The 115,343-nt window shown below is 37.7% G+C and carries 97 protein-coding genes and 1 pseudogene (2 of these 98 running past the window's edge); 12 read left to right on the top strand and 86 right to left on the bottom strand.

Features of this window, described 5'->3' with window-relative positions:
* Positions 1-1,066: the 3' portion of an S-layer homology domain-containing protein gene (locus MKY27_RS03115; protein ID WP_339197634.1), read on the top strand. The gene continues 410 nt to the left of window position 1, outside the view; 1,066 of the gene's 1,476 nt are visible here — the last part of the coding sequence; its start codon lies beyond the left edge, outside the window; the stop codon is at positions 1,064-1,066.
* 81 nt (positions 1,067-1,147) lie between these two features.
* On the opposite strand, the gene MKY27_RS03110 is transcribed toward MKY27_RS03115, so the two are convergent.
* A complete protein-coding gene (locus MKY27_RS03110; RefSeq protein ID WP_339197632.1) occupies positions 1,148-2,485 on the bottom strand; it encodes an aspartate aminotransferase family protein in 1,338 nt (445 codons plus the stop codon).
* 226 nt (positions 2,486-2,711) lie between these two features.
* Here MKY27_RS03110 and MKY27_RS03105 point away from each other — a divergent pair, with 226 nt between their 5' ends.
* The 3 genes from MKY27_RS03105 to MKY27_RS03095 all read left to right on the top strand — a co-directional run bounded on the left by MKY27_RS03105 (position 2,712) and on the right by MKY27_RS03095 (position 6,937).
* Positions 2,712-3,701, top strand: coding sequence for a D-glycerate dehydrogenase (locus MKY27_RS03105; protein WP_339197631.1), 990 nt, complete (start codon positions 2,712-2,714; stop codon positions 3,699-3,701).
* Positions 3,702-3,856: 155 nt separating this feature from the next.
* A complete protein-coding gene (gene ald, locus MKY27_RS03100) occupies positions 3,857-4,981 on the top strand; it encodes an alanine dehydrogenase (protein WP_339197630.1) in 1,125 nt (374 codons plus the stop codon).
* Positions 4,982-5,293: 312 nt separating this feature from the next.
* Complete coding sequence (locus MKY27_RS03095; RefSeq protein WP_339197629.1) at positions 5,294-6,937, top strand: PucR family transcriptional regulator ligand-binding domain-containing protein; 1,644 nt, start codon at positions 5,294-5,296, stop codon at positions 6,935-6,937.
* A gap of 132 nt (positions 6,938-7,069) precedes the next feature.
* Here MKY27_RS03095 and ehuA read toward each other — a convergent pair whose 3' ends face one another.
* The 8 genes from ehuA to MKY27_RS03055 form a co-directional block, all read right to left on the bottom strand.
* Positions 7,070-7,888, bottom strand: a complete 819-nt coding sequence (ehuA, locus tag MKY27_RS03090) for an ectoine/hydroxyectoine ABC transporter ATP-binding protein EhuA (RefSeq protein WP_339197627.1) — start codon at positions 7,886-7,888, stop codon at positions 7,070-7,072.
* On the bottom strand, positions 7,881-8,633 hold the full coding sequence (ehuD, locus tag MKY27_RS03085; RefSeq protein WP_339197626.1) for an ectoine/hydroxyectoine ABC transporter permease subunit EhuD: 753 nt from the start codon (positions 8,631-8,633) through the stop codon (positions 7,881-7,883). Before ehuD ends, ehuA begins: the two co-directional genes overlap by 8 nt.
* Positions 8,633-9,292, bottom strand: a complete 660-nt coding sequence (locus MKY27_RS03080) for an amino acid ABC transporter permease (protein WP_339197624.1) — start codon at positions 9,290-9,292, stop codon at positions 8,633-8,635. The genes ehuD and MKY27_RS03080 overlap by 1 nt, the downstream gene beginning before the upstream one ends.
* A 20-nt stretch (positions 9,293-9,312) precedes the next feature.
* Positions 9,313-10,176, bottom strand: a complete 864-nt coding sequence (gene ehuB, locus MKY27_RS03075; protein ID WP_339197622.1) for an ectoine/hydroxyectoine ABC transporter substrate-binding protein EhuB — start codon at positions 10,174-10,176, stop codon at positions 9,313-9,315.
* 19 nt (positions 10,177-10,195) lie between these two features.
* Positions 10,196-11,602: an aldehyde dehydrogenase family protein gene (locus MKY27_RS03070; RefSeq protein ID WP_339199622.1), complete on the bottom strand. Its 1,407-nt coding sequence runs from the start codon at positions 11,600-11,602 to the stop codon at positions 10,196-10,198.
* Positions 11,603-11,673: 71 nt separating this feature from the next.
* The gene (locus tag MKY27_RS03065) at positions 11,674-12,918 is read right to left on the bottom strand and encodes a M20 family metallopeptidase (protein ID WP_339197620.1); all 1,245 of its coding nucleotides are present in this window, start codon (positions 12,916-12,918) and stop codon (positions 11,674-11,676) included.
* A 29-nt stretch (positions 12,919-12,947) separates the two neighbouring features.
* Entirely contained in the window at positions 12,948-13,925 is a 978-nt protein-coding gene (locus MKY27_RS03060) for a cyclodeaminase (RefSeq protein ID WP_339197618.1), read from the bottom strand.
* Positions 13,926-13,939: 14 nt separating this feature from the next.
* Complete coding sequence (locus MKY27_RS03055; RefSeq protein ID WP_339197616.1) at positions 13,940-15,127, bottom strand: M24 family metallopeptidase; 1,188 nt, start codon at positions 15,125-15,127, stop codon at positions 13,940-13,942.
* Between the two features lie 189 nt (positions 15,128-15,316).
* Between MKY27_RS03055 and MKY27_RS03050 the strand changes: the two genes are divergently transcribed.
* A complete protein-coding gene (locus MKY27_RS03050; protein ID WP_339197613.1) occupies positions 15,317-16,318 on the top strand; it encodes a pyridoxal-phosphate dependent enzyme in 1,002 nt (333 codons plus the stop codon).
* Positions 16,319-16,399: 81 nt separating this feature from the next.
* A complete protein-coding gene (locus MKY27_RS03045) occupies positions 16,400-17,791 on the top strand; it encodes an aspartate ammonia-lyase (protein ID WP_339197611.1) in 1,392 nt (463 codons plus the stop codon).
* Positions 17,792-17,962: 171 nt separating this feature from the next.
* Here MKY27_RS03045 and MKY27_RS03040 read toward each other — a convergent pair whose 3' ends face one another.
* The 4 genes from MKY27_RS03040 to MKY27_RS03025 form a co-directional block, all read right to left on the bottom strand.
* Positions 17,963-19,528: a sensor domain-containing diguanylate cyclase gene (locus MKY27_RS03040; RefSeq protein ID WP_339197608.1), complete on the bottom strand. Its 1,566-nt coding sequence runs from the start codon at positions 19,526-19,528 to the stop codon at positions 17,963-17,965.
* A gap of 289 nt (positions 19,529-19,817) precedes the next feature.
* Positions 19,818-21,263, bottom strand: a complete 1,446-nt coding sequence (locus MKY27_RS03035; protein ID WP_339197605.1) for a sensor domain-containing diguanylate cyclase — start codon at positions 21,261-21,263, stop codon at positions 19,818-19,820.
* 313 nt (positions 21,264-21,576) lie between these two features.
* Entirely contained in the window at positions 21,577-25,110 is a 3,534-nt protein-coding gene (locus MKY27_RS03030; RefSeq protein WP_339197603.1) for a chitobiase/beta-hexosaminidase C-terminal domain-containing protein, read from the bottom strand.
* 48 nt (positions 25,111-25,158) lie between these two features.
* Positions 25,159-27,039, bottom strand: a complete 1,881-nt coding sequence (locus MKY27_RS03025) for an S-layer homology domain-containing protein (RefSeq protein ID WP_339197600.1) — start codon at positions 27,037-27,039, stop codon at positions 25,159-25,161.
* Between the two features lie 265 nt (positions 27,040-27,304).
* On the opposite strand from MKY27_RS03025, the gene MKY27_RS03020 reads away from it, so the two are divergent.
* Entirely contained in the window at positions 27,305-28,195 is an 891-nt protein-coding gene (locus MKY27_RS03020; protein WP_339199619.1) for a sulfurtransferase, read from the top strand.
* 127 nt (positions 28,196-28,322) lie between these two features.
* Here the strand turns inward: MKY27_RS03020 and MKY27_RS03015 are convergent, their stop codons facing one another.
* The 21 genes and pseudogenes from MKY27_RS03015 to MKY27_RS02915 form a co-directional block, all read right to left on the bottom strand.
* Positions 28,323-30,323, bottom strand: coding sequence for a S8 family serine peptidase (locus tag MKY27_RS03015; protein ID WP_339197598.1), 2,001 nt, complete (start codon positions 30,321-30,323; stop codon positions 28,323-28,325).
* Between the two features lie 446 nt (positions 30,324-30,769).
* Positions 30,770-36,325, bottom strand: a complete 5,556-nt coding sequence (locus MKY27_RS03010; RefSeq protein WP_339197595.1) for a pectate lyase-like adhesive domain-containing protein — start codon at positions 36,323-36,325, stop codon at positions 30,770-30,772.
* 309 nt (positions 36,326-36,634) lie between these two features.
* Positions 36,635-37,216, bottom strand: a complete 582-nt coding sequence (locus tag MKY27_RS03005; protein WP_339197594.1) for a hypothetical protein — start codon at positions 37,214-37,216, stop codon at positions 36,635-36,637.
* 328 nt (positions 37,217-37,544) lie between these two features.
* Positions 37,545-38,534, bottom strand: a complete 990-nt coding sequence (galE, locus tag MKY27_RS03000; RefSeq protein WP_339197591.1) for a UDP-glucose 4-epimerase GalE — start codon at positions 38,532-38,534, stop codon at positions 37,545-37,547.
* A 121-nt stretch (positions 38,535-38,655) separates the two neighbouring features.
* Positions 38,656-39,996, bottom strand: coding sequence for a sugar transferase (locus MKY27_RS02995; RefSeq protein ID WP_339197589.1), 1,341 nt, complete (start codon positions 39,994-39,996; stop codon positions 38,656-38,658).
* 34 nt (positions 39,997-40,030) lie between these two features.
* Complete coding sequence (locus MKY27_RS02990; RefSeq protein WP_339197585.1) at positions 40,031-41,263, bottom strand: glycosyltransferase family 4 protein; 1,233 nt, start codon at positions 41,261-41,263, stop codon at positions 40,031-40,033.
* Between the two features lie 51 nt (positions 41,264-41,314).
* Positions 41,315-42,412: a glycosyltransferase gene (locus MKY27_RS02985; RefSeq protein WP_339197582.1), complete on the bottom strand. Its 1,098-nt coding sequence runs from the start codon at positions 42,410-42,412 to the stop codon at positions 41,315-41,317.
* A 126-nt stretch (positions 42,413-42,538) separates the two neighbouring features.
* Positions 42,539-43,762 (bottom strand): oligosaccharide flippase family protein, encoded by a 1,224-nt coding sequence (locus tag MKY27_RS02980; RefSeq protein WP_339197580.1) that lies wholly within the window; start codon positions 43,760-43,762, stop codon positions 42,539-42,541.
* A 14-nt stretch (positions 43,763-43,776) separates the two neighbouring features.
* Entirely contained in the window at positions 43,777-44,700 is a 924-nt protein-coding gene (locus tag MKY27_RS02975) for a glycosyltransferase family 2 protein (protein ID WP_339197578.1), read from the bottom strand.
* Positions 44,700-45,920 carry an O-antigen ligase family protein gene (locus MKY27_RS02970; protein ID WP_339197575.1) on the bottom strand — a complete coding sequence of 407 codons (1,221 nt, stop codon included), beginning with the start codon at positions 45,918-45,920 and terminating at the stop codon, positions 44,700-44,702. The genes MKY27_RS02975 and MKY27_RS02970 overlap by 1 nt, the downstream gene beginning before the upstream one ends.
* 97 nt (positions 45,921-46,017) lie before the next feature.
* Positions 46,018-46,941, bottom strand: coding sequence for a Wzz/FepE/Etk N-terminal domain-containing protein (locus MKY27_RS02965; RefSeq protein ID WP_339197572.1), 924 nt, complete (start codon positions 46,939-46,941; stop codon positions 46,018-46,020).
* Positions 46,941-48,488: an O-antigen ligase family protein gene (locus MKY27_RS02960; protein ID WP_339197569.1), complete on the bottom strand. Its 1,548-nt coding sequence runs from the start codon at positions 48,486-48,488 to the stop codon at positions 46,941-46,943. Before MKY27_RS02960 ends, MKY27_RS02965 begins: the two co-directional genes overlap by 1 nt.
* 14 nt (positions 48,489-48,502) lie before the next feature.
* Complete coding sequence (locus MKY27_RS02955; protein ID WP_339197566.1) at positions 48,503-49,000, bottom strand: CDC27 family protein; 498 nt, start codon at positions 48,998-49,000, stop codon at positions 48,503-48,505.
* A 231-nt stretch (positions 49,001-49,231) separates the two neighbouring features.
* On the bottom strand, positions 49,232-49,597 hold the full coding sequence (locus MKY27_RS02950; protein ID WP_339199617.1) for a transposase: 366 nt from the start codon (positions 49,595-49,597) through the stop codon (positions 49,232-49,234).
* A 201-nt stretch (positions 49,598-49,798) separates the two neighbouring features.
* On the bottom strand, positions 49,799-50,116 hold the full coding sequence (locus tag MKY27_RS02945) for a transposase (protein WP_339197563.1): 318 nt from the start codon (positions 50,114-50,116) through the stop codon (positions 49,799-49,801).
* Between the two features lie 366 nt (positions 50,117-50,482).
* Positions 50,483-50,623 carry a hypothetical protein gene (locus tag MKY27_RS02940; protein WP_339197561.1) on the bottom strand — a complete coding sequence of 47 codons (141 nt, stop codon included), beginning with the start codon at positions 50,621-50,623 and terminating at the stop codon, positions 50,483-50,485.
* A gap of 494 nt (positions 50,624-51,117) precedes the next feature.
* Positions 51,118-51,320: pseudogene (locus tag MKY27_RS02935) on the bottom strand (transposase); the annotation flags it as partial.
* Between the two features lie 520 nt (positions 51,321-51,840).
* Complete coding sequence (locus MKY27_RS02930; RefSeq protein WP_339197559.1) at positions 51,841-54,420, bottom strand: S-layer homology domain-containing protein; 2,580 nt, start codon at positions 54,418-54,420, stop codon at positions 51,841-51,843.
* A gap of 693 nt (positions 54,421-55,113) precedes the next feature.
* The gene (locus tag MKY27_RS02925) at positions 55,114-55,836 is read right to left on the bottom strand and encodes a WecB/TagA/CpsF family glycosyltransferase (RefSeq protein ID WP_339197556.1); all 723 of its coding nucleotides are present in this window, start codon (positions 55,834-55,836) and stop codon (positions 55,114-55,116) included.
* A gap of 211 nt (positions 55,837-56,047) precedes the next feature.
* Positions 56,048-57,316 (bottom strand): nucleotide sugar dehydrogenase, encoded by a 1,269-nt coding sequence (locus tag MKY27_RS02920; RefSeq protein ID WP_339197554.1) that lies wholly within the window; start codon positions 57,314-57,316, stop codon positions 56,048-56,050.
* A 383-nt stretch (positions 57,317-57,699) separates the two neighbouring features.
* Positions 57,700-58,179 carry an IDEAL domain-containing protein gene (locus tag MKY27_RS02915; protein WP_339197551.1) on the bottom strand — a complete coding sequence of 160 codons (480 nt, stop codon included), beginning with the start codon at positions 58,177-58,179 and terminating at the stop codon, positions 57,700-57,702.
* 315 nt (positions 58,180-58,494) lie between these two features.
* Between MKY27_RS02915 and MKY27_RS02910 the strand changes: the two genes are divergently transcribed.
* Both MKY27_RS02910 and MKY27_RS02905 read left to right on the top strand, forming a co-directional pair.
* Entirely contained in the window at positions 58,495-60,069 is a 1,575-nt protein-coding gene (locus MKY27_RS02910) for an SWIM zinc finger family protein (RefSeq protein WP_339197549.1), read from the top strand.
* A gap of 53 nt (positions 60,070-60,122) precedes the next feature.
* Positions 60,123-62,876 carry a DEAD/DEAH box helicase gene (locus MKY27_RS02905; RefSeq protein WP_339197546.1) on the top strand — a complete coding sequence of 918 codons (2,754 nt, stop codon included), beginning with the start codon at positions 60,123-60,125 and terminating at the stop codon, positions 62,874-62,876.
* Between the two features lie 171 nt (positions 62,877-63,047).
* Here MKY27_RS02905 and MKY27_RS02900 read toward each other — a convergent pair whose 3' ends face one another.
* Positions 63,048-63,458, bottom strand: coding sequence for a single-stranded DNA-binding protein (locus MKY27_RS02900; RefSeq protein WP_339197543.1), 411 nt, complete (start codon positions 63,456-63,458; stop codon positions 63,048-63,050).
* A 256-nt stretch (positions 63,459-63,714) separates the two neighbouring features.
* On the opposite strand from MKY27_RS02900, the gene MKY27_RS02895 reads away from it, so the two are divergent.
* On the top strand, positions 63,715-64,158 hold the full coding sequence (locus MKY27_RS02895) for a YwpF family protein (RefSeq protein ID WP_339175159.1): 444 nt from the start codon (positions 63,715-63,717) through the stop codon (positions 64,156-64,158).
* Positions 64,159-64,281: 123 nt separating this feature from the next.
* Complete coding sequence (locus MKY27_RS02890) at positions 64,282-65,235, top strand: nuclease-related domain-containing protein (protein WP_339197542.1); 954 nt, start codon at positions 64,282-64,284, stop codon at positions 65,233-65,235.
* A 186-nt stretch (positions 65,236-65,421) separates the two neighbouring features.
* Here the strand turns inward: MKY27_RS02890 and MKY27_RS02885 are convergent, their stop codons facing one another.
* The 42 genes from MKY27_RS02885 to MKY27_RS02680 all read right to left on the bottom strand — a co-directional run bounded on the left by MKY27_RS02885 (position 65,422) and on the right by MKY27_RS02680 (position 101,957).
* Positions 65,422-65,799 carry a hypothetical protein gene (locus MKY27_RS02885; RefSeq protein ID WP_339175156.1) on the bottom strand — a complete coding sequence of 126 codons (378 nt, stop codon included), beginning with the start codon at positions 65,797-65,799 and terminating at the stop codon, positions 65,422-65,424.
* Positions 65,800-65,904: 105 nt separating this feature from the next.
* Entirely contained in the window at positions 65,905-66,288 is a 384-nt protein-coding gene (locus MKY27_RS02880; protein WP_339197539.1) for a hypothetical protein, read from the bottom strand.
* A 192-nt stretch (positions 66,289-66,480) separates the two neighbouring features.
* Positions 66,481-66,918, bottom strand: a complete 438-nt coding sequence (fabZ, locus tag MKY27_RS02875) for a 3-hydroxyacyl-ACP dehydratase FabZ (RefSeq protein ID WP_079524660.1) — start codon at positions 66,916-66,918, stop codon at positions 66,481-66,483.
* A gap of 201 nt (positions 66,919-67,119) precedes the next feature.
* Positions 67,120-67,410: a DNA-directed RNA polymerase subunit beta gene (locus tag MKY27_RS02870; RefSeq protein WP_339197535.1), complete on the bottom strand. Its 291-nt coding sequence runs from the start codon at positions 67,408-67,410 to the stop codon at positions 67,120-67,122.
* Between the two features lie 28 nt (positions 67,411-67,438).
* Positions 67,439-68,278, bottom strand: coding sequence for a flagellar hook-basal body protein (locus MKY27_RS02865; protein WP_339197533.1), 840 nt, complete (start codon positions 68,276-68,278; stop codon positions 67,439-67,441).
* 204 nt (positions 68,279-68,482) lie between these two features.
* A complete protein-coding gene (locus MKY27_RS02860; protein WP_339197530.1) occupies positions 68,483-69,325 on the bottom strand; it encodes a flagellar hook-basal body protein in 843 nt (280 codons plus the stop codon).
* 78 nt (positions 69,326-69,403) lie between these two features.
* Positions 69,404-70,396 carry a rod shape-determining protein gene (locus MKY27_RS02855; protein WP_339197527.1) on the bottom strand — a complete coding sequence of 331 codons (993 nt, stop codon included), beginning with the start codon at positions 70,394-70,396 and terminating at the stop codon, positions 69,404-69,406.
* 191 nt (positions 70,397-70,587) lie between these two features.
* Positions 70,588-70,854 carry a sporulation transcriptional regulator SpoIIID gene (locus MKY27_RS02850; RefSeq protein ID WP_008404436.1) on the bottom strand — a complete coding sequence of 89 codons (267 nt, stop codon included), beginning with the start codon at positions 70,852-70,854 and terminating at the stop codon, positions 70,588-70,590.
* A 149-nt stretch (positions 70,855-71,003) separates the two neighbouring features.
* Entirely contained in the window at positions 71,004-71,657 is a 654-nt protein-coding gene (locus MKY27_RS02845) for a M23 family metallopeptidase (RefSeq protein WP_339175149.1), read from the bottom strand.
* Positions 71,658-71,706: 49 nt separating this feature from the next.
* Positions 71,707-72,609, bottom strand: coding sequence for a stage II sporulation protein D (spoIID, locus tag MKY27_RS02840; RefSeq protein WP_339197525.1), 903 nt, complete (start codon positions 72,607-72,609; stop codon positions 71,707-71,709).
* Between the two features lie 356 nt (positions 72,610-72,965).
* Positions 72,966-74,267 (bottom strand): UDP-N-acetylglucosamine 1-carboxyvinyltransferase, encoded by a 1,302-nt coding sequence (murA, locus tag MKY27_RS02835; protein WP_008404441.1) that lies wholly within the window; start codon positions 74,265-74,267, stop codon positions 72,966-72,968.
* A gap of 367 nt (positions 74,268-74,634) precedes the next feature.
* On the bottom strand, positions 74,635-74,877 hold the full coding sequence (locus MKY27_RS02830) for a DUF1146 family protein (RefSeq protein WP_339175147.1): 243 nt from the start codon (positions 74,875-74,877) through the stop codon (positions 74,635-74,637).
* Positions 74,878-75,005: 128 nt separating this feature from the next.
* Positions 75,006-75,413: a F0F1 ATP synthase subunit epsilon gene (locus tag MKY27_RS02825; RefSeq protein ID WP_339175146.1), complete on the bottom strand. Its 408-nt coding sequence runs from the start codon at positions 75,411-75,413 to the stop codon at positions 75,006-75,008.
* A gap of 23 nt (positions 75,414-75,436) precedes the next feature.
* Positions 75,437-76,852 (bottom strand): F0F1 ATP synthase subunit beta, encoded by a 1,416-nt coding sequence (atpD, locus tag MKY27_RS02820; RefSeq protein ID WP_079524652.1) that lies wholly within the window; start codon positions 76,850-76,852, stop codon positions 75,437-75,439.
* A 48-nt stretch (positions 76,853-76,900) separates the two neighbouring features.
* The gene (gene atpG / locus MKY27_RS02815) at positions 76,901-77,758 is read right to left on the bottom strand and encodes an ATP synthase F1 subunit gamma (protein ID WP_339175144.1); all 858 of its coding nucleotides are present in this window, start codon (positions 77,756-77,758) and stop codon (positions 76,901-76,903) included.
* A gap of 99 nt (positions 77,759-77,857) precedes the next feature.
* Positions 77,858-79,366: a F0F1 ATP synthase subunit alpha gene (gene atpA / locus MKY27_RS02810; RefSeq protein ID WP_339175143.1), complete on the bottom strand. Its 1,509-nt coding sequence runs from the start codon at positions 79,364-79,366 to the stop codon at positions 77,858-77,860.
* Between the two features lie 29 nt (positions 79,367-79,395).
* Entirely contained in the window at positions 79,396-79,932 is a 537-nt protein-coding gene (locus MKY27_RS02805; protein ID WP_079524649.1) for a F0F1 ATP synthase subunit delta, read from the bottom strand.
* Positions 79,929-80,450, bottom strand: a complete 522-nt coding sequence (atpF, locus tag MKY27_RS02800) for a F0F1 ATP synthase subunit B (protein ID WP_339175142.1) — start codon at positions 80,448-80,450, stop codon at positions 79,929-79,931. The genes MKY27_RS02805 and atpF overlap by 4 nt, the downstream gene beginning before the upstream one ends.
* 171 nt (positions 80,451-80,621) lie before the next feature.
* Positions 80,622-80,846, bottom strand: coding sequence for a F0F1 ATP synthase subunit C (gene atpE / locus MKY27_RS02795; RefSeq protein ID WP_008404451.1), 225 nt, complete (start codon positions 80,844-80,846; stop codon positions 80,622-80,624).
* Between the two features lie 77 nt (positions 80,847-80,923).
* Positions 80,924-81,649, bottom strand: coding sequence for a F0F1 ATP synthase subunit A (gene atpB / locus MKY27_RS02790; protein ID WP_339175141.1), 726 nt, complete (start codon positions 81,647-81,649; stop codon positions 80,924-80,926).
* Positions 81,650-81,679: 30 nt separating this feature from the next.
* Entirely contained in the window at positions 81,680-82,051 is a 372-nt protein-coding gene (locus MKY27_RS02785) for an ATP synthase subunit I (protein WP_251689854.1), read from the bottom strand.
* A gap of 612 nt (positions 82,052-82,663) precedes the next feature.
* Positions 82,664-83,818 (bottom strand): UDP-N-acetylglucosamine 2-epimerase (non-hydrolyzing), encoded by a 1,155-nt coding sequence (wecB, locus tag MKY27_RS02780; RefSeq protein WP_339197524.1) that lies wholly within the window; start codon positions 83,816-83,818, stop codon positions 82,664-82,666.
* A gap of 108 nt (positions 83,819-83,926) precedes the next feature.
* The gene (gene upp, locus MKY27_RS02775) at positions 83,927-84,556 is read right to left on the bottom strand and encodes a uracil phosphoribosyltransferase (protein WP_251689856.1); all 630 of its coding nucleotides are present in this window, start codon (positions 84,554-84,556) and stop codon (positions 83,927-83,929) included.
* Between the two features lie 223 nt (positions 84,557-84,779).
* The gene (gene glyA / locus MKY27_RS02770; protein ID WP_339175137.1) at positions 84,780-86,024 is read right to left on the bottom strand and encodes a serine hydroxymethyltransferase; all 1,245 of its coding nucleotides are present in this window, start codon (positions 86,022-86,024) and stop codon (positions 84,780-84,782) included.
* Positions 86,025-86,089: 65 nt separating this feature from the next.
* Complete coding sequence (locus MKY27_RS02765; RefSeq protein ID WP_339197523.1) at positions 86,090-86,644, bottom strand: TIGR01440 family protein; 555 nt, start codon at positions 86,642-86,644, stop codon at positions 86,090-86,092.
* Between the two features lie 14 nt (positions 86,645-86,658).
* Entirely contained in the window at positions 86,659-87,099 is a 441-nt protein-coding gene (rpiB, locus tag MKY27_RS02760) for a ribose 5-phosphate isomerase B (protein WP_339175134.1), read from the bottom strand.
* Between the two features lie 292 nt (positions 87,100-87,391).
* Positions 87,392-87,742 (bottom strand): cytochrome c, encoded by a 351-nt coding sequence (locus MKY27_RS02755; protein ID WP_339199614.1) that lies wholly within the window; start codon positions 87,740-87,742, stop codon positions 87,392-87,394.
* Positions 87,743-88,092: 350 nt separating this feature from the next.
* Entirely contained in the window at positions 88,093-89,385 is a 1,293-nt protein-coding gene (locus MKY27_RS02750; RefSeq protein WP_339197520.1) for a HAMP domain-containing methyl-accepting chemotaxis protein, read from the bottom strand.
* 1 nt (position 89,386) lies between these two features.
* Positions 89,387-89,833: a low molecular weight protein arginine phosphatase gene (locus tag MKY27_RS02745; RefSeq protein WP_339197517.1), complete on the bottom strand. Its 447-nt coding sequence runs from the start codon at positions 89,831-89,833 to the stop codon at positions 89,387-89,389.
* Positions 89,834-89,852: 19 nt separating this feature from the next.
* Positions 89,853-90,350 carry a manganese efflux pump gene (locus MKY27_RS02740; RefSeq protein WP_339197514.1) on the bottom strand — a complete coding sequence of 166 codons (498 nt, stop codon included), beginning with the start codon at positions 90,348-90,350 and terminating at the stop codon, positions 89,853-89,855.
* A 112-nt stretch (positions 90,351-90,462) separates the two neighbouring features.
* Positions 90,463-91,494 carry an L-threonylcarbamoyladenylate synthase gene (locus tag MKY27_RS02735; RefSeq protein WP_339197511.1) on the bottom strand — a complete coding sequence of 344 codons (1,032 nt, stop codon included), beginning with the start codon at positions 91,492-91,494 and terminating at the stop codon, positions 90,463-90,465.
* Positions 91,495-91,543: 49 nt separating this feature from the next.
* On the bottom strand, positions 91,544-92,140 hold the full coding sequence (locus MKY27_RS02730; RefSeq protein WP_339197509.1) for a stage II sporulation protein R: 597 nt from the start codon (positions 92,138-92,140) through the stop codon (positions 91,544-91,546).
* A 43-nt stretch (positions 92,141-92,183) separates the two neighbouring features.
* The gene (gene prmC, locus MKY27_RS02725; protein WP_339197506.1) at positions 92,184-93,047 is read right to left on the bottom strand and encodes a peptide chain release factor N(5)-glutamine methyltransferase; all 864 of its coding nucleotides are present in this window, start codon (positions 93,045-93,047) and stop codon (positions 92,184-92,186) included.
* Positions 93,034-94,110, bottom strand: a complete 1,077-nt coding sequence (gene prfA, locus MKY27_RS02720) for a peptide chain release factor 1 (RefSeq protein ID WP_339197504.1) — start codon at positions 94,108-94,110, stop codon at positions 93,034-93,036. Before prfA ends, prmC begins: the two co-directional genes overlap by 14 nt.
* 169 nt (positions 94,111-94,279) lie before the next feature.
* Positions 94,280-94,852, bottom strand: a complete 573-nt coding sequence (locus MKY27_RS02715; RefSeq protein ID WP_339197501.1) for a thymidine kinase — start codon at positions 94,850-94,852, stop codon at positions 94,280-94,282.
* Positions 94,853-95,272: 420 nt separating this feature from the next.
* The gene (gene rpmE / locus MKY27_RS02710; RefSeq protein WP_008404481.1) at positions 95,273-95,473 is read right to left on the bottom strand and encodes a 50S ribosomal protein L31; all 201 of its coding nucleotides are present in this window, start codon (positions 95,471-95,473) and stop codon (positions 95,273-95,275) included.
* 251 nt (positions 95,474-95,724) lie between these two features.
* A complete protein-coding gene (gene rho, locus MKY27_RS02705; protein WP_079524631.1) occupies positions 95,725-97,008 on the bottom strand; it encodes a transcription termination factor Rho in 1,284 nt (427 codons plus the stop codon).
* A gap of 195 nt (positions 97,009-97,203) precedes the next feature.
* Positions 97,204-98,169 carry a class II fructose-bisphosphatase gene (gene glpX / locus MKY27_RS02700; RefSeq protein WP_339197499.1) on the bottom strand — a complete coding sequence of 322 codons (966 nt, stop codon included), beginning with the start codon at positions 98,167-98,169 and terminating at the stop codon, positions 97,204-97,206.
* 156 nt (positions 98,170-98,325) lie between these two features.
* On the bottom strand, positions 98,326-99,603 hold the full coding sequence (locus MKY27_RS02695) for a UDP-N-acetylglucosamine 1-carboxyvinyltransferase (protein ID WP_339175117.1): 1,278 nt from the start codon (positions 99,601-99,603) through the stop codon (positions 98,326-98,328).
* 64 nt (positions 99,604-99,667) lie between these two features.
* Positions 99,668-100,318, bottom strand: a complete 651-nt coding sequence (gene fsa / locus MKY27_RS02690) for a fructose-6-phosphate aldolase (protein WP_079524628.1) — start codon at positions 100,316-100,318, stop codon at positions 99,668-99,670.
* 226 nt (positions 100,319-100,544) lie between these two features.
* Positions 100,545-101,399 (bottom strand): class II fructose-bisphosphate aldolase, encoded by an 855-nt coding sequence (locus tag MKY27_RS02685; protein WP_079524627.1) that lies wholly within the window; start codon positions 101,397-101,399, stop codon positions 100,545-100,547.
* A gap of 186 nt (positions 101,400-101,585) precedes the next feature.
* Positions 101,586-101,957, bottom strand: coding sequence for a response regulator (locus MKY27_RS02680; protein WP_079524626.1), 372 nt, complete (start codon positions 101,955-101,957; stop codon positions 101,586-101,588).
* A 133-nt stretch (positions 101,958-102,090) separates the two neighbouring features.
* Between MKY27_RS02680 and MKY27_RS02675 the strand changes: the two genes are divergently transcribed.
* Positions 102,091-102,663, top strand: a complete 573-nt coding sequence (locus MKY27_RS02675; RefSeq protein WP_339197497.1) for a DUF2529 domain-containing protein — start codon at positions 102,091-102,093, stop codon at positions 102,661-102,663.
* Positions 102,664-102,867: 204 nt separating this feature from the next.
* Here the strand turns inward: MKY27_RS02675 and MKY27_RS02670 are convergent, their stop codons facing one another.
* From MKY27_RS02670 to MKY27_RS02630, 9 genes are all read right to left on the bottom strand, one after another.
* Entirely contained in the window at positions 102,868-104,472 is a 1,605-nt protein-coding gene (locus tag MKY27_RS02670) for a CTP synthase (protein WP_339197496.1), read from the bottom strand.
* A gap of 234 nt (positions 104,473-104,706) precedes the next feature.
* Positions 104,707-105,297 (bottom strand): DNA-directed RNA polymerase subunit delta, encoded by a 591-nt coding sequence (rpoE, locus tag MKY27_RS02665; protein WP_339175114.1) that lies wholly within the window; start codon positions 105,295-105,297, stop codon positions 104,707-104,709.
* Positions 105,298-105,805: 508 nt separating this feature from the next.
* Positions 105,806-109,048 carry a fused isobutyryl-CoA mutase/GTPase IcmF gene (icmF, locus tag MKY27_RS02660; RefSeq protein WP_339197494.1) on the bottom strand — a complete coding sequence of 1,081 codons (3,243 nt, stop codon included), beginning with the start codon at positions 109,046-109,048 and terminating at the stop codon, positions 105,806-105,808.
* Positions 109,049-109,140: 92 nt separating this feature from the next.
* Positions 109,141-109,776, bottom strand: coding sequence for a TetR/AcrR family transcriptional regulator (locus tag MKY27_RS02655; RefSeq protein WP_339197493.1), 636 nt, complete (start codon positions 109,774-109,776; stop codon positions 109,141-109,143).
* A 3-nt stretch (positions 109,777-109,779) separates the two neighbouring features.
* Positions 109,780-110,916 (bottom strand): acyl-CoA dehydrogenase, encoded by a 1,137-nt coding sequence (locus MKY27_RS02650; protein WP_339175111.1) that lies wholly within the window; start codon positions 110,914-110,916, stop codon positions 109,780-109,782.
* A gap of 39 nt (positions 110,917-110,955) precedes the next feature.
* On the bottom strand, positions 110,956-112,092 hold the full coding sequence (locus tag MKY27_RS02645; protein ID WP_339197490.1) for an acyl-CoA dehydrogenase: 1,137 nt from the start codon (positions 112,090-112,092) through the stop codon (positions 110,956-110,958).
* A gap of 9 nt (positions 112,093-112,101) precedes the next feature.
* A complete protein-coding gene (locus MKY27_RS02640) occupies positions 112,102-112,956 on the bottom strand; it encodes a 3-hydroxybutyryl-CoA dehydrogenase (protein WP_339175109.1) in 855 nt (284 codons plus the stop codon).
* Positions 112,957-112,969: 13 nt separating this feature from the next.
* Entirely contained in the window at positions 112,970-114,160 is a 1,191-nt protein-coding gene (locus MKY27_RS02635; RefSeq protein ID WP_339197489.1) for an acetyl-CoA C-acetyltransferase, read from the bottom strand.
* A gap of 299 nt (positions 114,161-114,459) precedes the next feature.
* Positions 114,460-115,343 carry the 3' end of a (Fe-S)-binding protein gene (locus MKY27_RS02630; protein WP_339197487.1) on the bottom strand. The gene runs 1,405 nt beyond the window's last position, so only the last 884 of its 2,289 coding nucleotides appear in the window; its start codon lies off the right edge, out of view; the stop codon is at positions 114,460-114,462.

The following is a 115,343-nucleotide window of genomic DNA, read 5'->3' as shown; positions in this document are numbered from 1 at the left end:
ACGCTCACATCTATCAAAAATTTTAGTAGAAAGCCTGAAATTAAACGGCGGTACAATAGTTAACTTTAAAGACGTCTCAAAATCGAGCTGGTACTATGACTATGTAAATATTTTAGCAAGCCATGGTATTACGACCGGCAATGAAAACAATCAGTTTTTACCGAATAACAATGTGACAAGCGCACAAATGGCCACATTCCTGTATCGGGCACTCAGTTATAAAACGACAGGTGAAGTAATCAGCGAGCCAACTCCTCCACCTGCCGAAAAACCGGATGCAGGTGCAGCAACATACAATAGTGAATATGACTTTGCATGGAAACAAACAGGCAAAAATCTGGACTTTGAATTAGAAGGTGTCGACAACGATAAGATAGTTGCACGATACATGACTAAACAAGGGAAAAGTTTCTTCGCTGCACAAGAACTTCAAATCGGTAAAAATACGGCAAGTGATGTAAAGGCGAAATACGGTACAAAAAATGCAAATGTGCGTCGCGGTAATGTAATCTACAATACGCCTTCTTCCAACGAATATAATTTCTATTTAATAGATGACTATTATGTAACATTCTTCTATGATATTCATAAAAAGAATGCTATTCGCTCAATCCTTTATGTCCATAAAGACTATGAAATAAATAAAGATGGCTATTACGGCGATATATCGAATACGCAAAAGCATTCCGAACAGTTGATGGTTGAGCTGATGAATCAGGCACGTGCTGCAGAAGGTGTTGCTCCGCTTACACATTCACCGCAATGGGCAGCAATTGCACGTAACCATAGTAAAGATATGATCGATAACAACTATTTCTCTCATACTGGTCTTACTGGTACAACACCATATGACCGCATGATCAGCGGTGGGATGAGTAAATCCGACCTTAGTACTTGGGGAGAAAATATTTCGTACGGTCACTACAATGTGATTTATGCACATGAAGGCTTTATGAACAGTAAAGGACACCGGGACAATTTATTACAGCCTGCCTATAAAAACGCCATTGTAGGCTTGGAGTACAGCAGCAAAAAGAGTCCTTACTTTACGATTAATTTCTATTAAACTAATAAATCCAGTCCCCTATTCTTGATGAACAAGGGACTGGATACTTTTTTATATGCTTTTCTATAAATTAATAACTAATTATAAACCAAGGCTGTTTTTCACTGTAATAAAGGAATCATCAACAATCGAAATAATTGTTTCCACTTCTTGTTTTGTAATGATGAACGGTGGAGCAAATGCCAGCGTATCCTGTTCTCCGTATACAATACTGCGTAGAATCAGTCCGCGTTTGAATGCTTCTTCCACAACCTTTGGAGAAACCCGGTCTTCATATCGTTCTTTTGTTTCTTTATTTTTCAATACTTCAATTGCGCCTAATAAACCGACCCCACGCACCTCTCCTAGCAAATCATGCTTCTCCTGTAACCAGTTTAAGCCTTTTTGCAATTCAGCACCCATGTTTTTAACATTCGTGATCAAATCTTCTTTTTCGATGATTTCCAGGTTCTTCAAAGCAATCGCACTGCATAAAGGATGTCCGCTGTACGTATATCCATGGTAAAAAATCCCTTGAGAATGTTCTTCCAGTTCATTTTTAATTTTATCGCTAATAACCATGCCGCCTAGTGGTGCATACCCGCTTGTCAGTCCTTTGGCAATACACATAATATCCGGAACAACTTCAAACAAGTCCATTCCAAATTTCTCTCCTGTTCTACCGAAAGCACAAATGACTTCATCAACGATAAATAAAATATTATTCTCGTCGCAGATTTTTCTTACTTCTTTAAAATAATTTTCCGGTGGTAAATTCACTCCACCCGAACCTTGTACAGGCTCAGAAATAAATGCGGCAATTGTTTCCGCACCCTCTTTTTCAATTAACTCTTTTAATGCATTAATTGAAGAATCTACATAAATGAAGTTAGGAGCTAAAGAAGTAGTGAAATCTCTGAACGCCGGTAACCCCGTAGCGCTTGTAGATCCCATTGCCACACCATGATAGGATTTATTTCTTGAAATTATTTTCGTTTTCTCAGGCTGACCTTTTATTTTCCAGTAATTGCGGACTGTTTTAAAAGCTGTATCGTTAGCTTCTGAACCACCTGAAGTAAAGAATGTTGTATTTAAATCACCAGGAGTCCACTCAGCCACTTTTTTCGCTAAACGGATTACTAAATCATGACTTTGAGCTGAAAAAATCGAGCTAAACCCTAGTTTTGCTAACTGATCAGAAGCTACCTGCCCCAGCTCGGAACGTCCGTGTCCAATATTTACATTCCATAGACACGATAAACTATCAATATATTTATTTCCATGAACATCCTTTAAATAAATGCCTTCTCCTTCTGTAAAGATGATACTCGGTCCGAATTTTTGATGTTGAGGAATAGAAGTATTTGGATGCAATACATGCTTTTTATCCCATTCAATTAATGTTTCTACAGATACTCTTTCTACTAAATTAGTTTCCATCTTGTTACCCCCCAGTTTTTATTGGATTTAAAATAATTATAGATTGTCGTTATTAAAAGAACATTCTAACTAATGTATGAAATATTTTCTTGATATTTAGACAGTATGTATACATTAAAAATTGAACCTGATACAGCATAAATTCTTCAGGAAAATAATATTGACTTCTTCATTATTTATAAGGTAAAGTTTCTAACCAATAAATTTATTAGGAGCTGATTTCCAGATGAAAAAAATAATTGCTTATAATCGTTTAGACAGTACTGTTTTAGAAAAGCTCTCTGCAATTTATGATGTGGAGTATTTTGAAAACATTGATCCTAAAAACAATACCGTTTTTCTCAATTCTCTTAAGCAGGCTGAAGGAATTATAGGACTCGATCTACCAGTGGATAAAGACTTGCTGGACAAGGCACCAAGTCTTAAAATAGTCTCGAATGTGTCAACTGGTTATAATAATTTAGATATCGGCGAAATGACGAAGAGAAATATACTTGCCACCAACACACCGGGAATTGTAGAAGATACGACTGCAGATTTAATAATGGGGATAATGATTTCCGCCGCCAGAAGAATATCAAAATTGGATCGATATATGAAAGAAGGTAAATGGACTAATGTCCTCCCTCCAAATATGTTTGGAGTAAATATCCACAAAAAAACTTTAGGGATAATCGGTATGGGGAAAATTGGGACCAAAATCGCAAAGAGGGCCCATCTTGGTTTTGATATGGACATACTTTATCATAACCGTTCTCGTAATTTCGAAATTGAAAATGAGTTTAATGCTAATTATTGTAGTATGGAATTCTTATTGGAGAATGCGGATTTTGTTTGCGTAATGACACCGTTATCCCCTGAAACATACCATTTAATCGGTGAAAAAGAATTTAAACTAATGAAAGAAACCTGTATTTTCATTAATGGCTCAAGAGGTCATGTGGTCGACGAAGAAGCTCTTATATTCGCACTGGAAAATAAAGAAATTTATGGCGCAGCGCTGGATGTTTTTCAAATGGAGCCAATTAATCCGGATAATCCGTTATTAAAATTGGATAATGTAGTGACTACTCCTCACATCGGTTCGTCAACTTATGAAACAGAATTAGAAATGTCAAAAACAGCTTACAGTAATTTGATTTCTGGTTTAACAGGAGAACGTCCGGCCAATCTAATTAATCCGGAAGCGTTTCCTAACTGGAACAGTGCCAAATAAAGCATTAAATTTATTCTGAATAATAGTGTATAAAATCAACAAATATCTTTCATACATTTTTCATATTGTTACCAGACCCTTCCACATATAAAATTTTTTTAATAGAGTTAAACGCTTAATTCTAAAGAAAATTATTATTCTGGAGGAGTGTTAGTATGATTATTGGTGTGCCTAAGGAATTAAAAAACAACGAAAACCGTGTTGCAATTACACCTGCTGGAGTTGATGGATTTATTAAAGCCGGCCATAAAGTCCTTATTGAAAAAGGGGCAGGATTAGGCAGCGGTTTTACTGATTTAGAGTATGTCAATGCTGGAGCTTCAATTCTGGATACTGCGGAAGAAGTATGGAAAGCGGATATGGTAATAAAAGTAAAAGAACCTCTTTCATCGGAGTATAAATATTTCCGTGAAAACCTTATTCTATTCACTTACCTTCACTTAGCTGCTGAGCCGGAACTTACAAAAGCTTTAGTGGAAGCAAGTGTAAGTGCCATTGCTTATGAAACAGTAAAAGTCAATAATGCTCTTCCATTATTAACGCCAATGAGTGAAGTAGCCGGTAAAATGTCTGTCCAAATTGGGGCGCATTGTCTTGAAAAATTAAATGAAGGTAAAGGAATTTTATTAGGCGGCGTTTCAGGCGTACAACGCAGTAAAGTGACTATTATCGGCGGGGGTATTGCCGGTACGAATGCTGCTAAAATCGCAGTTGGTATGGGCGCAGCTGTAACCATTATTGATTTAAGCGCAGACCGTCTACGTCAGCTGGAAGAAATTTTCGGAAGAGATGTCCAAACATTAATTTCAAACCCGTTTAATATCGCGAAAGCTGTAGAAGAAGCAGACTTAGTAATCGGTTCTGTATTAATTCCAGGTGCCAAGGCTCCGAAGCTTGTCACGGAAGAGATGATTAAATCAATGGTTCCAGGGTCTGTAGTTGTCGATATTGCGATTGATCAGGGAGGTTGTTTTGAAACATCCGAAAAGGTTACGACACACGACAACCCGACATTCGTAAAACATGGCGTGGTGCATTATACAGTTGCCAATATGCCAGGTGCTGTACCTCGTACATCAACAATAGCGTTAACGAATAATACTATTCCATATGCCTTACAAATTGCGAATAAAGGGTTATATAGAGCAATTGAAGAAAGTGCGGCTTTAAAATCCGGTACAAATGTATTTGCCGGACGTATCACACATGAAGCAATTGCAAGAGATTTGAATTATCAGTTCACATCCATTGATTCTTTACTTTCCAAACAACCAATTTAATACAATACAATAACTTTTATATGTAAAAGTTATTGGACATCGAGAGCTAGTTGTGACCTTACGACTAGCTCTTATACTATTCAGACAATAATATATTGATAAATGTTAAATTGACATTTTAATAAATTTTAAATATATTTGTTATAGGTAGTTTTTGTAAAATTTTAAATTATTCAATAATTTGAATTGAAAATGTACATTGGATTATTATCCAAACAATTAGGAGTGATCAAAACATTATTTAAAAATATATCTTGTACAGTCTAAATCCATCAGAAATTTTAAATAATATTCGATAAGGAGGCACTTCCTATGAGCATATATTTAGAAGAAATTATTAATTCCCCTGTTCTCCAACAAGCCAAAATCTTAAATGATCAATTAGTTCTTGAAAATATAAAGGTCAGCAGAGTATCGGTAATTGAAGGACCTGTTGAAAATTTTATAAAGGAAAACGAGTTTGTCTTAAGCTCCGGAATAGGCTGTCATGACAATACAGAGTCGCTTTTAAATTTCGCCAATGAAGTCTATCAATCAGGTGCTGCTGCATTAGCTTTTGCTACAGGAGGATTTTATCTAATAGACATCCCTAAAGAAATTATTGAATTTGCAAACAGTAAAAATTTCACTATAATCGAAATCCCATGGGAAATCAGGTTTGCAGATATTATTGAGGAAGTCAACAAAATGCTTCATAAATCCCAACAAAAAGAACTGTCTATCATCAAAGATTTCCAAAAACAACTTGTAGAAATGTTTATGAGCAAAAAACCTTATAAAGATATTATTGACTTTGTGGAATTAGAATTAAACCTCTCCTTATTAATTGTGGATAGGAACGGCAAGTACATATCAGGTTCCGCGGATTTCAATAAAATCCAGAGTAATTTCAAGCTTGAATTTTTCAATGATTTCACCTATCACGATTTTTATTCCAGTATCAATAAAGTGAAAATTGATACAGCAACTGCTTACTGTTCCACAATTAGCTCAAAAGACCAAATTCACGGGTACTTTTTCGTATTGGCCCCTAACTCCCTATCACTAACATCTGAACAATTAAACATTATGGAACAGACCATATTAATTTCAGCATTATGGTTTTCAAGCCAAAAAGAAGCGGAAGAACCGAAGTTTTTAAAGCAAAATGAGTATGTCATAAATCTCGCAAAACATAATAACTATAATCAGGTTTCAAAATTAGAAGCACAAGGCTACAATTTCGAACTGTCATATGAATGTATTGTAGGCTATTTAGAAGATTCTCTTTCATTTTTCCTGAAGAATAAAAATAATCTGGATACAAAAGAATCATGGCTCGTCTGGTTATCTTCCTACATTCAAAATGAATTGGATTTCATTTCAAAATCATATGGATATAAAACTATCTTCGCTTTTGATGAAGGAGAAATTTTAATCTTTCTCGAAGCACGTGAGTCATCATTAAACAGCCCAATCAATCAGATTCTGGATTTGATAGAAAGACGGCTGCATAGTGTTGCACCGGGAATCATTATTTCCTGGGGCATCGGAAAACATGAGCAAGGTAAGATGTGTTTTCATGAGAGCTACAAAAAAGCGAGCATCGCAGTAGATATCGGCAGAAAACAAAAAGGGAAAGGTATGCGTATTTATTATGAAGACACAAAAATAGATCGGCTTTTTATAGATCTCAATAATAACCCCGATATCCAGACCATCATTTCAGATACGATTTCTTCATTGGTAGAGTATGACGAAAGAAGAGGCATGGAATTATTACATACTTTTATTTCCTACAATGAGAATAGTCGAAATGTTAGTCAGACGGCACGGGCTCTTAACCTACATAGGCAATCATTATTATATCGCTTAAAAAAAATTGAGTCTTTGACAGGTCTTTTATTAAATGAATCTGAAGACTTGTTTTTACTCGAGCTAAGTGTACGAACTTGGTTAAAGCATACAAAGCAATAAAATTTTCTCATACAAAAATGCAGGCTTCTGTACACGATGTGTATAAGCCTGCATTTTAATTTTACAATATATAGTTCTATTATCATTTTAAATATCCCTGATTTCTCTAGAGAACCAATACCAATTTTTGAATTAGTTCTGTCTAAATCTCTTTAAGAAATTTTGAACCCTTTCATTACTTGAATGCTCCAAGACTTCTGAAGCTGTTCCTTGCTCCGCTATTACGCCTCGGTCCAAAAATAGAACTTTATCCGCAATATCCAATGCAAAGTCCATTTCATGCGTAACTAAAACCATTGCCATGTCCTCATTTTTCGCAATGTCTCTGATTACTTCCAAAACTTCTCCCACCAATTCCGGATCCAATGCTGAAGTAACTTCATCAAACAGCATAATCTTAGGCTTCATAACAAGTGCTCTGGCCATTGCAACACGTTGCTTTTGACCTCCTGAAAGCTGGCTTGGATAATGATCTAGCTTATTACCTAATCCAACTCTTTCCAACATTTCAATTGCCCGTTTTTTTACGACTTCTTTATTTTCCTTCTTTACTTGAACCGGGGCTATCGTACAGTTTTCCAAAATTGTCATATGGGGGAATAAGTTAAAATGTTGGAACACCATGCCTATATCACCTCTTATATTCCGGAGATGTCTTTCATTGGCTGGAATCATTTTATTATTCTTCTCCATTTCCCATAAGTTGTTTCCTTCAACTAATATAGTGCCCGAATTCGGCTGTTCTAAAGTCATTAATAGTCTGATCAGTGTCGTCTTACCTGATCCGCTAGGACCGATTATCGCTATTTTTTCTCCAGCATATATATCTAAATCGATGCCATTTAAAATCTGAACTTCCCCAAAAGATTTTTTGACATCCCGGTATTGTACAAGAGGAGATTTTTCAGCTACATTCTGTGCGCCAACAATATTCTCTTCTAATTTATACAACTTGATTGCTCCTCTCTGCTGAAAGATCCTTCAGTTTTTCATCTGAATTTTTCTTTTTATTTTTTACTGCAAATAAATCTTTATTATTAATTTTGGACTCAATTTTGTTTACCAATATCGAAGCAGGTACACTTAATACTAAGAAAATAATCCCTACAACTGTTAACGGTTCTAAGTATGCGAAATTTAATGCTCCAAAAGAATTAGCTAAAGATAAAATTCCTACAACACCAATAATTGCTGTTATCGGCACTTCTTTAAACATAATAATCAAATAGTTTCCTAGCATAGGAATTGTAGGCGGAATCGCTTGCGGAAATATAATTTTTATCCATTTATCCCTTTTACTGAAATTCAAAGCTGTGGCTGCTTCCCATTGCCCCTTATCAACACTTTCGATACCGGATCTGTAAATTTCCCCTATATAAGTGCTGTAGTGTATTCCCAGCCCTAAAACAGCACATACATAAGGGTTTAGCGTTACTCCAATTACAGGCACCATCGGCAGCGCATAGAATAAGAAGAATAATTGAACCAATGGAGGTGTCGAATAAATAAACATTCTGAGAAATTGAACAGGTTTTTTAATAAAATTTAATGGGATATAACTATTGATGACCCATACAAAACCAAATATTAACGCAACCAGAAAACAAGCTATAGTTAGTCCTATCGTAATCGGGATTCCTTTTACAATGTAAGGAATAGACTCAAGGAAAGTGTTCCAACTCCAGTTACCATTCATCAGTTAGCAACTCCTTTCTTCGCTAATACCTCAGTTTTTTTCGTAATATATATAATTGGTAATGCGATTACAAAATAGATAAGCAGAATGATCAAATAGATTAACGGTGATAGTGATAAATTAGTATTTCTCAAGATGTCACCATAGTATAAAATATCTCGTAAACCTATAAGCGATACGAGCGGAGTAGCTTTCATTATTTGAATCGTATAGCTTCCAAAGTCCGGAATCATCATTTTGATTGCCTGCGGTAAAATAATATATCTCATTTTTTTATACTTCGAAAAATTCAGTGCAGTTCCCGCCTCATCCTGTCCTTTATCAATCGCTAATATGGAAGTTCTCACAACCTCAGACATGTAAGCACCATAGTTTAATCCGATTGCAATGACTCCAGCCCACCAATTCGAACCTAACTGAATGCCAAGCAGCATCGGAATGGCATAATACAGCCAAAATAACTGGACGATAAGGGAAGTACCTCGGAAAAATTCAACAAATGCAGTTGTAACTCTAAAAACAGTTTTATTTTTGGAAAGCTTTGCAAAACCCGTTATAAACGCTACTAAATATGCAATCAGAACTGCAGCAATTAACACTGAAAGAGTTACACTGAGTCCCCTTAGGAGTTGTGGTAGTATTTCAAATATGGGGCCCATACCTAACCATTCCCTTCAAATTATGATGGATTACAAATTTGTTCTGTTGTTACGTCTTCTGCCATGTTACTAATCTCGCTAAATCCGTTATCTTCCAATATTTTTGCCACTGTTCCATTTTCCTTTAGTTCAGCTAGTTTTTCGTTATAAGCATCTCTTAAAGTTTCATCCGCAAGATTAAATACGCTTCCACCATAACTTGGGACACCTTCAACATCCGGTTGTTCAAATGTCTCCACAAATTCCAATTTATCATTATTCAATGATTTCCAAGCAAGCTTTACTGTCATTTCTGTTCCAGTTGTAGCATCTGCACGGCCAGATAATAAAGCGGAGAATGTTGCTGAAATATCCGGTACAATTAGAATCTGGCTCGGATCTACGCCTTCCTGCTGAAGGAACCCTATTTCTGTTGCCCCTTCCATTACAACTACCTTAACTTTCGGATTTGCTGCAATGTCTTTATAACTTTGCAAATTAAGTGGGTTTCCTTTGTTTACAATTAATCCTTCACCATATTTCATTTCCGGTTCACTAAATAGTACTTTTTCACATCTATCCGGTTTTATCGCCATACCAGCAGTTACTATATCGAACTGCTTAGCTTGAATACTTGGAATTAGTTGACTGAAGTCACTTAAACTAGCATCAAATTTTTCGATTCCTAACTCCTTAAATACAGCTTTTGCAATTTCAACGTTTGCCCCTTTAATTTCACCATTTTCTTCATAAGCATAAGGAATTTCATTTGCAAAACCTATTTTCACAACCCCTTTTTCCTGAAGTTGCGCCAACTTATCTCCTGAGCCCTCAGCCTCATTCCCACAGGCAGCTAAAAATAAAACCATTAATCCAACTAAAATATATTTAACATTTTTTATCATAAAGTTCTCCTTTCTTATTTTAAATTTTAAAGCAAACTACTCTAGTTTCAGTCATTTCTTCAATAGTGAAAGGAACCCCTTCTCTCCCTATTCCGGATTTCTTCATTCCGCCAAATGGCATTGCATCGATTCTGAAGTCGCTGCTGTCATTGACCATCACACCACCGTAATTAAGGGTGTTCACCGCATGAAAGGCATTCTCAATATTTTTAGTGAAAATCCCTGCTTGAAGACCATAAGAAACATTATTCGCTTTTTCAATTCCTTCCTCTAAGTTAATGATTGGTTCAATAATTACTACTGGCCCAAAAATTTCTTGAGTAACGATTTCATGGTCAGGAGGAACATTCGTCAACACTGTAGGCAAATAATACGTTCCGTTACGTTTCCCCCCAATTAGACATTCAGCGCCGCATTCCTTTGCGCTTTCAACTAAACGTTCCACACGAATTGCTTCTTTCTCATTAATAAGAGGTCCCATATCCGAAGTTTCCTCTAATTTGGATCCGACTTTCATAAAACTTGTTTTTAAAACTAATTCATGTTTGAATTTATCAAAAATGTCTTCTTCAATGTAAACCCGCTGAACTCCTAGACAGTTTTGACCTGCTGCCCAAAAAGCTCCCGATACAATTGAGTTTACAGCTAAATTAAAATCAGCATCCTTTAAAACAATACAAGGTGAATTGGATCCCAATTCCATGCTGATTTTTTTCACTTTTGCTTTAGAAAAAATATCCTCGCCTGCTTCATAACCGCCCGTAAAGGTAATCATTCTAATGGCTTCATGTGTGACCAGCACTTCACCGATTTCTCTGGAAGATCCTGTAATGACGGATAACATTTCATTTGGCAATCCGCTTTCTTTAAACGCTCTGGCAAGTAAAAGGGCACTAAGAGGTGTTTCACTGGAAGGTTTTAAAATAATTGCATTCCCGCTTGCAATCGCAGGACCCAGCTTATGAGCAACCAGATTTAATGGGTCGTTAAACGGAGTAATCGCAACGATTAATCCAACGGGAACTTTCATATAATATCCTAATCGATTTTCATTCCCTTCCATTTGATCAAAAGGGATTGTTTTACCGTGAATTCTTCTTGCTTCTTCCGCACTGATTTTAATTGTTTCAATGCATCGTTTTACTTCTTTTTTAGCTTCTCTAATCGTTTTGCTGCTTTCATTCACCAATGTTGTTAGAAACAGATCTTGGTTTTCCTCAATCCATTTCACGACATTATTTAAAATCGTCATTCTTTCGTTAGTAGACAATTTCCTTGCAATTTCTGCCCCTTTTATTCCTTCCTCAATTGCCAGAGCCACATCTTCTTTACTTGCTGATGGAACTGTTGCAATCAATTCCTGATTTTCAGGGTTAAATACTTTAATTGTTTTCTCACGTTCTACCCAATTTCCCGCCACGAGCATCTTTTTGTTCTCATAAGTATTTATCAACTAACACACCACCCAATCTAGTATTATAGTTTTTTATAAGTCCACTAATTTTCAATTTTCTCTAATGCGGTTTTAGTTGGTAATAACGCATTGCTTGTAAAATACTTTAATAAAGTATGACAGAAAATTGTTACCCCAAGTGACAATGCTTTTTCATCAATGTCAAAAATCGGTGTATGAAGTTCTCTTTTTACATCATCGTCTATTGCACAACCTAAGAAGATCATTGCGCCTGGTACTTTATTTACCATATGAGAGAAATCTTCTCCACCTAAACCAAAAGGAATATTTTCAATGACCATGTTTGGAAGTGCTTCTTTTATGGAATCTCTAATGACTGCATTAACTTCCACGTTATTAAACAGGGCAGGCTCTCCTTCTATAATCTTCAGTTCGTAATCTCCACCGAAGAGGCGCGTAAGTTCAAATGAATTATACAGATGCTCTATTATTTCTTTTCTGACTTCCGGCTTGTAACTTCTTAACGTACCTGATAAATAGGCCTCTTTTGGTATGATATTACTTGCCGACCCGGCTTTAATTTCACAAATACTGATGACTGCCGCATCTAATGGTGACACTTTTCGGGATACAATTTGATTGATGGACTGAATCACTTGTCCAAGCAAAGAGATGGGATCAATCGTTAAATGCGGGTAAGCTCCATGACCTCCTGTACCGGATATCGTTGCTTCAAATACATCGACATTTGCCATACTGTAACCGTCATGAACTAAGACCGTACCGACTTCTTTTTCAGGGTTCATATGCAACGCCAATACACAATCCACATCCGCTAAAATACCGGATTCTATTAGATAAGGGGAGCCTGTTTTCCCGAATTCATCAACCGTTTCTTCAGCCGGCTGAAAAATAAATTTGACAGTACCATTTAAATCCAGTTCTTCGAATAGTTCACTCATAATCGTTGCGACACCTATTGCAATGGCTGTATGGGCATCATGTCCACAGGCATGCATGACTCCCGCGGTTTCTGAAGTATAGGAATGGGTATTTTCTTCCTGGATCGGCAAGGCATCAATATCTGCTCTAATCGCGATGGTTGGACCAATTCCTTTCGATAAAGTACCAATTACAGCTGTGGGCAGCCCTACTCCAACCTCTACTTTCACATTTTTGATTGTTGAAAGCTGGTTTGCGATAAACCTTGCTGAGTTGTATTCTTGAAAGCTTAACTCCGGATGCTTGTGAAGTTCCCGGCGCCATTCAATGATTTGATTACTTAGACTTTCCACTTTAGAAAGGACATTGTTATTCAAAATGATCATCTACTCCCCTAAAAAGTTTGTATAAAAAATCACTTTACTTTTTCTTTTGAATTTTCCAATAATTTAAAAGCTAACCGGGCTATTGCTGTATCTTGAATTCCTGTACCTGTTAAGTCACAAACTGTAATCTGTTCATCAGATACTCTTCCTTCAGTTTTTTCAGAAATGATATCTCCTAATTCGACTACACTTTGCAAATCAAAATCTGTCAGGTGTTCATTTGCATGGTGTAATTCTCCAAGACGGACGCACTGCTCCCGAATGTCACATGCTACTAAATCCGCCTTTGAAAATACTTCAGGTTCCAATTCCTGCTTATGTTCTGCATCTGATCCTACAGCAGTAATATGAACACCTGGGTGTAACCATTCAGATTTGATAAGCGGAACAGTAGCTGGCGTTGTCGTAATGACGATATCACTGTTTTTTACAACTGATTCAATATCTTGGTGAACTATCACCTGCTTGCCTAATGTGGCGGAAATATCTTCTGCATATTTCTTTGCAGCACGTTCATTTCTGCCAAAAACATGTACCGTATCGAAATCTCTAACTAAACTCAGGGCTTCAACCTGATATCTGGCCTGTACACCAGTTCCTATTACGCCTACACTGCTGATTTGTTGTTTTGCCAAATATTTTGCAGCTATTGCTCCCGCGATTCCTGTCCTCACATCCGTTAAATAACCATTGTCCAGGAAAATTGTTTTTAGCATTCCTGTTTGAGAACTGAACAACATCATTAATCCACTTAGACTTGGTAAATTTAATTTGTGATTATCGAAAAATCCTGAAGAAACTTTTAGGGCAAAAGAATCCAAGTCTTCAATCACCGCAGTTTTCACATCGATTTCACCTTGTACATTCGGAAAATCGAGTCTTAAAATCGGCGGTACTTGCACTTTTCCATCTGAATAGGCAGTAAACCCTTTTTCGATTTCTTCTATTGCTCTCGCATCTACTTTGATCACGTTTCTTATTTCATCCTCTAAGAAAACTTTCAACATCCTCACATCCTAAATTAATAGATTTTAGTGGTATTCTTTACAAATAATTGTCTAGGTACTGTAGCAAATACTTCAATACCTGTCTCGGTTACTCTAAATGATTCACTTAACTCCACTCCATATTTATCCAGCCAAATTCCCGGAATACAATGGAATGTCATGTTTGGCTGCAGGACTGTTTTATCACCTTGTCTTAAGCTGGCTGTGTGCTCGCCCCAATCAGGAGGATAATTTAATCCCATAGAATAACCTATACGTGATTCTTTTTCAAAACCGCTCTTAGAAATGGTTTTTCTCCAAACCTCTTCCACTTCTTCACATGTGATTCCTGGTTTAATCGCATCCAATGTCGTATTTAACCCTTCAATCACAACATCTGCCAAGTATTTAACTTTTGGATCTGGTTCACCGATGTAGACTGTTCTTGAAAGAGGTGCGTGGTAACGATTATAGCAACCTGCCAATTCTAAAATGACTGGAATATCGGACGGATATTTATTGTCAGTCCAAGTTAAATGTGGCGTTGATGTTCTTTCGCCTGCAGGTAATAAAGGCATGATAGCCGGGTAATCTCCACCAAACTCTACCGTACCGGAAATTTGAGCATGCATGATTTTTGCCACTACATCACACTCTCTTACTCCCTCTTCAATGGCTTCAATTCCTGTATTCATCGCATGATCTACAATTTTTGCAGCTTTTCTAATATATTCAATCTCATTATCCGATTTAATCAACCGTACATAATTAACTAAATTTGTAGCATCTTTAAATGTTGCTTGAGGCATTCCGAAAGATAATTGTTTATAACATTTTGCTGTAAAATAATACGTATCCATTTCTATACCGATAGTCGACTTATGTTTACCTATTTCCATCAGGAAATTGCAAACAAAATCCATAGGGTGTCTTTCTAATGATTGAACGTAATTGTCAGCATAAGGCAAAATATGATCATCATTCAGGAAAGTCGTAACTCTTGCCCCATTGGAATCCTGTCCTCTGCCGATCCAAAATGGCTCCTTTTCATCCAACAGTACAATTAGACATTGGTGTACATAAAACGACCACCCGTCATACCCAGTTAAATAGTTCATGTTCGCTGGATCTGTTACGATTAAAACTTCGATTTCTTGTTGAATCATTCTTTTTTTCGTTTCTTGCAGACGTTTTTGATACTCTGAAATTTCAAATACCGGCATTGTTTTTCCCCCTTTTATAATAAATCGATATTTATTTAATTCTATTTTCTGTAAACTTCTTATTCAATTCGTAATATTGTATAAAAATTATCTGATTTTTTTTACAATTTGACACATTGACTATTCCTGGTAAATAAACGATTGTAAGTTATAAACAGTTAAACAATCAAAAGAAGAGAGGTTTTATCTATGAATTTCGGGACAGAATTACTTACAGAGACATTAGAACTACAAGACTTCTATCTAGCCAGAGAAAGAATTGAACCCTATACTCAAAAAACTCCTTTAGTATATTCGAAGAAGTTGTCACAACTATTAAACGCCAATATTTATTTAAAATATGAGCATTTTCATGAAAGTGGTTCATTTAAATACAGAGGTGCCCTTAATGCGTTGAACAATTTAACCGAAGCACAAAAGCAGAAAGGTGTGATTACCTTTTCAACCGGTAATCATGGATATGCTCTAGCATTAGCGGCAAAAAAATTAAATATCCGTGCCATCGTCTGCGTATCTAAAAATGTTCCGCGGGCCAAAACGGATCGAATGGTAGATTTGGGAACGGAATTAGAAATTTACGGTAATAGCCAGGATGAAGCGGAGGCACGCTGCTATGAACTGGCGAAGAGTGAAGGTTTTATGATCATCCCCCCTTTTGACCATTTGGATATTATCGCGGGGCAAGGAACTACAGCTTTAGAGATAATAGAAGATCTTCCAATTACGACCGACGTCATTGCAGGTTTATCCGGTGGAGGTCTGGTCTCCGGAATAGGGGCTGTCATGAAAAAAATCAACCCTAAAATTGGTGTCATTGGTATATCCATGGAGCACGGTGCTGCAATGCATGAAAGCTTAAAACAGGGTCGCCCGACAATCGTCGATGAACCATTTTCATTGGCAGACAGCTTATTAGGAGGAATTGGGGACAATAATCAATATACATTTAACTTTGTAAAACAATATATGGATTACAGTATTTTGATTTCCGAAGAACATATAAAAATGGGTATGGCCTATCTATATAAGGAACATAAAATTGCTGTGGAAGGGGCTGCGGCTGTAGGGGTCGGCGCACTGTTAAATAATAAAGTACCCGTTAAAGAAGGGGCAAACGTTGTTGTTATCATCAGTGGTTCCAACGTGGATTTAGATGCCCATTACGAGGCTGTCCGTGCTTATTTAGATTAAATCTATCAGAATTTCATAAATCATTCATGATCTTTCTACTGTCTTTTTCCATACCACTAATGATGAAGGAGCGTTCTTTCTATGAAAATTCGAATCGAAAAAGATTTTTTAGGAACAATGGAAATCCCTGCAGATCAATATTATGGAATTCAAACAATGCGCGCTATTCAAAACTTCCCGATTACCGGATTAACCGTTGACCGGGAATTGATTCGGGCTATGGCAATTGTCAAAAAATCCAGCGCACAGGCCAATGTAAAAGTAGGAAATTTAGATAAGGTCATTGCCTGTGCCATTATTCAAGCAGCTGATGAAATTATTTTGGGACAATGGCATGACCAATTCGTAGTAGATCCGATTCAAGGAGGAGCCGGCACCTCTTTAAATATGAATACTAATGAGGTAATCGCTAACCGGGCATTAGAAATTATAGGTTATGAAAAGGGCAACTATGCGAAAGTCAGCCCTAATTCCCATGTCAATATGGCTCAATCCACAAATGATACATTCCCTACCGCAATTCATATTTCAACTGTCCATTTATTAATCGAATTATTAAAAGTAATGGAATACATGGTTTCGGTTTTTGATTTAAAAGCAAAAGAATTTGATCACGTCATTAAAATGGGACGAACGCATTTACAGGATGCTGTTCCGATTCGTCTCGGGCAGGAATTCCTTGCTTATGCGAAAGTGCTGCGTCGAGATATGAAACGAATTTCCCAGTCAAAGGAAGACTTATATGCCATTAACTTAGGAGCAACTGCAATCGGCACTTGCCTAAATGCCGATGCCGCCTACATTAAATCAGCGGTAGAATTTGTAGCAGAAAATACTGGTCTGCCGTTCACTCAATGCGAAAATCATGTAGACGGGACTCAAAATACAGATATTTATACAGAAGTTTCAAGTGCACTGAAAATCTGTATGTTGAACATGTCGAAAATTTGTAATGACCTTCGTTTAATGGCATCCGGTCCGAAAACAGGATTTGCCGAAATTTTACTGCCTGAGCGTCAACCTGGTTCTTCCATAATGCCTGGTAAAGTAAACCCTGTCATGCTGGAAGTAATTAACCAGATTGCATTCCAAGTTGTCGGGAATGATGCGACGATTAGCATGGCTTCCGAAGCGGGACAATTCGAATTAAATGTTATGGAGCCTGTGCTAGTGTATAACTTATTACACTCAATCCGCATTATGTCGAACGGCTTCACAGCTTTCACAAACTACTGTCTAATGGACATTAAAGCAAATGAAACAATATTACGTGATAATGTCGAACGCTCAATTGGGGTTGTTACAGCAATCGCTCCTTATATAGGCTACGAAATGGCTTCCAACTTAGCAAGAGAAGCATTAATAACCGGTGAGTCAGTTCGATCCCTTTGTTTAAAACAAGGATTATTCACTGAAGCCCAAATCGATATTATGTTAGACCCTTTCAGGATGACGACATTGCAGGCAAAGTAAATTTACTTTTAGACTACTAATTGATGAAGAACGACAGGAATTTCCTGACAGATGCTCTCGAATCTTTATATATTTAAATAAACAACGGCTTGAACCTATATTATGAAGGATTCAAGCCGCCGTATTTGTCTGTACCTATTACATACGTAATAACAGAGAGAATAATTTTTTTTATGCATTTGTCACTTCCACACGGTTTCGCCCGTTCTTTTTGGCTTCATATAATGCTGCGTCCGCTTTTTCCAATATAATTTTTGGCTGATCCCCGTGCAACGGATAATTTGCGATTCCGGCTGAGAATGTAATTTCTTCCCCCGTTGGACTAATAAGCCGTGAAATATCCTCCCGGAGTGCTTCTATCCGGCTATAGGCGTTACCTACCGTCTCTTCGGAAAACAGAAGTATAAATTCTTCCCCACCATAACGACAAGCTAAATCTTCTGCACCAACAACTTCTTTTAATTTATCCGCTATAAACTGTAATACCTCATCCCCTATAGTGTGACCATAAGAATCATTGACTTTTTTAAAGTAATCCACATCTAAAATTACTAATGTATATGGCTTTTGCTGTTCGGTCCATAAGTTAATTATTTTATCGAAAGTTCGGCGATTCAACAGCTTTGTTAACGGATCTGTTGAGGATTCTTTTTTAAGTGTATTGACTTGTCCATGTAAAATTGAAAAGCTTTGAATAAGAGCTTCCCGGATTTTATAAACTTCAAAATACCATGCGCGAATGTCTTTGAGTTTGTTCATCTCCTGCTCCTGTGCACTGTTCCCTGCTATTTCCGCCATACTTTGAAGTGGACGGACAATACGTGTTGCAAGAATAAAAACGAAAATAGTTGAGAGAATAAGAAATGGTAAACCTCGCGTAAAAACATCCGATACTTGTTTTCCCACAGCATTTATTGCTTCATCATATGGTGTCTGAACTACAATTCCCCAACGTGTTCTTTCCGTGGAGCTATACCCGGCAAGCATTGGCTGATCAAGAGCATTGACAATTTCCTTTGCTCCGCTTTTTTTCTCTAGCAGATCTTCTACAATATCATTTTGCGAGACATTTTCCCCTAGTCGTGCTTTGTCCGGGTGATAAATGATTTTTCCATTTTTATCAACAACATATACATAAGAACCGTTTTCATAAGGGTGCCGACCTAAAACCATTTCAAAAATGTCCGACTCATGCAAATAAATCGTCCCGTTCACAATCCCTTTAAATATGCCTTCTTTATTATAAACGGGCATGGAGAGAAGAATGAGTTCATGACCAGTCGGTGACATATAAGGATCGGTAATATAAGCCGCACGCCCTTTTAGCACATCAAGCCCTTCTTTTGTTGTTATCTTACTACCAGCCAGACCAAGATCTTGTGGTGCATTGACTAAAATATTCGCACTTGCATCCACAACAACAACTGAATTAAATGTATTTTCCTGCGAATAAAGACGGTTAACCTCTTGTTGCAGATTTTCCATATTATTAAAGTCTTCACCAATTTCTGCTGCACTATAACGCAGAACCCGGTTTGTATCACCGATGAATTGGTCAATAGTTTCAGATAATTTCAAAGCATATACACGGTTATTTTCCAATGCCTGTTCTTCCATAAATTTCACATTTCCTTGATAGCTACTATACGTACTGACAATAGCCGAAAGTAAAAAGGCAAGGGAAATAACCGCGACAATTAAGTATTTTAATTTCATATATTTTTTTAATGAAATCATGCAGTTCTCCTTAAGAATAAAATATTTTTAAGTTTGTTGCATTCTACATTTTGATTAACATTTAAGTCCAAGCAAAATTAAACTAAATAAAAATCTGCTTAATTTATACATACAAACTTTGTATAATTTCAGCATACCATTTCTTGGTCATTTATCAATTAACTGGAACCCTATCTGTAGATTTAAATAATTTTTACTATTCTTTTATGCAAAAATATAAAAACTCTACACAGCAAAGCCATGTAGAGTAATATTTCTTCTTACTTGTAAAGGGAGATGTGTTTTCTAGTTATGCATATGTCACTTCCACACGGTTACGCCCGTTTTCTTTCGCTTGATATAAAGCTTCATCCGCTTTTGCAATAATGTCTTTTAGTTCATCACCATGTAGCGGATAATTTGCAATACCAGCCGAAAATGTTAGAGGTTTCCCTTCAGAACTGATAATTTGCTGAACACTTGCCCGAAGCGATTCAACACGTTCATAAGCCTCTTCAATCGTTGTTTCTGTAAAGACAAGAATAAATTCTTCTCCCCCGTAACGACATGCCAAATCATCTTCTTGTAGCGATTCTTTTAATTTGCTTGCTAAAGCTTGCAGTACTTCATCTCCTGCAATATGCCCGTACGTATCATTAATAGCTTTAAACCAGTCCACGTCCAACATGACGAGCGTATAGTTTTTTTGCTGATCTGAAAACACTTTAACTCTCTTTTCAAAAGTATGGCGGTTCAATAGCTTAGTTAGTGAATCTATTGATGTTTCTTCTTTCAGTGTATTCACTTTACCATGTAAAACCGAAAAACTATGGATGAGTGCTTCTTGTATTTTATACACTTCGTAATACCATGCCCGGATTCCCTTCAGCTTTTTCATCTCTTGATCTTTCACACTGTTTTCCGAGATTTCCGCTATTTTTTCAAGGGGACGAACAATATGGCTGGCCAATAAAAATACGACAATTGTAGAAAATATAATGAAAGGTAAACCGATTTTAAATACACTTACCACTTGTTGCCCTACCATACTAAGTGCTTCATCATACGGTGTTTGGACAATAATCCCCCAACGTGTTTTTTCACTTTGGCTATAACCCGCGAGCATCGGCTGGTCAAATACATTCACAGCTTCTAAAGCACCATGTTTTTCTTTTAATAATTGAACAACTACTTCGCTTGTAGAAGCATCTACCCCTAATCTATCTTTTTGAGGATGATAAATAATTTTCCCTTTATTATCGACAACGTACACATAAGACCCATTTTCATAAGGGTGCTCACCTAAAATCGATTCAAAAATATTGGAATCATAAAGGTAGATAGTACCGCTTAAAACCCCTTTAAATTCGCCAATTCCATCATAAATAGGCATTGAAATGACGATTACTTTACGTCCTGTCGGCGAAACATATGGATCCGAGATAAAAGGTTCATGCTTATTATAATTTTCCAGTCCCTTTATGGAGAGAACCTTCTTTCCAGCTTCACCAAGAGATTCCGGTGCATTCACCATAATATTGCCTTCCGCATCAACAATGAGCACAGAGCTGAATGTATCCCCTTGTAAATAAAGACGGTTTGCTACTTCCTGCAATTTATTTCTATTTTCAAAGTCATAGGCAAGCTCTGCTGCATTATAACGCATCGTGTTTGATGAATTAATAATAAATTTATCGACTGTTTCCGCCAATTTCAGCGCGTACACCCGATTATTTTCCAGTGTCTGTTTTTGCATTAACTCCATATTCCCTTTGTAGCTGCTGTAAACACTGATAAGCGTTGAGAGTACAAAGGCAAGAGCAATGACTGATATGAATAAATATTTTAATTTAATGAAATTCCGTAGCGAAAACATTACAATCTCCCATTCCAAATATAGACAGATATATTTGATTTAATATAATTGCTAGTATTATAACATAGCAGCACTAATCAGATAGCAGTTTATGGAACATATTTATGACAATCCTGTTGGGAAATTGTGATTTCAACCAGTAAAAAAGCACCACCAAATCATTTCTTGATTTGGCGATGCTCCTATCTAAAAATTATTTGAACTCAATTGAATCCGGTGATGCTCCTTTTGTATACGTAATGTTCGCATCGGATGGCAGATTACGTATCTCTTTTACATTGTTGCCTTCAATAATGATCTTACCGATTTTTGTTCCTTTAAAATCAATTATCGCATTTCCTTTTTTCGGACTGATCGTCACCGTTTTATCTGCAAAACCTGTTCCGTGGAATTCCGCATATTCACTGAATACCGCAATCCCGTTTTTAATATCTGTGTTTTCACCTAATGTAAGTGAAATACTAGGGCGGTTCATAATTAGCTTGCCTGTTTTATAGTTTTTATAGTTATATATGTCTTCCGGAATAATTGGCTCCGGTGTTTCTTCTTTTCCATACTTCAAATCAATTTGAACTAATACAGGATCGTGGTCTGATGCGCGGCCCTGTGCTTCAGTAAAGTTCGCATTAATATGAATCATATCAATTTCAGTTACTTCCGCAAGATTATTAGAAACTAAAATATGATCAAGCACTTGGTTATTTCCTTGGAAATAGTAGCTGAAGCGATCTTCCACTGGAGCCTTGTCCACCATATTCGTTAAAACGTTCCCTTTTAATGCTTGAAGAGCCGGTGTAAATTCAAAGTCATTCATATCACCTGCTACAACAATATTTATTTCTGGATTTTTGGCAAGTCCATCAACGATAAAGTCATTGATTACTTGGGCAAGCTCAATACGTTCTGCTTCAGACCCTAAAACTGGTGGCTGTTTTGGGCCCCATAATGAATCGTCTCCACCTTTAGAATTTAAATGTGCGCCAATCACAACAACGCGTTCTTCCTGGAATTCAAATTCTGCCGCAATCGGTTTACGTGTATCTTCAAACTTTGAAGGATTCACAAAACCTGGATTCAATGCAAGACTGCCTTCTTCTGTCCATTCATTCGCCTGAGTACCTGTTCCTCTTGTCCCGTCAACAAGTGAAACTCGTTCCGGATTGTACAAGTACCCTACACGGATATTTCCGCCTGGTGCACCACCGCTTGTATTATTTATCGGCATAACATCGATCCAGTCATACGCAGGACCACCAGCAGCTGTTATTGCATTGATTAAACGCATATAACTTTCCGATGCATCGGAATTTCCTGAATCTGTTTGTCCGTCATTATCCTGTACTTCCACTAATGTAATAATGTCCGGTGACTTCATATTGTTTACGAAAGTTGAAGCAATTTTCGCCGCTTTTTCATCGGATGTATTATCCTTGTTATTTGAGAAGTTTTCGATATTATATGCTGCAACATTCAACTTGTTCTCAACCGGTTCGAGATGTGTTACTTCCTGCTCAATGTTCCCCTTCGTTACTTCCGGGAAAAATTTATTCGTATTCAGTCGGTAACCGTCAGAAAAGTTTTCCACAAAACCGATCAGCGCATCATTAAAACGGTCGCCTGATTCATAGTTTTTTCCTGATACTCCTTCAAGCATAATCTTTTCAGGATTGTAATCATCGGCAGCGATATTTAGACCGCCATTATCGTTAAACGTATTGTTTGTTGTATTAGGAACGACAATTGGTGAATCATTGTTATACATCGGTCCTACTACTCTTGCATCAGGGAATGACATAAGCATATATTCGATTGACTCCCAAAAGTCGATTCCGTCTTCTTTTGGATCAAAAATTGCAAAACTGTCATTATCGATAATTTTGTTAGGCGGGGTTAAATCTTCACCGATCACAAGTGTTTCAGGAACAGTATCCGTACCTGTTTTTACAACCGTTACGGCTGCAATCTGCGTATCTTTTAAACGCGTATTGCCGCCAACCTCATTTACAATACCCGTTACTTTCACTGCATCTCCTGCCGTTACACCATGCGAGGATTTGTTCACTTTAATTGCAGTTGATTTCACACCATCGAACAGTGTATTTTCCTGCATAATGAAGTTCGAACTATCAATTACAAATGTAACAATTCCGTCAACATCATTCACTTGTAATCCTGCATAAGGCGAAGTATGACTTGCCCCTTGAATGTCACTGATTGTCGCATTTTCCAGATTAATGATTTCATAAACGAATGTTGCAACCGCGCTGCCCGTTAAGCCTTCTTTGACTCCAATAGCTTTAATCGTCATCCGGTCATTGATTGTAATAGGTTCCGTATATACTGTACTTGCTGTAGTAGGTAGTGAACCATCCACTGTGTAATAAATTTTCGCACCTTCAGTAAGTGTAGATAGTGTTACACTCGTGCCGGCTGTTACATAGCCTGAATGTGAAGCTTGGATATCCTGTACTTTAGACGTATCTTCAATAATACGGATTGGAAGAAGCTGATGGTTAGTAAACTGACCAACAATCCCTGTAATTTCTCCGTACGTTTTTCCACTTACTAAACCTGAATCTCTTAATTTATCATAAATTGCAAATGTACCGGCTGCATCTGATCCCGTAAAGTTTTGCCCTGAACCAGTAATCGCTACATCTTTTAATGTTACTAATCGCGATTCATTATCTTCTGAAATACCCTTACTTGTTACAACTTGCGGCTCTGGTAATGTCGCCGCTGATTTACTAATAAGAGAAATCTTCGTTAGCTGTTTAAGCCCGCTGTATTCATCAACTTTCCCTTGAACCGTAACAAGCTCTCCTACATTTGCTGAAAGGCTGTCCGCAGGGTAAATTGCAATTGCTGCGCCCGTTTCATCCTGGATATGTGCTGTCGCTGTTTCCAGTTTTGCTGTGACAATACCCGAAACGATTACTTCATCGCCGATAGCTTTATTGCGTGCTTCTTCAATAGAAATAGCTGTTGGCGCTGATTTAATTGTGTAGGTAAATGTTGCAACTTCGCTATCATCCAAATCTGCTGCTGTTGCAAATGCTTTAATCGTTGTCGGTTCATTGATTAAAATATCTGATGATGCATTATAAACTGCGCTTTCTGTCGTTGGTTCAGTACCATCTGTTGTGTAATAAATCGTTGCATCTGTTGTAGCCGTTGACAAAGTTACTTTTGTTCCTTCATATACTTCTCCGGCTGTTGGGGAAGCTTTAACAGTTGCTACCTGTGTTGGTTCTTCCGGATCAGATGTATCATCAACAAATTGAATGAGCGTAAGAGGTGCTTTTAAACCTGCATGGTTACCAAAGTATTTTTCCAGCGAACCTGTAATTACTACTTTTTTGCCAAGGTTGCCAGGATTCGATTTCAATCCAAATTCAGCTCTAATTGCAGCGGGTGAACTTGGTAATTGAATGTAAAGCATTTTTGCTAAATCTGTTTCCTCTGGCGTATCCGCTATGGCAATATTCGTATCGGTTTCTGCTTCTTTTAAAACAGAAGTTTCACTTTTCACAAACCCTACTATATAACCCTCTACTGTTACACCAGGTATAGCTGAAGCGGGATTAAACTGACCGATCGCGTCTCCAACTCCAATAGCACCTGTTGTCTCTGCCTTCGCAACCGCAAAGTGAGGCAAAATCATGGAAATTACAAGTAAAAATGATAAAGCAATTTTGGAAACGAAATGGAATCCACTATTTTTCATTTGATTAGCTCCTTATTATTTTTTAGCTTGTTCTGTAAAAACTTCCGTTTAATTTATAACTGTCTCGCCTTCTACTGTTAATCCATCAATATTAATATTTACATATGGCGCATTAATGACGAGGTTGCCTGTAATCGTCCCATTTCCACCAGTTGGCGCAAATGAATACGTCCCCGTTGCTGTAGGATCATTGATTGTCACATTTCCTGTTAATGTATGGCCATTGAAATCAAGATTCACAAGACTCGTCAGATTAATGTCACCCGTTATCGAAGCCAACAATTTGATTGTTTCTCCCTTTTTGGCTGTTTTTAACGCTTCATTCAGTTCTGTTAAAGTCTTTACATCCAGCTTATTGTCGTTCGCCGGCGGATTCGATGTATCCTTTCCCCCACCCGTGTTCGGTGTTCCCGGATCTGGTGTCGGCTTGTTTGGCACATTTCCTACAATCACCACACCTATTTTTGAAGCGACTGCAGCATAGTTTTGGATGATTTTAGTTGCTATTGAATCTTTCGGGATTTGCAGTTCATTTATTTTCAAATTGCCATCGATCATAATTTGAGCTGCGGGATTGTTAACTGTTAATGTATTCACAGTCCCACCCCCTCTTAGAAACAGTTCTACTGGGGGGATTAACACTATTTGACCAAACGTTGCATCCCCTCCAATCTCCAGTTTTGTTGCTGACTCCACGATTACTCGTGAAAATATCCCGTTCAGCATGATAGAGGTAACCGTTGCTGTCACATTGACCTGGGGAATTGCTCTATCTGACTCAAGAGTAACTGCATTACGTTTTACCTGAACTATATCAGCAAGAGAGTTTTTCAAAATCAATTTAGGACCCGCTTTTCCATCATCAGCAAATTTATTATTGATTGAAGCGGTTGAACCGACTACCTGATTATCAACAATTAAATCACCTGTAATTTTTGCACCTTCAAATTCCACCTCTGACATTACAGCTGAAGTGACTGTAGCATTCCCTGTTAATGATACATTTTTTACCGATACATAATCAGCATTGATTATTAACGATCCGATTGTTGCCGTTGAATCAAACACAACAGGGGATTCGGCTGTCCCTGATTTATATATTGTTACGTTATCAATTTTAGTAAGGACGCCATTTTCAACAGTTGCTGTAATTACAGCACCCGCTAAAGCAGTTTTGTTTTTCTCAGTAAAGATTGAAGATATAGAAGAATGGAGTGAATAGTCAGAACCGTTAATAACAACCCCTGAAGCTGTATAATCTTCCACTTTAAATGTGACACTTTGAGCAGGTTGTGGCTTTTGATTTGTTACTGCTTCTGCGCGTGTGATAAACGCGGCCATTTGTCCACGTGTCACATTGGAAGACCCATCAAATAATGTAGCAGTCTTACCCGTTGTAACTTTGTTTTCAAATAAAGCTGCAATTGCTTCTTTATAATCTGTACGCACATCTGTAAAAGGAAGGGAATCTATATTTACAGCTTTTAAATTTAAAGCATTAGCAATAATTTTTGCAACGTGATTACGCTGAATATTTGCGCCTTGGCGGAATGTCCCATCTTCATAACCATCGATAATCCCAGCCTGTTTTAAGGCTGCAATCGCTCCATAATACTGGTGAGATGCAGGGATATCTTTAAAATTAGGATTCTTTACATTCTTTGTATCTAACTGCAGGACGCCCGCAATAATTTTTGCCGCTTGTCCTCGCGTCAAATTTTGTCCTGGTTTAAAAGTACCATCTTGGAAACCGTTAATAATACCTCGTTCACTTAGACTTTGAATTGCATCATAAAATTGATGAGAGGCTTTGACATCATTAAAACTACTTGCTTCTGGTGCGGTAGGTGCCACTACCACAATTGCTGATGAAGCAACTGCCATTGCTGTTATTGCTTTAAAATACTTCGAAGATTGCCTTTTACTCATAATTATAAAAATACCTCCACTCCGATTTTGTAATTCTTTTAATTGAGAATATAGTAGATTTTTCCTCACTATATTTCTATTAACAAAATAATTCTAACAGATTAATGCCAAAAACTATGTAAATTAATGTTAAAAATGTTTTTTTGAGTATAATTATCTATGAGCATAAAAAATTCCATTAGTTAGAATTAACTAAAAATTTATGATAAGGTAATATTTATGAAAAACAATTCAGTTTTAATAGGCGCAAAGGAGCTTGATAATGATGAGAAATATTCCATATTTAGTGGATGGTGACTGGTTACAGGCACGACTAGATGACCCGAACTTACGCTTAATCGATGCATCAACATTCTTAAAAATTCCTGAAGGTGAAGGGTTTCCAGAACTTTGGTCCGGCTTTGAGGCTTATAAAGAAGAACATATTCCAGGAGCCGCTTATGCTGATTTACTGAAGGATTTCACTAACCCTGAAGGAAAGGCACCATTTACAATTGCAACAAGAGAGCAATTTCTAAGAGCTGTGGAACCTTTAGGAATTACCGAAGAAACTTATGTAGTTATTTATGACCGCGGCCCTTTAGTAAATGTTGATATTTTAGCATCCGACTGGTCAGCACGTTTACGCTGGCAGTTAAAGTATGAAGGTTTTGATAATGTAGCTGTACTCGATGGCGGATTCCGCAAGTGGAAGCTGGATGGTCGTCCAACTGAATCAGGAATCTCCAACTATGAACCTGCGCCATTTCCAGGAGAACGCCGTGAGCATCTGATCGTATCAAAAGAAGAGGTAAAAGCAGCTTTAGGGGATGAAAATACTGTATTGATCAACAGTTTGTCAGAGGCAGACTTCCGAGGTGAAACAACAACATACCCGCGCCCTGGTCATATTCCAGGAAGCAAGCATGCCTTTTTCGGATCTCATTCAAATCCGGAAACACGTTTACTGAACGATGATGCTACATTACGCGCTACGTTTGAAAAATTAGGGGCGCTTGATCCTTCTAAAAAAGTGATTACTTATTGCGGTGGCGGAATTGCTGCAACTTGGAATGCATTATTGCTGAATAAATTAGGCCAGGAAAATGTGGCAGTTTATGATGGGTCGTTGAATGAGTGGGCGGCGGATGAGAGTTGTCCGTTGGTGACTGGATAAGTAATGCGTATTTATAATATTTATTAATAAAAATAGCCCCTTTTGTACAAAATAGCTGGTTCTATATACCAGAAATGCACAATTGGGGCTTTAAGTTTAGATTACTCTATTTAAGTGAATGAAAGCTTTATTTTAGTCTTTTCAATAACTGTTGTTTTTCTTTTCCGTTTGGCAGTTCTTGTACTAATTTCATCGCTAAGTTCCGGTTAGCTTTTGTTTTTTTCTTTTCATAATTGGCTACACGTGTTTTCGCTTTAGCTGTATTATTGTTGACCGTTTTCTGAATTCTTTTTTCCAGCAGTTCACGCTGTTTTTCATCAAATACAGATTGAATAGCCTTTACTGCTTTATTGTAATTTTTCAGTGTTTGGACTTTTTCATATGCTGCAATATTCGTCTTTGCTGTTTTTACAGCAGTTTGTACTTGCTTTGCTAACTTTTCGAGTAGCTCAGTTTTAATTTTGGAATCTGGTAAGCTATTAATGGAAAAGTTCGTATAACTATATTGATTTTTGGTAGGGTTCTTTTCAAATTGTGCTAAACTGTCAATTGCATTTTTCGCAAACTCTTTTAGTGCCACATTTAGCGTTTCTTCTAGATCCTTCTTCTTATTTAATGAAGGTAATTTATTTAATTCTACCTCTGCCTTTTTATAGTTATAGACTGTTTTATTTTTAGTAAAGGTTCTTACTGCATTTGTTGCAGGTTCAAGTAGTCTCTCAATAACAGCATCTGCTTCTTTTTGCTTTTGTTCTTTTACATCAGCAGCAACCAGTTTTGCTAATAGTGCTTGTAATTCATTCCAAAGTTGTTCAGTAGGTTCTTTTTCAAGGGTACCTAATAATTGATCGATTTCTTTAATAACCGTTTGCTCTGCTTTATTTTGTTCATTTTTTAAAGCTAGTTTTTCAATCGAGTCAGGCATTGAATCAATTTTTTTATTCAAAGCTTCAGCAGATAATCCACTATTCAAAAATCCCTCTACAACTTGAAAATTCGGAAGTCTGTATTTAGGCAGCCCATACCCGTATAAAGCATCCAAACCCACATCGCCTAAGTCTTCTGCAATATAACGCAAACCTTCGCGCAATTCAGTAGGGGTTGCATATGGATATTGTTCCATCAACAATGCTAACATTCCCGTTATATGTGGTGTCGCCATCGAAGTACCATTGTATGTAGCATATTGTCCGTTTAAATATGTACTGTAAATTTCTTCTCCCGGTGCTGCAAAATCATTCGTATCACCCGTTCCGCTAAATGAAGAACGTTTGAAATAACGATTAATTGAGGTAACTGATATTACTTCCTCATGCCGTGCCGGGTAATTAATCGTATTTCCCGTTCCGTTATCATTTCCTTCATTGCCACTCGCTGCAACAATCAGTAAACCATGTTCAGATGCCTTTTTAATCCCTTCATGCAAGGATTTCGCATATTCCAAATCTCCAAAGCTCAAATTAATGATATCCATATGATTATCGATCGCCCAGTCGATTGCCTGTAACACAACTCGAACATCACCAACCCCATCACTCTTTATCGCCTTTACTGCATAAACATCAGCATTTGGTGCAACTCCTGCTACACCAACTCCATTATGCTTTCCTGCAATAATTCCTGCAACATGGGTTCCATGGCCATGGTCATCATCATAACTTTCCCCGACAAATGATTTGCCACCCGCAATCGTCAGGTCCGAATGGTTAGCTACCCCCGAATCAATAATGGCTATTTTAACCCCTTTACCTGTATAGCCATGACTCCAGCCATTTTGCACATCCATTGCCTTCAAATTCCAGCGCTCTAATTCAGCGGAAGACAAATTCGCAACTTTAAATTGATTTTGCAGGGTGAATTGTTGGTTTTCTTCGTAAAACTCGATATGCCCTTCGCTTTTAAGATTTTTTAACCGTTCATTTGAAATTTTTACAGCCACCATTGGTAAATGTTCAAACTCTTCTATGACAGCATCAGCATTTTGAATGATTATTTGTTTGCTGGTTTCTGTTGGGTATTTTACAATAACGCTTTTTTGAAATTCTGTTGACGATGCTTCTGCTATAGGTGTTGGACTTATTATAAAACTCCATGCAAATAACATCAGTAAGAACATTATTTTTCTCACATTTCTACCTCAATTCTACTTTATATATAACATATCATATCTCTTAGAGAGTTTAGTACTACTATAATATTATTTTTTAGTTTAAATACGTTCCATTTCATAAAGCACATATTACGTCTCTCTTTCATGAATATAAAAAACTTCATATGGTTAATAAAATATATAAAATTTTTTCTTACATCTTTAATTTCACTATCATCATTAATTTAATCATCTCTCATTAATCACTCCAATTGCCATGCATTTAGAAACTTTTCACTACCCATCTTGGGAATGCCTGACCAATTAAAAATAGCCCTAATCCTTCAAAAGGATTAGAGCTAGGCAAACTAGAATAACTATTCTATGAATAGAATAATATATAGGATAATGACTGTTTTAGAGAATGGAAAAGAGAGTCACCCCAAAATAATTCGATATCCTACTAATAAATTAAATATTAACTACTAAATAAATTTAACAAGACCATTCTGAATTATAAAATTTATCCCCATAATTAAATTAGTTGCAACTTGTACTTCACTTTCTTCCTCTACTAATTTGGTTACTAATGGGGCATCCACATTTTCAGCTGCTTGGTAATATTGTGTTTGATCGGGCTTGATTGTTGTATTGGTTGTCCATCCCCCTACTCCCGTCACCGTTCCTTGACCAGTTACCACCCAAACTGTTGGTTGACCGTAGCTTTCAGTATCGTTTGTTACAGTCCCAGTTACTGTTAGTATTGAGTTTGAGAGGCCTGTTGCAGTACCTTTAGATACTTCAATTCCACCAAATTCATTTTCACTAACTGTTGTTGTTCCTGTTAACTCTACTGCAGATCCGTTTACTAAAATACCGCCATCTGCTCCTACTGTCGTTACATTATTAAGCGTCACGTTAGTTGCGTCATAAACCTGGATTCCGTAAACGCCCTGCCATCCCAGTTCACCTGCCATTTTTACTGTTAAGCCATTCAGTACTACATCATCTGCTGTTACTAAAACCCCTTGTCTTTTTCCATTTGCTAATGTATTAAGGGCTGTTGTGAAAGACAACGTCTTTCCCTCACCATTGATTGTTACCTTGCGGTTTACATGTAGCGCTTCTGTGATATCCAAAATATCTTCTGTAATGTTGATTGTTGTAATCTCTTCATTCGCTAATGCTAATTTTAATTCGTCAAGATTTTTTACATTTGCAGTTGTTGCTACTGGGGCATCCGCATTTTCAGATACTTGGTAATACTGTGTTTGATCGGGCTTGATTGTTGTATTGGTTTTCCATCCCCCTACTCCCGTCACCGTTCCTTGACCAGTTACCACCCAAACTGTTGGTTGACCGTAGCTTTCAGTATCGTTTGTTACAGTCCCAGTTACTGTTAGTATTGTGTTTGAGAGGCCTGTTGCAGTACCTTTAGATACTTCAATTCCACCAAATTCATTTCCACTAACTGTTGTTGTTCCTGTTAACTCTACTGCAGATCCGTTTACTAAAATACCGCCATCTGCTCCTACTGTCGTTACATTATTAAGCGTCACGTTAGTTGCGTCATAAACCTGGATTCCGTAAACGCCCTGCCATCCCAATTCACCTGCCATTTTTACTGCCAAGCCATTCAGTACTACATCATCTGCTGTTACTAAAACCCCTTGTCTTTTTCCATTTGCTAATGTATTAAGGGCTGTTGTGAAAGACAACGTCTTTCCCTCACCGTTGATTGTTACCTTGCGGTCTGCATGTAGCGCTTCTGTGATATCCAAAATATCTTCTGTAATGTTGATTGTTGTAATCTCTTCATTCGCTAATGCTAATTTTAATTCGTCAAGATTTTTTACATTTGCAGTTGTTGCTACTGGGGCATCCGCATTTTCAGATACTTGGTAATACTGTGTTTGATCGGGCTTGATTGTTGTATTGGTTTTCCATCCCCCTACTCCCGTCACCGTTCCTTGACCAGTTACCACCCAAACTGTTGGTTGACCGTAGCTTTCAGTATCGTTTGTTACAGTCCCAGTTACTGTTAGTATTGTGTTTGAGAGGCCTGTTGCAGTACCTTTAGATACTTCAATTCCACCAAATTCATTTCCACTAACTGTTGTTGTTCCTGTTAACTCTACTGCAGATCCGTTTACTAAAATACCGCCATCTGCTCCTACTGTCGTTACATTATTAAGCGTCACGTTAGTTGCGTCATAAACCTGGATTCCGTAAACGCCCTGCCATCCCAATTCACCTGCCATTTTTACTGCCAAGCCATTCAGTACTACATCATCTGCTGTTACTAAAACCCCTTGTCTTTTTCCATTTGCTAATGTATTAAGGGCTGTTGTGAAAGACAACGTCTTTCCCTCACCGTTGATTGTTACCTTGCGGTCTGCATGTAGCGCTTCTGTGATATCCAAAATATCTTCTGTAATGTTGATTGTTGTAATCTCTTCATTCGCTAATGCTAATTTTAATTCGTCAAGATTTTTTACATTTGCAGTTGTTGCTACTGGGGCATCCGCATTTTCAGATACTTGGTAATACTGTGTTTGATCGGGCTTGATTGTTGTATTGGTTTTCCATCCCCCTACTCCCGTCACCGTTCCTTGACCAGTTACCACCCAAACTGTTGGTTGACCGTAGCTTTCAGTATCGTTTGTTACAGTCCCAGTTACTGTTAGTATTGTGTTTGAGAGGCCTGTTGCAGTACCTTTAGATACTTCAATTCCACCAAATTCATTTCCACTAACTGTTGTTGTTCCTGTTAACTCTACTGCAGATCCGTTTACTAAAATACCGCCATCTGCTCCTACTGTCGTTACATTATTAAGCGTCACGTTAGTTGCGTCATAAACCTGGATTCCGTAAACGCCCTGCCATCCCAGTTCACCTGCCATTTTTACTGTCAAGCCATTCAGTACTATATCATCTGCTGTTACTAAAACCCCTTGTCTTTTTCCATTTGCTAATGTATTAAGGGCTGTTGTGAAAGACAACGTCTTTCCTTCACCGTTGATTGTTACCTTGCGGTTTACATGTAGCGCTTCTGTGATATCCAAAATATCTTCTGTAATGTTGATTGTTGTAATCTCTTCATTCGCTAACGCTAATTTTAATTCGTCAAGATTTTTTACATTTGCAGTTGTTGTTACATTTTTCACTTCTAACGGAATAACTGCAACACTACTATTTGTTCCACCATTAATAACCGCAAAGGCTTTTAATTTTACAAGGCCGTCTCCTGTTACAGGAATAATTGCTTCACCATTTGTCACTGTCACAGAATCTGAACTTGTTGTTGGAGTTGACCCATCTAAAGTATAATAAACTGTATCTCCTGTTGTTACAGATAATTTTATTGTATCACCTGATGTAATTGTAGAATCTCCAATTAATATTGGTGTAGATGCTGTTTGTCCATTTTCTTCAGCCTCTAATGTAATTATTACTTCTTTCGCGGCACCCTCTACAGTAAATGTTCCTTCTACTGTTTTGTAACCTGCTTTTGTTACTGTATAACTATAGATACCATTAGCTAGTTTTGATAAATCAGTAACTTCGTTGCCTGCACTATCCCTTACTACAATTGTTGCCCCGTCCGCACTTGTAAATGTTACTGGGTATGTTGCTACTGGAACTATGTCAGCCTCTAATGTAATTACTACTTCTTTAGCTGCACCTTCTACAGTAAATGTTCCTTCTATTGTTTTGTAACCTTCTTTTGTTACTGTATAACTATAGATACCATTAGCTACTTTTGTTAAATCAGTAACTTTGTTGCCTGCACTATCTCTTACTACGATTGTCGCCCCATCCGCACTCGTAAATGTCACTGGGTAAGTTTCCAAAATTTCACTTTTCGAAATGGTAACTGGTACGTATTTGGCTTTTACATCCTTTGAAGTCGCTATAACAAATGCCTTTTCATATAATCCTGCTTTAGGATTAGTGATTTTTTCATCAACAATAGTAACCGTGATAGCCTCTCCCGCATCAATTGCCGTATTTAAATAAATTACAAGATCATGGTGACCTGAGATAGTACTGTTTTGAATATGAATTCTAGATTTAACGCTTTCTGTATCTGCAGTATTAGCGCTGATATCGCTGTTAGCTAATTGGCTTAAATCAAAATCTTTTGATGAAATAATAAGTTGGTCTCCTTCAACTAAAGCCGTAGTCGGAGTAATAACAAAAGTCCATTCCCCTTTGCTATCTTCTGTTGCATCATTTGTACTTACAGTAGCACTTTGTACAATTGTAGATTCAGTTATCGCTACTAGCGCTGCAATCGCATCAGTAATTGCTTTTGCCGCCGCTAATTTTTCAACATCTGTTGTTGCTAAACCTGCTGCTGCCACTGCATTTGTTACTGCACGGTATGAGGATGGAGTGTAGTCCGTTGCTATTAGCTTTGATGCCGCGAACTTCGCTGCCGCTAATGCGTCCGCACCTGGTGTTGGTGTTTGTACATTTCCACCAGCACCACCACCAGCACCACCGCCTCCTCCTCCACCTGTACTAGGTGCACCTGCATTCGGCGCTGTCCCAACAATGACATTCACAATTTGTGACGCTATTGCCGCAAAGTTTGAAACAATTCCTGCAGCTGTTGAGCCAGATGGGACAGTCAATTCATTTATTTTCAAATTTGTACCAACTGTTATTTGTGCAGCTGGATTTGAAACTGCCAAAGCCTCTACTGTCCCTGAAATTTTTAAGGCAAGTTCTGCCGCAGTTGTTAATAATAGCTGTGCGATATTAGCATTACCTGTCAATTCCAGTTTCGCTGTCGATTCAATCGTAACTTTTGAAACTGTTCCATCGACATTGATTATTGAAACTGAAGCAGCTACTGTAATTTCAGTAATTACGGAATCCGATTCAATAGCAATATCGTTACGCTTTACATGAACTTTTCCGGCTTTAAAATTTCTTAATTTTACATTCGGTCCTTTTTTCTCTTCGTTGGCAAACTTATTATCTAACGAGGCAATTTTACCGAAAATTGCGTCATCTATGATTAAATCTCCTTTAACTGTAGTGCCATCTAACTCGACTGAATTTTCAACATTTGTTGTTACGGTTGCGTTACCTGTTACTGTCAATCCAGAAACGAATACATAATCAGCATTAATCGTTAGTGCATTAATTATTGCATCAGACTTGAAAACTACTGCCTTATCTACTGTACCCGCATTATTCAGTATTAGAGAATCAATACTTGTAATAACACCATTTGTAACTGTAGCGACAATGGAAGCGTCATTTAATGCTTCTTTATTATCCTCTGTAAATATTGATTTCACAGAATTATCGTATGAATAAGTTGTTCCATTCACAACAAGACTGGCTGTTGTGTAATCATCCAGTTTGAAAGTTACAGTTTGAGGTGTTTCAGGAGTTGATGAAACTACAGCTTCTGCACGTGTAATAAATGCTGCCATTTGACCACGTGTTACATTAGAAGCACCATCAAATTTAGTAGCTGTTTTTCCTGTTGTTACTTTATTTTCATATAGAGCAGCAATTGCTTCTTTATAATCTTCACGTACGTCTGTAAATGGTAATGCATCAACATTAGTAGATTTTAAATTTAATGCATTGGCAATAATCTTCGCTACGTGATTACGTTGGATATTTGCTCCTTGGCGGAAAGTACCATCTTCATAACCATCAATAATACCTGCTTGTTTTAACGCAGCAATTGCTCCGTAGTATTGATGATTACTTGGGATATCTTTGAAGTTGGGATTAACTACATTAGTTGTATCTAAACCTAGTACACCAGCAATAATTTTTGCTGCTTGACCACGCGTCAAGTTTTGTCCTGGTTTAAATGTACCATCTTGATAACCATTAATGATGCCACGATCACTTAAACTCTTAATTGCATCAAAAAATTGGTTTGATGAAGATACATCTTTGAATGAACTTGCTTCAGGTGCGATTGGTGCGGCAACTGCTACAACTGAAGCTGCAACCGCTGCTGCTGTTGTAGCTTTTATGAACTTCGATTTTTGTCTTTTATTCATACCTAAATAAATACCTCCAATTTCCTAAAATAATAGTAAATTTCCACCAATGGTGAATATAATCCATTGTACCCTATTATTTACCAATTTTCTATGTTATTGGATTTTTATTTATTTTTGTTAGGATAATTTTCACTATAATTAACCGATAAATAAATCTAAAATGTAAATTGAACTACTTTTACTTTCTATTTTATAAATTTCAAAAGAGTTATTTCTCAAATTAAATTATTTTGGATTTTATAACTTTTCCTGTTATAAGTAAAAAACTGCGTGAACCTAAAATCTAGGTTCACGCAGTTTCCATTTTTATTGATTAATATTTACTTCAAGCTCTTTTACTTCACCATTTACATCACGGAAACGGATAGTTACTTTTATAATGTCTGTTTCAACTAAATCTGTAAATCTTGTTTTATTGAATGTGATACTCAATTTTCCATCTGGAGAAGTTGTTACAGCTATCCTGTCTTCACTTGTAACAGTTACAGTATCTGCAGTTGTACCAGAAATTAATTCTATTGAATCAATTGTCGTCAATTGCGTAATTTCTGTGTTCGTAAATGCAATATTCATAGTATCCGCAGTAGTTGTGATTACACCTGCAGTATCATTTGTAGTAGTTTCTGGTGACCCAGTACCTTCGTCTGTATTATCTGTGTTTTCATCTGGATTTTCATTTTCTCCAACTGGTTCATCCATGTTTTCATCCGGATCTTCATTTTCAACGTACGGCTCTCGAGGCTCCGATAAGGTATTAACTGGACGCACTTCAACTTTTTCACCATTATTCGTTACAACTAAATCAAATACGTTCCAGTAAATCTCTGTCCCTTCTCCTTCTGGTACTTCGAAAATATGTGCTGAAGCTGTCGCATTCCCTAAGAACACGTCCAGATAGTGTTAATGCCATAGTATTGATATACGCAGAATTGATATTCCCCGTCCAACTGCCCCTTACCTAAACGAACTAATATATAGCATAACATGCCCCCCCTGGAAAAACAGGTGGGCGCTATTTGACGTTTACTTTTATATTAAGGGTTTACCGAGCAAACCAGCTTTACTTGAAAAACGAATGCAATACCGCTTCTGATAATATTTTGAGATAATTGTTTTAAAAATATACATATATTCGTATTTAATCACCAAAAGTGTGTAAGAACCTATTCTACTTGACGGTTACAACTTTTTCAGAAGAAGATATTCCCTAATTCAATTATAAAGCTTGTATAAAATTCCATGAGTCTCTACACATATTTTCTAAATTTCTTTTCGCTGACCAATTTAACTCTTTTTTAGCTTTTGACACATCTGCATAACTAAAAGCAATATCCCCTGATCGACGGTCTACTATTTTATAAGGAATTTTTATATTATTCACAGATTCAAAAGTTTTTACAATTTCTAGCACACTAGTTCCTTGCCCTGTCCCTAAGTTATATATATGAACCCCAGTAGTTATATTTTTCAAAGCAGCAACATGACCTTCAGCTAAGTCCATTACATGAATATAATCCCGAACTCCCGTGCCATCTTGGGTTGGGTAATCATCACCAAATATCTGAAGTTCTTTTAAATTTCCTTTTGCTACTTGTGTTATATAAGGCATTAAATTATTTGGAATCCCCTTCGGCAATTCTCCAATTACAGCACTTGGGTGAGCTCCAATTGGATTAAAATAACGCAATAAAGCTACTTCAAAATCTGTATTTGCATTCGCTAAATCTGTTAAAATACGTTCACAGATGGCCTTAGTTTCTCCGTATGGATTAGTCGTTGGAAGCAATTGCATCGTTTCATCAAATGGTACATTATTATCTCCATAAACAGTAGCAGATGAACTAAAAATGAATTTTGTTACACCATATTTCTTACATACATCAGCTAAAGTAAGTGTAGTTAATAAATTATTCCTATAATATTTTATTGGTTCTGAAACTGATTCACCAACTGCCTTATAGCCAGCAAAATGTATTACTCCATTAAAGTCATATTCTTCAAATAAACTAATAACTACTTTCTCGTCAGCAATATCTATTTCATGAAAAGGTATATTTTCTTTCGTAATATCTTCTAAAGAAGATAACACTTCTAGACTGCTATTACTTAAATTATCTGCGATTACTACTTTAAACCCTTCTTCTATTAACGCTACTACTGTATGAGAGCCTATAAAACCAAGCCCTCCAGTTACCAAAATAGTCATAAGAAATTATACTCCTTTAATTATTCAGTCCTACCCTTTTTATATGTTTCAGTCTCATTTTGATTATATAAGTTTAATTTGCCAATTATAATTATTTCTTTATATAGTGCAGTTGTTCTTTCTAAAAAGTTTCTTTCTTATTTTTATTCCCCTCTGATTTAGTTTTATCTAACATTACAATTATTGTTCTAAACTGAATAATCAAATCTAGTATAAAAGAATAATTACGAATATAGAATAAATCAAATCGTAACTTATCTTCAACAGTCGTAGTATATTTACCCATGATTTGTGCATAACCTGTAATACCTGGTTTTACAGTACTTCGGTATGTATATGAATTATGCTCCTTTTCAAACTGTTTGATAAAAAATTCCCTCTCCGGGCGTGGACCTACAATCGACATATCACCTTTTAAAACATTTAAGAATTGAGGCAACTCATCTATTCGAGTCCTTCTAATGAAATGGCCAAACTTTGTAATTCGTGGGTCATTTTGACCTGCTAATACAGGACCTGTTAACTTTTCAGCGCCTTCAACCATTGATCTAAATTTATAAATCGTAAACTCTTTATTATTTTGCCCTAAACGAGCTTGTTTATAAAATATACTTCCCTTGGGTTCTTTAATTTTCATAATGATAACTACAATTAAAAAAAATACAGATAGACTTATTAAAGCTATAGAAGAAATTACTATATCGTATCCTCTTTTTATTATAGTCTGAGAAATTGACAAGCCAAATGGTTTTACACCCATTACCATCGTATCATCAATTGTTGTAATAATAGATTGTGATAATAACGCATCATAAAAATCCGGTATAACATATACTATTTTTCCATTTTTAATTGCTTCATATATAATTTGTGATTTCAAATTATTCTCAACTTTAGACCCTATTACCACATAATCAATATCGTCTAATTCCCATAAAATTGTATCTAGTGAGGCGCTCTCTGATAAATGGTTAATATCTGTATTTTTTCCAAACTGAAATTCCATTTGATATGCTATTTTTTCTTTTTCTTCATACTCACCAATAAAAAGTACAGTATGAATTTTTTTAGAGATAAACGCATAAATAATAAATTTCCAAATGATAAGCAGGAAATTCCCTATTATATAAGCAATTAAAATAACAGACCGTGGCAAAGCAAATTCCCGAAATAAAAATGATGCCGCCATTGTTAAAAACATCATTAATGTTGAAGCTACAAAGACATTGCGAATGATATCCCATTTACTTTTACTATCTACTGTATAAAGCTCATACATCATAATAAAAAACAATGTAATTAATAAAATCCATGGTACTAATGACAAAAACGCACTCCAGTTTTCTGTTTTTATATCTTGAAAGCGAAAATTAAACGCAAGTATATATGCTATAAACATCAAAAATAAATCTACAAAAATAATCGTAAACTTTTGAGTGCTGGTACTCCTTATATCACCCAAAATAAAACCTCCAATTTCCTACAAATAGTAAATACTACCTCTTTAATTTAATTAACTCATCCAAATATTTTAATGATAAATATTGACGTGAAAATTCTTTTTCCATTAATAAACGTCCATTTTCTCCCATTGAGATACGCAAACTATTATTATCTAATATTTTTAAAATGGCTTCTCTAAATTCATTTGGATTTTCTGGATTCGCATAAATCCCACAGTTATTCCCTTCTACAAGCTCTCGCGAAACACCATCCACACCAATAACAACAGGTTTACCAGCACTAAGGTAATCAAAAACTTTACTAGGATATACAGTTTTAAATATATCAATTTTAGGTAAAATTGCTGTTCCTATAGCGGAAATTGCACAATAGTCATTAATTTTTTCACGTGGTTGTTGCCCTAAAAATGTAACGTTATTTATTTTTTCTTCTTTTGCTTTTTTTATTAAATTTTCTTTTTCTTTGCCATTGCCAATTAGCAAAAAATGTATATTCTCATCTTTTGAACATACTTTTGCAACATCTAAAAGTTGTTCTAATTTATTTGCAGTACTATGTGATCCAAAATAAGAAACAATAAATTTCCCCTTATATTCTTTCTTTAGTTGTTCTAATCTTTGGTTATTGCTTTGCGGATAAAAAACATCTAAATCGGCGCCATTGGGAATATATATTATTTTGTTTTTATCGACCCTCTTTTTATTAATTAAAAAATCTTTAAAAGCAGGTGTTAAAACATTTATTTTATCTGCATATTTATAAAATAACTTTTCTCCTAAATATGAAAGCTTTATTAATAGCTTACTATTTAGAAGGCCTAATTCTATTGCTGATTCCGGCCAAATATCTCTAACTTCAAAAACTAATGGCATCCTCTTAAAAAATTTTAAAAGAACTCCCGTAATTCCAACAAATAATGGTGGTGAACTCACAATTACAACATCGTGCTTCTTTAACTTTAACAAACCTATAAGTGAAGAGGAAAATGTGAAAGAAAAATAACCCCATAACCTTCCCAACAATGATTTATTATAGGACTCTGATACATAAGTTCTATATAAAGTTGTTTTTTCAGAATACTGCTCCATTGTGTATAATTTCCCTTTATACTTTTCCTTTTTTGTACCTGACGTATAATTTACATTTCCAGCAATAACAGTAATTTCATGCCCCTCACGTTCCCAATGTTCAATCATTTTGTTAAACCTTGATAATCCTGATTCATCTTTATCTAAGAAATACTGATAAACTAATAATATTTTCATGTTATACCTCTTAATTGTCTTTTGTTAAAAATAATTAAATTATATTTAAACTTATTTTTTTTGTAAATCTTTTAATAAATTCACCTCTTTTAGCACTGTGTTCTCAATACTAAATTTGTTGAACGAGTCATGTACGCTTGAGAGCTGATTAATAAAATCTCGATCTGTATTTTTACTAAAGAAATCTTCTTCTGCTAAATATACATTTGTAAAATCCCCTAACATTTCTTCACATACTTCTAATTTGGAAGTTATTACGGGGATTCCATATGTAGCCATTTCACAAACCATTACGCCTTGGGCATCTAATCTTGTAGGCATCAAGCAACATCTGTATTTATTCAACAATGCAGGAAAATCCTTTTGACTAATAAATTCATTAATCACTTTCATATTTTTAGGCAATTTATTGTAATTAAAATACTCACCTTTTCCATATACATGGAATTTAAATTCAGGGTTTGATATAGCAAACTTTACGACAAGGTCAATTGCATACTTAGAAACATCTAAGGGCCTAACCGTAACAAAATCAGCCAAAGATTCATCATCTAAATGGTAATGACTATTTACAAAGACTTGATTAGCGTTATTATTAATTATCTTATACTCAACCTTTTTAAAATCTATACCCAAACATAAAGAAGCGTGCTTTTTCATCCAATTACTAACACATATAATAGTTAATTTATCTGCCCGGGTTAATTTTTCAATAAATTGCTTCATTATTTTTAATTTTACTTCGTCATACAAATCTCGAAGGATTAATTTAACATAACTTTCCTTATTAAATTTATAATTTTTCGGATAGTAATCGGAAGTTTTTAAGACCTCATGACCGTGAAAAAATACAATAACCTTCTTAACCTTAAAATAAATTTTATTTATTAAAGTAATATGATTTTTTAAGTTAGGTGCATGAGAAACAATTATATCCTTCATACTTAATTTATCTGCTTTAATTAAAGCTAAAAAATTATTCTTTGTTATTACTTTAATCCCCTCAAAATAATAATTTTCAACAGCTACCATAGACACCACAGTAAATTCCAATTTTTGCTCTTGATATATTAAATTTCGACTATGTACATACGACATAGCATATTTATCTTTCTCGCTCGGATAATTTTGAGTTAAGATGTATATCAAATTTATTACCTCCTAAGTCAATTGCAGAATTTTGTGTAAAATACATTTGCATTTTTGTTTGTGCTCAGCCGGAAGCTCAATACATTTACCCAGGAATTGATATGACTTCTTATTAGCATATACATTCTACCTTCTACTAAGTTTTATAATTAAAAAACCTAATACCCCTGTTACTATTGAAATTAAAGTTGATATTACAGCATATATTATTAATAAATCTGTAATATTTAAATTTTTGTTAAAAATCCAAAGTACCGCTAAAACAATTGCTAAAAGCTGAACTGCCTGTATATAAAATTCTATATTTTGATAATCATATAAAATAAACAAGTAATTAACAGGGTAAACGATATACATAGCAAATAAACTAGGTATTAATATCTTTGAATACCTCGCCGATTCCATCCATATTTCTCCAAAGAAATAATATATAACTAAATCAATAATAAAATACAATACAACAAAAATTGGTATACCCGTTATAAAATTAAATACCAGAATTTTTTTATATGATTTTGCGCAATTACCTTTGTATTCCATCTCTTTGGTAGCCATATTCTTGAATAAATCTGCTGATCCACTTCCTAAAATACTTATAGGACTCCTCAATATTCTTTCCGTGAGACTATAAAATCCCAATTCTTGAGAAGTAAATAAAAATGAAGTAGCTAATAATATTGAATTTGATGATAAAGTACTCAGTAATTGTATAGGCAATTGCAATAGAGGAAATTTTCTATATTCAATTATAGTTTCTTTAAGTTGCTTAAAGGAAAAAACTGTATCTACAAAGTCTAGTTTTAATCTAAATTTTAAGGTAATGATACAAAGAATTTGAGCTATAACAACAGCCCAAATTAAATATGAATTTAAAAAATAACCTATTATCAAGGAAAATATCGCTATATTTATTTGATTCGTTACTTTGTTAGTAGACACTACTTTAAATTCTGTATTCTTTATTCCATACTGATAGAAAACTTGATAAATACCTACTGAATTTACAGAAATAAATGCTAAGATGCCTATACTATAAGGGTTGTAATGACTAAACAAATTTATATTGTTTAAGAATATAGTTAAAAAAAATGCGAATAAAATAGCAGCTATAAAATTAATATAAATAATATTTTTTAGCACTTGTTTTATTTTCTTATGACTTACAAGAGGTATTGCCATTTCAAATCGCATCGTAGTAAATATAACCCCTATAGAAACCACGGTTAAATACAAAGAATATATACCTATTTCTTCGGGTCCGAAAAGACGGGTAATTATTGGTAATGTAAATAACGGAATTATTTGTGCTAACATTGTTCCACTAAATAAAACCCATAATTTTTTATACATAGCTATCCCTACTATTATCTCCCACTTTTATAAAGTTCTTTTTGTGTTAATCTATATATTAAATTTAAAATTGGCATTCCCAATCTAATTAATCTACCTATTAAGCTTAATTTAGAGACTCTCAATTCTTTAGGCCTTCCGCTTCGATTATAAGCATCCCAAAATCTCCACCAAGCAATTGTTTCATAAAAGACCTTTCGATGAGTTAAATTTGGTATAATTTTTTTGAGACGTAATTGATAATTAATTAAATAGCCTTTTATATTATTTTGTTTAAACTGATTATTCAGCGTAATCCCATCTTCTTGATACTCAACAATCTTTAGCAATGAATTGGTACAGTATAGTTTGTACTCTAATCCAACTTGATCAAACATATATGCTTCCGGGATGAATTTTACATCTTTATATTCTGGAAATTTAAATCTTCTTAAAATATCTGTACGATTGATTTCACAACAATCTTTAAAATTAAATCTACGTTTTTCAGGAAAATGCATTTCTATATAGGTAAGTGACTCATCCGGAAATACATCACCTATTAATTCCCCATTAGGATCTGAACACTTCCCAATAATACCTGAATAGCTACCCTCATTCTTTATTTCAAGTGCTAAATTTCTCAAAATATCAACACTATTATTAGGCAACCAATCATCAGAATCTAAAATCATAAAATACTCCCCATCAGCATTATCTAAGCCTAAATTAATAGCGGTATATTTACCTCCATTTGCTTTCTTTATATATTTAAAATCAGTATATACATTGATTAAATTATCTAGGTAGTGATTAACCTGGTTCTCTGTATCATCATAAGATCCATCGTCAATAATTAAAACTTCAAAATCCTTACAAGTTTGATTCACTAAACTTTCTAGGGTTCTTATAATTGTATGTGCCCTATTATATGTAGGTATACAAATTGTCAAAAACATTATTGTTCTCCTTTGTTCTCCTCATTAATGAAAATTGATATCATTGCCAATCCTAAAAACAACCACATTGGTAACATATAGATGGTACTAGATGGACTTAAAGCACCTATTATAAAACCTGTTAAAGAAATAGAAATTGCTCCTGCAAAACGATTTCTATAATCACTGCTATTTTGTTTAAATATATAATAGTTTTTTATAATTAAATACATGTACCAAACCATAAATAGAACAAAAAACACAGCACCTTGCTCCACTAGTATTTCTATCCAAAAATTATGCATAGCACCTGTTTCACCTAACCAACCCATGTGTAACATGGGAGATGCACCAGCTCCAACACCAATTAAATTAGAATCTATTAATCCTTCTATACCGTGGATTAATAAGTTTTGTCTTGTTCCCATTGAATCAAAATTTGCTGTATTATTCATCTCTAGAAACTCTAATATGGCATCATAAATATCTACAAAGTTAACATAAACTTTTTGCAATAAAGCTTTAAATGAATCTGAAAGAATACTCATAAAAACTATTATTCCACATAAACTTAAAGCAAAATATAATAGTTTCTTCTTATTTTCTATCAGGAAATAAAGTCCAACTATTCCTAAAAAGGCTATTAAATTTAATCGGGAATTTGTATAGTATATGACTATAAAAAGTATAATGGCGCCTAGCCATTTAAATTTATTTTTTGAAAATAAAACAAATGGTAAAACTAGATTTAGCACTGTAGCAAAGTTATTAGGATTACCCCAAAACACAGTAGGCTCTGTATCAGATCCTGTATATTGTGAGGGTGCTAAAGGTAACCTAAAACTAGTGAACATTTCTAAAAATGCTATTGGAATTACAATAATTAGTGTGACTGTAATACTTTTTACGATTAGACTTATTTCCTCATTGTATGAAAAATGATGAACAAGGATAAATATAATTGATAATCCAATTAAATAATAAATGAAGTATGCAATTGAAAAACTTATGGAATCACTCCATAGCATTGATGCTATCATCCAAAACACACCAAAATAAGGAAGGACTATATACCATTTCTTATAATAAAGGACATTTATTTTTTTTAACTTAACAACTTTTAATAACATTATCCCCAAAAATAATGCTATTAAAATATGACTAAAATAAAGCGATTTTATAGCTAAATATGGCCCCAAAAATAAAGAAAATATAAAGAAAAAGTTACCAAGATTCTTCATATAACACTCCTAATTTATTCAAATGAATTTATCTGTCATAAATAAACAAAGCAGGTTACATTATATTTCCTGCTTTGTGCATAATGTAAGATTTAATTTAAATAGTATTTATATTCCCTGTTCTTTTCCAATATGCTCTGAATAATACAATTGCAGTTCCCAATATTATTGCTAATAAAAATCCGATTATTAAATTTAAAAGTTTATTAGGACTGGTTGGGTTTTCAGCATATGTTGGTTCAATAATAATTCGAATAAATGGATCAGGATTGAAACTATCTAATCCTGTTTTAACAGATTGGTATTTTGCCAATACACTTCTATATTCATCAGATTTTGCATCAATCTTAGCTTTTATTTGTAACAACTGATTTTGTACATTGCCATCAATATTTGCTAAAGCTGCACTCTGTTGCTCATTTAAATCTATTACAAATTGTGTATCTGAAATAGTTTGTAATATTAAAATCTCCGGCAGTTCATTAGAACTAATTAGGTTGTTATATGTAACCATTAAGTTTTCAATTTCACTTGATAGCACTTCCGATTCACTTAAATAAGTAGCTTCCAAATCATCCAGAGTTTTCTTAACAGAATTATTCATATCAGATTTAGTTTCATTAATTAGAACCTGTAAACCTTGTTGTGTTTCTTGGGGTGTTAACCCAGTATATACTAATTCAACTAAGTTAGAATTTGGTTCATTTTTTATTAACAAATTTTCCTGATTAAAACTTTCAAAATTACTTTTACTAAACGCTTCGTTCATTTTCGTTTCATTTTGGATTCTTTGAATATATACCAGGGGTGTAAATTCAGTGGCTATAAAATTAGACATAATCCCCGTATCCTGTGTTCCACTGGCTACTTGTACTACTGCCTTTGACTCATATCTATCTTCCATAAAATACCAACTAATTACAAATGCAATTACAATACCTATAATAATGGTTAAAACAATAATCCATTTGCCTTTAAAAATAATGTCGATAAGCTCACGCAGTTCCAACGATTCCCTCACTATACCTTCTCTCCTTCAGAAACATTTAATTTTAATATCACGCCAAAGAAAATCCCCAATATTATAAATATTACTCCTGTAGTACTTGGCAATGAATCATTGAATAGAGCTTGAATAAAATACGCTCCTCCTCCAATACCTAACACCACTAAATTTTCTTTACCTTTAAATAATACCCTTATAAATTTGATTAACGTAAATCCTGCAATTAAAATAAATGGTAAAAACCCGAATAATCCTGCTCCATATAAAACTCCTAAATAAGTATTATGGGGTTTGTCCACTATTATTTCTTCATTCCAGTTCCCTGATCTTGCATCAATATTATAATGAGGGAAATGATACATAAAAGTATCCATTCCATAACCTAAAAGAGCCCTATCTTGAACTAAGCCTAAACCCTTCTCCCATATATATAAACGACCAGAACCTGCACTCCCATCTCTCTCAGGCAATATCGGTAACTCAACAGTACTATTGGAAGCATAGACTGTATTTTCTTTGTAAATTAATGATGATATTTCTTGTAATTCATATGGATTTGAATTTAAAAAATAGCCAAATGATTCTGACCATATTATTGGATTTTTAATGGATAACACGTGAAATATTGGTGCAGTAACAGACAAAAATAATATTAGACTAATAATAGCTTTTTTCTTTTCCTTCATTTTAAATAGTATTAAAAAGAAAAATGGAATAGTAGTTATTATAGTTAAGAAACCACTAGTTGACATAGCCATAAACATCACTAAAATTGAAACAATGGAAGTAACTGCGCCTATAATAGAATCAGCCCATATTTTTGAAGTAATGGACCATGCTAAAAACATTACTGTCATTATCGCAAACATACCACTCATATAATTCCACTGATTAAGCGTTCCGACAAGTACTGCTCCCTCTGAAATAGAAGCTCCTGCAGGAATTGTAATAGAAACTAGCTTTTGAAGCCAATTCTGTTCTAATAAATTTTTGCCATAAAAGTTCATTGTAATAATATAAAAGTTAACATAAACAAAAGGCATCATTGTATACATAATATAACGCACAACATTTTTAGGATATTCTATATTCATAGCTACAAATATTAATACTAAATAACATAACCAACTAATTGCACCATCTGATCGATTATATTGGCCATTTAAAGAAATTGTTACATTCGGAGAAGTAATCGTCGACAAGATAAGGGCAACAGAGAATAGACTTAATATATAATTTAGCTTTGTTTTACGAATTGTACCTCTCATAAAAACTATTTTAGCTAAAAATAATCCCCCTGTAATAATCGTTCCATAACTAAGTAATAATGCCTTATAATGTGTGAATAATTCTCCTTTTACTCCTGAAGATAACACATCTATATTTGAAATTATAGAACTAATTACTTCTTCTCCGTTCGCTAATACTAGTAAGGGCATAAAGCCAATTAAAAACAATAATATTCTAAAAATCCATTTATCGATATTAGCTCTTGCTTGCTCATTTTCTTGCTCGTCATCAAAAGATTTGGATTTATGTAGTTCTTCATAAAATAATGTCACATTAATTCCCCTTTCTAACTATATTTTTCTATTTGAGTTAAATTCTGTTTTAAATACTCTTGAAATTCTTGTGAATTATCTAGTTTCCAAGACCATTCATAAGATTTTTCAAAAACAGATTTTGCATCATCATATTGCTTTAATTTTAATAATACTTCACCGTACTGGGCTAGGAATATTGAATCTTCTACTTTATAAGGATTTATATCCAAAGTTTTTTGAAATAAAATAGAAGCTTGCTTAAATTCACTATTATTCATTGTAATTAGTGCCCCTAGGTAATTAACTGCTTCTGAGCTAGGCTGTAACTTTAATAATTCATTAATATATAATAAAGCCTCACTAAAATCACCTTCTTGATATGTATTACTCGCTTGGTTATATAACATTTCTTCATACATAAATTGCTCATCTTGCTTATTACCAATATATTTCGCAGTAAAAACTCCAATGATTATAAACGCTACTATACTTAATAATATATATCTTCTAATGTTTTCTGTTAGCCTCATTTTTCACAATCCTTTATATTAATTTAAAATGACGTTTCTATTATACACTAAATTTATATCCCTATCCGTACAATCACAATATTCTCTCTTCCACTGTGAGAAAACAACAATATATGTCCAAAATGTATTTCCGGTTTTTGTATGTGCTCTTTGTTATTTGGTATTGGAGATCTAGGAAAGGGCTAGCCCTTTCCTAGATCTCCAATATTTCGCGCTTTACTATTCACTTTTTTATTCTTCTACATACACGTTATCAATATCCATTAATACTTCGCCGATTAGATGGATTGCCGAGTTATAATTCAGGAATATTCGAATCACCTTTTCTCTCCGTCTAATCTGTTGATTGATATTTTCTACTCGATACGTTGTACGGATAAAGCGGTGAATCGCCGGTTTAAACTGATAATATTGTGTCACTTCATCGAAACCTTGTTCCAATACATCCATCGCTTTTTCGTATTTATCCACTTCGCTGTATTCATCATGGAGAGCCTGGTATTTTAACTTGGCACCTTTTAATGTATCTTCCCGGAAAATCGCGGATACTTTGCGACGAAAAGCTCGGGTATCTTTTTTCGGAAGTTTTGTAAAAATATTTCGTTAGAAATGGAAGTGGCAGTGTTTCCAGCCTGTCCCTAAAAAGCTTTCGGAAGTGGCTTTCTTCAAGCCTACATTCGCATCCGAAATAACCAGTTCAGGCTTGTTTTGCGTTTTTCCCGCACTTTGATATACATGGCGTCTACTTATAAAAACGCAAAATGACAATGGTCAAGTTTACGGCTGGCCCACTCTTTATTAAGCAGATCCAAACGCTTCGTTAGTGTAGAAATAATAGATGCTGATACCGTTAGGCCAATGAGTTCCTCTACGATTTTTGTCACGCGACGTGTGGAAACGCCCTGTACAACCATTTCCATCATCGACAGAATTGCGCTGTGTTACCCGTGTATCGTTTCGTTCATAGGCTTCTGCTTGAAGATAGGCGTCACGTTCATGTTCCATGTATTGATTTAATATTAAAATAACCGAAAATTTAATGATGTTGTCAATATCAGATCCGAGTATCGCCGCTTCAATTTCTTCAAGATTTAGGTTAAGATTAAGTTGAGTCATAATAATTCCTCCTAATGTTTTGGTGGCACAATAATTTACCCTGGAATTGATATGACTTTTCACTTTTACACAATTATATATACATATTCCGGTAGAACAAATTATTGTCACCCTTTACCCTACATTTACTTAATGGATCCTTTGAATCTTATATGATTTTGTCTGAGCTTGATAAATCTATCTAACGAACGATCTACCTAAGCTTTCGATAACTCAAATCTGAGACCAAAAAATAATTTTTTTTTGCCCTACTCACTTTCTATCATTTTCATATTTACTTTACAAGCAAGAATACTTAATACACGATTCACTTTATTGGTAAATTTCAATATAATTAAGTGCAATCTTCAAGCAGTTTTTTACACTTTACGCTAAGATACCCTTTTCCTTTTTTTCTTTAAAGCTACCGGCAACTTTTTTTCGATAATTAACGCCATCCATATGTACAACTTCCAGTCTGCCCAGTAAATGGTCTAGAGTAGCCGTTGTAATACCTTTGTTTCCCATCGATTCCCTCCATTACTTTGGGTTCTTATTTGAAGTTAAAATAACCCGTAGTTTTTACCTATAAATTAATAATATTCTGAAACAATAAATTAGCTTCAAGTTGGTCCATTACCTATATAAATTATATCGTTAAAAATAATCAAATCTTCACTTTATATTGGCTTAAGGTGATTTGAGATTTATGGGTATATTCTTCTATTTTAAGGCGATAAAGCAACTCACCCTTTGTCACAAAATGAAGCATGAACCCTTTATAAATTACTTCTCATTCATGTCTTATGACTAAAAATATTTTACCTAACGCAAACGGCAGGTAGTGATTTAAAAGAGCAAAATTATAATGTCAAACCACTGTAATTCCTCTAAAAGTGTTGACTGTCTTTATTTGATTACTGCACCTCTAGATCAAATTTTGAAAGTGAATTCAACTATTTTTCGATCTCTTTTTTTGGTTCTAAGTCAAATGTTGGGGTGAAATCTTTTCTAAACTTATTTCATCCAACATGACCACCTATATTTTTACACTTTAAATTTAATAAAATCTTTGCTTTAAAGTGATGGAAATGTCTGATTCCATAAGCCTCCCGTTTCATCACTTTTGTTTTATTATTAATGCTTTCTAAAAAGCCATTAGAATAGCCAAATGAAAAACTGTTTAGGATTTCTGTTTGCCAATTCAAAAGGTCAGGATGTGACGCTTGAATACTAGTATTCCAAATTATTCAACTTGCTTATAAAATTAGAATAATTCCTCTTTAATCTTCCTTAGATTCGTTTTAACGACGGATTTTGTAAGAATTTACTACCCTACGATTTTTAATGCTTAATCTTTTGAATGCGACAGTCGTGCTCTTTCGTTGTCCGTTGTTCCCATGCGGGACATTGATGCACACGAAGCGGCATTTCAAACGAAATCGTCATACCCATCTCCAACTCTTGTAATATCTACACCTTTTAATCTTGGAATATTCATGTTAAAATTCATACAGCACAAATCACCTTTCTATTGCTTGTTTCTCGACAATTCAAGTATATAAAAAAGTGTGATTTTGTGCTTTTTTATTATGAAATTGTTTGAATATCTAAATGATAATTATAGAACCAGAATACATTAACAGCGCATAAAAAAGCTGCTACTCTAATCATTAGATATCCCTAACAATTAGAGTGCAGCTCTATTCAAAAATCAATAAATTTAATTCGAATACTAAAGATTATTAGTTAGTAGAAATTAGTCTAACTGCACCATTAGTTACATTATACTCAAAATTATAAGTTTTACCTTTATAAGAAATTGAGAATGTATTATTAGGTGTAGCAGATAACTTTGTACCATAGAAGTATACATTTAAAACTTTGTTATCAGCTGTTGGACTTACTGATGTTGTTCCACCATTAAAGCCAGTAACAATGATTTCATTTGTAGAAACAGCTTCACTAAATGTTAATGTAACAGAATCGACTGTTGTCGTAACATTATTTACAACATTTGCATTAACAGTAAATGTTGGAGTAGCTGCGCCAGAAATAAATTCAATTGATTTACTGATTGATGTTAATCCAGATAAACCAGAGTTTGTAGGTGTTGCAGTTACAGTTACTTCTGAAGGATTAACTGTTGTTAATTGAATTGCTGTATTAACAGAGCCATCTAATAAAATTGTTGAAATTTCTTTTGTTTCAAATGCTGGGATTACAACAGTTCTAGCTTGACCTGATACTACATTTGTTGTCGCTGGTACTGTTACTGTAACTGGTGTAGACCCTGCACGAACTGTAAATGTAACCGGTGTATTTCTTAATTCCGATGGTGTGCCAACTGGTGATGTATAAGAACGTGGCTTACCATTTTGATCAGATAACTGATAAGTGAAGTTAACATCGTTTCCTTGACCAGCTTTTGTGATTTCATTACCTTCTGAATCAGTAACTTTTAATGCACTTGTATATTCATTTGAATATACAGAACGGAAGTAAGTAATTTCACCAGTTTTAGAAATTTTATTATCAGTTAAAGAATCCCCAATAAATGCTACAGGTGTTGCATAACCATTTAATAAACCTGTTACAGTAAATTTAGCCTTACCATCTTTATCTGTTTTTACTGTTACGTAACCGCTATCTGATGTAACAGTTTGTGCCGTTTTATTTGCATATACAACTACATCCGTTGGAGTTGAAGTACCAGTATTTTTACTGAATCCTACTTTAACTTCTGTATTCGGTAATACTTTACCCGCTTTATCTTTTAAAGTAACTACGTAATCACGACCACCAATTTCAGATGTTGAAGTTAAAGTTGATGGAGTGGAAACACGGTAAGCAGATTCTTGTTTACCTTCTGCTTGAATTGTTAAGTCATATAAAGCTTCTGCAGTAAATTTAGCTGTTGTACCTTGTGCTTGTAAAGCTGACGCACTATACTTTTTAGCAGTTGATACTGGAGACTTACGAGTACCACCAGAAGCATAAACTACAGGTGTAACAGATGCATCTGTTCCTGTAATTACAATATTAGCTTTACCATTTTCATCTAATGTAACAAGTGCTACATTATGTCCGCCAGTTGTGAACTCATATAAAGATTCTACTTTATTAGTTGCAATACCGCCAACGAAACCGCCTAAACCTAACACTTTAGCATTAACAGCTTTATCAGGTGTAACATTTAAATTTTCCTTAAACGTTACATAATACTGAGCATTTTCTTCACCAGTAATTTGATAAACTTTTTGCTCACCATTAGCTAATTCAGTTTTTTCAGTTACGTCTTTAATAGCTACTGATTGATTCCAGTAAACTACGCCAGTTGTTCTTACTGTAGATTTAACAGATGAATATGCTACTACTGTATCTTCAAATGATTTTGAATATTCACGAGTATAAGTATAAGTAGCGAATCCTTCAGCATCAGTCAGAACTTCTTCTTTAATTTGTGGAGTTAATAGTTGGTCATTACCTGGATCGATAGTAATAGTTACTGGAATATTAGCTGCAGATTCCCCAGCTTTTGTAGTAACTTTAACTTTTAATGTAACAAATTCACCATCATTTGATTGAACTGATCTTTCCACTAACTCTAATTTTTCTGGTACTACTTCAGAAGCTTCATTTGATGGAGCTTTACCGAAGTCAGTGTTTGCTGTTTTGTATAAGAAAGTAGCAAATTGACCACGAGTAGTGTTTCCTTTTGGATTGAAGTTAGATACTGCTGGGTTTGTAATATCAAAGAAGTCTAATACAGCGATTGCAGAACGAGCTTCTGCTTTTGCTTGGTTAGTATCTTTTACATCACCAGTGAAATCTTGATCAGCAACGAATTCTTCTAAGCTAAGGTCTTTTAAAGTGTTAACCATACGCACTAAAGTTAATGCCATGTTTTCACGAGTGATTAAATCACCTGGTAATAAGTTACCGTGAGAACCTACGAAAACGCCTGCTTCTTTAACTACTGAAGCATATTTTAATAACTCTTCGTTAGAAGTTGTTTTTAAGTCAGCGAAAGCTGGGCTAGTTTTCCAAGTAGAAGCTGGTGCATAACCTTCTGCTTCTAAGTATTTACCTAATAATTTAACAACGTCAGAACGAGTTAATTCTTTGTTAGGCTTGAAAGTGCCATCTGGGTAACCGTTAATTACGCCAGCATCAACTAATGCGTTGATCGCCTCTTCGTGTGTGTTACCTGAGATGTCAGATAGTGATGCAGCAGATGCAACTGGTACGATTGCAGATGCTACTAATGTAGCTGTCGCAGCTGTTGCTACGAATTTTGTGTATTTCTTTGGTTGGTTAGCCATTGAAAAATTTCCTCCTCATAAGTGAAAATAATATTTTAGTTACCCACACGAAAAATGTGCAGAAAAACTAACTACACATAAATTCTATTAGTATACATTTACTATGTCAATCTTTTTTTACCATTTAAACCACATTTAACCTGTTTTGTAAGGCATTAAAGAGATTAATACGTAAATATATTCAGATAACTTAAAATTTCTTTAATTATGACACACATATACTCATAAAGACAACATTTTCTTCACCAATAAATTCCAATTGTTATTTAAATATAACTATAAAATGTGGTAATTAATGGTTTGATTTGAATTTGATAGACAAACAAATGGTTATAAATTGTAATAATACCAATGGTTTAAACATAATTTTAAAGTTACATATATTACTAATGTATTACTTTTGTAATATAATTATTATTTATGTAACCGATTTTTTTCCTACCTGGTTAGTGTATGTATGATACGAATTAATAGAACCGGTTCGCTAAAATTCGACAAAAATAAAAAAAGAAAAAGGCTTTAGCATTTATATGCTAAAGCCTTTTTCTCGGGCTACCAACCGAGTTTTTCCTTGCAGGGAAAAGTTAAAATTTAATATATATCGTAGAGGAAATCTCACTACTGAATTTAGTGTATCATTAACATTACAAATAAACAATCAAATATTACAAAGATTACACTATTTTTTTTCTTTTACTTGTTGTTTTTCGTTCCACGTGCTACTTCCAACAAGAATAATGGCAAGGCGATTTGGCGTTTTATCCGGTGCGGTTCCTTCATTAAACGGTAAAACCATTCCATCCCCACTTTCTGGAAAACTTCTGGTGCTCTTTTCACATTGCCTGCCAATACATCAAAAGAACCACCTACCCCTTGATAAATTGTCGGGTGAAGCTGATCACGGTTCGCATTAATCCAGTTTTCCTGCTTTGGCGACCCCATCGCAACAAACAGTAAATCCGGTTTCGCTTCATTAATTTTATCTACGACCTTTTGATTATCCTTTTCATAGCCGTCCTGAGTACCGGCAATTTGGATAGATGGGTAAAGTTCTTGTAATTTCTTAGCGGCCTGATCTGCGATTCCCGGCTTCCCGCCATAAAGGAAAATAGGCTTTTTACGCTGAGATGCTTCCTCACATAGACGCAGCATCATATCGACTCCCGTTACACGCGATGTAATTTGACCCTTCTGGATTTTTGAAGCCAAAATTACCCCGATGCCATCCGGAATTTGAAACTCCGCGTTGTTAAGAAGAGTTTTTAGTGCCGGATCTTCTTTTGCTTTAATAATTTTTTCCGGGTTAATAGCTACGATTAACGATTTTTGCTGTTTCTCGATTTGATCAAATACTTTCGGAAGTAATTCATCATAGCTTTCAGTATTTACTTGAATACCGAGTACGGTTTCTTTCATATATGGTCTTCCCTTCTAATATTCCATCAATCAATTACGCCTCGGCGTAATTACGTCCAGATTTTTTTGAGTCCACTCAAAAAACATTCTTTAAAAAATCTGTGATATCCGCCTGGGGCTTATCTTCATTCAACAGGGATTTTGAACGCCTGTTGAATGAAGATAAAAAACAGTAGGCAGTACGTTTAGACGCACTGCCAAATTTACAATATTAGTTCTTCGCATCTCCAAGTAAGTGGAACTGGAAGCCTGCTTTTTCCCATACTTCACGGTTTAGGCAGTTCTTCGTATCGAATACAATTTTGCTTTTCGCGTTTAATGTTGACGGATCCAGCTCTTTAAATTCTTTGTGGTCTGTCAGGAATACTAAAATATCCGCTTGCTCCAATGCTTCCTGCATGCTTTGAGTTTGCGTTTTATGTTTGTTTTGCTTAATGTGTGGGTCATGTGAAACGACCGTTAAGCCTAGTTTCTCCAACTCATCGATCACGATTGTTGATGGGCTTTCACGCATATCATCCACATTTCCTTTAAAAGCTAAACCTAATGCAGCAACTGTTGCGCCTGCAATACCGTTTTTGTTTAAAATTGCCTGTGTTTTTTGTGCTGTGAAGCTTGGCATTGAATCATTCGTTTTACGTGACAAATGAATGATTTGAGCTTGTTCCCCGCCTAGCTCAACTAAGAACCAAGGATCGACTGCGATACAGTGACCGCCTACACCAGGTCCTGGGAAATGGACGTTTACACGGGGGTGATAGTTCGCAAATTTAATCGCTTCCCAAATGTTCACATCTAATTTTTCTGCCATTTTAGCTAATTCGTTTGCAAACGCAATGTTCACGTCACGGTATGTGTTTTCCATTACTTTTACTAATTCAGCTGTTGTTGCATCTGTTAAATGGATTGTCCCTTTTACAAATGTTTCGTACAGTTCTTTTGTAAGCTCTGCTGATTTTTGTGAAATCCCGCCAACAATACGGTCATTGTTAACAAGTTCCTCGAAAATACGCCCTGGAATAACACGTTCCGGAGAATGGGCAACATATAGTTCTGTCCCGATTTCTAGACCAGATTTCACTAATTCAGGAAGCATTATATTTTCCACTGTTTTTGGTGGTACTGTTGATTCCAGAATAACTAAATCGCCTTTTTTCACGAAAGGTACGATTGAAGCTGTTGCTTGACGAACATATTCTAAATTCGCTGTATTGTCCGGATTAATTGGTGATGGTACCGCAACAATATACACGTCCGAAGTGACAGGTGTTGTTGATGCCGTTAAAAGACCTTCATCGACTGCTTTGTTCAGGCGCTCCTGTAAGCCGTTCTCCTCAATATGTAATTGTTTATCCTGAATACTTTTCACAGCTGCTGGATTCACATCAACACCATGTACTTTTACGCCGTGATTTGCGAACATTACTGCCGTTGGTAAACCGATGTATCCTAAGCCAACGACACAGATTGATTTTGTCATGATCGTTTCTCCTTTTACTTTCAAAAAAGCTATATCTCATTGTTTGATTATTGTTTAATTTGTTTCACGCATTTTGCCTGCATTCGTTATCAATTAATTAAATAACTTCATTTAATACAATTTCAAAGTTCCGTTTTATTATAGGACGGAATGGTTGTTCAAATGGTTGCCTGTAAATGCTTGAAAATTAGTCCTGCATTACAGTATACAACTTTCTGCTCGCTCTGTGAAATAGTTTTTCTTTTTCAAGCAGTTTGTTGAAAGCTTTCCTATTAATTTTGCCTTTGAAAGGGATTGTTATACTAATTGATGAGAAATGAACGGTAATAAACAAAAACCCCATTAGCTAAAATCAGCTAACAGGGTTTAGTTTAAATGGGCAATCACGATGCATAGCCTCCAGTTAATCGTTCCTTTTCCGCAATTAAATTGTGGAATAAAGCTTCATCACGTGATTCGAGCGCTTCATCGATGAGACGGGATAAATTGTTTTCTTCTAAAGCACGCACAATCCCTTCCACTTCTTCATCGAATACCGGTGACGTTTCATTTTTCATCGGTGTTACATTTGTTGATACATTTTCAATAATCGGCATTAAATACTCGTGTACATTTGATACGAGTAAAAGCTGATACAGCGGGAGACGTACGAAACGATTGCCGCGCTGGAATACAAAAACTTCCGATAAGTTTTCAACTTGCAGTGAGTTTAAATCAATGATCATTTCTTTCCCTTCAATCGGGATGAAATGAAAGACTTCCTCATCTTTTGTAATGGAAAAGTATTGATAAGCAAAGACTAAGCGTAATTTCGTGCCCGTCATTTTTGTATAAAAAGGCTTCATAAATTGTACTTGAATCATGGGAATTCCTCCTTCACTTATTTTTATTGGCATTTATCCGAGTCATAAGACCTAATTTCATTTATCATATGGATGCAATCGTTCAGGTGTTCTTGAATATTAAATCATTTTCTCTGTTGCTTATAGTTTCCCCACAGTTTCCACATTTCAAACCTTTTAAAAATTGCTATTCGCTTAAAAAATTTATACAATGTCTCTTCATATTACCGATTTGTCCGGATTCGTATTATAATGGAAGGAACGACTTTTTTTCTCCCTTCATGTGATGGGAGTTAAAATTTCCAATGTAATTAACTATTAGGGGGAAAATCCGTTTTGAGTTTATCTTTTTCTGAGATTGCCCATGCACATAAAGATTTTATACAACATACATTACAAGCCTTTGAAGAACAGCTTCTCCCTTCAGCAAATGAAGATGCAGAATTAGTGACACGCGCCATGTTCTCTGTCCGTAATCAGGCAATCAAGCCGCCGCACTATTCAAGATTCAGTCAAATACTCGTTTGCCAGATCCAGGATGTCAATACTGCGGAAGTGACGATTAATTTTCCGGAACAGCAGATTAGCTGCAGCTGCCCTAAAAAGGAGCTGTGCCGACATCAGCTTGCGGTTATTTTAAAGCTGTCACAGTATTTTATTTCACTGCAGCAATGGCTTTCTATTTGGCGTTCTAAAAGATCCATTCCGCTTCAGTCATTGGCATCAGAGCGAAGTCCGGAAAACTGGCAGATGATGGCTGACGAAGTGCTTAATTACGCAATGAAAGGTCCGCAGCCACTGGAGCCTTATACGTTATCCGGGTTAATAGAAAATATCCGTACGAAACTGCAGCGCCATCGCCCTTATGAGCAGGAATGGCAGGAGCTGTTCAACTTGTATATGGATATCGCTGTTTCAAAACATTTCCTGTTACATGCAGCCAAAACGAAAACAGATCTGAGTCATCATTATGTTCAGTTCTTTTTGGAAAATACGTTAAGCCGCATTCAGCGATCGATTGATGCATTAAGTAAAACAACAAGACTGTTCGCAACCGAACCATTTTTTGATGCGATTCAGAAAAATGTCCATGAGATTCTTTTTATAGAAAAAGGCGCAACAGCATTCCGCCTGTCATTGTATTTGCAATTTTGGACAAAACTATTTAATGAACCAAAACGCTTACAAAATGAACTGGCCCTTTTGGAAAAAAGTGATGATAGCAACACAGACATCGAATTGAATGTAGTAAAATCCATTTTTTATATTTTATTAAGTTCACCGTCACAACTGGAACAAGCAGTCGAAATGATGAATGAAGAAAATGTGGAAGGGTTTATCGAAATAGCCCAATATGCCTTACAGAAAAACTTTGTTGATGAGGCAACCGTTATTTTAAAAAAGGCCCTTCCATTTTTACAGACGTTTGTGCAGGATAACTTATTGCCGATACGTCGTCAGAAATTTACGCGTAAGCTCGATCAACTATACGGTCAAATTCAACTAAGCGATAGTGAGGAACTCGCCCTGTACTCTTCTTTTGGGCGTTACGGTATTGAGTCATTTTCAAACTATTTGCTGCGCCAAAATCGTTTGGACGAGTGGATAGCACTGCATCAGCTATATCCTTCATCGATTCCTTATTTGGATCAATGCGGTTTAAAGGACGTTGTCGCACAGTCACCTGAAATTGCGCTCCCTCTTTACCATTTCTATGCGATGGAAGAAATTCAGCAGAAATCACGGCAAAATTACAAACAGGCAGTCCGCATTTGGCGTGCCATGAAATCGGCTTCTAAAAAAGCCGGGAAGCTCGACTATTTTACAGCATATATTGAAGCCGTGCAGCAGCAGTACAAACGTTTGCGTGCACTGCAAGAAGAGATAAATAAAAGCAATTTACTCATCTAGATTATGTATTTTGCTAATAGGAGGTGACATTGCGTTAACTGCGCAACGATACAATGCAATATTTATTTAATACGAAGCTACCCTTTCTACAAGTCTTTCGAATAAAGCTTTCCGAGCTGCGTCCCGGTTACTTCCGCGCTACGGCGTACAATAAAAATGATTTAATTTTACCGACAGCCAATTGGATTCCTTCTTTCTTTTTCAAATTTGAGCAAAGCTTTTACGGGCTGCACAGTTCATTGGAAGAACGTGATTTAATCATATCGGCATCTCATTTACTGGATGTTCTGTCACCTGCAAACCGACATCCGTTTTTGGATTTCGCTGCATATGATGACGAAACCGTGAATCACTTTCAGACAATCCAAACGACTTTGCCGCTATGGAATGACCCAAAGCTTTGGCAGCAGGCAAATGTAACAGAAGAAGGCTTTTCATTTGCCAATGATCTATTACAGCATGCAGTTGAACAAAAACTGATGGATGCTGGACTATCTAAAGAAGATACGCTTGCACTCATTCCGTTTTTCCAAAATGGCGGCTGGCCGATGCAAACTTCCCATGTATTTGATGGTGTAAAGGTGGCACTGCGTTTAAGTGAACCAGAAGAAAATGAGGAGAACTGGTTGTTGGAAACGGTGCTGATCAGTCCGAATGCCGCAAAACATTGGACTCCTGCTTCATCAAAACTGAAATTGCCGATATTGGATGCACTGCCGAAAAAATGGAGTGCGATAGCTAATGACATTGAAGAGCTGCAAAAACAAATAGTTGATTTAATTCAATTAAATGCTGAAAGTGCGCAGTTTATTCATACACAATTCAATGATCAGGAAGTACGTGAATTTTTACGCCTAGAGCTTACTAAATTACAGGCTTTAGGCTTTGATGTAATTTTACCGGCATGGCTGAAAGAGCTTCGCCAATCGAAAATGCGTGTACGTGTCAGCGCCAATAACCAGTCAGCCCGCAGTGTTGCAGGACTTGATGATATTTTGACATTCAAATGGCAGTTCTCGATGAATGGCGAGGAAATCTCCGCTGAAGCCTTCCAGAAACTCGTTGATGAAAAGCGTGAATTTGTGCGTATCGGCACGGAATGGTTCCGTATTGATGCAGAATGGCTCAATGAAATGCGTGCACTGATGGAACAGGCAAAAGAAGAAAATTGGACAGTACGGGATTTACTATTCCGTGAACTGCCTGAAACGTTAACAGCACCCATAGAAGATGATCTGGATGATGATGCCGAGCGCGATGACCCGTTATTTGCGTTTGAGATGCAACAATCCCTGGAGACGTATATCGAACAGCTGCAAAATAAAAAAGGTCTGCCGAAAGTCGCGGTACCTGCAAAGCTTCATGCCGAGCTGCGTCCGTACCAGCAAGAAGGTTTTGAATGGCTTGTTTTCATGCGTGACCAGAAATTCGGAGCCTGTCTGGCAGATGATATGGGACTTGGTAAAACTGTTCAGCTTATTACGTATATGCTCCATACTGTTACAGATCTGCAAATCGATAAACCGACTTTAATCGTGTGTCCGACATCGGTTGTCGGCAACTGGCAAAAGGAACTTGCACGTTTTGCTCCCGATTTGGAGGTTTATACACATTACGGGCCGCGTCGTTTAAAAGGTGATGATTTGACGAGCTTTATCGCAACACAGCGTCCGCATGTTATCCTTTCGACATACGGTACGGTTACTCAGGATGCAGATGACTTACAGCTTATCGACTGGGCAACGGTCGCATTGGATGAGGCACAGAATATAAAAAATATGCAAACATTGCAGTCCCGCGCAATTCGGAAATTAAAAGGCGAACATCATATTGCATTAACAGGAACACCTGTTGAAAACCGTCTTTCCGAGCTATGGGCCATTTTTGATTTTATCCATAAAGGCTATTTAGGAAGCTTCACAAGATTTACGGAAAACTTTATTACACCGATTGAACGTGAAGAGTCGGAATCCCATAAGCGTGTTTTACGTATGAAAATTCGTCCGTTCCTGCTGCGCCGTTCAAAGCGCGATCCCGAGCTTCAGCTGAATTTGCCTGACAAACAGGAATCCCTTGAATTTTGTGCTCTTACTCCTGAGCAGGCGGCACATTATGAAGGGTATATTCAAGATACTTTAGCGACTCTTGAAGAGCTCACTGGCTTCGAGAAAAAGGGACGTATTTTAAAAATGCTGAACAAATTAAAACAGCTGTGCAATCACCCTGCCCTGTTTTTAAAAGAACCTTTTGAAGATGCCAATGCAATGGTTTCCCGTTCTGTAAAGCTAAAGCGCATTATTGAAATGACAAAGGAAATTATCGATAATGGCGAACAATGCTTAATTTTTACACAGTATATCGGAATGGGGAATTTAATTCAGCATTGTTTGACAGAGCTTTATAATGTTGATGTTCCGTTTTTAACAGGAAGTATGCCAAAAAATCAGCGTGACAATTTAGTCGACCAATTCCAGGCAGGCGAATTCCCTGTATTTTTACTGTCGCTTAAAGCTGGCGGAACAGGTCTTAACTTAACAGCAGCTACACATGTGCTCCATGCCGATCGCTGGTGGAATCCGGCAGTCGAAAATCAGGCAACAGACCGGGCATACCGCATCGGACAAACACAATTTGTCCAGGTGCATAAATTTGTAACGATTGGTACGATCGAAGAAAAAATCGATAAAATGATTGCAATGAAATCAGCACTATCCGAAGAATTGATTCAATCAAGTAAATGGTTGACTGAACTTGATGATACAGAACTGATGGATTTACTCGTTCTGGATACGGCCAATATAAAATAATTTGAAAAGAGTCTACTTTTACGCCATGAAGTAGACTCTTTTTTATGCTTACTTCACTACTTTATTCAGTTATTATAGGATTGTGAGAAAGAATGATTACTACTGCGCGGTCAGACAGCAGATTTGGGCGTTTCACCTCCCGTAGAATTTTTTTATTGGAGACGGGAAAGTTTACGGTTGGTGGACGAGTTTGATTTCTTGTTCTGGGAGCACGAAATCTTCGGCAATCGGGGGCGCTGTCTGGAGTTTATCTGCATCACCAGGGGCTTTTAATGCATAAAACTGCACTTCCTCTGTTTGGACTTCCATCGTGTATACTTTCTGGTTTTCACGATTTACATATGTCCTCGACTGCAGGCGCCCTTTAATACCGACGAGCGAGCCCTTCCCGCAGTATTTTGCCATCAATTCAGCGGTCCTCCCCCATGCGACACATTGCACGAAGTCCGCATCAACCTTCCCTTCACTGTTTTTGAAAGGACGGTTAGTAGCAATGCTAAAGTATGCCAGAACCCTTCCTTCAGATAAGTGCCTGAGCTCCAAATCTTTTGTCGTTCGTCCTACAAGACCAACATGATTCATTCATTGACCTCCCTTCTTTCGGAAATTAACTAAAGCATAGTCGAACCCTGCCCTTTTTGGCAAAACACGAATTTGAGTTTTCCGCGCAAAATATTGCTCCAAAAATACTTTTTCGCCTATAGGGTATTTCATTCATTTTAATGAGAATGCTGATGTAAATGGACTTGTAGATAATATTACAATTTGCTTAAATTGGCAGTTTCACATTTTTTGTATGTTATACTTTTACATAAGAAAATTGAGGAGGGATTTATAAGTGAAAACCTTTAAAATGCTTGCTTTTGATTTATTACTTAATGATGAAGTCAAAGAAATTTCTTTAATAGACGGTATTATTATCAATCAGGAAAATAGCCATAAAATGTGGATTTTAGAATTGTTTACTGCAGATACATATTACGATTTCTTTCAAAGCTTTGTTACTTCCGGTGAAGTGCTGGATGCGCGTGCCATTATCTCGCTGCCGGACAATGAGCCTGCCCCATTTGCCGTTGTTGTACATTCGATCACAAAAGTCGGAGATAAAATATCGGTCCTTATCAAAGGCCGCTTAAAAGCACAGCGTAAAAAGTATGCCGAGCTGTTATTGGCACAGCTGCTTGAAGATGGATTGAGAAATGATGAATTACTTGAGGCATTTGACCAAGGGATGCGCAATCGTCCTTCATTACAGAAAAATAATGAAGAGGGCGGAAAGTAGTTTTTTGTACTAAATTTAATTTTAGGAGGGTAAATTTGATGCGTAATTTTTTCTAAAATTACCTTTTTGAGCGCATTTGTCTTTCCTCACCTTGCATCGTATATTCTAGGTGGAGGTGAAGTAATGCAGAAGTCGAAGCATCATCTTTATATAGAAGTATTAGCTAAAAGGATTTTGTCTGATGATATGGAAGCTAGTGCAATCCAGCAAGAGTTTCAACGCTTGGAGGCTGGATTTTTCGGTGAAAACAGATTGAAGCAAGCTCTATCCGATTTTTACTTCAAAACTGATCATCATATCTTCTACAATTTTGAGTGCATGAATGATAATGGCTTTTCCCATCAGATAGACGCTATTTTAGTGACACCTTTATTTATCGTAATTTTTGAAGTAAAACTGCTGTCCGGTGTTTTATTTTATAAATCCGCGCAGCATGAATTTTATCGCATCCACAACGAAAAACGTGAAAACTTCCGCAACCCCCTTGATCAGGTTTACCGGCATCAGCTATTTTTGGAACAATATTTGCGAAAATGGCAGATCACTATCCCAGTGTATTTTGCCGTTGTAATCGCAAACCAGCACGCTATTTTAGATGAATCATTGGAGAAGTTTCCGATTTTTCACATTAGCGGCGTCCCAAACTTTATTGAAAACCTATACCGTAATCCTGCAAATTCCAATGCAAATATGAGTCTGATCGTTGCTAAACTGAATCGACTTTATCAGGCCCTACCCCCTCGACGCTCCATTAGTTTGGACAGATTAAAGAAAGGCGTTCTTTGTAGACAGTGTGATTATGAAAACGTTATGAATTATCATTACGGAACGTTTACATGCGTTGTTTGTGGGGCTAAAAGTCGGGATGTTCTTTTCGAAACATTAGACCATTATCGGATTTTAATTAGCGGCAAAATTACCAATAAACAATTCCGTGAGTTCTTTGGAATCCACAGTTTACAATCTGCTTCTAAAATTTTAGTGCGACTCGGTTTGAAGCGCCATGGTACGAAAAAAGGGACGTATTATATTATTCCTGAAGATATTTCTGAGTGGAAAAGAAAACGCTTGCGATAATTGGCGATTAAAAAATCAAATTGGATATAAAAAAATTATATTGGCGATTATCCTACCAGAATTGACGATTATCCATTCTTTATTGACGAATAACAGCTTGAAAGTGGCGAATATCCCCCGATCCCAGCACAGCGCACCAAAAAAAACCAGTGCCCACATTAAGTGAACACTGATTTCTTCTTTCGACTAGTGATTATCCACTTTGTCTTTATCTTTTCGGTCTGCACGGTCTTCGATGATATCTTCTTGGTTTACTGAAGGAGCGCCTGGTGCTGTTGCGCCATTGTCACCATTCGGACCGCTTGAACCATCCGGGACATTTGAGTCTTGAATCGTGCCCTCATTTACGTTCCCGTTGTTGCCGTTTTGACCACTTTGGCCGTCTGGATCGACTGTATCTACCGTGTCGTCGATAACGTCACGTGTGTCGTCCATTACATCGTTAACACCGTTTTCGACATCGTTCCCTAGATTGTCATCCCCTGCGTTGTCATTTGTATTACACGCTGAGAGAAATAACAGTGAGCCAAGCGAAAGTGCGACAAGTAGTGCTGATTTTCGCATAAAAAATTCCCTCCTTTCCCATATGCAATCATGAGTCAATCACTTCGAGTGATCGTACATATAGTGCCCGGGAAAAGAAGGATCTATCCTAGAAAAAAATAGGGTTTATTTCAATTTATCTTTTAAGAGCTGTTCAACATAAGCGGCTTCAGCTTTGCAGTCGAATTTGTAATTTGTGCCTAATTGTTTCTGTAATTCCGCAATTTCCTGCTTTTGCTTTTCTGTTGGCTCTTCGCTTAAAATTTTAGCAATGACTTCATCCATTTTCTTAGCAATTTCTTCATGAAATTCAGGGCTCAGTAAAATGTCTGCCGGTATTTTATCAATCCAAGCGGCATTTTCTTTAAAATATTTTTGCCAGCTTGCCATATAGTCTTCCATTGAAAATTTTTCTTCATCCCAACCAATGCTTGCTAAATAAGCTTCAAACGACGTCGATATTGATCGTGTAATACTAATTTTTACGCCTGAAGACAGTTGTTTATACATCTATTTTAAACCTCCTACGTTTAAAGCCAAACTTCGCTCATTGTTTACAGGCAAATGAAAACCCATAAAAGGTGAACACTGGCAATCGTCCCACACCTATCTTATCTCATTGGGAGACTTCTGCTTAAAGAAGTTAAAGATTTACTTCAACTTTTATATTTTATAATCTTTGAGTTCCAATTGCAAATTGCCTTATTTTGGCTGAACAGGACCAATTGCAAATAAAATCTCGCATTCACAAACTAGCTCGCCATCTACTGTTGCAGTACCGCGGCCTTTCCCCATTTGTCCGCGCAATTTCAAAAATTCCACTTCAAGCTTCAACTGATCACCCGGTACGACTTGACGCTTGAAACGGCAACTATCAATCCCTGTTAAAAATACTAGACGTCCTTTATATTCAGGTGCATTTAATAATGCAACACCGCCAACTTGCGCAAGTGCCTCGACAATGAGGACTCCCGGCATTACTGGATAGCCAGGGAAATGTCCATTAAAGAATTCTTCGTTGATCGATACATTTTTCAATCCAAGTGCGCGCTTTCCTTCTTCGATTTCAAGAATGCGATCAACTAATAGAAATGGATAGCGATGTGGTAATATATTTTGAATTTGCTCTGCGTTTAACATTAAAAAAATCCCCCTTGTTTCCTCTTTAATATTATGTAGATATTCATTTATTTTTATGTATGTTTTGGTAAAGCGCTGCAAATATTGGAGAAAGAGCCTGGAATTTCAGCAGGCTTTTGCTCCAATCCAATTCAGTAAACTAAATTTTTTTGCTTATTCGTTGTAAAGGGATTGCTCGGAAATGGCTTCCCGACAATCCCTCTACTCCTTACCATTTATAATATCGAGAAGATGCTGCCATGTTTCCCACTTTAAAACATCGGATGCTGCGCCGTCCCCTAAAACGCTGTAACCAATAACGAGTCCTACAACTACCGCTACTAAAAATAATAGAATTACGATTATGATTCGTAGCCAGATAGGAATCAGTCGAAGCCGGACCTTACCGACAGGCTGATCTGTCGTCTGCTCCGAAACATTCTTTACGCGACGTCTCGTCTTTTTGGCTGCAGGCTCATTTTGCTCCGTCTGTGTTTCTAACTCATTCGTCATAAAACTTCTCCTTAACAATGTCGCACGTTTAGCGAATACCGTTAATTAACCCAAGCATTTGGTCTGCAATTGTAATCGCACGTGTATTAAATTGATATGAACGCTGTGCTTGAATTAAATTTGTCATCTCTTTAGATACATCTACATTCGACATCTCAAGTGCTCCTTTTTGAATGCCCACTTGACGATTGGCACCTTGCAGATCTGTCAGTACTTGCGCTTGCGTGAAGCCAAGTGCATCCAGATTTTCCGGCAAGCCAATATATGTCCCGCCTTGCAGTTTTTCCATTACGTTTGGTTTTTGCAGTTCAGAAATCCCAAGCTGGAACTTTAGCGGTGTGCCATTTTCATAGTTTGCCACCAATGAACCATCCGAATCCATCGTAAAGCCTGTTACATTATCCGGGAATGTAATTGGCTGTCCATTTGCATCTGCTACTTGATATCCGTCACTATTCACGAGTGAAAGGATGCCAGGTTGAGTCTGTGTTACATAAAAGCTACCGTTACGCGTGTATGCAGTTCGCACGTCGCCTTGATCATTTTGCATTAACACATTAAAATATTGGTTCTTTTTTGTTAAGGCAAAGTCTAAATCGCGGTTTGTTTCCTGCAATGAGCCTTGTGCCTGATTGGATTGGATTAATCCGATCTGTGCACCGGCACCGTAACGAATGCCTACTGGTGTATCACGGACAGTGCGGTCTAATTCGTCATTATTAAATTGCTGATACAGCATTTCCGTAAAATTTGCCTGCTGTGCTTTATAGCCTGTAGTATTGCTGTTTGCGATATTTGTACTGATTGTGTCCAACTGATGCTGTATTTGAGATAATGTATTTGTCGCACTAACCATTGTACGTAACATTTCCCGCACCTCCTTAATTATACGAAAATTCGACAGTTAATGAAAATAATCGCTATAGGAATGAGTTGATTTCCATTCCGATTCGGACGCTTTCCCCGGGCCCGGCTCGAGCCTGTAGTCTCTCCCACGGGCTTGTTCCCGGTGGAGTAGCCTTCTCTTCATTCCAATCAACTCGTTTTTTTATAGTCCTTCTAATGCAAGTAATTAATTAACTCGTCCAATTTCATTCACTGCTTTTTCCATGCTCTTATCGTAAGCCTGCAGCACTTTTTGGTTTGCTTCAAATGCGCGGTATGCAGTTAATAGATCTGTCATTGCTCTAGAGGCATCGACGTTGGAGCCTTCTAAATATTGCTGCTGCATCGAAAACTGTACATTTGCCTGTCCATAGGCTGACGGTAGATCGGCACCATCCAATGTATTAAATAATCCATTATCACGCTTTACAAGTACGTCCGGGTTTTCGGAAAATGCGACACCCAATGTTCCGATCTGCACATCATTCCCGTCAAAAATCGCCCCGTCCGAACTGATGCGAATATTGTCGTTATCAAATTGCAGACGTTCCCCGTTCGCATCCAATACGAATAATCCTTGAGGATTTACTAAGTTCCCCTGCCCGTCCAGCGTGAAATTCCCGTTACGTGTATAGCTCTCTGTTCCGGATTCATTTTCTAAGCGGAAGAAAATCTGGCCTGAATTTCCCGATGTTTCGTCAGTAGGCATCGAACTATTGATCAGTGCAATATCTGTATTTAAGCCGGTTGAATAAATCTGACCTTGCGCTTGGTTTGGCATTGTTTCCTGTAAATAAACCCCCGCATTCACTGCACCAACCGGATTAAGATTCTTTACTGTAAACCCGTTTTCAGTCGGAATTGATGTCGAATTCACTGCCGACATCAACATATCCGGAAAAGAACGAATTGTCGTTTGATCTGATTTAAAACCAGGTGTATTGGCATTGGCCATATTATTCGTTAAAATTTCAGTTTTACGTTGTTGTGCAACCATTCCTGTAGCTACTGTATAAAAACCTTTAAACACTCAATTCACCTCTATTTATGCTGTATTTATCATTTATCGACCAAAAACTGATAATTATAAGTAATATAATTTATTTATTTATTTATTTACCGCGCGATCGATATTGTCCAGCATAATTCCAGTCCCAACTGCCACACAGTCCATTGGGTTTTCTGCAACAAATACAGGTACTTTCAGCTCTTCGATTAACAGCTGATCGATGCCATGAAGTAATGCGCCGCCGCCTGTTAAAATAACGCCCCGATCGATAATGTCGGCCGATAATTCAGGTGGCGTTTTTTCCAGGACATCTTTTGCTGCCTGTACAATCATACTAACCGATTCACGCAATGCATGCTCAATCTCTTCTGAATTGATTTCAATTGTTCTCGGTAATCCCGTAACCATATCACGACCGCGGATTTCCATCGTATCATCGCGTCCACCAGGGAATACTGTACCGATTGTTGTTTTAATATTTTCTGCTGTACGTTCGCCGATCAACAGCTTGTATTCTTTCTTTATGTATTGCAATATATCATTATCGAATACATCTCCGGCAACTTTAATCGATTCGCTCGTTACGATATCACCCATCGATAATACTGCAACATCCGTTGTACCTCCACCGATATCAACGACCATATTACCGCTTGGCTGGAAAATATCCATACCTGCGCCGATTGCTGCCACTTTTGGCTCTTCTTCTAAATAAACTTTTTTACCGCCTGATTTTTCAGCTGCTTCACGAATTGCTTTTTGCTCAACCGAAGTAATATTTGTCGGACAGCAGATTAAAATACGCGGCTTTGATAAGAAACCTTTAACGTCCAATTTATTGATAAAATGTTTTAACATCGCTTCTGTTACATCGAAATCTGCAATTACCCCATCTTTCAATGGACGAATTGCGATAATATTACCTGGTGTACGTCCCACCATTTGACGCGCCTCTTCACCGACTGCCAGTACTTTATTTGTTTTTTTATCGATCGCTACTACAGAAGGCTCATTCAGAACAATTCCTTTGCCCTTTAAATGAATCAGCACATTTGCAGTACCTAAATCAATCCCAATATCTTTAGAAAACATGTTTCTTTATTCTCCTTCCGCCCATTTGAACATGCATACGATTCTATATATGTCTATCTTAGTTATTTTATCATATACAGTGTTGAATTACACCAATATTGTGGGAAGGATTTTCCTTTATAATGGTTTAAAATGGTAAAAATATAAAGTGAAAAGCACTAAAAAAAGCATTTAGTTGTTATAAAAACAGACTAAATGCTTTTTTCTTGTTGCTTTGTAATCCACTTTTTACGTGTTGCTTCACCACCGCGTAAATGGCGAATCGATTTGTTATAGGTTAAAACTTGTTGTACTTGTAGCGCAAGTGGTTCATTCACTTGTTTTAGCCGCTCTGTCAAATCTTTGTGTACAGTACTTTTAGAGAATCCCGTCATTTTCGCGAGTGCACGCACGGTTTCACCTGTCTCTACCAACAGTTCACCCAAACGAACGCAGCGTTGCCGAATATGTTCGTGCACGTCCTCTCCCTCTCTACGTCTAATCTAAAGAGCCTTGCTTCTTAATATTTCACCTTATGTGAGTAGGCTCTTAATTATTCGAAGTAGATTGCAGGATTCGTTGTTAACTTACTAAAAATATATCCGAATTCATCCATTTCGCTAAATAATCAAAAGGATAAATATTTGTTCGGATCCACCAGTACACCATCTTCCATTACTTCAAAGTGTAAATGAACGCCAATGTTTGGATTCCATTCATTTTCTTGTGAAGTAGCTAGCTGATCGCCTTGTGTAACTTGATCACCTTGTTTTACAAGAATATCTGCCACGGAGTTATAACGTGTTTGCATACCATTTGGATGTGTAATTGTAATGCTGTTACCTGTAAATGCATCCATTTTTACTTCTGTCACTTCACCGCTCATTGCAGCAACAACTTCAAAAGGCTCGCTGTTAATTGCGATAGAGACGCCTGTAGATGTCGTGAACACTTGATTAAATACAAGTAATGAGTTTTCTCGTGTCGCTTCATCTTTTGATACGTCATAAAAATCCTGTAAAATCGTTACTTCATTTAAGTATTCTTCTTTGAATGGATACTTCAAAGATTCCGTAACAGTCGCTGTTGTTGGAACAATCGACTGATCGGCCGGTGCAGAAACTTCTTCCATCAATTCCTGCTCGTTCTGACTTTCGTACAATGCATTAAAACTAAAAATAACTGCCACAATCATTACTGCCATACCACCGTATACAGCCGGCCAAAACCACCGTCTTTGCATAACTGGTTTCTGAGAAGGCTTTTGTTTAACTTCTCTCATATTCATCACCTCAAATGGAAGTGTGTACAAGAAATTGGAAAGTTAAACATTATTTTTTACAATAATTTATCGATTTTATTGTAGTCGATGGATAGTAATGAGATAGGATATCTTCCGCCGTTATTCCCCCCTGTGCCATCGTATTTGCCCCATGCTGGCTCATACCTACCCCATGCCCGTATCCATAAGTTTTAATCGTTATACCGGTTGCTGACGGTTCCCATGTGAAATTCGTTGAGCGCAAGTTTAAAAGTGTGCGCAGTTCTCTGCCAGGCCATGTTTTTTTGTTGATCGTAATTTGCTCGATGCGGTTCGTGTCATTTCGCTGCAGTTTTGCATTTTGAAGCTGAGCCTTCGAGAAATTCTGTTTAAGTTTTTTATTGATCTCTTCAAATGTATAAGTAGTCTGTTCTTGGTTTAATTGTTCAGGCGAAGTGGTTGCTGTTAAGTAGGGAATCGGATTTCCGCTGTAGTTTTCCGCGGACTCGGTATATTGAAAGGATGATGCATGAAACATGGCTGTAATCAGTTCATCATTATAGGTAAGAATTTGGTTGGCGGTTTGTTTGACGGCCTCTGTTATTTTTTCTTCATTTTCGGCAAAAGTAGTTTTCCATTTTTCTTCTCGTAATTGCTGATCATTGTAAACTTGGTGGGCTGTCGTTGTGAGAATCGGCTTTTTTCCGTAATTGGTCTGCTTCAATACATAAGTTCGGGAGGCAATCGCCTGAGCTTTTAAAGCTTCCATATGGAAACTTGCCGGCATTTCCCCTGCAATTACACCAATTAAATAATCTTCAATTGGAACATCAGTATTATTCACTTTAATAAATAAAGGACAAGAAGTAGATTCTGTTTGTTCAATAATGGAAGTTTGTTTCTTAGATTTTAAAGTGAATGGGACTAAAAACAATAGGACGCCAATGATAAAGAAAATGATAATTTTTTTCATGAGACAGTATATGAACACACAGGAAGAATATGAGTTCAATTTGGAGAGAGAATTTCTATTTTTTGCGGGACCGGATTTGGGGAGTAGCTCTACAGTGAGAGATATAAAAGGACTCTACTTTTGAATGAGGTTATTCTACTTTACTAGCGCCGGGTTCTACTTTTGATGTAGATTGTTCTCCATTACTGCCGGAACTTTCTACTTATAGAGTGCTTCGTTCTCCTTTTGCAGCGCTATGTTCCACTTTCTCCATGAATCATTCTACATTATCGTCCGATCCCCCATAAACAAAAAAGCACCCAGAAAGCGTAAATCTCACTTTCTGAATACTTTATATGTTTATATGAATCTAATTTTTAAACTGTCACAACGATTTCTTGTAACACTTCTTCTTCTGAATCGATGCGTTCGATCATTGCACCTAAAGAAGCTAGTTTTTTGTGGAAATCGACATAACCACGGTCTAAATGGTGTAACTTTGTAACACGTGTTACGCCTTCAGATACTAGACCAGTTAAGATCAGTGCAGCTGCTGCACGTAAATCTGTTGCTGATACTTCGGCACCTTGAAGTTTTTTGCCGCCTTCAATGAAAACAGAACGCCCTTCGATCTTTGCATCAGCATTCATGCGACGGAATTCTTCAACATGCATGAAACGGTTTTCGAAAACTGTTTCTGTAATGATACTTGTTCCGTTTGCCGTTAACATTAATGCCATCATTTGTGATTGCATATCTGTCGGGAAACCTGGGTGTGGCATCGTTTTAATATCAACCGCTTTTAACGGGTCATTTGCGCGCACACGGATGCCTTCATCTTCTTCGATAACTTCTACACCCATTTCACGCATTTTTGCAGTTAGTGCTGTCATATGCTCTGGTACGGCGTTTTCGATTAAAACATCTCCGCGAGTAATTGCTGCCGCTACCATAAATGTTCCGGCTTCAATACGGTCTGGAATAATATAATGTTCGCAACCTTTTAATTCTTTAACGCCTTCGATACGGATCGTATCAGTACCGGCACCAATTACACGGCCGCCCATAGCGTTAATAAAGTTTGCCAAATCAACTATTTCAGGCTCTTTCGCTGCATTTTCAATAATCGTCGTCCCTTTTGCTAAAGATGCTGCTGTCATAATGTTTTCAGTAGCCCCAACACTTGGGAAGTCTAAATAGATTTCTGCGCCTTTTAGTTCACCTTTTACTTTAGCTTCGACATAACCATGTCCAAAGGAAATCTCTGCACCCATAGCTTCGAAGCCTTTTAAATGAAGTTCGATTGGACGAGATCCAATTGCACAGCCGCCTGGTAATGCTACGCGTGCATAGCCATTACGTGCCAATAATGAACCCATTACTAAAATGGAAGCACGCATTTTACTTACAAACTCAAATTGAGCTTCACTAGATAGCTTCATAGAGGCATCAATCATCATTTCATTTTTCTCGACATCGTATTCGACAATCGCGTTTAAACTTTTTAACACTTCACCAATCGTACCGACATCTGCTAAGTTTGGTACATCTTTAATCATATTTTTATCTTTAGAAGCTAATAGAGAAGCAGCCAAAATCGGTAATACAGCATTTTTTGCGCCTTCAACGCGTACTGTGCCTTTTAGTGTCTGACCTCCAGTAACAATAATTCTCTCCACAATTCGTCCCTCCGAATTCAATTCTCATATAATAAAGGAATAAGTTCAATTAAACTTAAATTATTTTAAACTTCATTTGACTCAATTTACACACAAAAATATACTACATTTATTAGGGCGGCAATTCAAGCACCCAAATTACTATTTTAAGCTAATTTGTTTAAAAAGGCTATTAAATTATAATACGCAGCGTAACTATTTAGTGTGAATAGACAAATTTTCACATAAAAGTATCTTCCTTTAATAACTACCCAAAACATGTAACTTTGCAAACCTGTAATATTTCCTAGGAAATTTTTATTTCTTGTAGTGGAAAACAAACATTTATTCCCCTTTACAAGAAATAAAACCGCAGCTATTTCCTGTACTAACTAAAAATATAGGGAATCGTTTGCGACCATCTTAAAAAGTTTAAAAAGAAATCCGCTACAATTGAACCAATAACAATACTCGTCAAAATATAAAAGAGCTGAATTTGAAAAGTTTTCCCTTTTTTAAATAATTGTTCGATTCTTAGTCCTTGTAATGCATAAAGGGCAATTCCTATAAATATAATATATGCTAATACATTAACGATTGCTTGTTGGCCAGCCTCGACATATAAATCCATTTTCCCCGCTCCTTTTAAACACCTTACCTCAAATATTGGCGATTTGTGTTTCAGCCAGTTTAACTTCCTGTGTTTTTTTCATGACTATAAAAAAAGCAGGCAGAAAGAATCTGCCCGCTTGTTAAACATTAGATATTACCCTCATGAACATTGATACGATTCATCGCACGTTTTAAAGATAATTCCGCGCGTTGGAAATCGATGTCATCTTGTTTCTTTTGAAGGCGACCTTCAGCACGGGCTAAAGCTTCTTTAGCACGGGCAACATCGATCGAAGAAGCAACTTCTGCAGAAGGAGCTAAAATCGAGATTTTTTCAGGGCGAACTTCAATGAAACCACCGCTAACCGCTGCGACATCTGTAGTGCCGTCTGCTTTTTTAAGCTTCACAGAACCAATTGTAAGTGGAGCAACCATAGGAATATGGCCAGCTAAGACACCAATTTCACCTGAAGTCGTTTTAGCGATTACCATCGTTACTTCTGAATCGTATACTGAGCCGTCGGGAGTGACAATATTGACTGTAACTGTCTTCATATTTTTTCCTCCTCGTCAGCTAATTAGACTTGTACGCCCATTTCTTTAGCTTTCGCTACTACTTCATCAATAGAACCTACTAGACGGAAAGCATCTTCTGGTAAGTGATCCCATTTGCCATCAAGGATTTCCTTGAATGAACGAACAGTTTCTTTAACAGGTACATAAGAACCTTTTTGACCAGTGAATTGCTCCGCTACGTGGAAGTTTTGAGATAAGAAGAACTGGATACGACGAGCACGTTCTACAGTTTGTTTATCTTCATCAGATAACTCATCCATACCTAAGATAGCAATGATATCTTGTAACTCACGGTAACGTTGGATTGTACGTTGAACACCAGTTGCGATTGCATAGTGTTCTGGTCCAACGATTTCTGGTGATAATGCACGAGAAGTCGAAGCTAGTGGGTCTACCGCTGGATAGATACCCATCTCAGATAATTTACGCTCAAGGTTAGTTGTTGCATCTAAGTGGGCGAAAGTTGTAGCCGGAGCCGGGTCAGTATAGTCATCGGCTGGTACATAAATCGCTTGGATCGAAGTTACAGAACCTTTTGTAGTAGATGTGATACGTTCTTGTAATTTACCCATTTCTGTAGCAAGTGTTGGCTGGTAACCTACCGCTGAAGGCATACGACCTAATAGGGCAGAAACCTCAGAACCTGCTTGTGTGAAACGGAAAATGTTGTCGATGAATAAAAGTACGTCTGCACCTTGCTCATCACGGAAGAACTCAGCCATTGTTAAACCAGTTAAAGCTACGCGCATACGTGCTCCAGGTGGCTCATTCATTTGACCGAATACCATCGCAGTTTGTTTGATTACGCCTGAATCTGTCATTTCGAAGAATAAGTCGTTACCCTCACGAGTACGCTCACCTACACCCGCGAATACAGAAATACCTGCGTGCTCTTGTGCGATGTTGTTGATTAATTCTTGGATTAATACTGTTTTACCTACACCGGCACCACCGAATAGACCGATTTTACCACCTTTGATGTATGGTGCTAATAAGTCTACTACTTTGATACCTGTTTCAAGGATTTCTACAGTAGTTGATAATTGATCGAATGTTGGAGCTTCGCGGTGAATAGAATCACGACGAACATCAGCAGGAATTTCTTCACCTAAGTCGATAACTTCACCAAGTACGTTAAATACGCGACCTAATGTAGCTTCACCAACTGGTACTGAGATTGGTGCTCCTGAGTTTGTTACTTCTGCTCCACGTTGTAAACCATCAGTAGATGACATGGCAATTGTACGAACAGAATCGTCACCTAAGTGAAGCGCTACTTCTAATGCAAGAGTAGTCGGTGCTTCGTTAGGACGTTCAATTGTAACTGTTAATGCGTTATAAATGTCTGGTAATTGACCATTAGCAAACTTTACGTCTACTACTGGACCCATTACTTGAAGAACGTGTCCTTTGTTCATTACTTTGTACCCTCCTATCGTATTCTTATACGACGTTGATGAGCGCGCCTATTCTAAGGCTGCAGCTCCACCAACGATTTCTGTAATTTCTTGTGTAATCGCCGCTTGACGTGCACGGTTGTATTGTAGAGAAAGGTCTGCAATAAGATCGTTTGCATTGTCTGTAGCGTTTTTCATTGCTGTCATACGCGCTGAATGTTCACTCGCTTTTCCGTCTAATAAAGCGCCGTAAATTAAGCTTTCCGCATATTGTGGAAGTAATACTTCTAAAATCGCTTCGCCTGATGGCTCAAACTCATAAGAAGCATTGCTTGAAGAAGGTGCAATATCAGTTAAAGGAAGAACTTTTTTCACAGTCACTTCGTTTTGAATTGCAGATACGAAGTGATTGTAGTACATATAAAGTTCATCATACGTACCATCAATGAACATACCAACAGCATTACGAGCGATTTCTTTAATATCGGCAAATGATGGTTGGTCAGGTAGAGCAACGACATCTGCGATAACATTGTGTCCACGCTTTACAAAGTAATCACGAACAACACGACCTACTACTAAAACAACGTACTCATCTTTCGACTTGTGACGTTTATCAATAGTGCTTTGTACTTCACGTAAGATGCTTGAGTTGTAAGCACCTGCTAAACCACGGTCAGAACCGATGACTAAGTAAGCTGTTTTCTTAACAGGGCGAGTAGTTAACATTGGATGTCCGCTGTCTTTTGTACCTGTTGCGATTGCGCCTACTACGTCCTGGATTTTTTCCATGTATGGAACGTAAGACTTAGCATTTTGCTCTGCACGACGTAACTTTGAAGAAGAAACCATCTGCATCGCTTTCGTAATTTGTTTCGTTGACTTTGTAGAGTTAATACGACCTTTAATTTCGCGTAAGTTTACCACTGGTATTTCACCACCTTTAGATTTTTATCAAGCTCTTATTAAAAAAGAGTTGTCCAGTTTTTCACGCTACAATAATGTGCGTGAAAAACCGTTCAATTCTTACTCAGATTTAGCGAAAGTCTTTTTGAACGCATTAATTGCTTCAACATACTCTGCGTCTGGAGCAAGTTCTTTAGTTGTACGAACATGATCTAAAACATTTGTGTGGTTTGTATCTAACCAGCTTAAGAATTCGTTTTCGAAACGAACGATGTCTTGTACTGGAATATCATCTAAGTGACCTTTAGTTAATGCATAAAGGATCGCAACTTGTTTTTCAACTTTAAGTGGTTTGTTTAAGTCTTGTTTTAAAACTTCAACAGTACGTTTACCACGCTCTAATTTAGCAAGTGTGATTGCGTCTAAGTCAGAACCGAACTGAGCGAATGACTCTAACTCACGGAATGCTGCTAAGTCAAGACGTAATGTACCAGCTACTTTTTTCATCGCTTTGATTTGAGCAGAACCACCTACACGTGATACTGATAAACCGGCGTTGATCGCTGGACGTACACCAGAGTTGAATAAGTCAGATTGTAAGAAGATTTGACCATCTGTGATTGAGATTACGTTTGTTGGGATATATGCAGAGATATCGCCCGCTTGCGTTTCTACGAATGGAAGCGCTGTAATCGAACCGTTTTTGTATGTTTCGTTTAACTTCGCAGCACGCTCAAGTAGACGGCTGTGTAAGTAGAATACGTCACCAGGGTAAGCTTCACGACCTGGAGGACGGCGTAGAAGAAGTGAAAGTTCACGGTATGCTGATGCTTGTTTAGTTAAGTCATCATACACGATTAATACGTGCTTACCATCTAACATGAATTCTTCTGCCATAGATACACCTGCGAAAGGAGCAAGGTATAGTAATGGAGCTGGTTGTGATGCAGAAGCAGTTACAACGATTGTGTAATCTAAAGCACCGTGTTTACGTAAAGTTTCAACAACGTTACGTACAGTTGATTCTTTTTGACCAATTGCAACGTAGATACAAATCATATCTTCGCCTTGTTGGTTTAAGATAGTATCGATCGCTACAGATGTTTTACCAACTTGACGGTCACCGATGATTAACTCACGTTGACCACGACCGATTGGTACTAAAGCGTCGATCGCTTTGATACCTGTTTGTAATGGCTCATGTACTGATTTACGTGCCATTACACCGAAAGCTGGACTTTCGATTGGACGAGATTTTGTTGTGTTGATTGGACCTAATCCATCCACTGGCATACCAAGTGGGTTTACAACACGGCCAATTAGTTCTTCACCAACTGGTACTTCCATAATACGACCTGTACGACGAACCTCATCGCCTTCTTTGATGCCTAGGTAGTCTCCTAAAATTACGATACCAACGTTACCTTCTTCTAGGTTTTGTGCCATACCCATAACACCGTTTGAGAACTCTAAAAGCTCTCCAGCCATGGCGTTGTCGAGGCCATGAGCACGAGCGATACCGTCACCAACAGTGATAACTGTACCTACTTCGCTTACTTTTAATTCCGATTGATAACCTTCAATCTGCTGTTTAATCAGACTGCTGATTTCTTCAGCTTTGATGCCCATGTATGTTCACCTCTCACATTTCTTAAGATTTAGCCAACTAATACTCGTTTTAAGTCCTCTAGCTTAGACGCTACAGTGCTGTCGAAAATGTAGTTGCCGATTTGAACGCGTACGCCACCAATTAATGACGCATCGATAATGTTTGTAATGTTAAGTTGCCCTTTGCCGACTAACTTGCCGAAAGCAGCAGAAATTTCTGCACGTTCGCCATCAGTTAATTCACGCGTAGAGTATACTTTAGCATCTGCAGTGCCTTGAGCGGCAGCTGATAATGCTTGATACTGGTCTGCAACAGCTGTTAATTCGTTAAGACGTTTCTTTTCGATTAGGAATTGAACCATATTAACAACAATTGGCTGTGCACCCGTTAAAATTTGAGCGATAAGCTCTTTCTTACGGTCAGTAGAGATTTTCGGAGCAGTAAGTAATGCCATAAACTCTTCGTTTGTAGTTACTACTGTTTTGATCTCACGTAAATCTGCACCTACTTCAGCAAGAAGGTTTTTGCTTAATGCTAATTCGTAAATTGCTTGAGCATAGCGATTTGCTACAGTCGATTGACTCATTTCGCTTCGCCTGCCTTCGCAATCGTTTCTTTAATTAGTGCGCTATTGTCTGCTTCAGAAATTTCTTTCCCAAGAACTTTAGACGCAGCAAGTACTGATAATGAAACTACTTCTTCACGTACAGCAGCGATTGCTTTTTCTCTTTCTGCTTCGATATCACGAACAGCAGATTCTTTTAGACGGTTCGCTTCAGCGCGTGCAGTTACCACGATTTCTTCGCGAGTTGCTTCGCCTTGCTTTTTAGCGTTCTCAATAATTGATTGCGCTTCAGTGCGAGCTTCTTTAAGAAGGCTCTTTTGTTCTTCTAATAGTGCTTGTGTTTCTTTTTTAGCTTTTTCAGCTGCATCGATACCGCTTGCAACTAACTCTTCACGCTCGCGCATGATACCCATTAAAGGACCCCAAGCGAACTTTTTAAGAAGTGCCATTAAACCTAAGAAAATCACTAACGTCGCAATAGCATCACCTAAGTTAATGCCAGTAGCGCCTGCACCTAGTACAAGATAGTCTAAAAACACGATTGTTTCACTCCCTTCAAGAGCTTGAATAAAATCTATATTTTGTCATACTTTTTGTTCATATTTAATATTAAATAAAAAAGGGTATTTCTTATTTACACAAAACTAATGGCGAAGGGTTTCAAATGAAGTCTACTTCGCCACTGGATTTTAATAATCTTTTTATGAAGACTATTGGTTCATTACGATGAATGCGATTACTACTGCGATGATCGGTAATGCTTCTACTAATGCAACCCCGATGAACATTGTAGTTTGAAGTGCGCCACGTGCTTCTGGTTGACGAGCGATACCTTCTACTGTTTTTGAAACGATTAAACCGTTACCAATACCTGCACCTAGTGCTGCTAAACCGATTGCGATTGCTGCTGCTAATAAACCTACTGAACCTACCATTTGATAATATCCTCCTTGGATGTTGTAATTTTTTTTGGTTCAAATTACCGCACTACATTGAATGCGGGAACTTATAATTAATGGTCTGTACTCACTTTGTGAGCCATGTATACCATCGTTAACATTGTGAAAATGAAAGCTTGGATAAATCCGATGAAAATCGAGAATCCCATCCACGCCATCATTGGTACGATTGCACCGAAGAAACCAAACGCACTTGAAACTGCTAAACCAGTTAGTAACGTTAGTAAAATCTCGCCGGCATAAATGTTACCGTAAAGACGTAGACCTAGAGTTAACGTATTTGCAAACTCTTCAATAACTTTTAACGGGAACATAAACGACATTGGTTGGAAGAATGTTTTAGCATAACCGCCAGTACCTTGCATTTTTACGCCGTAATACTGTGTTAAAACTAGAACCATCGAAGCTAATGTCATTGTAACAACTGGATCGGCTGTTGGTGATTTCCACCATAAATCATGGCCGTACAGAATACCACCCATTGGTAAACCAAGTAAGTTGGACACTGCAATGAACATAATTAATGTAATCCCTAGAATGTGGAAGCGCCCACCAGTTTTCCAGTCCATATTACTCTTAATAATATTTTTCACGAAATCCATAACCCATTCCATGAAGTTCTGCATACCAGTCGGTTTTAACGCAAGTGTACGTGTTGATACAAACGCGATAATAAATACGATGACTGCAGCTACTAAGAGAGTTAGTACTGTAGATAAGTTGAAAGTAAGCGTCATAAAGCCTAAATCCAAATCTAGCTCTGGAGCTGTATGATCCATTTTTGCATTCACCTCTCTTTCAAATGCACCTTAGTGGCTTTTTATATGATGTACTACTCTTTCTACTACTAAAAAGATGTACGGAATCATCAGCCCAATGACCGTGCTTATTAAGTGAAAATATTGTGGCAACGATATTGCGATTGCGACTGCGGCAACACCTGATCCAAAGCGAAGCGCTGTACCGATAGATGCTACTTTTGTCCCTTCACTAATGGAACGGTCAAATTTTTCCATACGTCGAAGTAAAATCCAAAAATTATACGTACCAAAGAACGCACCTAGGGCTATACCAGCAAATATAGAATCATATGGCGAAAATCCCCAGCCTAACGTACAAACAGCAAGCAAAAAAAAGAACGCTTTCTTCTGCATTGCAAAAACGTGATGCAAATTTAGCATTGGCAGTTAATCTCCTGAAACTTTTTTCGAGTAAAGAAAGTGTTCATCGACCATTAAATGAATTTAAAACGTAGTAAATGCACTACAAAATTAGAGGCCGTTACAAGTAGTAAATAATTCCACTTCAGGAAAATCCTATTGTGAACATTCATTTCATACTTCTAAGTGTCTCTTAATCTTCACGGACTTCATCCAGGCGCATAGAACGTTGCAAATTGACGAGTTTCGTTTCAACTGTCAATCTAGTAGAAACTTGATATAACAAGCGTTTCAACGTCTTTTGACTAGGCGAAACTCTTATCATTCTTACCCTTTGTAAGCATACAATAGGGGGTTTTTGATGTCAATTAGTAATGGTGAAAAACTTCACATAGATACATTCCTTGTCAAATTGTTGACAAATTTGTGTATAGTTATGCATAAATATTTTTTGCATTTTTTCACTAACGCTAAAATTCGCTATTTCATGCGTTTTTTCCGTGTCGATACATTTTTTGTATCCAAGAAAAAATTTTTTGGCAATAATGTCGAATTTAATACTTGACAACAGGAGCGAAATGCTATCTCCTGTTGTCAATTTCATTTTAAAGTAAATTTCAGTAAGAATTTGGATTATCGAGTCTCTGCTTTTTCGATAATTTCATCTACTAACTGCTTTTGAGCAAATTGCATTAATGCTTCCACAATACGCTCGGAAGCAAATCCATCTCCATAAGGATTCGATGCATGTGCCATTGCTTCATAAGCTTCGTCATTGACTAATAATTCTTTAGCCATTTTGTAAATAACTTCTTCGTCTGTTCCCGCAAGTTTCAGTGTACCTGCTGCAATCCCTTCAGGACGCTCTGTTGTATCACGTAAAACTAGTACCGGTTTCCCTAACGATGGCGCTTCTTCTTGAACACCGCCGGAATCCGTTAAAATCATGTAAGAACGGGCAGCGAAATTATGGAAATCAAAAACTTCCAATGGTTCAATTAAATGAACACGCGGGTTGTCCCCTAAAATTTCATTGGCAACTTCACGTACTGCAGGATTCATATGCACAGGGTAGACAACTTGAACATCATCATGCTCGTTCAACAGACGCATAATTGCACGGAACATATTACGCATTGGTTCACCTAGATTTTCACGACGGTGTGCCGTTAATAAAATCATGCGGTCCGAACCAATTTTTTCAATGACCGGATGTGTGTAATGGTCACTTACTGTTGTTTTTAATGCATCAATTGCCGTATTACCCGTTACGAAAATTGCTTCTGCCGGTTTGTTTTCCTTTAGCAGGTTAGCACGAGACTGTTCAGTTGGTGCAAAATGCAGATCTGCCATTACCCCTGTTAACTGACGGTTCATCTCTTCCGGGTATGGTGAATATTTTTGACCTGTACGAAGTCCTGCTTCAACATGGCCAATTGCAATTTGATTGTAGAAAGCTGCCAGACTGCCAACAAAAGTTGTCGCCGTATCACCATGTACCAACACGATATCAGGTTTTGCTTCCTTCATTACTCGATCAAGTCCTAATAGTGCATTCGTCGCTACATCTACCAGTGTTTGACGGTCTTTCATTATATTTAAATCATAATCCGGCTTAATTTCAAAAGTTTCCAACACTTGGTCAAGCATTTGACGGTGCTGTGCCGTTACAGTAACAATCGATTCTATTTGTTCCGGATGTTTTCCCAGTTCCAGCACAAGAGGCGCCATTTTAATTGCCTCCGGTCTTGTTCCAAAAATCGTCATAACTTTAAACTTCTTCGTCATCATTTTTCTCCTTGTCTAATCTGTAATTAATTTTTTCTGCAAATGTCTAATCAACTTGCTATTTAATAGAAAACGCCCGCAACTGCTTACGGACGTCTCGTTTATTTATTATTTTGTTCCGAATAAACGATCCCCGGCATCACCTAAGCCTGGTACGATATAGCCATGATCATTTAATTTTTCATCTAGAGATGCGATGTAAATATCTACGTCTGAGTGATTTTTTTGAATTTCTTCCACACCTTCTGGAGCTGCGATCAGACACATAAACTTGATGCTTTTCGCACCGCGCTTTTTCAGTGAATTAATCGCTTCTACAGCTGAACCACCCGTTGCTAGCATCGGGTCAACAATAATGAAGTCACGTTCTTCAACATCTGCTGGAAGTTTTGCATAATATTCTACTGGCTTTAATGTTTCCGGATCACGGTAAAGACCAATATGACCTACTTTTGCAGCAGGAATTAATTTTAATACGCCATCTACCATTCCGATACCCGCACGTAAAATTGGGACAATCGCCATTTTCTTCCCTGATAATACTTTTGCCTTCGCCTTTGTAACAGGTGTCTCCACTTCGATTTCTTCCAGTGGTAAATCACGAGTAATTTCAAAAGCCATTAATGTTGCGACTTCGTCAACTAACTCCCGGAATTCTTTTGTCCCTGTTTCTTTATCTCGAATATAAGTTAACTTATGTTGGATTAATGGGTGGTCAAATACGTATACTTTACTCACGTTGACATCTCCTAACTGTTGTTTATCTAACACAGTATAACAGAAAATAAAGTTAACGAAAACTATGACAAGAATGTTTTAAAAATTGCCCTTTTTATAATACAAAAATAGTACAAATATTATCTTTAAGTAGCATTCTCCTGTAATTGCCTATCTATTCGTTATTTCTTCTTATTAAAAAGCCCTCTATCTACAATATTGTAAATAGAGGGCTTAAACTCAATTATGCGTATAAAGGATATTTTGCTGTAAGAGCTTCAACACGTTTACGTGCTTCCTCTTTTACTGCTGCATCTTCATGGTTTTTAAGAACTGACGCGATAATTTTACCTACTTCGATTACATCCTCTTCTTTGAAACCTCGAGATGTAACAGCTGCTGTACCTACACGGATACCTGATGTAACGAATGGTGATTCTGTATCGAATGGAATTGTGTTTTTGTTTGTAGTAATCGCCACTTCATCCAATACATGCTCTGCTACTTTACCTGTTAAACCTAAAGATTTTACATTTAATAGAAGCAAGTGGTTATCCGTACCGCCTGATACGATCTCAACACCTTCATCCATTAAAGATTTTGCAAGTGCCGCTGCATTTGCTTTAATTTGTTTTGCGTAATCTTTAAATTCAGGTTGTAATGCTTCACCGAATGATACTGCTTTTGCAGCGATGACATGCATTAATGGGCCGCCTTGAATACCAGGGAATACTGATTTATTCAATTCTTTTTCCCATTTTTCATCATTTGTTAAAATCATACCGCCACGAGGACCGCGTAACGTTTTATGAGTTGTTGTCGTTACGAAATCTGCATACGGTACTGGATTTTGGTGCTCACCCGCCGCTACTAGACCGGCAATATGCGCCATATCAACCATGAAATATGCGCCAACTTCATCCGCGATTTCACGGAACTTAGCAAAGTCGATTGCACGAGGATAAGCTGATGCACCAGCAACGATCAATTTTGGCTTAGATTCCAATGCTTTTTGACGAACATCTTCATAATCTATTAAGTTTGTATCTTCAGTTACACCGTATTCTACGAAATTATAAAGAATACCTGAGAAGTTTACTGGTGATCCATGTGTTAAGTGACCACCGTGTGATAAGTTCATACCAAGTACTGTATCACCTGGTTTTAAGATTGTATGGTAAACCGCCATGTTCGCTTGCGCACCTGAGTGTGGCTGTACGTTAACATAAGCTGCACCGAATAATTCTTTTGCACGGTCACGCGCGATATTTTCCACTACATCCACATGTTCACATCCGCCATAGTAACGTTTGCCAGGGTAACCTTCTGCATATTTATTTGTTAAATATGAACCTTGTGCTTCCATAACGGCTTCCGATACGAAGTTTTCTGATGCAATTAGTTCGATGTTTGTGTTTTGACGTTTTTTCTCCAATAAAATTGCGTCTAAAATTGCCTTGTCTTGTCCTGCTAATTTTTCAAATGCCATTTTCAAATCCCCCTAAATGTACTTCCGAATCGCTCGGAGTTTCCAAGTAAATGATATATGTAACGTTAAGGTGTTACGGTATATTGCGCACGTTCTCCACCGATAAGTTTCGGACGTGTTGTCGCTAACGTAATAACTGCATTGCCTAGTTGCTTAACAGATGTTCGCAAAGGTACGGCTACTGCTTTTAAATGCATGCCGATTAATGTTAGACCAATATCTATCCCATAGTGTGCTTGGATGGTTTCCACAACTACAGGTTCATCCATTTGTGTAAAAGCGTATGCAGACATGGAGCCACCTGCTGTACGGACAGGAATGACCGAAACAGGTTCTAAATGGTACATTTTAGCGGCTGCAGCCTCAAGTGTTAAAGCTCGGTTAATATGCTCGCAGCCTTGGAAAACTAAGTGAATTTTATGTCTTTGCGCGAATATTGAAAATTCTTCGTATAGAACTTGCGCTACATCGAGAGCACCAGCTGTTCCAATCTTCTCACCCATTACTTCTGATGTGGAACAGCCGATGACAAATAGCTGACCTTCAGAAAACTTCACTTGTTGCTCAAATTCGGTTAATGCTTGCGCTAAATCTTTTTGCAAATCGTGTAAGTTTGTCATTGAATCACCATTTGTTACCCTTCTTCGATTTCAGTAATCTTTTCAACACGGCGAATATGACGACCGCCTTCAAACTGTGTATCCAGCCAAGTTGCAACAATCTCACGTGCCAGCCCTGGACCGATTACGCGCTCACCCATCGCTAAAATGTTTGAGTCGTTATGGCAACGTGTTGCTTTTGCCGAGAACACGTCATGTACAAGTGCACAACGAATTCCTTTGAATTTGTTTGCAGCAATCGAAATCCCAATACCTGTTCCGCATATTAAAATTCCTCTGTCAAATTCCCCTGCAGCTACTCGTTCAGCTACTGGACGTGCATAGTCCGGGTAATCTACTGACTCGTCCGTTTGTGGACCAAAGTCTTCATAACTGATTGACATTTCATCAAGTAGTGACATAATCTCTTTACGTAAATTATTACCGCCGTGATCCGAAGAAATTGCAATTTTCATGAAGATCCCTCCTGCCTCGATTTTGTATACTTATTATATTCACCATCAGTGTACCATTTATTCCGGAAGAATAACACGTCTTTTCCGAATAACTTTCAAAATACATGCACAAACACGAATAATAAACGAATAAACGAACCTTATCGTTAATATTTTGATGATATTGGCTTAATTTTTCATTATTAATTATGTTAATGTTCAGCTTTACATGACTTTGTTAAGTTGAAATGGGTTTTTCAACATTAGTTTCCAACAAAAAAAGACCGCTCAGACGAGGAGTGGTCTTTAACCGTTATTGTAATGATAGAATGTATTCTGCTACCGCTTCTTCTTCACCATTTGCTGTACCCGGTGGCATTGCGCCTTTACCATTGACCAATACATCAATAATTTCTTCTTTTGATAAAGAAGTCGTCGTTAAGTTTGGTCCCATTGCTCCCGTTAAATCTCCACCATGACACCCTACACAGCTGGCATTTGCCACTTTTTCACCTGCAGAAACATCCGTTGAGCCCGTTCCTTCTGATGATTCAGTGGATTCGGCTGGTGTTGAGTCAACTGAATCTGTCGTATCCGCATCCTCTGCGTCTCCACATCCAGCAAGACCCGCTACAACTACTCCCATCAGTAACCAGTACTTCATTTTGTTCAATATAAATCCCCCCAGGACTAATTATTGTAAACAATAGTGTACCATACCCAGACTTTTTGTATTTGAAACAGGGGGGTGCGGTGCCTCGGGTAAGGTTTATTAGAAGATCTACTTCGGATATTAGAAAATCGGCCCCGTTTATTTGAACTTCCGTCACCTTTATTAGACAATCCGAGCAGCTTTTTAGAACAATGAACGGATATATTGGAAGTTCAGCATTTTATTAGAACTTCCCCGCGTTTATTAGAAAATCTCCGCCACTTATTAGAAACCCTCATGCGCTCCCAAAACAAAAATCCCCAACTGATAAACCAATTGGGGTTTCTAAACTATATTCCACTCTACTGCGTACGGTCGAATTGTTGAATCATCCGATATAGCTCGGCAGATTGTTGCTTTAAGTTGCTTGCCAGTTCTTCCACTTGCTTGATTGCTTCGGCCTGTTCAAGTGAAGCGGATGTTACTTCCTGTGCACTTGCAGATGTTTGCTCGGCAATAGCCGCCACTTCCTGCGATTGATGTGATGTATGTTCAATATTTTTCATTTGCTGTGCGACTAATTCTGAAATTTGAACGACATCATCGGCCATTTCATAAACAGATTTTGTCATACCTTCAACTGCTGTCGTTGTTTCAGAAACACGTGAAGATTCGTTTACCGCAAATGAAACTTGTTCGTTCATCTGTTTTACTACAACCGAAACATTTTGCTGCATCGTTTGGATCAGTGTTGTGATCCCCTGAACAGCGCTTGCACTTTCGTCTGCCAAACTACGGACTTCTTCTGCAACAACTGCAAAGCCCTTTCCATGTTCGCCAGCTCTTGCCGCTTCAATTGATGCGTTTAACGCAAGTAAGTTTGTTTGTCCTGCGATATCGCCTACTAAACTTATAATCCGCTCAATCTGCTCCGCATTTTTTTCAAGCTCGCGAATATTTACCAATGAATTTTCATTGTCTGTCGCGATTTTTTTAATACTATTTACAACACCATGAATCGAATCCGTTGTAGATGTTAAGTTTGTTAAAAGATTTTTTGAGCGACTTGCTGTATGTAATGCTTTATTGTTCACTTCCGCAGCTAATGCACGGACTTCCTCGATGGCTTCCACCGTTTCTTGAATGGCTACTGCCGAAGATTCAGCCCCTAATGAAATTTGGCTAATATTACTTGTTATTTGCTCGGCGTTGTTCGTAACCGAAATACTTTCTTCCGATAGTTTCAAAATCGTTTCATCGGTTGACTTGTAGTTGTCTTCAATACCGTTTACCATCTTGCGTAAATTCATCACCATCGTTTGGAATGCTTCTGCTACAGAGCGGATTTCATCATTTGTTTTCGGCATTTCGACATCTTGTCCGATTTTACCTTCCGCTACATGGTTTGCACTGCGCTCCAACTGCTGTAAAGGGCGAACAATGACTAAACCGAATACAGCTGCCAATGCGCATGACCAAAAGATTCCTAATAAATAGGTAATAATCTGAAATGTACTTGTGCTTGTCGATTCAAAAAACATCGGATGTAAATATTCGATAAATACAAAACTGCTAGTGTAAGTAATCAGCGCTAATATCCCGACGAACAATACGAGCTTTCGGCGCAAACTAAAGATCTTTTTCTGAGCGTTCATGTTAAATTTTATCCTCCAATTTCAATTTAGTTTCCAGCTTGTTAATTGCTTCGTTCAATTGCTCATACGTTTGTTCATAAACTTGCAGGTTCCCACCGAATGGATCCTGAATATCAAGTGATTCCATTTCTACATATTCCTTTAATGTAAATGTTTTATGTGCCGCTTCTCCTGCCAAACGGAGGACCATTTCTTTATGAGCGGTCGTCATTGTTAAAATCAAATCCGCCCATTGTGCATCTTCTACCGTAAATTGCGATGAACGGTGTGATTGCGAAATATTTTTCCTGTGTAATATTTCCTTTGCGTTCAGGGACATTTCATTGCCTTTATGTGCATAAATACCTGCTGAACGCACAGTAATATTCTCATAGTTTTTTGCTTGTAAAATTGCTGCTGCCATAGGACTTCTACATGTATTGCCTGTACAAATAAAATAAATATTCATGTTCCTCACACCCTCTAATTCACCATTTTAGTAGCATCACACTCATAATAATCAGTAGGATTCCTGCCACTTTTTTTAATGCATTATTTTTAAATATTGGCGACTTTTGCGCTATTACCAATGCAGCATATGACAATATAAATGTTGATAGGCCTGCACTAACGATAAAAACATATTTTTGTAAATTTAGCATACCAAAAGATAGGCTAACTGAAAAGGTGTCAATACTGGCGAAAATCGCAATTATCGGGAGAGACATTGCCGGAAAACTTTCCTCTTTCTTCGAGAGCAGTAACTGCAGCCCCACAAAAAACAACAACAGTGTCGAAAGACCTGATGCCCAGCTGGTTAAATAGACGGCAAGCCATTCTCCAAATCGGTAACCCAGTAACGGAAAAAGCATATGTAAAAATGCCGTCCATAAAGCTAATAACCATTTTGCCTTAACATTTGTAGCAATTAAATACAGTGCAACGACATCGAACGACATTAAAATTCCGGCAACTACTTCTTGCATCTGTTCCCCTCTTCCACTAAGCGCTGTTGTAATTTATGCTTTCAGGTCGGGAAATATCCTTTAGGTTATACATAAAAACCACATCCCGATGTTGCAAGATGTGGTTTAAGTCTTAAAGTAAATACCATTTGCTGCCCGCCGCCTTTTCCAGACGGTTCATAATCGCTGTGCCAACACCTGTTTTTGATGTTGCTGTCGCTAAAATAATCGTGGCATCCGTTTTATCGCATGCACGCAATGCATCATATAGTGAAGCACTCATTTGATCAAGATCATTGGCATTACCGAATGAAAAATAATAATCGGCCTCAATGTTTTTAAAGCTCTCCGGTGCCAATAAGGCAACTTTATGTTCCGGCTTTAATTCGGCAATAGCCTTTTCAATCGCTTCCTTATTTGCCTCAATTAGATAAACAGGAGCTTCCGGTGCATAGTGAGTATATTTCATGCCGGGCGCTTTCGGTGTCGATTCGATTTTCTGCTGCTCCAGACTAGGCTCAACAACCGGTCCAATTACCGCTTCGAGCATTTCTTTCGTTACACCGCCCGGACGCAAAATAACCGGCGTATCCAGCGTAACATCCAAAACAGTCGATTCAAGTCCGATCCCCGTCATTCCGCCATCCAAAATACAAGGAATAATTTTTTGCAAATCTTCAAATACATGTTCGGCTTTCGTCGGGCTAGGTTTGCCGCTGCGATTCGCACTTGGCGCGGCTAACGGTTTCTTTAATGTTTGAAGAAGTTCCAGTGCTACCGGATGATCAGGCATACGAATTCCAACTGTATCGAGACCTGCTGTTACACTTGGCGCTAAAACAGTCGGCTTAGCATGCATAACAAGTGTCAATGGACCTGGCCAAAAAGCGTCCATACATTTGCGGGCAACTTCTGAAATATTTGTTGTATACAACGTTACTTCTTCCACTGTACCAATATGGACAATTAAAGGATTATCCGAAGGGCGTCCTTTTGCAGCAAATATTTTTTTCACGGCCTGCTCGTTTGTCGCAACCGCTCCTAAGCCATAGACGGTTTCTGTCGGGAAAGCGACTATTTCGCCGCTATTTAATAAATCCACAGCCTGTGTATAATTTTCTGAATTATCCACAAACTCATCCACATTCAATTGGAAAGTGTGCATTACTTTTTCCTCCTTTCTCTAGATGTTTCGTGTAACTATCCCCAAGGTGTTAGTAACTTAATGCATTTTGTATATCTTTTTCTGCTTTTTGTGGATTATTTTTTTGTTTAAATTTGTTCCACCATTCCGCAACATAAAATGGCGGACGTTCTTTTTTCATTGGCTCATTGTTTGTACAAAGCGTTGGGAACACTGCACAGAACCAGTTTTCGCCCCGCCCTTGTCCAATAATGAAATTCACTGAATAATATTCGTTTTGCGGATAGAATTGACCCGCCGTCCATTTCGGTGGGATTAAGTTATCCCCAAACTTATAGGTAATTTCTAATTGTGGGTAATTATTCTGAATTTCCTGATACATGTTTTCCACACTGTGGATATCTTCTGAAAATTCAGGTGTATTTTGCAAATAGGTTTGGATTGTTTCCACAACCTCATATTTGATAAGCTGGTCGGCATTTGTCGAACTGTTGGCAATGACGCGGAATTTTAACTGGTCATTGCTTTCCCCCTGATCAATGCGGACATCATCTACAAAAGTAGGTATAAATGTAGCCGCACAATATAAAAATAGGACACTTATTAGTAATTTAGCAATCGCTAAAAATAGATTGGATTCATTTTGAATATCGTAATCATGTAACATAAACATTCCCCCTTGCAAACATTGTTTACAAGGAATCTATTTTTTATTCACTAATTTCACAAAAAACTATACGATCTTTTTTATTTATATCCTGTACGACTGATACATGGGCATCGGGGAAGCTTTTTTTGAAAAAGTTTGCTACCGCTTCTCCTTGTGTATAACCGATTTCCAGACCAATTAATGCAGGCTTGTTCATGAGAGATGGTAAATTTTCTGCTAGTTTACGATAAAGCAAGAGTCCGTCTTCATCGGCAAACAATGCCTGATGAGGTTCATGCGCCACAACGACATCAGACATTTCCTCCATTTCCCCATAGGCAATATAGGGAGGATTGGAAAGGACAATATCCCATTTTTCATTTGCAATCGGTTCTGTTAAATCACCGAGTTTAAATGTAATTTCTGCCTGCAGGTGCTCAGCATTTTTTTGCGCTGTTGCAAGTGCTGCAGGTGAAAGATCCGTTGCTGTAACATCAAGCTGTGGATATTCCTTTTTCATCGTAATGGCAATGGCACCACTGCCTGTTCCGATATCGGCAAACTTCAGGTTTTCCTGATCACCGAATAATTTACGGATCCGCTCAATCGTCCCAACAATCAGTTCTTCTGTTTCCGGACGAGGAATCAGTACCGATTCATCCACAAAAAATGACCTTCCGTAAAATTCTTCGACACCCGTTATATACTGTACGGGACGTCCTTCCACATGTGCTTGGATAAAAGCATCAAACTGCTGTTGCTGATCTTCGGGTAAAGTGTCGTGCATTTTCATCATTAATCCTGAGTAGCTTGTCTGTAAAATATGCTGCAATAAAATTCGTGCGGCATTTCCTTCGCGACCGTTTTCCTCTAAAAAAGAAGAAGCCCCATTCAGGGCCTCAAAAATAGTTTTATGCATCTTCATTCAAATTTGATAAGCGTGTTGCCTGCTCATCTAAAATAAGTGCATCGATGATTTCATCCAGCTTACCTTCAACGATTTGGTCAAGTTTTTGAATCGTTAAACCAATTCGGTGATCTGTTACACGGTTTTGTGGATAGTTGTAAGTACGGATACGTTCAGAACGGTCGCCTGTTCCTACTGCTGTCTTACGAGTTGCATCGATTTCTGCCTGTGCTTCTTGACGGTGTTTATCCGCTACACGCGCAACTAAAATTTTCATCGCTTTTTCACGGTTCTTAATTTGTGAACGTTCATCTTGCATCGAAACGACAACGCCTGTCGGTAAGTGGGTCATACGAACCGCAGACATCGTTGTATTTACCGACTGACCACCCGCACCAGATGATGCGAATGTATCAACACGAATATCTTTTTCATGAATTTCTACATCTTCTACATGTACTTCCGGTAAACATGCTACCGTAGCAGTTGATGTATGAATACGGCCTTGTGATTCTGTCGCTGGTACACGTTGCACACGGTGTGCGCCGTTTTCATATTTAAATTTCGAATAGGCACCTTGACCGTTAATCATGAAAATCACTTCTTTAAAGCCGCCTGCCGGGTTTGGTGTTGCTTCCATTACATCTACTTTCCAGCCTTGCGTTTCCGCATAGCGTGTATACATACGGAATAGGTCACCAGCAAAAATGTTGGCCTCGTCCCCGCCTGCAGCTCCACGGATCTCCATAATTACGTTTTTCGAATCGTTCGGGTCTTTAGGAATTAATAAAATACGCAGACGATCTTCTAACTCAGGAACTTGTTTATTTAAATCGTTAAACTCTTCCTTCATCATTTCCAGCATATCTGCATCTTTTTCAATTTCCATCAATTCGCGTGTGTCTGCCAATTGTTCTTTTACCGATTTGTATTCACGGTAGACATCCACCATTTCCTGAATATCGGATTGTTCTTTTGAATATTCACGAAGCTTATTGGAGTCGCTCACAACATCCGGGTCGCTTAGTAATTCATTTAATCTTTCGTAACGGTCTTCAACCGCCTGTAAACGATCAAACATCTATAGTTCACCTCTAAAAGTTATTTTATTATTCGTTGTATTTCACTCGTCTTCTCACGAGTTACGTTAAAATGCACCTTTACTAGTATAAAGAAATTTTACGGTTGTTGCTACATCTATGTTGAACTTTCTTCATATCATTTACACATTAACATTTCATCTATTTAAATTATAGTGGCGGATTGGAATGGCATTTGCGGCAAACAGGGTAATAACTATCATTACCCCCAATTTGAATTTGATCACCAGTACGGACCGGTTTTTTGTTTTCATCTACTCGTAAGTTCATCGTCGCTTTCTTATGGCAGAACCAGCATATTGTTTTCATTTCCTCAATTTTATCCGCGTAGATCATCATGTAACGGCTGCCTTCAAACAGCTCGTTCTGGAAGTCATTTTTCAAGCCAAAGCCCATAACCGGAATGTTCAGCTCATCGACAATTTGAGTCAGCTGTAACACATGTTCCTTTGATAAAAATTGTACTTCGTCTACAAGTACACAATATAATTTTTCGTCGTGTTTTTCCACGATTTCGTATAGATTCGTATCTTCAAAAACCGCAATCGCCGGACGCTTTAAGCCAATTCGACTTGAAACCGTTCCGACTTCATCGCGCGTATCAATTCCAGAAGTAAAAATCAGTACCGCTTTATTTTGCTCTTCATAATTGTGGGCAACTTTTAAAATTTCAATCGATTTCCCGCTGTTCATCGCCCCATGTTTATAAAATAATTGCGCCATTTCTATTTCCTCGTTTCTAATTAAGTTTACAAGTTCATTTTTCACCAATAAAAAACCTTGAGCATCAAACTCAAGGTCAACTTTTCACTTCTTTTATCTTAGCTAGTTTTTCGCCATACGTCTATTGCTAAAGGTACTGTATTTACGAGAATCTTTCTCTTATGTGAAACGTGTGCGAAAGATTTCTAATATCTTCTAGTTTCTTCTAATATATTTTTATTTGTTCTAATAAAAGTCGGAACTTCTAATATAATATGTACATCTTCTAATATCCGGTCGCAATTTTCAAATAAACGTTTCAGATTGTCTAATAACCTATATAAATTTTCTAATAACTGCGTAATCCCTTCTAATAAAACGAAACGGACCCCTATAAAAATTAAAAACCCATTTCCGGCAATGCGGAAATGGGCAGAGGTATTATTTCATACCATATTTTTTGTTGAAGCGATCTACACGTCCGTCAGCAGAAGCGAACTTTTGACGACCTGTATAGAATGGGTGACATTCGTTACAGAACTCGATTGAGATCTTTTCTTTAACTGAACCTGTTTCAAAAGAATTACCACAAGAGCAAGTTACTGTTGCTACTTTGTAATCTGGGTGGATACCTTGTTTCATATTCGTTTTCTCCTCTCGCCCTGAACCATCCGGAACAGAGTATTTTCGAACTGCACCTTACATAGCCCGAATATGTCACTACATACGTAATGTGTTGAGGTCAGCTATATATGTGCACGTTTCATACTTAAAGAAGTATAGCAAGTTTTAAAAAAGGTTGCAACTATTTTATATTATTTTACGAAATTGAATATATGTAGTTCCTCAATATATTAAGAACCTGATTTCCATTCCGGCAAATCTTCTAAAATTTATAACAACCCTTTACCGTTCGTTGCTTTCTTCATATCAGTATCAAGCTTTTCGAAGAATTCTTCGTTTGTTTTTGTTGTGCGCAGTTTGCGTAAGAACTTTTCACCGAAGTCATGTGAATCGCTGAATGTTTTACGGATAGCCCATAATTTATCCAACTGGTCTTTCGGAATAAGAAGCTCTTCTTTACGTGTACCTGAACGGCGGATATCGATTGCAGGGAAAATACGGCGTTCTGCCAGGCTGCGATCCAAGTGCAGTTCAAGGTTACCCGTTCCTTTGAATTCTTCATAAATTACTTCGTCCATACGGCTGCCTGTATCAACAAGTGCAGTCGCTAAAATTGTTAAACTGCCGCCCTCTTCAATATTGCGGGCAGAACCGAAGAAACGTTTCGGACGGTGGAATGCAGCAGGGTCAATACCACCTGAAAGTGTACGGCCGCTTGGCGGAATTACTAAGTTATAGGCACGTGCCAAACGTGTAATCGAATCCATTAAAATAATAACATCGCGTTTTTGCTCTACTAGACGTCTTGCACGTTCCAATACGATTTCCGCGACTTTCACATGGTTTTCAGGTACTTCATCAAACGTTGAAGATACGACATCCGCATTTACTGAGCGCTCGATATCCGTTACTTCTTCCGGACGCTCATCGATAAGTAGTACGATCAGTTCCGCTTCCGGATGGTTTGTCGTAATCGCGTTGGCAATTTCTTTTAATAAAGATGTTTTACCGGCTTTTGGCGGCGCAACAATTAAACCACGTTGTCCAAAACCGACTGGCGCTACTAAATCCATAATACGCGTCGAAAGTTTTGTAGGAACCGTTTCCAATTTGATGTGGCGATTCGGGTAAAGCGGCGTTAATGCAGGGAAATGCACACGTTCTTTTGCAACTTCAGGGTCCTCGCCATTTACAGCATCCACTTGCAACAAGCCGTAGTAGCGTTCATTTTCTTTTGGCGGACGCACTTTACCTGAAACTTTATCACCATTTCGTAAATCAAAGCGGCGAATTTGAGAAGCAGAAATGTAAATATCCTCTTTTGAAGGAGAGTAGTTAATCGGGCGCAGGAATCCGAAGCCATCTGTAGGAATAATTTCTAAAACACCTTCCATGAAGAAGAAACCTTCCTGTTCAGAGCGGGTTTTTAAGATTGCAAAAATTAGTTCCTTTTTATTTAGCTTACTAGCATTTGATAATTTATATTGCTTCGCTAAAGCATATAATTCTTTTAATGTCATGCTTTCTAATTGAGCAATTGTTAATGCTGTCATACGTTTTCTCCAGTCTATTAAAATTTAATTTGAAAAATTAAGTTATTGAAAGATTTTAGGAATTTGTGTAAGAGAAGTATACTACACTTTATTTGAAAGATGCCCAGTTTTTACACTGGGCATTTATTATATTATAGTGCAAGTAATTTGAAAATGGGCATTTTCTATTTGAGGCTACTTACATTATATGAGAAGTTAAATTTGGTCATACTTTGGTTTTTTTTCAATGCTGTGGCGTCCTTCGATAAAACGTACTGTTCCTGTTTTCGCGCGCATAACAACTGAATGTGTAAGTGCGTAGGAACCTTTATATTGAACACCTCTTAAAAGCTCGGAATCTGTTACAGCTGTTGCTGCAAAAATCGCATCATCGCCTTTTACCAGGTCTTCCATCATTAATACTTTATCTACGTCGACACCCATTTTAATGCAACGTGCAAGCTGTTCTTCATCTTCAGGTACTAGTTTCGCTTGGAAATCGCCGCCTAAACATTTTAAAGCAACTGCTGCGATTACACCTTCTGGGGCACCACCCATACCGAACATAATATCGATACCAGTTTCATCGAATGCTGTGTTGATCGCTGCACCTACATCACCGTCTTGGATGAATTTAATACGTGCACCGGCTTCACGAATTTCATCGACAATATGCTGATGGCGAGGTCGGTCTAAAAGTGTTGCTACTACATCGGAAATATCTTTATTTTTTGCTTTAGCTACTTGCAATAAGTTGTATGTTACAGAAGCGTTAATATCAACTTTTCCTGCCGCTTCCGGTCCTACAGCTATTTTATCCATATACATATCAGGCGCATTTAATAGATTGCCACGGTCTGCAATTGCCAGTACTGTCATCGCACCATTTGTACCTTTTGCTACGATGTTTGTACCTTCTAATGGATCTACTGCGATATCAACTTCAGGTCCGCCATTTCGAAGCCCTAATTCTTCACCGATATAAAGCATCGGTGCTTCATCCATTTCTCCTTCACCAATTACAACTGTCGCATGCATTGGGATTGTATCAAACATAACACGCATCGCTGTTGTTGCTGCGTCGTCCGCTTCATTTTTAAGTCCGCGTCCCATCCATTTCGCTGATGCAATCGCTGCTGCTTCTGTTACACGTACTACTTCCATTGATAAACTACGTTCCATTTTGTGTTTGCCTCCTGTAATCGGTTAAAACCGATTTTAACAGCCTAAATTAACTGCTTTTTTGAATTGTATTATGAACTAACATATTTTTATTACCCAAATATATATTATCATACTCTCATCGTTGCGCGATTCTGATCACGAATAATAGCAAATTTATGCATTATTCTTTGTATTAATGACAATGGACTCTTTACGAATATTTGCACCGATTGCACACAGCTTTTCAATTAATGAACTATAGCCGCGCTCAATATGGTAAATATCGTGAATTTCTGTTTCACCTTTTGCGATAAGTCCAGCTAATACTAATGCCGCACCCGCGCGTAAATCTGTTGCCGTTACCGTGGATCCTTCCAAAGATGCAGGTCCTTGAATGATGGCTGTATTGCCTTCAACACGAGCTTTTGCATTCATACGGCGCAGTTCATCTATATGCTTGAAACGGGCAGAATAAATCGTATCTGTAATCATCGATGTGCCTTCTGCCTGTGTCATTAATACAGATAAAGGCTGTTGAACATCGGTCGGGAATCCTGGGTAGACAAGTGTTTTCACATCAACTGCCTGCAGTTTCGTTTGCTTGGAAATGAAGATGCTTTCCTCATTCTCTTCAACACTTACACCCATTTCACGAAGTTTCGCTGTGACGGCTTCCATATGAAGCGGGATAACATTATCGACGAGTACACCATCACCAATCGCTGCAGCCATAATCATAAATGTAGCTGCTTCGATCCGGTCCGGTATAATTGTATGTTTTGTGCCTTTTAACTCATCGACACCTTCAATACGAATAACGCTCGTTCCTGCCCCTTTAATGTTCGCACCCATATTCGTTAATAGTGTTGCAACATCAATAATTTCAGGCTCTTTCGCTGCATTTTCGATTGTAGTTTTCCCTTTTGCACGCACTGCCGCCAACATAATATTAATTGTGGCGCCGACACTTGCAACGTCCAGATAAATCTTCGCACCGATTAGTTCTTCTGCGCGTAAATAAATTGCACCGTGCTCATTTGTTACTTTTGCTCCTAAAGCTTCAAAACCTTTAATATGCTGATCAATTGGACGCGGCCCTAAAAAACATCCGCCTGGCATGCCGATTACCGCCTGTTTAAAACGGCCGAGCATCGCACCCATCATATAATAGGAAGCACGTAACTTTTTAACATTACCGTTTGGCAGCGGCATTGCAACCATTTTTGATGGATCAATCGTCATCTTGCCATTTTCAAATGTTACTTCGCCGCCAATTTCTTCGAGTAGTGCCTTTAACGTCCATGCATCTGAAATCTCTGGAATTCCTCCAATGGTAACGGAAGAATCAGCCAAAATTGATGCAGGAATTAAAGCAACTGCACTGTTTTTTGCACCGCTAACGGTTATTTTACCTTTTAGACGATTTCCGCCTTGAATTTTATAAACATCCATTTTGTGTTCTCCCTTACATTGGAAAAGATTTCACAGTAAATTAGACTGCTGTGAGGTATTCTTATTATTTCCCTTCACGCTTTGCCCAATCCGCTAAAAATCCTTCAATTCCTTTGTCTGTTAATGGATGATTAAACAGTTGCTGTAAAACTTTGTATGGAGTTGTTGCAATATGTGCGCCAGCTAATGCAGCTTGCGTAATATGTTGCGGGTGACGAATAGAAGCGGCGATAATTTCCGTGTCAATTTCGTGGATAGCAAACATTTCAGCAATTTCACGGATTAATTCTACGCCATCTTGACCAATATCATCTAAACGTCCTAAGAAAGGAGATACATAAGATGCGCCTGCGCGTGCTGCCATTAATGCTTGGTTAGCAGAGAAAATTAATGTTACGTTCGTTTTAATCCCTTTTTCAGAGAAATGTTTACATGCTTTTAATCCTTCCGGAGTCATTGGAAGTTTAACAGTAATATTCGGGTGAATCGCTGCCAATTCTTCCCCTTCACGAATCATTCCTTCAGCGTCTAAAGAAATGACTTCACCAGAAACTGAGCCGTTTACTAGCTCTGCAATTTCACGTAAGCGGTCGTGGAAGTTCACGCCTGATTCTTTTGCAACTAATGATGGGTTTGTCGTTACACCTGAAAGAATCCCCCAAGAGTATGCTTCTTTAATTTCGTCAAAGTTTGCTGTATCGATAAAAAATTTCATTATAATAGCCTCCGATTGATTTACATTTGATTATAAAAACACATCTCGCTCAAGTTGTGAACGAGATGTCTTATGTTGAAAAACACGTGTTCACAAAGAAAAGTACGTTTATTTTGTGCACTTTTCTTTTGTGGATTCATTATTACGCATTAAATAGGTAATAATTTAGCTGTCTTTTAAGCAAAGCTTTAGAAAGACTTCTGTGAAAGAAGCTTCATTCTATCAATTAAGCTTTTCCAGAGCTGCCAAATTCGCGCATTTTACCGATTACTGTAGCTTTAATCGCTTCACGAGCTGGACCTAAATATTTACGTGGATCATATGTTTTCTTATCATTTTCTAAAAATTCACGGATTACTTTCGTAGCCGAGATCTGGTTTTCAGTGTTGACATTAATTTTTGCTGTACCTAAAGAAATTGAACGTTGAATATCTTTTGTTGGAATACCAGTTCCACCATGTAATACTAACGGTACATCTGTTAATGTAGAGATTTCTTCCATTTCAGCGAATCCTAAGTTTGGTTCACCTTTGTATGGACCGTGAACAGAACCTAATGCTGGAGCTAAACAGTCAATACCTGTAGCTTCAACCAGTGCTTTACACTCCTGCGGGTTTGCGTACATAATGCCGCCAATGACACCGTCTTCTTCGCCGCCTACAGTACCAAGTTCTGCTTCAACCGATACGCCTTTTGCATGTGCATAGTCAACAACTTGTTTAGTCGTTTCAATATTTTCTTCGAATGGATGATGTGAAGCGTCAATCATAACAGAAGAGAAACCAGCGTCGATTGCTTCTTTACATTTATCGAAGCTTGAACCATGGTCTAAATGAATTGCTACTGGCACAGTTGTTTTGTAGCTTTCCATTAAGCCTTCAACCATTTTTACGACAGCGATGAAACCGCCCATATATTTCCCGGCACCTTCAGAGACACCTAGAATTACCGGTGATTTTTCTTCTTCTGCCGCTTGTAAAATGGCTTGTGTCCACTCTAGGTTATTAATATTGAATTGACCTACTGCATAACCTTCCGCTTTTGCTTTAATTAACATTTCTTTCATTGAAACTAATGCCATTATTAAAATCCTCCTCGAAGATACATAATTAGTTTGCTGCTATAAAAACATAGTTTGCACAAAATGCTTTTTTTAAGTATTTTTTCATCGTCAATTCTATGCAAAATCACATGAAATGACAAAAACATTTAGATTAATCATAACAAAAACAGACAGTATGCGCTACTGCCTGCTCGCCTGTTTCATTTATATTTTTTCAGTCTTTTCTACTAATTTATTAACCTCATCCCGTACTTCAAAAATATTAAAAGGTTTTGTAAAATATTTCACTACCCCTAATTCGTTCGCTCTGTCCATCATATGCTGCTCCACATAGGCAGTCATCATCATTACAGGCAGCTCCGGGTGATCTTCTTTCAAACGGGCTAAAATCTCCAGTCCATCCATTCCGGGTATTTTCATATCCAGCAAAACGCAATCAAGTGCATTTTCCTGTGCAATTTTTATCGCATCAAATCCGTTTGCGGCTAAATATGTTGTGAATCCTTCTTTTTTAAATACTTCATTTAGAAGCATCCTGATTCCTTGCTGATCGTCTACTATTAATATCCCCTTCAATGTGATCCCCCATTATAATAATAATTTATACTAATTACATTCGATTATAAATTGCTTTCCCCTCTTTTATGTAGAGAGTTTGTGTTTTTGCTTTTTTATGTACACAATTTTATAATAACTTTGAGGTGTAAATATGTCTAAAATTTTAACTACGCAATTAACAGGTCTTCTGCAGCGCATTCAGCAAACTGAAGAAGAATCTATTGAAGAAACTGCACGATTATTGGCACAGGCAGCAATTGGGCAAGGAACAATTTACTTTGCGGCATTTGGTGAAATGGAAGCTGTTGCAATCAATGCAGAGCTTGGGGAAGGTAAATTTGCCAAGTTTGCCCGCTATACAGAAAACGTTGAACTTTTGCCTGCTGACCGTGTCATTATTTTTACGCGTCACGCAACAGATGAACAGGCTTTAAACCTTGCACAGCAACTGCATGCAGAGTTCATTCCATTTGCGGCTGTCGCAAGTGAAGTGGCCGGTGATGACAATCCGTTGAGCGATCTTGCTTATACGTATATTTCATTGAAAGTTCGCGGCGGCATTTTACCGCATCCTGCAAAACTCGGCGAACGCATCGTATTCCCGCACCTTATAGCAGCTTTATATATTTATGAAGCGATTAAGATGGAATTCGATGAAATGCTCGTGGACGATGATGAAGAAGATGACGAATTAATGGACAGCCACCCGTCACCATTCGCATAATTTAACGACGACTCTTATGGCCTGTTGGCTTGAGAGTCGTCTTTTTATGTAATGAAACAATTTTCAAGAAAAAGGTGGTGGGACAGAAATAGAAACCCTGTTGGATAATAAGAACATCCTTATTAAGAAAACGCTCAGCAAAAAAAGCTATTTTTCTCAAAGAGAAAAATAGCTTTTTGGGGTTTTGTCCTAACCTCAAATCAATTACTTTTTATTGTTAAATGCCGCGCCAACGAACTCACGGAATAATGGTTGTGGACGCTGTGGACGTGAAATTAATTCTGGGTGGAATTGACCAGCCACAAAGAATTTCTTTTCCGGTAACTCAACGATTTCTACTAACTTATTGTTAGGAGATAAACCTGAGAATACCATACCTTCCGCTTCCATTGCTTCACGGAATTCATTGTTGAACTCGTAACGGTGACGGTGACGTTCATAAACTAGCTCTTCACCATTGTATGCCGCGCGTGCACGAGATCCTTCTTTTAACTTACATGGGTATAAACCAAGACGTAATGTTCCGCCGATATCTGTATCTTCTGATTGATCCGGTAGGAAATCGATAATCGGGTACTTCGTGTTTTTGTCCAGTTCTGTTGAGTGTGCACCTTCCAAGCCCATAACATTACGTGCAAATTCTACTGTTGCCATTTGCATGCCTAGGCAAATACCGAAGAACGGTACATCGTTTTCACGTGCATAACGGATTGATTCGATTTTCCCTTCAACACCACGGTCGCCGAAACCACCTGGTACTAAAATACCGTCTGCTTGTCCTAATAATTCATCCACATTTTCCGCTGTAACGTGTTCTGCATTGATCCAGTCGATTTCGATATCTGAATTGTATACATATCCAGCATGTTTCAATGCTTCTACAACTGAAATATACGCATCTTGCAATTCTACGTATTTACCTACTAAAGCGATACGTGTTTTGTGCTCCAAGTTTTTCACTAAATGTACAAGCTCTTTCCAATCTGTCATATCCGCTTTTGGCGCTGTAATGCCAAAATGATCAAGAACGATTTGGTCAAAGCCTTGTGCATGAAGATTTAATGGCACTTCATATAAATGCTCTGCATCACGTGATTCGATAATATCAGAAGGTCGTACGTCACAGAATAACGCGATTTTTTCTTTCATGTCTTGTGGTACAGGTTGTTCTGTACGTAAAACGATGATATTTGGCTGAATACCTAATGAACGTAACTCTTTTACAGAGTGTTGTGTCGGTTTCGTTTTCATTTCACCGGCTGCTGCGATATAAGGCATTAACGTACAGTGGATATACATAACATTTTCATGACCTAAATCACGGCGCATTTGACGAATCGCTTCAAGGAAAGAAAGTGATTCGAAGTCACCTACAGTACCGCCGATTTCCGTAATGACAACATCAGCAGAAGTTTCACGGCCAGCACGCTGAATACGATCTTTAATTTCATTTGTTACGTGAGGAATTACTTGAACAGTACCACCATTGTAATCACCGCGGCGCTCTTTGTTTAGTACCGATTGATATACTTTACCTGAAGTAACAGTTGAGTGTTTACCAAGGTTAATGTCGATGAAACGCTCATAGTGACCTAAGTCTAAGTCCGCCTCTGCACCATCATCTGTTACGAAAACTTCACCATGCTGGTATGGGCTCATTGTACCTGGATCAATATTTAAATATGGATCAAATTTTTGAATTGTTACTTCCAATCCACGATTTTTTAATAGACGACCTAAAGATGCTGCTACAATCCCTTTACCAAGTGATGAAACTACCCCACCTGTTACGAAAATATACTTTGTCATACAAATTCCTCCTTCTTTTAAAACAAATTAGAAAAACACTCTTTTGCTACTTACATGCAAGGGAATGTTTTTCTAATTAAAACGCATGAAAAAATAAAAAACGCTCCTCCTGCACTATTTTGCAGGGGGAGCGTATAACTTATACGGTCAATCTCCTTTTTAAAGGAGCCCAAGTAAAAGATTATACGGAACTGAAATAGAAGTCAAGCACTTTCAATTTCCAATGCGGAAATCTTATTTTATATCTTCGTCTTCTTCTAATTCCTCATCTAGCTCTTCTTCTAATTCTTCTTCATCATCCTCGATGATAAATGTATCATCTTCATCGATTATTTCTTCATCGATGTCAGAATCGATTTCTTCAATGTCTTCTTCAACGAAGTCGATGTCCTCATCCACTTCTTCCTCTTCTTCATCGTCGTCAACGAATTCATCATAGTCTTCCTCGAATAATACATCCTCTTCTTCAAGGTCGATAATTTCATCTTCGTCTTCGTCGTCAACAGCTTTTGCTTTCTTCTTACGTGTCTTGATTGTTGGCGCTGTTTCTTCTTCGATTGTTTCTACTTTATACCACTCACGTAAACCCCAGCCATTTTCATGGTTCAATAAGAAACGGCCTTCTACGTTTAAGTCTGTATAAAATTGTACTAAACGAGATTTTAATTCTTCATCCGAAATACCATTTAAAGCTTGAATTCCTTTTAATAATTCATTTAACGGCATTGCTTGTTTTTTATCTTCTAGTAGTGCGTATGCTAAGTCGATTAATGACTCTTCTGCTAATTGTTCATCTGTCATACCACGAAAGTTCAAATCGTGCACGTCCTTTCCATTCTTACATGTCTATTTATCAATTACGACTCGGCGTAATTGCGTTTGGATTCGTCTTCCAAATCCTTAACATCTGCCGAAAATCTTATACCCGTTCTTCCGCTGAAGCTTGTACATCAACTGGGTGGATATAAGCATAATACCCATTATATACAAACATGCTATCACTATGCTAGTTTCATTTCTTGTTTTTTAAATTTGTTACTTTTTTATACGCAACATAAAATAAAATGAAGGATAAAAGCAGCAAAGGGATTGCTGCTAGTTGTCGGTTATATAAAAAGAAGGTGGCGATTAGGCATGCTAAAATTAAAATATAATGTACATACTGTTGCACTATTACGCACCTTCCTTCATCAGATCGTCCATGTAGTTACTAGTATAACGAAATTTCCCGCACTCGTGGTATTCTAAGTTCATTTTTTTGCATTTTTTTCTAATAACTAAGTAAATAAGGCTAGTTATTAAGTTGTTTTCCGCATGCTACTATCAATAAAACTTACATATTTCGGCGGTACTGCCCGCCTACTTCATAAAGCGCCTGAGTAATTTGGCCAAGGCTCGCTACTTTCACCGTCTCCATTAATTCTTCAAAAATATTGCCGCCTGTTTTAGCAACTTCCTTTAAACGGTCAAGCGCTTTTTGGCTATTGTCCGCATTCGCCTCTTTAAAGCTTGCCAAGTTTGCAATTTGCAAATCTTTTTCTTCTTTTGAAGCACGTGCGATCTCCATGTTATTGATTGCTTCTTCTGATGGCGGATTCGGGTTTAAATATGTGTTCACGCCAATAATCGGCAGTTGTCCTGAATGTTTTAAATGCTCATAATGCATCGATTCTTCCTGGATTTTTCCGCGCTGATACTGTGTTTCCATCGCACCAAGCACCCCGCCGCGATCATTCATGCGGTCGAACTCTTCCAGCACCGCTTGCTCCACCAGCTGTGTAAGCTCCTCAATAATAAATGCCCCTTGTAACGGGTTTTCATTTTTCGATAAGCCGTGTTCTTTTGTAATAATCATTTGAATTGCCATCGCGCGGCGTACCGATTCTTCTGTAGGCGTTGTAATTGCCTCATCGTACGCATTTGTATGCAGTGAGTTACAGTTATCCTGCAATGCCATTAATGCCTGTAATGTTGTACGAATATCATTGAAGTCGATTTCCTGTGCGTGCAGACTGCGGCCCGATGTTTGAATATGGTATTTCAGCTTCTGCGAGCGTTCATTTGCGCCGTATTTTTCACGCATAACAACAGCCCAGATGCGGCGGGCTACACGACCGATGACTGTATACTCAGGGTCCAGACCGTTCGAGAAGAAGAAACTTAGGTTCGGTGCAAAATCATCGATATTCATACCGCGGCTTAAATAATACTCGACATACGTAAAGCCGTTTGCCAATGTAAATGCAAGCTGTGAAATCGGATTTGCCCCGGCTTCGGCAATATGATAGCCCGAAATGGATACCGAGTAATAGTTTCGTACTTTATGATCGATGAAATATTGCTGGATATCGCCCATCATACGCAGCGCAAATTCAGTTGAGAAGATACATGTATTTTGCCCCTGATCCTCTTTTAAAATATCCGCCTGTACGGTACCGCGCACAACCTGCAATGTTTGTTCACGTGTTTCTGTAAATTCTTCGACTGTTAAAGTACGGCCAAGTTCCTGCTCGCGCTTTTGCACTTGCTGATCGATTGCTGTATTCATAAACATAGCCAGAATAATCGGTGCCGGACCATTAATTGTCATCGATACAGATGTAGAAGGTGCACATAGATCAAAGCCCGCATATAGTTTTTTCATATCTTCCAATGTACATACGCTTACGCCAGACTCCCCGACTTTTCCGTAAATATCAGGACGTGTATGCGGATCTTCTCCATATAACGTTACAGAATCAAATGCCGTCGACAAACGCTTCGCATCGTCATCTTTTGATAAGTAGTGGAAACGTTTATTTGTACGCTCAGGAGTACCTTCACCGGCAAATTGACGTTTCGGATCTTCACCTTCTCGTTTGAACGGGAAAACACCTGCTGTATACGGGAATTCACCTGGTACATTTTCCTTATACACCCAGCGTAAAATTTCGCCGTAATCTTTAAAGTTCGGCAGCGCGACTTTCGGAATTTTCAAGCCTGAAAGCGACTCGGTACGTAAAATTGTTTTAATCTCCCTGTCACGTACTTTCGTAATCAGTTCGTCGCCAGCATACGCTTCTTTTAAAGCATTCCAATTTTTCAGTATACGCTTTGACTCCGCAGTTAATTCATTTTGAACGCCTTCCAGTAAAGAATCAATTGAAGCAATTAACGCTGTTTCACTCTCTGCAAGCAGTGCTTTTGTTCCTTCAAGCTGATACCATTTTGTCGCAAGTGCTGCCTGCTGTTCTGCATGCTTATGATAGTTTCTGATTGTTTCCGAGATTTCACGTAAATAATAGCGACGGTCATTCGGAATAACGATGTTTTGCTTTTGTGTTTTGACAAATTGCTCATACGAAGTTTCCCAGTCCAAGCCGAACTTCTCATTAATTTTCGCTACAAGTGCAGCAAATAATGAATTTGTCCCTAAATCGTTGAACTGTGAAGCAATCGTCCCGAATACGGGCATATGATCAAGTGGTTCTTCCCATAGCTCACGTGAACGCTGGTATTGTTTCTGAACTTGGCGCAATGCATCTTCAGAGCCTTTGCGTTCAAACTTATTGATCGCAATCAAATCCGCAAAATCGATCATGTCGATTTTTTCAAGCTGTGTTGGGGCTCCGAATTCGCTCGTCATTACATACATTGATAGATCTGTATATTTTGTAATCTCGGCATCGCCTTGCCCGATACCACTTGTTTCAACAAGGATCAGATCAAATCCTGCTGTACGCACAACATCGAGCACATCCCCAATTGAACTTGATAATTCCGTATGGGATCCGCGTGTTGCCAAACTGCGCATATAAACACGGTTGTTAAAGATGGCATTCATGCGAATACGGTCACCTAATAAAGCACCGCCCGTTTTTTGTTTTGTCGGATCGACTGAAATAATCGCAAGTTTTTTATCCGGGAATTCTTGCAGGAATCGGCGAATCAATTCGTCTGTTAACGAAGATTTCCCTGCACCGCCTGTACCTGTAATCCCAATTACCGGTGTGTTTAAACTTTTAGTTCGTGCAAGCTGCAGCATTTCTTCAATTTCCGGATCTCCGCCATTTTCGGCAGCTGTAATTAAATTCGCCAAAATTTCCGGTGTATCGGTCGTCAGCTTATTTAAAAGTTCTTTGTAATTTCCTTTTAGTGTTGAAAAATCAGCACCTTCAAGCTTTTTGTTGATCATTCCTTGTAAACCTAATTGGCGCCCATCTTCCGGTGAAAAAATACCGGCGATTCCGTAATCATGCAGTTCTTTAATTTCGCGCGGCAATATTACACCACCACCGCCACCGTAAATTTTAATATGCGGTGCCCCCTTTTCGCGAAGCAGATCGTACATATATTTGAAATACTCGATATGACCGCCTTGATATGAAGATAGTGCCACCCCTTGCGCATCTTCCTGAATCGCTGCATTCACCACTTCTTCAACTGAACGGTTATGCCCTAAGTGAATCACTTCCGCTCCGCTTGACTGTAAAATTCGGCGCATAATATTAATTGAAGCATCATGCCCATCAAAAAGACTAGATGCTGTGACAAAGCGTATATGATTCTTTGGTTTGTATACTTCAGTTTTCCCCATTTTAATAACCCCTTTGTTATGCTGAAATAATGAAAAATCACCATGCGAAGCAAACTGTATAAATAGTTGCTCTACATGGCGATTCTCCTTTCCTAATTTTCAAACTGCATAATGCCTTGTAAAAACATTGTCGTTTGCAAGTTTATATATTGATCGATCGTATATCGTTTTTGCAGTGCCCACTTACGGAATGCCCAACTTTGTCCTTGTACGACGATGTGGTTTGCCGCTAAATAGATTGCATCTTCAGACAGCGATAAATTGCCGGCCGCTACACAATCTTTTAATATGCGTTCAAAAATTGCGACCATTTCAAGTTCCTTATCGAGAATGTAATGCATCGCGGCTTTTGGCAATGACTTCGTTTCCTGGTACATAATCGTAAACTCTTCCGGCATTTGATCAATAAGCAAATAATATTGACGGATTGCCTGTTTCAAGCCTTCGATTGTACCCGTATCGGAAGGGAAGTCAGTTAGGCATTTCGTTACTTCATTGAAAATATTGTCACATACTAAAAATAAGACGTCTTCTTTCGTACGAATATATTCATATAGAGTCCCGATAGAAAAACCGGCCGCTTTTGCAAGTTCCCTTGTCGTTGCACGATGGAATCCTTTTTCTTTGAAAAGCTTCACACCGGCATCGATAATTTGCTGACGGCGTGCGATAATTTTATTTTCATCTTTTATTGACGATTGGACGTGCAGCTTATCATTTTTCGCCATAGGCTATTTCGTAATCATACGCGAAATTACGAGGCGTTGGATTTCTTGAGTACCTTCATAAATTTGCGTGATTTTTGCATCGCGCATATAACGCTCTACCGGGTAGTCCTTCGTATAGCCGTAGCCGCCGAATACTTGAACAGCTTCTGTCGTTACTTTCATCGCTGTATCACCTGCAAGCAGTTTTGCCATTGCCGATGCTTTTCCGTATGGTAAGTCGTTTGATTCCAACCATGCTGCCTGGTACGTCAATAAACGAGAAGCTTCGATTTCCGTTGCCATATCCGCCAACTTGAATGATACACCTTGGTTTGCTGTAATCGGCTTGCCGAATTGAACGCGCTCTTTTGCATAGTCAACTGCCGCATCCAATGCACCTTGTGCAATACCTACTGCTTGAGCTGCAATTCCGTTACGTCCGCCATCAAGTGTTTTCATAGCGATAATGAACCCTTGACCTTCTTCGCCTAGTACGTTTTCTTTCGGTACACGGCAGTTGTCAAAGATGATTTCTGTCGTTGGAGATGAACGAATTCCTAGTTTCTTCTCTTTTTTCCCTACAGAGAAACCTGGGTAGTCCGCTTCAACGATAAATGCAGTCGTACCATTTTTCGCTTCAGGGTCAGTTACAGCAAATACTACATAAATATCTGCTACCCCACCATTTGTGATGAAGATTTTCGAACCGTTTAAAATATAGTCGTCGCCGTCTTTTACGGCATATGTTTTCATTCCGCCTGCATCACTGCCTGAACCTGGCTCTGTTAAGCCGTAAGCTCCGATTTTTTTACCTTCTGCCATTGGACGAAGATATTTTTGCTTTTGTTCTTCGTTACCGAATTTAAAGATAGGCCAGCCTGCAAGTGATGTATGTGCTGACAGTGTTACCCCTGTTGATGCACAAACACGTGATAATTCCTCAACTGCGATACAGTATGCCAAGTAGTCAAAGCCTGCCCCGCCGTATTCTTCCGGCCAAGGAATCCCTGTTAAGCCAAGCTCAGCCATTTTATCGAAAATACCGCGGTCAAATTCTTCATGCTCATCGCGGTGCTCTGCTGTTGGTGCTACTTCATTGATTGCAAAATCGCGAATCATTTCGCGTAATTGTTGGTGTTCTTCTGATAATTGAAAGTTCATTTCCCCATGTCCCCTTTTTTATATAGTAGAAGGTGTACGTCACCCAATCACATGCTTACTAATAACGATGCGTTGGATTTCGCTTGTGCCTTCATAAATTTGCGTTACTTTTGCGTCGCGGAAATAGCGTTCTACCGGGTAGTCTTCGGTATAGCCGTAGCCTCCGAAAATTTGTACGGCTTCGATCGCTGTATCCATTGCTGTTTGAGACGCGAACAGTTTTGCCATTGAGGCCTCTTTTCCGCATGACAGCCCTTCATTGCGCATATTTGCTGCACGGTAAACGAGCAGTTTCGCGGCTTCGACCGCTGTTGCCATATCGGCAAGTTTAAAGCCGACCCCTTGCTGCTTGGCGATTGGTTTTCCGAACTGGATACGCTCTTTTGCATAAGCAGTCGCCGCTTCGAGTGCAGCTTCGGCAATGCCTAAACTTTGAGCTGCGATTCCGATTCGACCTACATCCAAGTTGGCCATGGCGATTTTAAAGCCTTCTCCTTCTTGCCCGAGCAGGTTTTCTGCAGGTACACGCATGTTTTCAAATGTTAGCTGAACCGTCCGTGAGCCGTGCAGTCCCATTTTCCGTTCGTCTTTTCCGATGATCAGACCCGGTGTACCTTTTTCTACGATAAATGCTGAAATTCCGCGTGAACCAGCTTCCGGATTTGTAGAAGCAAAAACGATATACACGTCAGCTTCCCCGCCATTTGTAATGAACACTTTTGCGCCGTCCAATACGTAGTGATCGCCGTCTCGTACTGCCTTTGTTTTCAGTGAACCTGCATCACTGCCTGCACTAGGCTCCGTTAAACAAAATGCTCCGATTGATTCTCCACTTGCCAGCTTTGGTACATATTTTTGCTTTTGGTCCTCATTGCCAAAATATAAAATCGGGTTTGTGCCGACAGAAGTATGGACTGACAAAATAACGCCCATTACCGCGCTTACTTTCGACAGCTCATGAATCGCGATAATATAAGAAGTAAAATCCATTTCCGACCCGCCGTACTCAGCAGGTGCCGTTATTCCCATCAGTCCAAGCTCACCCATCTTCGTCAGCAAATGCCTCGGGAACTCGCCCGCTTCCATCTGCTCGATAAATGGCTCAATTTCGGTTTTGGCAAAATCGCGGACCATGTTACGCATCATTAACTGCTCATCAGTAAATTGTAAATTCATAGAAGTCCCTCAGCTTTCGTATATGTAGAATCCTCGACCGCTCTTTTTGCCTAACCAGCCGGCTGCCACATATTTGCGTAATAACGGACATGGGCGATACTTACTGTCACCAAGTCCTTCGTGTAAAATTTCCATAATCGATAAGCATGTATCCAATCCGATAAAATCAGCCAATGTCAATGGCCCCATCGGATGATTCATCCCCATTTTCATCACATCGTCAATCGCTTCTTTCGTTGCAACCCCTTCATACAATGCATAAATCGCTTCATTGATCATCGGCAGTAAAATACGATTTGAGATAAAGCCCGGGAAGTCATTCACTTCCACACCTGTTTTCCCCAGTTGCTTTGTCATGTCTGCAACCGTTTCATATACTTCATCCGAAGTTGCTAAACCACGGATAATTTCCACAAGCTTCATGACCGGAACCGGATTCATAAAGTGCATACCAATTACTTGCTCCGGACGTTTTGTCACTGCCGCAATTTCAGTAATCGGTAAACTTGAAGTATTTGTCGCTAAAATCGCATGTTTCGGTGCAAGTTCATCAAGCTGCTTGAAAATCGACTGTTTAATGTCCATATTTTCGACAGCCGCTTCAATGATAATGTCCGCGCTTTTCGCATCTTCAATCGTCAATGATTTCGTAATACGAGCTAAAACAGCCGTTTTTTCTTCTTCTGTTTTACGACCCTTTTCAACATCACGTGCCAAGTTTTTCGTGATCGTATTTAAACCGCGTTCGAAAAACTCCTCTTTCATATCATTTAAAATGACATCGTAGCCTGCCTGTGCACAAACTTGCGCAATCCCGGAACCCATTTGTCCTGCTCCGATGACCATTACTTTTTGAATCGCCATTTATTTCATCCCCTTAGTTTGTAACTTCAATTAATACCGCATCTCCTTGACCGCCGCCTGAACAAATTGCCGCAATTCCTAAACCGCCCCCACGACGCTTCAGTTCATAAGCAAGTGTTAAAATAATGCGTGCACCACTTGCTCCAATCGGATGGCCTAATGCTACTGCTCCCCCGTTAACATTTACTTTACTCTCATCCAGTCCGCTAATTTGATTGCTTACTAGAGCAACCGCAGCGAACGCTTCATTGATTTCAATCAGATCAATGTCTGCCAATGTTTTACCTGACTTTTTAAGCAGCTCATTAATTACAAGTCCCGGTGTTTGCGGGAAATCTTCCGGTGCCACCCCAACTTCTGCATGCGCAAGAATTGTTGCGAGCGGTTGTCGGTTTTCCTGCTGTGCTTTTTCTTCACTCATTAGAACTAGTGCACATGCTCCGTCGTTTACCCCTGGCGCATTTCCGGCTGTAATTGTGCCGTCACTGCTGAACGCCGATTTTAATTTTGTTAGCGTTTCCAAAGTTGTTCCTACTCGTGGTGCTTCGTCTGTTTCAACACGAAGAGGGTCGCCTTTTCGCTGTGGAATTTCCACTGCTACGATTTCCTCTGCAAATTTCCCTGAGTCAATCGCTGCAAGTGCTTTTTCATGACTGCGAACTGCCCATGCATCCTGTTGTTCACGGGAAACCTCAAACTTGCTCGCTGTCTCATTGCCGTAAATGCCCATATGCACTTGTTTCGGATGGAAAGCACAAGACAAACCGTCATAAATCATGCCGTCTACTAAACTCGCATCTCCCATACGTAAACCAAATCTCCCTTTTGGCATATAGTACGGTGCGTTTGACATTGATTCCATTCCACCTGCCACAATCACTTCTTCGTCCCCTAATCGAATAAGCTGATCTGCAAGTGTTACACTGCGCATCCCTGAAGCACATACTTTGTTGATTGTTTCAGTTTTCACATTCCACGGAATTCCCGCTTTATTTGCAGCTTGTCGCGAAGGGATTTGCCCTTGCCCTGCCTGCAATACAGTTCCAATAATGACTTCGTTAACTGCATCCGCCTCTACATTCGCCTTTGCCAATGCTTCTTTGATTGCAATTCCGCCTAAATCACTCGCTGTTAATGAACTTAATGCGCCACCAAATTTTCCGAATGGTGTTCTTGCGCCGTCTAAAATGACTGTTCTTGACAATCCATACACCCCTTTGTTTGAATTAATCCGAATTTGCACTTCGCCATCCGTATTGTGAAGTTCTGCTTCAGGCTATTAATCTATTAGTATCGATCCCCATCACTTACTAATAAAAAATGCCGGATGCAGTCTGTAATTTATAATTCGACTGAACGCTCGCTCAATCAATGTTTAGAAAAAAATGAGAGTATTTACTACTCTCATTTCTTCGCTTACTTTCATTGTATTAAATCCTTTTTGAATTCGCAACAATTATTCAAATATACTGACTATAAATTTTATTCTCGTTAATTCGTTAATTACTTTTTTTGTTCATTATTTTCATTTTCAACCGGTGATTCGTCTGTTGCCACTTGCTGCTCTTCTGGTAGTGTTGAAGATTCAACAGCTGTTGCCTGTTTCTCAACTTCAGTTGCTTCTACAGGTGCTGCAACCGTTTCTTCTGCTACTTCTTCTTGCTCTTGTTGAACTTGTGCTTTTTCCGGTGTTCCGAATACCGCACGCTCTAAAATTTCCGCAATATCGTAAGTGCCGACTGTATCTTCCACTTCTTTTGCTTTCGTTCCATCCGAAAGCATTGTTAAACAGTAAGGACAGCCTGAAGAAATGACAGATGCCTGTGTTGCGATTGCCTGTTCAGTACGTGCAACGTTAATACGGTTTCCGACATGCTCTTCCATCCACATTAAACCACCACCGGCGCCACAGCACATACCGTCTTCGCGATTACGCGCCATTTCAACCAGCTTCACGCCTGCAATTCCTTTAAGAATTTCGCGTGGAGGATCGAATACATCATTATAGCGTCCTAAGTAACATGAATCATGGAACACGATTGTTTCATCCACACGGTGATCCATTGTTAAACGACCTTCCTGAATCAGATCGTACAGCAATTCTGTATGGTGAAGTACTTCACCGTTCCAGCCGAAATCCTGATACTCATTTTTGAAAATATTGTATGCGTGCGGGTCAATCGTTACAATTTTCGTCACACCATTTTTCTCAAACTCATCAATGTTGGCTGTTGCAAGCTCCTGGAACAGGAATTCATTACCTAAACGGCGTGGTGTATCCCCTGAGTTCTTCTCTTTGTTACCTAAAATGGCAAACTTCACGCCTGCTTTGTTCATTAGTTTAGCGAATGCCAATGCAATTTTTTGTGAGCGGTTATCAAACGATC

The organism is Solibacillus sp. FSL R5-0449 (assembly GCF_037975215.1).
Taxonomy (GTDB): domain Bacteria; phylum Bacillota; class Bacilli; order Bacillales_A; family Planococcaceae; genus Solibacillus.
The sequence above is the reverse complement of the archived record's forward strand: the minus strand, read 5'-3'. Positions and strand labels throughout refer to the sequence as shown.

What these genes read in the sequence shown, in the direction of transcription:
- prfA (WP_339197504.1), bottom strand. Translation starts at nt 94,110, where the DNA reads ATGTTTGATCGTTTACAGGCGGTTGAAGACCGTTACGAAAGATTAAAT.
- MKY27_RS02890 (WP_339197542.1), top strand. Translation starts at nt 64,282, where the DNA reads ATGCAGAAGTCGAAGCATCATCTTTATATAGAAGTATTAGCTAAAAGG.
- ald (WP_339197630.1), top strand. Translation starts at nt 3,857, where the DNA reads ATGATTATTGGTGTGCCTAAGGAATTAAAAAACAACGAAAACCGTGTT.
- MKY27_RS02825 (WP_339175146.1), bottom strand. Translation starts at nt 75,413, where the DNA reads ATGAAGACAGTTACAGTCAATATTGTCACTCCCGACGGCTCAGTATAC.
- MKY27_RS03080 (WP_339197624.1), bottom strand. Translation starts at nt 9,292, where the DNA reads ATGGGCCCCATATTTGAAATACTACCACAACTCCTAAGGGGACTCAGT.
- atpB (WP_339175141.1), bottom strand. Translation starts at nt 81,649, where the DNA reads ATGGATCATACAGCTCCAGAGCTAGATTTGGATTTAGGCTTTATGACG.
- MKY27_RS02885 (WP_339175156.1), bottom strand. Translation starts at nt 65,799, where the DNA reads ATGCGAAAATCAGCACTACTTGTCGCACTTTCGCTTGGCTCACTGTTA.
- MKY27_RS02740 (WP_339197514.1), bottom strand. Translation starts at nt 90,350, where the DNA reads ATGCAAGAAGTAGTTGCCGGAATTTTAATGTCGTTCGATGTCGTTGCA.
- MKY27_RS02990 (WP_339197585.1), bottom strand. Translation starts at nt 41,263, where the DNA reads ATGAAAATATTATTAGTTTATCAGTATTTCTTAGATAAAGATGAATCA.
- MKY27_RS02765 (WP_339197523.1), bottom strand. Translation starts at nt 86,644, where the DNA reads ATGACAAACTTACACGATTTGCAAAAAGATTTAGCGCAAGCATTAACC.
- ehuB (WP_339197622.1), bottom strand. Translation starts at nt 10,176, where the DNA reads ATGATAAAAAATGTTAAATATATTTTAGTTGGATTAATGGTTTTATTT.
- MKY27_RS03035 (WP_339197605.1), bottom strand. Translation starts at nt 21,263, where the DNA reads ATGCAAAAACAGACACTGGAAAATAATCGGGTGTACGCGCTGAAATTG.
- MKY27_RS02735 (WP_339197511.1), bottom strand. Translation starts at nt 91,494, where the DNA reads ATGCACACTTTCCAATTGAATGTGGATGAGTTTGTGGATAATTCAGAA.
- wecB (WP_339197524.1), bottom strand. Translation starts at nt 83,818, where the DNA reads ATGACGAAGAAGTTTAAAGTTATGACGATTTTTGGAACAAGACCGGAG.
- MKY27_RS02755 (WP_339199614.1), bottom strand. Translation starts at nt 87,742, where the DNA reads ATGAAGTACTGGTTACTGATGGGAGTAGTTGTAGCGGGTCTTGCTGGA.
- MKY27_RS02940 (WP_339197561.1), bottom strand. Translation starts at nt 50,623, where the DNA reads ATGGGAAACAAAGGTATTACAACGGCTACTCTAGACCATTTACTGGGC.
- MKY27_RS02715 (WP_339197501.1), bottom strand. Translation starts at nt 94,852, where the DNA reads ATGGCGCAATTATTTTATAAACATGGGGCGATGAACAGCGGGAAATCG.
- MKY27_RS03030 (WP_339197603.1), bottom strand. Translation starts at nt 25,110, where the DNA reads ATGAAAAATAGTGGATTCCATTTCGTTTCCAAAATTGCTTTATCATTT.
- MKY27_RS03045 (WP_339197611.1), top strand. Translation starts at nt 16,400, where the DNA reads ATGAAAATTCGAATCGAAAAAGATTTTTTAGGAACAATGGAAATCCCT.
- MKY27_RS02695 (WP_339175117.1), bottom strand. Translation starts at nt 99,603, where the DNA reads ATGGATGTTTATAAAATTCAAGGCGGAAATCGTCTAAAAGGTAAAATA.
- MKY27_RS02930 (WP_339197559.1), bottom strand. Translation starts at nt 54,420, where the DNA reads ATGGCTAACCAACCAAAGAAATACACAAAATTCGTAGCAACAGCTGCG.
- MKY27_RS03020 (WP_339199619.1), top strand. Translation starts at nt 27,305, where the DNA reads ATGAGAAATATTCCATATTTAGTGGATGGTGACTGGTTACAGGCACGA.
- fsa (WP_079524628.1), bottom strand. Translation starts at nt 100,318, where the DNA reads ATGAAATTTTTTATCGATACAGCAAACTTTGACGAAATTAAAGAAGCA.
- MKY27_RS03050 (WP_339197613.1), top strand. Translation starts at nt 15,317, where the DNA reads ATGAATTTCGGGACAGAATTACTTACAGAGACATTAGAACTACAAGAC.
- MKY27_RS03110 (WP_339197632.1), bottom strand. Translation starts at nt 2,485, where the DNA reads ATGGAAACTAATTTAGTAGAAAGAGTATCTGTAGAAACATTAATTGAA.
- MKY27_RS02685 (WP_079524627.1), bottom strand. Translation starts at nt 101,399, where the DNA reads ATGGCATTAGTTTCAATGAAAGAAATGTTAATTAAAGCAAAAGCGGAA.
- MKY27_RS02855 (WP_339197527.1), bottom strand. Translation starts at nt 70,396, where the DNA reads ATGTTTTCTAAAGATATTGGGATTGATTTAGGTACTGCAAATGTGCTG.
- MKY27_RS02955 (WP_339197566.1), bottom strand. Translation starts at nt 49,000, where the DNA reads ATGAGGCTAACAGAAAACATTAGAAGATATATATTATTAAGTATAGTA.
- MKY27_RS02745 (WP_339197517.1), bottom strand. Translation starts at nt 89,833, where the DNA reads ATGAATATTTATTTTATTTGTACAGGCAATACATGTAGAAGTCCTATG.
- MKY27_RS02675 (WP_339197497.1), top strand. Translation starts at nt 102,091, where the DNA reads ATGTCTAAAATTTTAACTACGCAATTAACAGGTCTTCTGCAGCGCATT.
- MKY27_RS03070 (WP_339199622.1), bottom strand. Translation starts at nt 11,602, where the DNA reads ATGCTCGTGGCGGGAAATTGGGTAGAACGTGAGAAAACAATTAAAGTA.
- MKY27_RS02845 (WP_339175149.1), bottom strand. Translation starts at nt 71,657, where the DNA reads ATGAGAGAAGTTAAACAAAAGCCTTCTCAGAAACCAGTTATGCAAAGA.
- MKY27_RS02830 (WP_339175147.1), bottom strand. Translation starts at nt 74,877, where the DNA reads ATGGATTTATATGTCGAGGCTGGCCAACAAGCAATCGTTAATGTATTA.
- MKY27_RS02785 (WP_251689854.1), bottom strand. Translation starts at nt 82,051, where the DNA reads ATGCTAAATTTGCATCACGTTTTTGCAATGCAGAAGAAAGCGTTCTTT.
- glyA (WP_339175137.1), bottom strand. Translation starts at nt 86,024, where the DNA reads ATGGCATTTGAAAAATTAGCAGGACAAGACAAGGCAATTTTAGACGCA.
- rpmE (WP_008404481.1), bottom strand. Translation starts at nt 95,473, where the DNA reads ATGAAACAAGGTATCCACCCAGATTACAAAGTAGCAACAGTAACTTGC.
- atpD (WP_079524652.1), bottom strand. Translation starts at nt 76,852, where the DNA reads ATGAACAAAGGACACGTTCTTCAAGTAATGGGTCCAGTAGTAGACGTA.
- glpX (WP_339197499.1), bottom strand. Translation starts at nt 98,169, where the DNA reads ATGGAACGTAGTTTATCAATGGAAGTAGTACGTGTAACAGAAGCAGCA.
- MKY27_RS02980 (WP_339197580.1), bottom strand. Translation starts at nt 43,762, where the DNA reads ATGTATAAAAAATTATGGGTTTTATTTAGTGGAACAATGTTAGCACAA.
- MKY27_RS02970 (WP_339197575.1), bottom strand. Translation starts at nt 45,920, where the DNA reads ATGAAGAATCTTGGTAACTTTTTCTTTATATTTTCTTTATTTTTGGGG.
- rpiB (WP_339175134.1), bottom strand. Translation starts at nt 87,099, where the DNA reads ATGAAAATTGCAATTTCTTCGGATCACGGCGGTAATAATTTACGTAAA.
- MKY27_RS02655 (WP_339197493.1), bottom strand. Translation starts at nt 109,776, where the DNA reads ATGGCGAAAAATGATAAGCTGCACGTCCAATCGTCAATAAAAGATGAA.
- spoIID (WP_339197525.1), bottom strand. Translation starts at nt 72,609, where the DNA reads ATGAAAAAAATTATCATTTTCTTTATCATTGGCGTCCTATTGTTTTTA.
- MKY27_RS03055 (WP_339197616.1), bottom strand. Translation starts at nt 15,127, where the DNA reads ATGCCGGTATTTGAAATTTCAGAGTATCAAAAACGTCTGCAAGAAACG.
- MKY27_RS02925 (WP_339197556.1), bottom strand. Translation starts at nt 55,836, where the DNA reads ATGAAAGAAACCGTACTCGGTATTCAAGTAAATACTGAAAGCTATGAT.
- MKY27_RS02945 (WP_339197563.1), bottom strand. Translation starts at nt 50,116, where the DNA reads ATGACTCAACTTAATCTTAACCTAAATCTTGAAGAAATTGAAGCGGCG.
- MKY27_RS02645 (WP_339197490.1), bottom strand. Translation starts at nt 112,092, where the DNA reads ATGAATTTACAATTTACTGATGAGCAGTTAATGATGCGTAACATGGTC.
- MKY27_RS02920 (WP_339197554.1), bottom strand. Translation starts at nt 57,316, where the DNA reads ATGACAAAATCAATCTGTGTCGTTGGCTTAGGATACATCGGTTTACCA.
- MKY27_RS02915 (WP_339197551.1), bottom strand. Translation starts at nt 58,179, where the DNA reads ATGATTCAAGTACAATTTATGAAGCCTTTTTATACAAAAATGACGGGC.
- icmF (WP_339197494.1), bottom strand. Translation starts at nt 109,048, where the DNA reads ATGGGGAAAACTGAAGTATACAAACCAAAGAATCATATACGCTTTGTC.
- MKY27_RS02650 (WP_339175111.1), bottom strand. Translation starts at nt 110,916, where the DNA reads ATGAACTTTCAATTATCAGAAGAACACCAACAATTACGCGAAATGATT.
- MKY27_RS02975 (WP_339197578.1), bottom strand. Translation starts at nt 44,700, where the DNA reads ATGTTTTTGACAATTTGTATACCTACATATAATAGGGCACATACAATT.
- MKY27_RS02805 (WP_079524649.1), bottom strand. Translation starts at nt 79,932, where the DNA reads ATGAGTCAATCGACTGTAGCAAATCGCTATGCTCAAGCAATTTACGAA.
- MKY27_RS02640 (WP_339175109.1), bottom strand. Translation starts at nt 112,956, where the DNA reads ATGGCGATTCAAAAAGTAATGGTCATCGGAGCAGGACAAATGGGTTCC.
- fabZ (WP_079524660.1), bottom strand. Translation starts at nt 66,918, where the DNA reads ATGTTAAACGCAGAGCAAATTCAAAATATATTACCACATCGCTATCCA.
- atpA (WP_339175143.1), bottom strand. Translation starts at nt 79,366, where the DNA reads ATGGGCATCAAAGCTGAAGAAATCAGCAGTCTGATTAAACAGCAGATT.
- MKY27_RS02670 (WP_339197496.1), bottom strand. Translation starts at nt 104,472, where the DNA reads ATGACAAAGTATATTTTCGTAACAGGTGGGGTAGTTTCATCACTTGGT.
- prmC (WP_339197506.1), bottom strand. Translation starts at nt 93,047, where the DNA reads ATGAAGATGCATAAAACTATTTTTGAGGCCCTGAATGGGGCTTCTTCT.
- ehuD (WP_339197626.1), bottom strand. Translation starts at nt 8,633, where the DNA reads ATGAATGGTAACTGGAGTTGGAACACTTTCCTTGAGTCTATTCCTTAC.
- MKY27_RS02750 (WP_339197520.1), bottom strand. Translation starts at nt 89,385, where the DNA reads ATGAACGCTCAGAAAAAGATCTTTAGTTTGCGCCGAAAGCTCGTATTG.
- MKY27_RS03060 (WP_339197618.1), bottom strand. Translation starts at nt 13,925, where the DNA reads ATGTTGAAAGTTTTCTTAGAGGATGAAATAAGAAACGTGATCAAAGTA.
- MKY27_RS02865 (WP_339197533.1), bottom strand. Translation starts at nt 68,278, where the DNA reads ATGTTACGTACAATGGTTAGTGCGACAAATACATTATCTCAAATACAG.
- atpE (WP_008404451.1), bottom strand. Translation starts at nt 80,846, where the DNA reads ATGGTAGGTTCAGTAGGTTTATTAGCAGCAGCAATCGCAATCGGTTTA.
- MKY27_RS02870 (WP_339197535.1), bottom strand. Translation starts at nt 67,410, where the DNA reads ATGACGAATGAGTTAGAAACACAGACGGAGCAAAATGAGCCTGCAGCC.
- MKY27_RS03040 (WP_339197608.1), bottom strand. Translation starts at nt 19,528, where the DNA reads ATGATTTCATTAAAAAAATATATGAAATTAAAATACTTAATTGTCGCG.
- MKY27_RS03010 (WP_339197595.1), bottom strand. Translation starts at nt 36,325, where the DNA reads ATGAATAAAAGACAAAAATCGAAGTTCATAAAAGCTACAACAGCAGCA.
- MKY27_RS02905 (WP_339197546.1), top strand. Translation starts at nt 60,123, where the DNA reads ATGCAATATTTATTTAATACGAAGCTACCCTTTCTACAAGTCTTTCGA.
- MKY27_RS03105 (WP_339197631.1), top strand. Translation starts at nt 2,712, where the DNA reads ATGAAAAAAATAATTGCTTATAATCGTTTAGACAGTACTGTTTTAGAA.
- MKY27_RS03025 (WP_339197600.1), bottom strand. Translation starts at nt 27,039, where the DNA reads ATGAGTAAAAGGCAATCTTCGAAGTATTTTAAAGCAATAACAGCAATG.
- galE (WP_339197591.1), bottom strand. Translation starts at nt 38,534, where the DNA reads ATGACTATTTTGGTAACTGGAGGGCTTGGTTTTATAGGCTCTCATACA.
- MKY27_RS03065 (WP_339197620.1), bottom strand. Translation starts at nt 12,918, where the DNA reads ATGATCATTTTGAATAACAATGTCCTTTCTAAAGTGGAAAGTCTAAGT.
- rho (WP_079524631.1), bottom strand. Translation starts at nt 97,008, where the DNA reads ATGACAGCATTAACAATTGCTCAATTAGAAAGCATGACATTAAAAGAA.
- MKY27_RS02900 (WP_339197543.1), bottom strand. Translation starts at nt 63,458, where the DNA reads ATGAATCATGTTGGTCTTGTAGGACGAACGACAAAAGATTTGGAGCTC.
- MKY27_RS02880 (WP_339197539.1), bottom strand. Translation starts at nt 66,288, where the DNA reads ATGTATAAACAACTGTCTTCAGGCGTAAAAATTAGTATTACACGATCA.
- MKY27_RS02730 (WP_339197509.1), bottom strand. Translation starts at nt 92,140, where the DNA reads ATGTTACATGATTACGATATTCAAAATGAATCCAATCTATTTTTAGCG.
- MKY27_RS03095 (WP_339197629.1), top strand. Translation starts at nt 5,294, where the DNA reads ATGAGCATATATTTAGAAGAAATTATTAATTCCCCTGTTCTCCAACAA.